Source organism: Rufibacter sp. JT20002, assembly GCF_056491185.1.
Window position 1 is genome coordinate 1,384,112 of sequence record NZ_JBSZJY010000001.1, and the last position, 115,343, is coordinate 1,499,454.

At 49.7% G+C, this 115,343-nt stretch carries 101 protein-coding genes (1 of these 101 cut by a window edge); 42 read left to right on the forward strand and 59 right to left on the reverse strand.

Annotation, left to right across the window (positions count from 1 at the left end; all coding sequences use genetic code 11):
* On the reverse strand, positions 1-1,443 hold the 5' portion of the coding sequence (locus ACW9SV_RS05410; protein ID WP_479555718.1) for a PAS domain S-box protein. It extends 1,191 nt beyond the left edge of the window; 1,443 of the gene's 2,634 nt are visible here — the first part of the coding sequence; the start codon lies at positions 1,441-1,443; its stop codon lies beyond the left edge, outside the window.
* Positions 1,444-1,818: 375 nt separating this feature from the next.
* Positions 1,819-2,865 carry a tRNA preQ1(34) S-adenosylmethionine ribosyltransferase-isomerase QueA gene (gene queA, locus ACW9SV_RS05415; protein WP_479555719.1) on the reverse strand — a complete coding sequence of 349 codons (1,047 nt, stop codon included), beginning with the start codon at positions 2,863-2,865 and terminating at the stop codon, positions 1,819-1,821.
* A 239-nt stretch (positions 2,866-3,104) separates the two neighbouring features.
* Between queA and ACW9SV_RS05420 the strand changes: the two genes are divergently transcribed.
* The 8 genes from ACW9SV_RS05420 (at position 3,105) to uvrA (ending at position 12,632) form a co-directional block, all read left to right on the forward strand.
* A complete protein-coding gene (locus tag ACW9SV_RS05420) occupies positions 3,105-4,361 on the forward strand; it encodes an ABC transporter permease (RefSeq protein WP_479555720.1) in 1,257 nt (418 codons plus the stop codon).
* A gap of 106 nt (positions 4,362-4,467) precedes the next feature.
* Positions 4,468-5,331 carry an LOG family protein gene (locus tag ACW9SV_RS05425; protein ID WP_479555721.1) on the forward strand — a complete coding sequence of 288 codons (864 nt, stop codon included), beginning with the start codon at positions 4,468-4,470 and terminating at the stop codon, positions 5,329-5,331.
* A gap of 147 nt (positions 5,332-5,478) precedes the next feature.
* A complete protein-coding gene (locus ACW9SV_RS05430; protein ID WP_479555722.1) occupies positions 5,479-6,105 on the forward strand; it encodes a PepSY-associated TM helix domain-containing protein in 627 nt (208 codons plus the stop codon).
* 27 nt (positions 6,106-6,132) lie between these two features.
* Entirely contained in the window at positions 6,133-7,014 is an 882-nt protein-coding gene (locus ACW9SV_RS05435; RefSeq protein WP_479555723.1) for a helix-turn-helix domain-containing protein, read from the forward strand.
* A 114-nt stretch (positions 7,015-7,128) separates the two neighbouring features.
* Entirely contained in the window at positions 7,129-7,737 is a 609-nt protein-coding gene (locus tag ACW9SV_RS05440) for a hypothetical protein (protein WP_479555724.1), read from the forward strand.
* A 66-nt stretch (positions 7,738-7,803) separates the two neighbouring features.
* Positions 7,804-8,922, forward strand: coding sequence for an alanine racemase (locus tag ACW9SV_RS05445; RefSeq protein WP_479555725.1), 1,119 nt, complete (start codon positions 7,804-7,806; stop codon positions 8,920-8,922).
* Between the two features lie 40 nt (positions 8,923-8,962).
* A complete protein-coding gene (locus tag ACW9SV_RS05450; protein WP_479555726.1) occupies positions 8,963-9,427 on the forward strand; it encodes a hypothetical protein in 465 nt (154 codons plus the stop codon).
* Between the two features lie 172 nt (positions 9,428-9,599).
* Entirely contained in the window at positions 9,600-12,632 is a 3,033-nt protein-coding gene (uvrA, locus tag ACW9SV_RS05455; protein WP_479555727.1) for an excinuclease ABC subunit UvrA, read from the forward strand.
* A 167-nt stretch (positions 12,633-12,799) separates the two neighbouring features.
* On the opposite strand, the gene ACW9SV_RS05460 is transcribed toward uvrA, so the two are convergent.
* The 13 genes from ACW9SV_RS05460 to rpoN all read right to left on the reverse strand — a co-directional run bounded on the left by ACW9SV_RS05460 (position 12,800) and on the right by rpoN (position 24,654).
* The gene (locus tag ACW9SV_RS05460; RefSeq protein WP_479555728.1) at positions 12,800-13,042 is read right to left on the reverse strand and encodes a hypothetical protein; all 243 of its coding nucleotides are present in this window, start codon (positions 13,040-13,042) and stop codon (positions 12,800-12,802) included.
* A 178-nt stretch (positions 13,043-13,220) separates the two neighbouring features.
* Positions 13,221-13,970 (reverse strand): DUF4142 domain-containing protein, encoded by a 750-nt coding sequence (locus ACW9SV_RS05465; protein ID WP_479555729.1) that lies wholly within the window; start codon positions 13,968-13,970, stop codon positions 13,221-13,223.
* Positions 13,971-14,230: 260 nt separating this feature from the next.
* Positions 14,231-15,091 (reverse strand): DUF4142 domain-containing protein, encoded by an 861-nt coding sequence (locus ACW9SV_RS05470; RefSeq protein ID WP_479555730.1) that lies wholly within the window; start codon positions 15,089-15,091, stop codon positions 14,231-14,233.
* Between the two features lie 132 nt (positions 15,092-15,223).
* Positions 15,224-15,466, reverse strand: coding sequence for a hypothetical protein (locus ACW9SV_RS05475; protein WP_479555731.1), 243 nt, complete (start codon positions 15,464-15,466; stop codon positions 15,224-15,226).
* A gap of 197 nt (positions 15,467-15,663) precedes the next feature.
* Positions 15,664-16,338: a DUF4142 domain-containing protein gene (locus ACW9SV_RS05480; protein WP_479555732.1), complete on the reverse strand. Its 675-nt coding sequence runs from the start codon at positions 16,336-16,338 to the stop codon at positions 15,664-15,666.
* Positions 16,339-16,441: 103 nt separating this feature from the next.
* Entirely contained in the window at positions 16,442-17,023 is a 582-nt protein-coding gene (locus ACW9SV_RS05485; RefSeq protein WP_479555733.1) for a DUF4142 domain-containing protein, read from the reverse strand.
* A gap of 285 nt (positions 17,024-17,308) precedes the next feature.
* Positions 17,309-17,779, reverse strand: a complete 471-nt coding sequence (locus ACW9SV_RS05490; protein WP_479555734.1) for a hypothetical protein — start codon at positions 17,777-17,779, stop codon at positions 17,309-17,311.
* Positions 17,780-17,788: 9 nt separating this feature from the next.
* Positions 17,789-17,974 carry a hypothetical protein gene (locus ACW9SV_RS05495; RefSeq protein ID WP_479555735.1) on the reverse strand — a complete coding sequence of 62 codons (186 nt, stop codon included), beginning with the start codon at positions 17,972-17,974 and terminating at the stop codon, positions 17,789-17,791.
* A 145-nt stretch (positions 17,975-18,119) separates the two neighbouring features.
* Positions 18,120-19,769, reverse strand: coding sequence for a beta-N-acetylhexosaminidase (locus ACW9SV_RS05500; protein WP_479555736.1), 1,650 nt, complete (start codon positions 19,767-19,769; stop codon positions 18,120-18,122).
* Between the two features lie 157 nt (positions 19,770-19,926).
* On the reverse strand, positions 19,927-21,483 hold the full coding sequence (locus ACW9SV_RS05505; protein WP_479555737.1) for a M28 family metallopeptidase: 1,557 nt from the start codon (positions 21,481-21,483) through the stop codon (positions 19,927-19,929).
* A 107-nt stretch (positions 21,484-21,590) separates the two neighbouring features.
* Positions 21,591-22,199 (reverse strand): hypothetical protein, encoded by a 609-nt coding sequence (locus ACW9SV_RS05510; protein WP_479555738.1) that lies wholly within the window; start codon positions 22,197-22,199, stop codon positions 21,591-21,593.
* Between the two features lie 212 nt (positions 22,200-22,411).
* The gene (locus ACW9SV_RS05515; protein ID WP_479555739.1) at positions 22,412-23,032 is read right to left on the reverse strand and encodes a hypothetical protein; all 621 of its coding nucleotides are present in this window, start codon (positions 23,030-23,032) and stop codon (positions 22,412-22,414) included.
* A gap of 140 nt (positions 23,033-23,172) precedes the next feature.
* Positions 23,173-24,654, reverse strand: coding sequence for an RNA polymerase factor sigma-54 (gene rpoN, locus ACW9SV_RS05520; protein WP_479555740.1), 1,482 nt, complete (start codon positions 24,652-24,654; stop codon positions 23,173-23,175).
* A 232-nt stretch (positions 24,655-24,886) separates the two neighbouring features.
* Here rpoN and asnS point away from each other — a divergent pair, with 232 nt between their 5' ends.
* From asnS to ACW9SV_RS05545, 5 genes are all read left to right on the forward strand, one after another.
* On the forward strand, positions 24,887-26,275 hold the full coding sequence (gene asnS, locus ACW9SV_RS05525) for an asparagine--tRNA ligase (RefSeq protein ID WP_479555741.1): 1,389 nt from the start codon (positions 24,887-24,889) through the stop codon (positions 26,273-26,275).
* 706 nt (positions 26,276-26,981) lie between these two features.
* Positions 26,982-27,386 carry a hypothetical protein gene (locus ACW9SV_RS05530; RefSeq protein ID WP_479555742.1) on the forward strand — a complete coding sequence of 135 codons (405 nt, stop codon included), beginning with the start codon at positions 26,982-26,984 and terminating at the stop codon, positions 27,384-27,386.
* Positions 27,387-27,969: 583 nt separating this feature from the next.
* The gene (locus ACW9SV_RS05535) at positions 27,970-28,776 is read left to right on the forward strand and encodes a hypothetical protein (RefSeq protein WP_479555743.1); all 807 of its coding nucleotides are present in this window, start codon (positions 27,970-27,972) and stop codon (positions 28,774-28,776) included.
* Positions 28,777-29,195: 419 nt separating this feature from the next.
* Positions 29,196-29,675: a GNAT family N-acetyltransferase gene (locus ACW9SV_RS05540; RefSeq protein ID WP_479555744.1), complete on the forward strand. Its 480-nt coding sequence runs from the start codon at positions 29,196-29,198 to the stop codon at positions 29,673-29,675.
* 82 nt (positions 29,676-29,757) lie between these two features.
* On the forward strand, positions 29,758-30,333 hold the full coding sequence (locus tag ACW9SV_RS05545) for a DUF4252 domain-containing protein (RefSeq protein WP_479555745.1): 576 nt from the start codon (positions 29,758-29,760) through the stop codon (positions 30,331-30,333).
* A 112-nt stretch (positions 30,334-30,445) separates the two neighbouring features.
* Here the strand turns inward: ACW9SV_RS05545 and ACW9SV_RS05550 are convergent, their stop codons facing one another.
* Both ACW9SV_RS05550 and ACW9SV_RS05555 read right to left on the reverse strand, forming a co-directional pair.
* On the reverse strand, positions 30,446-33,319 hold the full coding sequence (locus tag ACW9SV_RS05550) for a CHASE domain-containing protein (protein ID WP_479555746.1): 2,874 nt from the start codon (positions 33,317-33,319) through the stop codon (positions 30,446-30,448).
* 125 nt (positions 33,320-33,444) lie between these two features.
* A complete protein-coding gene (locus ACW9SV_RS05555; RefSeq protein WP_479555747.1) occupies positions 33,445-34,794 on the reverse strand; it encodes an FAD-dependent oxidoreductase in 1,350 nt (449 codons plus the stop codon).
* A 90-nt stretch (positions 34,795-34,884) separates the two neighbouring features.
* Between ACW9SV_RS05555 and ACW9SV_RS05560 the strand changes: the two genes are divergently transcribed.
* Positions 34,885-35,403 (forward strand): methylated-DNA--[protein]-cysteine S-methyltransferase, encoded by a 519-nt coding sequence (locus tag ACW9SV_RS05560; RefSeq protein WP_479555748.1) that lies wholly within the window; start codon positions 34,885-34,887, stop codon positions 35,401-35,403.
* Between the two features lie 30 nt (positions 35,404-35,433).
* Here the strand turns inward: ACW9SV_RS05560 and ACW9SV_RS05565 are convergent, their stop codons facing one another.
* The 4 genes from ACW9SV_RS05565 to ACW9SV_RS05580 form a co-directional block, all read right to left on the reverse strand.
* Positions 35,434-36,042, reverse strand: a complete 609-nt coding sequence (locus ACW9SV_RS05565) for an alpha-ketoglutarate-dependent dioxygenase AlkB family protein (RefSeq protein ID WP_479555749.1) — start codon at positions 36,040-36,042, stop codon at positions 35,434-35,436.
* 28 nt (positions 36,043-36,070) lie between these two features.
* Positions 36,071-37,375 (reverse strand): cation:proton antiporter, encoded by a 1,305-nt coding sequence (locus tag ACW9SV_RS05570; protein ID WP_479555750.1) that lies wholly within the window; start codon positions 37,373-37,375, stop codon positions 36,071-36,073.
* Between the two features lie 277 nt (positions 37,376-37,652).
* A complete protein-coding gene (gene kynU / locus ACW9SV_RS05575) occupies positions 37,653-38,924 on the reverse strand; it encodes a kynureninase (protein ID WP_479555751.1) in 1,272 nt (423 codons plus the stop codon).
* Positions 38,925-39,008: 84 nt separating this feature from the next.
* Positions 39,009-40,064 (reverse strand): amidohydrolase family protein, encoded by a 1,056-nt coding sequence (locus tag ACW9SV_RS05580; protein ID WP_479555752.1) that lies wholly within the window; start codon positions 40,062-40,064, stop codon positions 39,009-39,011.
* A 217-nt stretch (positions 40,065-40,281) separates the two neighbouring features.
* On the opposite strand from ACW9SV_RS05580, the gene ACW9SV_RS05585 reads away from it, so the two are divergent.
* The 3 genes from ACW9SV_RS05585 to ACW9SV_RS05595 all read left to right on the forward strand — a co-directional run bounded on the left by ACW9SV_RS05585 (position 40,282) and on the right by ACW9SV_RS05595 (position 42,543).
* A complete protein-coding gene (locus ACW9SV_RS05585; RefSeq protein WP_479555753.1) occupies positions 40,282-40,665 on the forward strand; it encodes a RidA family protein in 384 nt (127 codons plus the stop codon).
* 222 nt (positions 40,666-40,887) lie between these two features.
* A complete protein-coding gene (locus ACW9SV_RS05590) occupies positions 40,888-41,745 on the forward strand; it encodes an SDR family oxidoreductase (protein ID WP_479555754.1) in 858 nt (285 codons plus the stop codon).
* A 66-nt stretch (positions 41,746-41,811) separates the two neighbouring features.
* Positions 41,812-42,543 (forward strand): YebC/PmpR family DNA-binding transcriptional regulator, encoded by a 732-nt coding sequence (locus ACW9SV_RS05595; RefSeq protein WP_479555755.1) that lies wholly within the window; start codon positions 41,812-41,814, stop codon positions 42,541-42,543.
* Positions 42,544-42,650: 107 nt separating this feature from the next.
* On the opposite strand, the gene ACW9SV_RS05600 is transcribed toward ACW9SV_RS05595, so the two are convergent.
* The 3 genes from ACW9SV_RS05600 to ACW9SV_RS05610 form a co-directional block, all read right to left on the reverse strand.
* Positions 42,651-43,046 carry a hypothetical protein gene (locus ACW9SV_RS05600; protein WP_479555756.1) on the reverse strand — a complete coding sequence of 132 codons (396 nt, stop codon included), beginning with the start codon at positions 43,044-43,046 and terminating at the stop codon, positions 42,651-42,653.
* Between the two features lie 63 nt (positions 43,047-43,109).
* On the reverse strand, positions 43,110-43,502 hold the full coding sequence (locus ACW9SV_RS05605; protein ID WP_479555757.1) for a hypothetical protein: 393 nt from the start codon (positions 43,500-43,502) through the stop codon (positions 43,110-43,112).
* Positions 43,503-43,597: 95 nt separating this feature from the next.
* The gene (locus tag ACW9SV_RS05610) at positions 43,598-44,125 is read right to left on the reverse strand and encodes a 3-hydroxyanthranilate 3,4-dioxygenase (RefSeq protein WP_479555758.1); all 528 of its coding nucleotides are present in this window, start codon (positions 44,123-44,125) and stop codon (positions 43,598-43,600) included.
* A gap of 165 nt (positions 44,126-44,290) precedes the next feature.
* On the opposite strand from ACW9SV_RS05610, the gene ACW9SV_RS05615 reads away from it, so the two are divergent.
* The 5 genes from ACW9SV_RS05615 (at position 44,291) to ACW9SV_RS05635 (ending at position 52,017) form a co-directional block, all read left to right on the forward strand.
* Entirely contained in the window at positions 44,291-45,079 is a 789-nt protein-coding gene (locus ACW9SV_RS05615) for an SDR family oxidoreductase (protein WP_479555759.1), read from the forward strand.
* 69 nt (positions 45,080-45,148) lie between these two features.
* Positions 45,149-45,892, forward strand: a complete 744-nt coding sequence (locus ACW9SV_RS05620; RefSeq protein ID WP_479555760.1) for a glycosyltransferase — start codon at positions 45,149-45,151, stop codon at positions 45,890-45,892.
* Positions 45,893-45,895: 3 nt separating this feature from the next.
* On the forward strand, positions 45,896-48,196 hold the full coding sequence (locus ACW9SV_RS05625) for a DUF6311 domain-containing protein (protein WP_479555761.1): 2,301 nt from the start codon (positions 45,896-45,898) through the stop codon (positions 48,194-48,196).
* Between the two features lie 68 nt (positions 48,197-48,264).
* Positions 48,265-49,707: an aldehyde dehydrogenase gene (locus ACW9SV_RS05630; RefSeq protein ID WP_479555762.1), complete on the forward strand. Its 1,443-nt coding sequence runs from the start codon at positions 48,265-48,267 to the stop codon at positions 49,705-49,707.
* A 111-nt stretch (positions 49,708-49,818) separates the two neighbouring features.
* Positions 49,819-52,017, forward strand: coding sequence for a S9 family peptidase (locus ACW9SV_RS05635; RefSeq protein WP_479555763.1), 2,199 nt, complete (start codon positions 49,819-49,821; stop codon positions 52,015-52,017).
* Between the two features lie 135 nt (positions 52,018-52,152).
* Here ACW9SV_RS05635 and ACW9SV_RS05640 read toward each other — a convergent pair whose 3' ends face one another.
* The 3 genes from ACW9SV_RS05640 to glmM all read right to left on the reverse strand — a co-directional run bounded on the left by ACW9SV_RS05640 (position 52,153) and on the right by glmM (position 55,897).
* On the reverse strand, positions 52,153-53,115 hold the full coding sequence (locus ACW9SV_RS05640) for an L-threonylcarbamoyladenylate synthase (RefSeq protein WP_479555764.1): 963 nt from the start codon (positions 53,113-53,115) through the stop codon (positions 52,153-52,155).
* A gap of 150 nt (positions 53,116-53,265) precedes the next feature.
* Positions 53,266-54,408 (reverse strand): cysteine desulfurase family protein, encoded by a 1,143-nt coding sequence (locus ACW9SV_RS05645; RefSeq protein WP_479555765.1) that lies wholly within the window; start codon positions 54,406-54,408, stop codon positions 53,266-53,268.
* 97 nt (positions 54,409-54,505) lie between these two features.
* Complete coding sequence (glmM, locus tag ACW9SV_RS05650; protein ID WP_479555766.1) at positions 54,506-55,897, reverse strand: phosphoglucosamine mutase; 1,392 nt, start codon at positions 55,895-55,897, stop codon at positions 54,506-54,508.
* A gap of 697 nt (positions 55,898-56,594) precedes the next feature.
* On the opposite strand from glmM, the gene mazG reads away from it, so the two are divergent.
* On the forward strand, positions 56,595-57,422 hold the full coding sequence (gene mazG, locus ACW9SV_RS05655; RefSeq protein WP_479555767.1) for a nucleoside triphosphate pyrophosphohydrolase: 828 nt from the start codon (positions 56,595-56,597) through the stop codon (positions 57,420-57,422).
* A 94-nt stretch (positions 57,423-57,516) separates the two neighbouring features.
* Here the strand turns inward: mazG and ACW9SV_RS05660 are convergent, their stop codons facing one another.
* Positions 57,517-57,747, reverse strand: coding sequence for a hypothetical protein (locus ACW9SV_RS05660; protein WP_479556525.1), 231 nt, complete (start codon positions 57,745-57,747; stop codon positions 57,517-57,519).
* On the opposite strand from ACW9SV_RS05660, the gene ACW9SV_RS05665 reads away from it, so the two are divergent.
* From ACW9SV_RS05665 to ACW9SV_RS05690, 6 genes are all read left to right on the forward strand, one after another.
* On the forward strand, positions 57,671-58,522 hold the full coding sequence (locus tag ACW9SV_RS05665; RefSeq protein WP_479555768.1) for a MotA/TolQ/ExbB proton channel family protein: 852 nt from the start codon (positions 57,671-57,673) through the stop codon (positions 58,520-58,522). The genes ACW9SV_RS05660 and ACW9SV_RS05665 overlap by 77 nt on opposite strands.
* 27 nt (positions 58,523-58,549) lie before the next feature.
* On the forward strand, positions 58,550-59,155 hold the full coding sequence (locus ACW9SV_RS05670) for an ExbD/TolR family protein (protein ID WP_479555769.1): 606 nt from the start codon (positions 58,550-58,552) through the stop codon (positions 59,153-59,155).
* A 15-nt stretch (positions 59,156-59,170) separates the two neighbouring features.
* Complete coding sequence (locus ACW9SV_RS05675) at positions 59,171-59,704, forward strand: ExbD/TolR family protein (protein ID WP_479555770.1); 534 nt, start codon at positions 59,171-59,173, stop codon at positions 59,702-59,704.
* Positions 59,704-60,528, forward strand: a complete 825-nt coding sequence (locus tag ACW9SV_RS05680; protein ID WP_479555771.1) for an energy transducer TonB — start codon at positions 59,704-59,706, stop codon at positions 60,526-60,528. Before ACW9SV_RS05675 ends, ACW9SV_RS05680 begins: the two co-directional genes overlap by 1 nt.
* Before the next feature lie 375 nt (positions 60,529-60,903).
* Positions 60,904-61,851, forward strand: coding sequence for a PstS family phosphate ABC transporter substrate-binding protein (locus tag ACW9SV_RS05685; protein WP_479555772.1), 948 nt, complete (start codon positions 60,904-60,906; stop codon positions 61,849-61,851).
* Positions 61,852-61,892: 41 nt separating this feature from the next.
* Positions 61,893-63,392: a tetratricopeptide repeat protein gene (locus ACW9SV_RS05690; RefSeq protein WP_479555773.1), complete on the forward strand. Its 1,500-nt coding sequence runs from the start codon at positions 61,893-61,895 to the stop codon at positions 63,390-63,392.
* A 200-nt stretch (positions 63,393-63,592) separates the two neighbouring features.
* Here ACW9SV_RS05690 and ACW9SV_RS05695 read toward each other — a convergent pair whose 3' ends face one another.
* From ACW9SV_RS05695 to ACW9SV_RS05755, 13 genes are all read right to left on the reverse strand, one after another.
* The gene (locus tag ACW9SV_RS05695) at positions 63,593-64,663 is read right to left on the reverse strand and encodes an RluA family pseudouridine synthase (RefSeq protein WP_479555774.1); all 1,071 of its coding nucleotides are present in this window, start codon (positions 64,661-64,663) and stop codon (positions 63,593-63,595) included.
* Positions 64,664-64,757: 94 nt separating this feature from the next.
* Positions 64,758-65,369, reverse strand: a complete 612-nt coding sequence (locus ACW9SV_RS05700) for an OmpH/Skp family outer membrane protein (protein ID WP_479555775.1) — start codon at positions 65,367-65,369, stop codon at positions 64,758-64,760.
* Positions 65,370-65,388: 19 nt separating this feature from the next.
* Complete coding sequence (locus ACW9SV_RS05705; RefSeq protein WP_479555776.1) at positions 65,389-66,042, reverse strand: OmpH/Skp family outer membrane protein; 654 nt, start codon at positions 66,040-66,042, stop codon at positions 65,389-65,391.
* 57 nt (positions 66,043-66,099) lie between these two features.
* The gene (locus ACW9SV_RS05710; RefSeq protein WP_479555777.1) at positions 66,100-68,682 is read right to left on the reverse strand and encodes a BamA/OMP85 family outer membrane protein; all 2,583 of its coding nucleotides are present in this window, start codon (positions 68,680-68,682) and stop codon (positions 66,100-66,102) included.
* A complete protein-coding gene (locus tag ACW9SV_RS05715) occupies positions 68,682-69,425 on the reverse strand; it encodes an isoprenyl transferase (RefSeq protein WP_479556510.1) in 744 nt (247 codons plus the stop codon). The genes ACW9SV_RS05710 and ACW9SV_RS05715 overlap by 1 nt, the downstream gene beginning before the upstream one ends.
* Positions 69,426-69,483: 58 nt before the next feature.
* On the reverse strand, positions 69,484-70,281 hold the full coding sequence (porG, locus tag ACW9SV_RS05720) for a type IX secretion system protein PorG (protein ID WP_479555778.1): 798 nt from the start codon (positions 70,279-70,281) through the stop codon (positions 69,484-69,486).
* A 28-nt stretch (positions 70,282-70,309) separates the two neighbouring features.
* Entirely contained in the window at positions 70,310-71,299 is a 990-nt protein-coding gene (locus ACW9SV_RS05725) for a DUF6089 family protein (protein WP_479555779.1), read from the reverse strand.
* An 87-nt stretch (positions 71,300-71,386) separates the two neighbouring features.
* The gene (locus ACW9SV_RS05730; protein WP_479555780.1) at positions 71,387-72,265 is read right to left on the reverse strand and encodes an NAD kinase; all 879 of its coding nucleotides are present in this window, start codon (positions 72,263-72,265) and stop codon (positions 71,387-71,389) included.
* A gap of 77 nt (positions 72,266-72,342) precedes the next feature.
* Complete coding sequence (locus tag ACW9SV_RS05735) at positions 72,343-73,008, reverse strand: CBS domain-containing protein (protein ID WP_479555781.1); 666 nt, start codon at positions 73,006-73,008, stop codon at positions 72,343-72,345.
* The gene (locus ACW9SV_RS05740) at positions 72,998-73,768 is read right to left on the reverse strand and encodes an alpha/beta fold hydrolase (RefSeq protein ID WP_479555782.1); all 771 of its coding nucleotides are present in this window, start codon (positions 73,766-73,768) and stop codon (positions 72,998-73,000) included. The genes ACW9SV_RS05735 and ACW9SV_RS05740 overlap by 11 nt, the downstream gene beginning before the upstream one ends.
* Before the next feature lie 35 nt (positions 73,769-73,803).
* A complete protein-coding gene (locus ACW9SV_RS05745; protein ID WP_479556511.1) occupies positions 73,804-74,379 on the reverse strand; it encodes an anthranilate synthase component II in 576 nt (191 codons plus the stop codon).
* 192 nt (positions 74,380-74,571) lie between these two features.
* Complete coding sequence (locus ACW9SV_RS05750; protein WP_479555783.1) at positions 74,572-75,081, reverse strand: CvpA family protein; 510 nt, start codon at positions 75,079-75,081, stop codon at positions 74,572-74,574.
* A gap of 12 nt (positions 75,082-75,093) precedes the next feature.
* Positions 75,094-75,555, reverse strand: a complete 462-nt coding sequence (locus tag ACW9SV_RS05755) for a GatB/YqeY domain-containing protein (RefSeq protein ID WP_479555784.1) — start codon at positions 75,553-75,555, stop codon at positions 75,094-75,096.
* A 116-nt stretch (positions 75,556-75,671) separates the two neighbouring features.
* On the opposite strand from ACW9SV_RS05755, the gene ACW9SV_RS05760 reads away from it, so the two are divergent.
* The 4 genes from ACW9SV_RS05760 (at position 75,672) to ACW9SV_RS05775 (ending at position 78,627) form a co-directional block, all read left to right on the forward strand.
* Positions 75,672-76,388 carry a pyridoxine 5'-phosphate synthase gene (locus ACW9SV_RS05760; RefSeq protein ID WP_479555785.1) on the forward strand — a complete coding sequence of 239 codons (717 nt, stop codon included), beginning with the start codon at positions 75,672-75,674 and terminating at the stop codon, positions 76,386-76,388.
* Positions 76,389-76,446: 58 nt separating this feature from the next.
* Positions 76,447-77,025, forward strand: coding sequence for a PH domain-containing protein (locus ACW9SV_RS05765; protein WP_479555786.1), 579 nt, complete (start codon positions 76,447-76,449; stop codon positions 77,023-77,025).
* 42 nt (positions 77,026-77,067) lie between these two features.
* Positions 77,068-77,835 (forward strand): alpha/beta fold hydrolase, encoded by a 768-nt coding sequence (locus tag ACW9SV_RS05770; protein WP_479555787.1) that lies wholly within the window; start codon positions 77,068-77,070, stop codon positions 77,833-77,835.
* 72 nt (positions 77,836-77,907) lie between these two features.
* A complete protein-coding gene (locus ACW9SV_RS05775) occupies positions 77,908-78,627 on the forward strand; it encodes an SAM-dependent methyltransferase (RefSeq protein ID WP_479555788.1) in 720 nt (239 codons plus the stop codon).
* Positions 78,628-78,709: 82 nt separating this feature from the next.
* Here ACW9SV_RS05775 and ACW9SV_RS05780 read toward each other — a convergent pair whose 3' ends face one another.
* The 7 genes from ACW9SV_RS05780 to ACW9SV_RS05810 form a co-directional block, all read right to left on the reverse strand.
* Positions 78,710-80,122 carry a murein hydrolase activator EnvC family protein gene (locus ACW9SV_RS05780; RefSeq protein WP_479555789.1) on the reverse strand — a complete coding sequence of 471 codons (1,413 nt, stop codon included), beginning with the start codon at positions 80,120-80,122 and terminating at the stop codon, positions 78,710-78,712.
* Complete coding sequence (gene lolB1, locus ACW9SV_RS05785) at positions 80,109-80,870, reverse strand: lipoprotein insertase outer membrane protein LolB1 (protein WP_479555790.1); 762 nt, start codon at positions 80,868-80,870, stop codon at positions 80,109-80,111. The genes ACW9SV_RS05780 and lolB1 overlap by 14 nt, the downstream gene beginning before the upstream one ends.
* Entirely contained in the window at positions 80,863-82,620 is a 1,758-nt protein-coding gene (locus ACW9SV_RS05790; protein ID WP_479555791.1) for a tetratricopeptide repeat protein, read from the reverse strand. The genes lolB1 and ACW9SV_RS05790 overlap by 8 nt, the downstream gene beginning before the upstream one ends.
* A gap of 17 nt (positions 82,621-82,637) precedes the next feature.
* The gene (locus tag ACW9SV_RS05795; RefSeq protein ID WP_479555792.1) at positions 82,638-83,645 is read right to left on the reverse strand and encodes a sugar phosphate nucleotidyltransferase; all 1,008 of its coding nucleotides are present in this window, start codon (positions 83,643-83,645) and stop codon (positions 82,638-82,640) included.
* 125 nt (positions 83,646-83,770) lie between these two features.
* On the reverse strand, positions 83,771-84,217 hold the full coding sequence (gene dut / locus ACW9SV_RS05800; protein WP_479555793.1) for a dUTP diphosphatase: 447 nt from the start codon (positions 84,215-84,217) through the stop codon (positions 83,771-83,773).
* 19 nt (positions 84,218-84,236) lie between these two features.
* Positions 84,237-85,736, reverse strand: a complete 1,500-nt coding sequence (locus tag ACW9SV_RS05805; RefSeq protein WP_479555794.1) for a lipopolysaccharide biosynthesis protein — start codon at positions 85,734-85,736, stop codon at positions 84,237-84,239.
* 153 nt (positions 85,737-85,889) lie between these two features.
* A complete protein-coding gene (locus ACW9SV_RS05810; RefSeq protein ID WP_479555795.1) occupies positions 85,890-86,672 on the reverse strand; it encodes an enoyl-CoA hydratase/isomerase family protein in 783 nt (260 codons plus the stop codon).
* A 237-nt stretch (positions 86,673-86,909) separates the two neighbouring features.
* On the opposite strand from ACW9SV_RS05810, the gene ACW9SV_RS05815 reads away from it, so the two are divergent.
* Positions 86,910-87,338, forward strand: coding sequence for a hypothetical protein (locus ACW9SV_RS05815; protein WP_479555796.1), 429 nt, complete (start codon positions 86,910-86,912; stop codon positions 87,336-87,338).
* 250 nt (positions 87,339-87,588) lie between these two features.
* On the opposite strand, the gene infB is transcribed toward ACW9SV_RS05815, so the two are convergent.
* The 5 genes from infB to ACW9SV_RS05840 form a co-directional block, all read right to left on the reverse strand.
* Complete coding sequence (gene infB, locus ACW9SV_RS05820) at positions 87,589-90,870, reverse strand: translation initiation factor IF-2 (RefSeq protein ID WP_479555797.1); 3,282 nt, start codon at positions 90,868-90,870, stop codon at positions 87,589-87,591.
* Positions 90,871-91,060: 190 nt separating this feature from the next.
* Entirely contained in the window at positions 91,061-92,317 is a 1,257-nt protein-coding gene (nusA, locus tag ACW9SV_RS05825) for a transcription termination factor NusA (RefSeq protein WP_479555798.1), read from the reverse strand.
* 7 nt (positions 92,318-92,324) lie between these two features.
* Positions 92,325-92,798, reverse strand: coding sequence for a ribosome maturation factor RimP (locus ACW9SV_RS05830; protein ID WP_479555799.1), 474 nt, complete (start codon positions 92,796-92,798; stop codon positions 92,325-92,327).
* A 417-nt stretch (positions 92,799-93,215) separates the two neighbouring features.
* Positions 93,216-95,372 (reverse strand): ferrous iron transport protein B, encoded by a 2,157-nt coding sequence (gene feoB / locus ACW9SV_RS05835; protein ID WP_479555800.1) that lies wholly within the window; start codon positions 95,370-95,372, stop codon positions 93,216-93,218.
* 3 nt (positions 95,373-95,375) lie between these two features.
* Positions 95,376-95,609, reverse strand: coding sequence for a FeoA family protein (locus ACW9SV_RS05840; protein ID WP_479555801.1), 234 nt, complete (start codon positions 95,607-95,609; stop codon positions 95,376-95,378).
* Positions 95,610-95,776: 167 nt separating this feature from the next.
* Between ACW9SV_RS05840 and ACW9SV_RS05845 the strand changes: the two genes are divergently transcribed.
* Positions 95,777-96,526, forward strand: coding sequence for a Bax inhibitor-1/YccA family protein (locus tag ACW9SV_RS05845; RefSeq protein ID WP_479555802.1), 750 nt, complete (start codon positions 95,777-95,779; stop codon positions 96,524-96,526).
* Positions 96,527-96,851: 325 nt separating this feature from the next.
* Here ACW9SV_RS05845 and ACW9SV_RS05850 read toward each other — a convergent pair whose 3' ends face one another.
* Positions 96,852-99,323, reverse strand: a complete 2,472-nt coding sequence (locus ACW9SV_RS05850) for a bifunctional UDP-N-acetylmuramoyl-tripeptide:D-alanyl-D-alanine ligase/alanine racemase (RefSeq protein WP_479555803.1) — start codon at positions 99,321-99,323, stop codon at positions 96,852-96,854.
* Between the two features lie 246 nt (positions 99,324-99,569).
* Between ACW9SV_RS05850 and ACW9SV_RS05855 the strand changes: the two genes are divergently transcribed.
* The 6 genes from ACW9SV_RS05855 to ACW9SV_RS05880 all read left to right on the forward strand — a co-directional run bounded on the left by ACW9SV_RS05855 (position 99,570) and on the right by ACW9SV_RS05880 (position 108,681).
* On the forward strand, positions 99,570-100,475 hold the full coding sequence (locus tag ACW9SV_RS05855) for an EamA family transporter (protein WP_479555804.1): 906 nt from the start codon (positions 99,570-99,572) through the stop codon (positions 100,473-100,475).
* 72 nt (positions 100,476-100,547) lie between these two features.
* Positions 100,548-101,012: a hypothetical protein gene (locus ACW9SV_RS05860; RefSeq protein ID WP_479555805.1), complete on the forward strand. Its 465-nt coding sequence runs from the start codon at positions 100,548-100,550 to the stop codon at positions 101,010-101,012.
* Positions 101,013-101,306: 294 nt separating this feature from the next.
* Positions 101,307-102,641 (forward strand): glycoside hydrolase 5 family protein, encoded by a 1,335-nt coding sequence (locus ACW9SV_RS05865; protein ID WP_479555806.1) that lies wholly within the window; start codon positions 101,307-101,309, stop codon positions 102,639-102,641.
* An 862-nt stretch (positions 102,642-103,503) separates the two neighbouring features.
* Complete coding sequence (locus ACW9SV_RS05870) at positions 103,504-106,575, forward strand: SusC/RagA family TonB-linked outer membrane protein (RefSeq protein WP_479555807.1); 3,072 nt, start codon at positions 103,504-103,506, stop codon at positions 106,573-106,575.
* A 13-nt stretch (positions 106,576-106,588) separates the two neighbouring features.
* The gene (locus ACW9SV_RS05875) at positions 106,589-108,103 is read left to right on the forward strand and encodes a RagB/SusD family nutrient uptake outer membrane protein (protein WP_479555808.1); all 1,515 of its coding nucleotides are present in this window, start codon (positions 106,589-106,591) and stop codon (positions 108,101-108,103) included.
* 149 nt (positions 108,104-108,252) lie between these two features.
* Positions 108,253-108,681 (forward strand): hypothetical protein, encoded by a 429-nt coding sequence (locus ACW9SV_RS05880; RefSeq protein WP_479555809.1) that lies wholly within the window; start codon positions 108,253-108,255, stop codon positions 108,679-108,681.
* Between the two features lie 115 nt (positions 108,682-108,796).
* On the opposite strand, the gene ACW9SV_RS05885 is transcribed toward ACW9SV_RS05880, so the two are convergent.
* The 3 genes from ACW9SV_RS05885 to ACW9SV_RS05895 form a co-directional block, all read right to left on the reverse strand.
* On the reverse strand, positions 108,797-109,186 hold the full coding sequence (locus ACW9SV_RS05885; RefSeq protein WP_479555810.1) for a VOC family protein: 390 nt from the start codon (positions 109,184-109,186) through the stop codon (positions 108,797-108,799).
* Positions 109,187-109,255: 69 nt separating this feature from the next.
* Positions 109,256-111,901: a DUF5686 and carboxypeptidase regulatory-like domain-containing protein gene (locus ACW9SV_RS05890; protein WP_479555811.1), complete on the reverse strand. Its 2,646-nt coding sequence runs from the start codon at positions 111,899-111,901 to the stop codon at positions 109,256-109,258.
* A 200-nt stretch (positions 111,902-112,101) separates the two neighbouring features.
* The gene (locus ACW9SV_RS05895; RefSeq protein ID WP_479555812.1) at positions 112,102-113,049 is read right to left on the reverse strand and encodes a DMT family transporter; all 948 of its coding nucleotides are present in this window, start codon (positions 113,047-113,049) and stop codon (positions 112,102-112,104) included.
* Between the two features lie 83 nt (positions 113,050-113,132).
* Between ACW9SV_RS05895 and ACW9SV_RS05900 the strand changes: the two genes are divergently transcribed.
* Positions 113,133-113,615 (forward strand): regulatory protein RecX, encoded by a 483-nt coding sequence (locus tag ACW9SV_RS05900; RefSeq protein ID WP_479555813.1) that lies wholly within the window; start codon positions 113,133-113,135, stop codon positions 113,613-113,615.
* A gap of 25 nt (positions 113,616-113,640) precedes the next feature.
* Here the strand turns inward: ACW9SV_RS05900 and ACW9SV_RS05905 are convergent, their stop codons facing one another.
* Together ACW9SV_RS05905 and ACW9SV_RS05910 are read right to left on the reverse strand one after the other, a co-directional pair.
* Positions 113,641-114,279: a DUF4230 domain-containing protein gene (locus ACW9SV_RS05905; RefSeq protein ID WP_479555814.1), complete on the reverse strand. Its 639-nt coding sequence runs from the start codon at positions 114,277-114,279 to the stop codon at positions 113,641-113,643.
* A 113-nt stretch (positions 114,280-114,392) separates the two neighbouring features.
* A complete protein-coding gene (locus ACW9SV_RS05910; RefSeq protein WP_479555815.1) occupies positions 114,393-115,313 on the reverse strand; it encodes a 1-aminocyclopropane-1-carboxylate deaminase/D-cysteine desulfhydrase in 921 nt (306 codons plus the stop codon).
* Positions 115,314-115,343 lie beyond the last annotated feature (30 nt).

The following is a 115,343-nucleotide window of genomic DNA, read 5'->3' on the forward strand; positions in this document are numbered from 1 at the left end:
TTCCCTTGTCTTGGAGTACTGGATGATCTCACATTCCAGGGAGTGCTGGGCCGTTACCTCGCGGTCAATTAGGTCAAGGGTGTTAAGGTCGGTTTCAAGGCCGTTCAGCAAAGTGCCGGGAGTTTTGCCCACCATATCCTCCAGGGTGTACCCCATCATGCGGGTGAAAGAGGCGTTCACCCACTGCACCGTCAGGTCGGGGTTCATGATCAGCACCCCGTTGATGGTTTCGCGGGCTACCACCGAAAGCTTGTTCAGTGTTTCCTCAGTCTGCTTCTGCTCGGTGACATCCAGCATGGCGCCCACAATTCGGATGGGCTTTCCCGCATTATCGCGGATTAAGGTACCCTGGTCTACCACGTAGGCATACTCGCCGGTGGCTTTCCTGAACCGGTACTCTTCGCGCCAGAACTCCTGGTCTGTGCTGTTAATGACCTCATCCAAAGAGGCATTTACCCGATCCAGATCGTCTGGGTGCACCTGTTCCGCCCAGAAGTCAAACTCGGGCCCAAACTCTTTTATATCATACCCAAACAGCTTCTCAAATCCTTTCCCCCAATTGATCTTGAACGCAGGCACATCAAGGTCCCAGATGGCATCGTTAGTGGCCAGGGTGGCATAATAGTAGCGTTCGTTGCTTTGCCGCAGTTCATTCTCAGACATTTTGCTCTCCAGAATGAGTTGCAGCAGGTTTCGGATACTTTCCAGAGATTGCTCTTCTTCTGGCGTGGGTGCTTTTACCTCCTGGTAATACACAGCCACGGTGCCCAGAATCTTCTGGTTTGACCCGATTAATGGGAAAGACCAACAAGCCTCTAACCCGTAAGCCAGCAGTGATTGGTAATGATTCTTCCAGCGCGGGTCTGTTTTGACATTGGTCGCAATCACCTTCTGGCCCAGAAAGGCCGCCGTGCCGCAGGAGCCTGCCGCTTCTCCAATCTGGATGCCTCTTATATTCTTGCAGAAGCTTTCTGGCAGACTGGGGGCCGCAATGGGGTACAGTTTACTTCCCTCCAGGCGCATGCAGGAACAGAACATGCCTTTGTGCAGCTTCTCTATGCCTTGCAGGTAAAAAGAGATGGTTGACTCTAAGGTACTGCCGGGCAAAGCGTTTCTTTCCAGCACCTGCTTTCCCAACCGCTCCAGTTCCATGACCCGCTTGTACTCGCTTATTTCCTTCAGGAGGCTGACGTTGATCTGATCAGAAACTGATTGCCGAGCCCGGTCTTTTGCTTTTTCCAGTTCAAGGCGGGTCTGCTGCAATTCTTCTTGTAAGGCCGCCAGCTGCCTTTTATACTCCTGCACGTTGGCTTCTGCCCCGGTGAGTTGAGTCCGCTGCCCGTCTGTATCCAGGTTTGCGGTGAGTGGGTGTTCTTCCTGTCTATGCTCTGGCGTCGCCTTTACTTTCAAAGACGCACTTCCCTTTTGAGTTTTATCCTCCATTAAACAAGCTCAAATAGATGGAATCACACTTTATAAACACCTTTACCAAACTGAATTTGATTTCAGAACCGTGAATAGAACAAGCCTTTCCTTTTGGAGACAAGAGATTTTACTTATAAAAAGTAAAGGAAAAGCACTACTGGCAATTAGCAGATTAAAGATAAGTTAATTCTTTTAATCCGCTGCCGTTAACGCTAACATTCGTTCATTGAAAAACAAGCTCAAACAGAAAGGCCGTTTGGTTTTCCTGAGCACCTTCTACTGCGCTCCTCCTAGAAAAGGACCCTTTATGGCGTGATTTAAGCAAAACAGCGCTAAAACAAAACGCCCCACTAGTTTAAAACCAGTGGGGCGTTTTAGTCAAATTAAATGTCCTTACAAAATCAACATTACGTCTCCGTAGCTGAAGAACTTGTATTTCTCTTTAATGGCTTGCTGGTAGGCTTCCATGATCAACTCATACCCACCAAAGGCGGCAGCCATCATCAGCAGCGTAGACTCCGGCATGTGGAAGTTGGTGATCAGGCTGTTCGCGATCTTGAAGTCATACGGAGGGAACACGAATTTATCGGTCCAGCCTTCGTTTGGCTTCAGGCGGCTGTTCGCCGATACGGAGGACTCCAGAGCGCGCATGGTAGTGGTTCCTACGGAGCAAACGCGTTTCTTGGCGTCCAAGGCTTTGTTCACGATTTTGGCGGTCTGCTCAGTCACGAAGAACTGCTCAGAATCCATTTTGTGCTTGGTCAAGTCTTCTACGTCCACCTGACGGAATGTACCCAAACCAACATGCAAAGTTACCGGGGCTACGTCTACGCCTTTCAACTCAAGACGCTTCAATACTTCTCTGGTGAAGTGCAGGCCAGCGGTTGGGGCGGCCACGGCACCGGTTACCTCAGCGTAAACCGTTTGGTAACGCTCTTCGTCCTCGGGCTCTGGCTCGCGCTTGATGTATTTAGGAAGCGGGGTTTCGCCTAAGCTGTGCACCACTTTGTAGAACTCCTCGTCTGGGCCGTCATACAAGAACTTGATGGTACGGCCACGGGAAGTAGTATTGTCAATTACCTCAGCTACTAAATCGCTGTCTCCGAAGTAGAGTTTGTTTCCAACCCTGATTTTACGGGCCGGATCTACCAACACATCCCAAAGGTGAATACGCTTGTCTAGCTCGCGCAGCAGGAACACTTCAATCTTGGCACCGGTTTTCTCTTTGTTTCCATACAAACGGGCCGGAAACACCTTGGTGTTATTGGTCACCATCACATCACCGTCATCAAAATAACCAATGATGTCTTTGAAAACTTTATGCTCAATCTTGCCGCTGTCACGGTGGATCACCATCATTCTGGCTTCATCACGGTTTGGGGCCGGATGGGTAGCCATCAGGTCGTTGGGCAGGTCAAATTTAAACTCTGATAACTTCATTTTTAATATTACGGTATTAAAATATTAGCGAAAATAGAGCGCAAAGGTAGGCACTTTGCGCTAAATTCTTTTACTTTCAGGCAAATATAAGTAGCAGCCTCCCCTGAAAGTCGCTATATTAAATAAGGGGAGCACTGTAAGAAAACAACTCTTTTCGCTACTAATAAGTTTGTTATACCACTAAGTATTTCAAGCAGAGACTTTTCTGTTTCAAACCCATTCCATCCGTATTTTCCTCCATGTTGTACTTCCGTTTGGTTTATGAGAGCTTTCAGTTTGCGTGGCAGGCCCTGCGGTCTAATCTGCTGCGCACGATCCTTTCATTGCTGGGCGTGACCATTGGTATCTTTGCTATTATCTCGGTGTTTACCATTGTAGACTCGCTGGAGCGCAGCATACGCGAAAGCATGAGTTTTGTGGGTGAGCGCATTGTCTACGTAGAGAAATTTCCCTGGATCTTTAGTGACGATTCTGACATCCCGTGGTGGAAATTCATGCAGCGCCCTTCTCCCAACACCCGTGAGTTCAGGTACATGCATGAGAACCTGGAGAACGCCGAGGCCGTGGCCCTGGTAGCCAGAAGGGGCGGCAACACCTTTAAGCATCGCAACAACAGCATGGGCGGTATCATGCTACAGGGCGTGACCCTGGACTTCAACAAAGTGGCGGAAGTACCCATTGAAGAAGGCCGTTTCTTCACTCAACAAGAGGTAGACGGGTCCCGTAACGTGATTGTCATTGGAAACGAGATAGCCCAAAACCTCTTTCCTCACGGAACCGCCCTGGGCGGAGACATCAGGATCAGCGGGCAGAAGTTCACGATCATTGGCGTCATGGAAAAACAAGGAGCCGGTCTGTTTGAGGGCATGCCCACTAATGACAAGAACTCCTACGTGCCGTTTGGGGCATTCGGGAAGATGTTTGCCGGCGGGCCCAGAGGCATCCAGCCCACCCTCATGGTCAAAGGACGGGTAGATGACGTGGCCCTCCAGAACCTGGAGTATGAGATCAAAGGCAAGATGCGTACCATCCGCGGTTTGAAACCTTACCAGGAAGACAACTTTGCCATTAACCGCTCAGAGATGATGGCCGATGCCATTGGCGAGATGTTCGCCATCATTGGCATTGCCGGTTGGGTCATAGGCGGTTTCTCCATCTTAGTGGGCGGATTCGGGATTGCCAACATCATGTTCGTCTCAGTGAAAGAGCGTACCAACATCATCGGTATTCAAAAATCATTAGGCGCCAAAAACTTTTTCATCCTCTTCCAATTCCTGTTTGAGTCGGTGTTTCTCAGCCTCATAGGCGGCGGGGTGGGTATCTTGCTGGTCTCCCTGATAACCTTTATCCCCATGGGCTCGTTGGATATTATCCTTACGCCCGGCAACATTCTTTTAGGTTTGGGCGTATCGGTCGTGATTGGCGTACTCTCAGGCATCATTCCGGCGGTCATTGCTTCCCACCTGGACCCCGTAATTGCCATCAGGTCTAAATAGTTTTCCAGACCACCTGTTTACCCGGCACCAGTTCCCATTTAATTTAAGATCATCTGCCTGTTTTTGGCGCCTTTTGCGTAGAATAGGCTATATACACGATTGCTATATGACGAAGTTGAGAAAAGACAGCAAAACCAAGTTACAAGACGAGGTAACTAATGCCGGAAGCGGTACCACCATTGTTCAACCAGATGCAAATGAAAACAAGGTCTCTTCTTTGCAGGAAGCCAAGAAAATAGCCAAAATTGAGGCACCCGAGCTAACTGAGGATGACAAACGCATACGGGAGGCCTTCACTGATAAAGACTGGAACGAGATCAAGATCGCTGATTCCTGGCAGATCTTCAAGGTGATGTCTGAGTTTGTAGAAGGTTTTGAGAAAATGGCCAAGATTGGTCCTTGCGTCTCCATCTTCGGGTCTGCCCGTACCAAACCAGAGAACCCTTACTACCAAATGGCCGAGGAAATTGCCGCCAAACTGGTGCGCCACGGCTACGGCGTGATCACGGGTGGTGGCCCGGGTATCATGGAAGCGGGTAACAAAGGCGCACACTCAGAGGGCGGCCGCTCGGTGGGTCTTAACATCCACCTGCCGTTTGAGCAGTTCAACAACATTTACATTGACTCAGACAAGCTCATCAACTTTGATTACTTCTTTGTGCGCAAAGTGATGTTTGTGAAATACGCCCAGGGCTTTATTGTCATGCCCGGCGGCTTTGGCACCCTGGATGAACTGTTTGAGGCGATCACCCTCATCCAAACCAAGAAGATTGGCCGTTTCCCGATTGTACTGGTAGGCCGCGCCTACTGGGGCGGATTGATGGACTGGATCAAAGACGTGATGCTCACCCAGGAAAGCAACATCAGCCCAGAAGATTTGGATCTGGTAAGCATTGTAGACAACGCCACCGATGCCGTGAAAGTCATTGATGATTTCTACAGCAAATACCTGTTGTCTCCCAACTTCTAAGGAAAAGATATCCCAAGCCGATTCTGGCTTGTTTTCAGCAAAAGAGCCCCGAAATGTTTCGGGGCTCTTTTGCTTTGGTGCCTCACGCAATACACTAACTTTGCTTACCTTGAGTTAAAGAGAAAGAACGCTTACTCCCCCCCTGCCGTGACCGATTCCACCAAAAGACAGAAACAGGCCCGTGTCCTCCGCGATTTCCGGAAAGTGCACCGGCTTACGGGCGCTTTGCTGTTCGTCTTTTTCTTTGTCATTTCCATTACCGGGCTTTTGCTGGGCTGGAAAAAACACACCGGCGGCATGATTCTGGCCAAAACCTACACCGGCACCTCCACCAACCTCAAAGACTGGTTGCCTGTGGATAGCCTCACCGCCAACGCTTTTCAAGCCATCAAAGACTCGCTGGGCCAGGATGTTCCCCTTACGTTGGACCGCATTGACATGCGCCCCGATAAAGGCACCGTCAAATTCCTGTTCGTGGAAAGATACCTGGGCGTACAGTTGGATGCCACCACGGGAAAGCTCCTGCACCTGGAAACCCGCCGCGCCGATTTTATTGAGAACCTCCATGACGGCACCATTCTGGACCGCTGGTTTGGGGTAGACAACGGCGTCTTGAAAGTCATGTACAGCACCATCATGGGCGTGGCCCTACTCATTTTTACCGTAACCGGTTTCTGGCTCTGGTACGGCCCCAAGCGTATGAAACAAGACAAACCTGCGGTGACCTCCAAACCCAATGGCCCGCGCCCAGCCAGGCCTGTTCGGTCTGTATAAACCTGTGTAGCCTCTCTGTCCGCCGCAATGCCTCGCTCTACCCAACACATCCCGCACTTTGACTTTCTTCGGAACAAATATGGCCCGGAGTTACTCCTAGATGTGGGCCGCATGGAAAGCCTGAAGAACTTTGTGCTGGACAACACGCCTCATACCCTCTCTTTTTATGACGTGCTGTTTCTGCAGGAAGGCAGCGGTACCTTCAGCCTGGACCAGGTGGTGCATACCCTGGAACCAGGCAAAATCATTTTCACGTCTCCGGGGCAGGTACGCCGCTGGCGAGTAGAGCAACCGGTGCGCGGGTATACCCTTTTCTTTGAGGAAGGCTTTATCTCGTCGTTCTTCAATGACCCGCTGTTTCTGCATCGCTTTCAGTTCTTCCACAATCCTACCCGACCCAATGCGGTGATGACCTCAGGAGAGGAGTTCAGAAGGTTTATCCAGCAAGTGGAGGCCATGGAACAGGAGTTCAAACAGCTGCAGAACGACAGTCCGCACATGATCAGGGCGCTATTGTACCAGATGCTCATGCACCTGAACCGCCTGTTCGCCCAACAACACCAAACGGAATCTGACACCGAGGGGAACGCCTCCATTTACACGTTCCGGAAACTGCTGGAAACCTATTTTCGGGAACGGCACCAGGTACAAGAGTACGCTGATCTGCTGCATATCACTCCTTCCCACTTGAACGAGATTACCCAACGCTACTTTGGCACCTCCGCTTCCTCTTTGATCAAAGGGAGGCTGTTACTGGAAGCCAAGCGGGAACTTCTGTACACGCCCAAGACCGTGTCAGAGATTGCCTACCACCTCCACTTTTCAGATACCGCCAACTTTAACCGGTTCTTCAAGTCCAGTTGCGGGCTTACTCCCAAAGCCTATAGAGAGCAGGCGTTGGCAAAATGACCATAAACGCCTGCAAACTGACCTGTTTCCTTTTTGCTTTCTCTAGCACCTTTGTATCAGTCACAGGGGCAAACCGCTCCGCTGAATTCAACCTAAAACAAAGGAGGCAAAAAGATGAAAAACGTACTTTTATGGCTGGCGCTCTCTTCGCTAACTGCCAATGTTCCCGTTGAACAGAAACGAGAGTCTCAAGCAATTGATTGGCAACTCCCGGCAGGCAAAAGTAGCCACGTGCATTATTTGGGCCAGGAAAGCCTGTACCTCAGCAAAGGCGTGGCGCTTTACGGGGAGGAGAAATACCACGAGGGAATTATTGAGGTTGATATCACAGATGATGACGCGCAAGGAGAAGCAGGCATCGTCTTCCAACACACTTCAGATGGTGCTTACAGGGGGATCACGTTTAAATCAAGCGTACTCCAATCACTTGCATCTGCTTTTCCGGTATTCGCAGCAACCAAGGAGAATGCACCCAACTGCACCCCAAATGCTTCTAAATCCGCTGCCTGGACGCACTTAAAAATCATCATCCAAGACAACAAAGCCCGGGTCTTCCTGAATGGTGCCTCTGAACCAGTTTCTGAGATAAAGTTACAGGCCTCCAAAAAGCCCATCAAAGGGAGAATAGGGTTGATCGCCTCCGGCGGAGCCTATTTCAGCAACTTCAAATACTCTCCTTTATCCCCCACGAGCGTGGTAGCCAAAGCAGCAGTGGGTGACTAACACCGGAGCTGCTCCTGAGAGAACCGAAGACTTCTGTATCTTTGGTTTCTGTCTAACGCTGCTGCCATGTCTTTCCTTGACCAAATCAATGAGCCTACTCTCCTGCTGAACGAGCAGATTGCCCGCACCAACATCCACCGCATGGCCGATAAAGCCAAACGGCAGAACATAAAGCTGCGGCCGCATTTCAAAACGCACCAAAGCTGGCAGGTAGGCGAATGGTTCAAGAAAGCAGGCATTACCGCCATCACAGTCTCTTCGGTAAGAATGGCACAGTACTTCGCCCACCACGGTTGGCAGGACATTACCATTGCCTTTCCGCTGAACCGCCGACAACTGCCGCAAATTACAGAACTGGCGCAGCAAATTACGTTGAACCTAACCGTCACTTCCGCCGATGATGTGGCCTTTCTGCGGGCGCATTTGTCTACTCCTGCTAACATTTGGATTAAAGCAGACACAGGTTATGGCCGCACCGGCATTAAGACCGAAGACACTACCGCTTTAGATGCCGTTTTACAGGAACTGGCCCAAACCCCGCAGCACACGTTTTTAGGTTTTCTGGCGCATGCTGGTCACAGCTATAAAGCTAGAAACTATGAAAGCATTGCAGCCATCCACCAGGAAACACTGACGAGGATGCGCGGCTTAAAAGAGCGGTATGTTGGCACCTGGCCTCACCTGCAACTCTCCATCGGGGATACGCCCAGTTGCAGCGTTATGGAAGATTTTAGCGGCATGAACGAGATCCGGCCGGGTAACTTTGTCTTCTATGACCTCATGCAAAATCTTATCAGTTCCTGCAGCTTGGAAGACATCGCCGTGGCCATGGCCTGCCCGGTAGTAGCCCTGCACCCAGACCGCAACGAGGTCATTCTCTACGGCGGCTCCGTGCACTTCTCAAAAGATGCCCTGCCGCAAGCAGATGGTGGTATGATTTTCGGGTTAGTAGTGCCATTGACGGAGAATGGCTGGGGAGCACCGCTGCCAGGAACAGCATTGATTTCGCTTTCTCAGGAGCACGGCATTGTACGCACCACACCGGAGTTATTTTCTCAGTTCAAGATTGGAGGCTTAGTAGGCGTTATACCAGTACACTCTTGTTTGACGGCCGATGTAGCGAGGGGTTATGTGACGTTAGAAGGTAAGCGGTTTGAGCATTTGAGTGGAAACCTTGACTCCTAATTGGAACGCTGAGTCTCCAATCAAATTCTAACGAGTAAAAATGAGAAACCTAGGTTATTTTGAAAGACAAATTATTTCTGATTACACAATTGATGACATAGGCCTTGACCTTGAAAGCATAGGCCTAAAAACCTATGAAAGGATAACTCCTGTAGCCTCTCCTAGTTTGTTATACATGCAAGAAGAGGAACTGTTGTCATCCATGAATCAGGTTTATGCTTTCTTAGAAACTCAAGTTCCGCAAACCTATCATAACCGTCCAATTTGGTTTAGAACTAATGTTATTGACCAGGCCCATAATGACTATATAGGAATAGGATTTCTGAATATAGAAAGTCCTTGGCTAAAATTTGTTCTAAGTACACTTTGTACCGACCTTGCAGACCAGAGTGGAGATACTCTCTTGACCATTTTTGATTGCAACTTCCGATGGGCTATCAATTTTGAGCTTTCGCAAGACGAAAAATGTTTAACTGTACAAATATTCGAGAAATTAGAATCTTAGCTATTTCTAATTCTCATACTTCTTCCCAAAAACAGTCCCTAAACACTCCAACAAAAACTCCGCCCTTGCAATAAACTATTCCATCCTAACTTCGGTTAAGAAGAGATGGATTGCCCGGTGCTAATGTAGCGCGGGAATGCCTACCTTTGCTCTTTAAACCGAAACCAATCGGATGACGCCAAAAGAATCAACTGCTACTTCCGTAGCCAAAAATAACTCCTCCACCGTGGATGTGCCTTTTATTGAGGTCTACGGCGCCCGGGAACACAACCTCAAGAACATTTCGCTCAAAATACCACGCAATGAGTTGGTGGTGTTTACAGGCATCAGCGGCAGCGGAAAATCGTCGCTCGCCTTTGACACTATCTATGCCGAGGGACAGCGCCGCTACATGGAGACATTCTCGGCCTACGCCCGCTCGTTTTTGGGCGGACTGGAGCGCCCGAACGTGGATAAAATTGAGGGGCTTTCGCCGGTGATTTCCATTGAGCAGAAAACCACCTCACGCAACCCGCGCTCTACCGTGGGTACCATTACCGAGATTTACGACTTTCTGCGTTTGCTCTACGCCCGTACCGCTGAGGCCTACAGCTACGTGACCGGTGAGAAGATGATGAAGCAGTCTGATGACCAGATTGTGCAGCATATTTTGGAGCATTTCAGCGGCAAGCGCACCATTATTCTGGCGCCGGTGGTGAAAGGCCGGAAAGGTCATTACCGCGAGTTATTCGAGCAGATAAGAAAGATGGGCTTTCTGCGCGCCCGCATTGACGGCGAGTTAGTAGAACTGACGCCCAAAATGCAGGTAGACCGCTACAAGATTCACGACATTGAGATTGTGATTGACAAGCTGGTGCCTAGCGCCGAGGACCGCTACCGTTTATCTACGTCTATTCAGAACGCGCTGCAGCACGGCAAAGGCACGGCCTTAGCAATGGACGCGGACACCAACGAAACGCAGTTTTACTCCCGCCATTTGATGGACCCGGCCACCGGCATCGCCTATGATGATCCGGCTCCTAACACGTTCTCGTTTAACTCACCGTACGGGGCTTGCCCGGTGTGTAATGGCTTAGGCGAAATTGAAGAACTCACCGAGGAATCTATTGTGCCAGACAAGAGTGTGAGCATCAGCCGGGGCGGGATTGCGCCGCTGGGCGAGTACCGCGACATCTGGATTTTCTCGCAGATCACCGCCTTATTGAAACGCCACAAAACCGCGCTTACTGTTCCTATCCAAGATATTCCTGAAGAGGCCTGGAACCATTTACTGCACGGTTTTGAGGAAGAAGACCCGAAAGGTAAGAAAGAGCCCTTCGTGTTTGAGGGCGTGCTTAATTTCTTAAAGAAACAACTGGAGTCTGACTCGGAGAATGTGCGCAACTGGGTGCAGGAATACACGCAGCAAAGCACCTGCCCCGAGTGTAACGGTTACCGCCTGAAAAAGGAATCGCTCCACTTCAAGCTAGACAACAAACATATTGGGCAACTGTCTGAAATGGACATCGCGGAACTGGCTGGTTGGGTAGCGAACCTGGAGGAACGCCTGAATGAGCGCCAGAACCTGATTGCCCGCGAGCTGCTGAAAGAGATCCGGAAGCGGATTGGCTTCCTGGTGGACGTGGGATTGGAATATTTGCACCTGCACCGCTCCGTGCGCACATTGTCCGGGGGCGAGAGCCAGCGGATTCGTTTGGCTACGCAGATTGGTACGCAGTTGGTGGGCGTGTTGTACATCATGGATGAACCCAGCATCGGGCTGCACCAGCGTGACAACGAGAAACTCATCAAGGCCTTGCAAGACTTGCGTGATTTGGGTAACTCGGTGGTAGTAGTGGAGCACGACAAAGACATGATCCTGGCCGCTGACTACGTGGTAGACATTGGGCCGGGCGCCGGCGTGCACGGAGGCCAGATTGTGACGGCCGGCACGCCTAAAGAGATGATGGAAAGCAAAACCACCACCTCTGATTACCTGAGCCACCGTCGAGGAATTCCGGTGCGCAGGCAGAAACGTGAAGGCAATGGCAAGAGCCTTATCTTACGCGGTGCCACGGGCCACAACCTGAAAGACGTAACGCTAGAGTTACCGTTGGGTAAACTGCTTTGCGTAACGGGTGTATCGGGCAGCGGCAAATCGTCTTTGATCCATGACACGCTGTACCCCATCCTGAACAAGCACTTCTTCAACGCCAAGCGCGAACCGCTGCCGTTCAAAGCCATTGAAGGCTTGGAGCACATTGACAAAGTGATTGAAGTGGACCAAAGCCCTATTGGCCGTACGCCGCGCTCTAACCCGGCTACCTACACCGGCGTGTTCACCGAAATCCGGAGTTTGTTTGCGTCTATGCCCGAGGCGAAAATCAGAGGCTACGCGGCCGGACGGTTCTCGTTTAACGTGAAAGGTGGCCGGTGCGAGACCTGCGAAGGCGCCGGCATGCGGACCATTGAGATGAACTTCATGCCCGATGTGTACGTGCCCTGCGAGACCTGCAAAGGCAAACGCTACAATCGTGAGACACTGGAAGTACGCTTCAAAGGCAAATCCATCACCGATGTCTTGGACATGACCGTGGAAGCCGCCGTGGAGTTCTTTGAGCACCAACCCCGCATTTTGCGCAAAATTCAAACCTTGAACCAGGTGGGCCTCGGCTACATTACCTTAGGGCAGCAAGCCACTACCCTATCCGGAGGCGAAGCGCAACGCGTGAAACTGGCCACGGAGCTTTCCAAGAAAGACACCGGCCGCACGCTCTACATCCTGGATGAGCCTACCACCGGTCTGCACTTCCAGGACATCCAGCACCTGTCTGATGTGTTGAACCGCTTAGTAGATAAGGGCAACAGCGTGCTGTTGATTGAGCACAACATGGACTTAATCAAAGTAGCTGACCACGTGATTGACATCGGGCCGGAAGGCGGCGCCAAAGGCGGAACCATTGTGGCCCAAGGAACCCCGGAGGAAGTAGCAGCCCTTGATCTTGGGTACACCGCTCGCTTCTTACGAGATGAGTTGAGCACCAGCCATTATGTTGACGCTCCGGTGTACGTAGAAGAGCCTGAGGTGGAAGAAGACTTACCTGAAGCTCCTGCACCAGAGAAGAAAACCCGCGGCCGCAAGAAGAAAGAAACCACCGAGGCCGATGCGGCACCGGCTGCCGTGCAGGAAAAGAAAAAGCCCGGCCGGAAAAAGAAAACCGAATAACGTTTAGGGGCTCTTTTCATGAAAGTAGCTTCTAAACCTAAAACAGAAAAGCCTTGCTGCAGAGCAAGGCTTTTCTGTTTTAGGTTTAGAAGCATCAGGAGGCGAACCCTGAGAACTACTTTCTATGCGTACGCACCAGAGGCTTGTACAGCAACGTAACCGGTATTTTAGTGGGCAGCTTCTTCTGAGTGAGCGGCAGCTGTATCTGGCTTAGCAGCTACAACGCTGTCGGCTTTCACCGGGGCAGCTGCTGCGTGGGTTTCAGCAGCAGGGCTGGCAGTAACTACTTCTTCCGTGGAAACAGAGTTACCTGAACCCAAGTCAACCGGATCAGTGGAAGAAGTATAAGTAGAACAAGCAGTACCGGCCAGCAGAGCACAAGCCGCAAAGAAAGGCATGATAGATTTCATCGTTTTTGTAAAGTTTGGCCCAAAGGTACTGAATCCAAGCTTTTAAAAACAAGCTAGCTTTCTATCTTGCGCTAAGCCATTTCTGTTACGAAGCTGCTGATTAGCCTACTTATGTTTTGGCGCTCTTTTCTTAGAAATAGCAGAAAAGCCCGCCCTTTTAAAAGGCCGGGCTTTTTTGTTACTGGGCTCCTCCACCAGCTGCGGCTGGCTTGGCACCACCAGCACGTGCATTAGGTGATTGGTTAGTGGCGGCATTGGAAGCCCCACCCCTATTTACTTTCTCGTAGATAGGCTGTATTATTTTGCGGTGCTCGCGCAGGATAGGCAGGTTCTTGGCGGCAAACGCTTTTAGATCTGGATCTTTCCCGGCGGTAGCCTCGCGCTCAAACTCAGCGATGTCCATATCATGCGCTTGCACCATGTGCTGGGTGTAGGTTCTGTCAAACTCCCCTTCGCTTTGCTGGTTCAGCATGTTTAAATGCTCTTGGTGCGCAGGCATAGGGGCCGTGGGCAGGGTTATTCCCTTTTTAGCAGCAATAGCTTTCAGTTCAGCATTTGCCTTAGTGTGGTCTGCCACCATGCGCTGGCCATATTGCTTTACCTCGGGGTTTAGTCCTTTGGTAGAGGCAAGTTTCCCGGCGGCAACCTCCATCAAACCGCTGCTGGCGGCTTTCATCATGAATAGTTGCTCGGGATCCTGGCTGGTCACCATGCTGTCTGTGTTTGTGCCGGTGGCTGGGTTATCCAGAGTGGCATTGTTGTTGGCTTCGGCCACACCGCTGCTACCGGTATTGCCAGTGCCTACTTTTTCTTCTGACAAGGCATAGCCGGTACCAAAGTTGTCTGGGTCAGTACTGGCGGTATAGGTATTACAAGCAGCGCCAGTAAGTAAAACGGCAACCGCAAAGAGGGGCATTCTTTTTTTCATAGTTCTATAGATGATCGCGTAAAACTGTTTTTTTCAGTTGTTTTTATACGTAGCCCTCTGGCAGGAGTTAAATTTCTTATAAAGACTCGTTCTCCTGAGTGAACAGCTAGGTGTACAACTGATCTTGAAGGAGGGGAAAAGAGTTAGTTTACTTCTGTATTACTACCAAGGGGCTACAAAAAAGTGTCTGTGTTTTGGGGCTACTTTCTTTGAAGTACCCTCAAAACACAGACACCTGCAATTATTTTTAAAGGCGGAGCTTAGTCTACCTGGTCTTCCAGTTTAGTGGCCATCTCCTGGTGCGATTTCAGCATGGGCAGGGTTTTGGTGGCAAGAGCCTTCACCGTAGGCGTATCTGCGTTAGCGCTCTTCGCGGTGAACATGGCTATGTCCATTTTATGGGCAGTTTCCATGATATCCATATAGGCTTCATCAAACTGTTTGCCGGTCTTGCCTTGCAGCCTGTCCATGAGGGCTTGGTGCATTGGCATCAAGGTTTTGGGCAGGGTAACTTTCATTTGGGTGGCAAGCGCCATCTGCTCTTTGCTGGCTCTGGTGTGGTGGTCTACCATCATTTGCGCAAATTTCTTCACTTCTGCGTTAGAAGCGCTCTGGGTGGCTAGTTTACCAGCCTGGATCTCAAATAAGTTACTGCTAGCCGATGTCATCATGAACATGGCATCGGTCATGTTAGTCATGTCCATAGTGGCGCCTGCAGTAGCAGTGCCACCAGCGGTTGTGCCACCAGTAGTACCTCCTCCGGTTGTTCCTGTGGTGCCTCCAGTAGTACCAGTTGTTCCGCCGGTGGTACCAGTAGTGCCTCCGGTAGTAGTGCCGGTTGTAGTACCAGTGGTTCCGCCAGTAGTTCCTGTGGTACCCCCAGTGGTAGTGCCGGTTGTTCCGGTAGTGGTTCCTCCGCCAGAAGTTGTTCCGGTAGTAGTTCCGCCCGCAGTTCCAGACATAGTGCCGCCGCCTGACATGGTGCCAGTGGCAGAACCAGAGCTTGTACTAGTCGAAGTAGCTGTTCCGGAGGTGCTGCCATCAGTCCCGGTATTGGTGCTGGTACATGCTGTGCCCGTTATCATCGCTCCGGCCACCAGTATTGACATGACTTTTTTCATAATTCTAGTTTATTTTGTTCTAATTCGTTCTGCCATGTATACGCTCTAAAAATGAAGCAGTTAGCAATCCTTCACCCGAACAAATACTGAATTTCCACCTGAGCTTTGCGGTTTGTACCATCCCCGGCTTCCTTAGTCTTGTTGGGTGGAGTCTGACAAGGTATCAGCGGCGATGGCGTGGGTAGAGGTGGCTCCTCCCATACCGCTACTGCCCGCGCTACTGGTAGCGGCGGTAGGGCTTGCGGCCGTGCCTTCTGCGTTTGTATCATTGTCTGTAGTAGAGTTGGCACCCTGCTGATCAGAACTGCAGGCCACGTTCAGGGAAAGTAGGACTGCCAGCATTCCATAGGTGAATGGTTTCATCGTGTTTTTCATAATTGGGGTCTTACAGGTTTCTTTTCAAAAAGCAGAAGCTTAAGGCTATTTGCGTAGTCGTTAAAGTCCAGTTCTTTACGGCCCATCTAATCTGCGATTTTAGCTCTTTGGGAGCGCCTCACTTTGCCCCAGCTCCGCTCTTCTTTTTATAAAAAAAGCCTGCTCTTGCAGGCTTTTTAGGGATGAGCTACATGTTGTTACTTGTTCAATTTTGTTTCCAGTTCGTCTGCGTGGTGTTCATGGATACGCAGCACCGGAAGGTTTCTGATGGCGAAAGCTTTAACAGAGGTAGTAGGTGCCCCGTTGCTCACCACGTCAAACAACGCGATGTCGCTTTCATGGACGTCTTCTATCTTGTCTATGTATTTCTTATCAAACTCGTCGCCGGTTAGTTTAGACAACTGATCTACCAGTTCCTGATGCATGGGCAATAGCGTAGAAGGGAGAGTTACGTTCATCCCCGAGGCCACGGTCATGAGTTCCTGATTTGCCTTGGTGTGGTGGTCTACCATCATCTGGGCAAATTTTTTTACTTCTGAGTTGGCGCTCCGGTCCATGGCCAGCTTGCCTAACTGCACCTCCATCATGCCGCTGCTGGCAGCCTCGGTGAGAAAAGTAACTTCGGTGATAGTACGGGTACCGTAGCGCATGGTACCGGTGCCGGCCACGTTGCTGGTGGTACCAGGGGCCACATAGGCATCTACCGAGGTTCCGCCGGTGCCCACCGTTCCAGAGGCGGCGTTGGTTGAGGTCACAGTTGCTTCGTACGCATCTGAGGTAGGTACGGTGTTAGAAGTATTGGCATCTATCCTGCTGCACGCTGTTCCTGCTACCAAAGCACAACTTGCCACTACATAAAATATCTTTTTCATCGCTTTTCCTTTTTTAAAGTCTGTTGCGGGGTGCTATCACCACCTAAGTGGAATCATCGTTTCAATTCCTTTCCCCAGACAAACGTGTTTTCAGTTCCAGAGCCTATTGTGCGGCGTTCTTCAGTTCTTCTTCCAGCTGCTCCACCTGCGAAAGGTGCGCCCGCAGCGTGGGCAGGTTTTTACCGGCAAATGCCTTCAGCTCCATGTCTTTTCCATCTTCAGACATTTCCTCAAACCGCTCAATGGTTTCTTTGTGGTCATTTATCATTGCCTCCAGATAGGCTCTGTCAAAGGCTGGCCCAGAGGTACTCATGACAGTATTGAAGGTTTCTTGATGGTCGTCGCCCAAGGCGGTAGGTACCATCAGGTTTTTCAGGTCCGCGATTTGTTTCAGCTGGGCGTTGGCCTGGGTATGATGGTCCATCATCAATTGCCCAAACTGCTTCACCCTTGGGTCAGTGGCCTTGCTGCTGGCCAGACGTCCCATTTCCACCTCAAACAAACCACCGCTGACTACCTCGGCCACAAACCAGCCCCCTTTTTCGTCTTTGCCGGTGCTTTCCAGCACCTCTTCGTTGTGCTTGCCCGCCGCGTCTACTGAGGTAGTATCCGTGGAGGAGCCACCACAACCGGAGACCAAGGTAACAGAGGCTGCTAGGAGCAGGTAGAACAAATAATTTTTCATAGTTTAGATCTTGTACTGATGGCGCTCGGAGGGTTTCCGTTGCTCTTTTTACGTTCCCGCCTGCGTAGGGTTAACTATGCCCTCAGAAAAATCCTACTAAGCACTTTCACAAAGCTTCTGTTTGTCCGTCAGGAAAGCCCTGGCTCAGTAAATGCAGGCTTTCTTCAACCGGAAATCACTAAATGCCTTCTCCGGCAGAAGCTAAAAAAGAAGGGCATTTGGGGGCTGCTTTCACAAAAACAGCCCCCAAATGCCCTTCTTCAAAGGTGGTGGGTTCTTCGCCGACTACAGACTTACGCCTTTGCTTTTGCCCGCCTGCCGGATGGCATCCCGCACGGCTTCTTCATATTCCTCAGGGATGGAGTCAAATTCAATCTGGCCTGTTTGCCCTGAGGTAAGCCGGTACAACAGTTTATCTGTCTGCACCCGCAGCAAGCTGATGCTGTTCCAGGGCAGGGTAACCGGCTCCTGGGTCTGGGATAGTTTCAATTCCAAGTGTTCTTCGGTGACCTGCACGTAGCTGGTTCCGGCGGGCTTGCGGCGGCGCCAGGCCACAATCAGGTAAGAAACGGCAAGGGCCAGCTGCAGCAAAGGGAGCAGGTACACGCTAAAGGCGACTTCCTCTTCGCCGGTGTAGTGCCGGTACACGCCAAGGCCACCCAGTATAAAAAACACCACCGCCATAAACAGATACAGCTTTGAAAGCGCTGCCCCGTTCTGGTTTGTGGGTGAAAGGTTTAAAAAGAAGGATTCCATAAAGTCTCGCTATTTAGAAGATTTGCTTTTCCGCCCCCGTAGCACCAAAACGATCTTGATCACCACAAACATCATAAACCCGATGAAAGCAGCCAGGGTCACCATGATATTTGGGTCTTCTAAGCGCCACATCAAGATCAGGAATGAGACGGTGAGCATGAAGTTAAGCAACAGGTTGGCTGGACGTGAAAGCATAGGTAAAAGCAAACAGGTAATCAGTAAAGATACAAAGATGTACCCAGTACTCAAGCCTACAGCTGTTTCTGAGCCTCTTTCTTGCAACGGCACCCAAAACAGATTAGTGCCCTTTTTCGGCAAAAAGCCCCTAAAGAACTGCCTTTTATTTATCGGCTAACGTCCACCGTTCAAAGTCCTTGAAATAGGCGGCTCCCCAGAAAGAATACCGGGGCAGAATAGTCATCTTCAACCGGCGCTTGAAGTCTGCAAAGTCCTTCTGCTTGGGATCGGTCCAGAGTACCTCGCTGAGGGCGGTCATGCGCGGAAACACCATGTATTCCACCTTGGCCGGACTGCCCATGTACTCGGTCCAGACGTTGCCCTGCGCGCCCAGGATGTATTTGGCAAGCTTCAGCTTCTGCAACTCAGCGGGCACGGGATTGAAGTTGTAAACGGCATCTAACGGGTTGTACCCATGAATAGCCAAGCTGTCTTTTGGGTCTTTGGATTGGTAGTTGTCAAAGTACAGCGGGTTTCCGGGCGACATGATTACCGGGTGATGCCTTTGGGCGGCGGCTATCCCCTCTTTGGCACCGCCCCAGTTCATGATAATGGCAGTAGTGTCCAGCTGTCCTTCCAAAATCTCATGCCACCCAATGACCTTCTTGTTTTTCTTGGCCAGATACCCCGATACCTGTTGAATGAAATAAGTCTGAAGCTCCTTTTCGTCTTTGAGGCCGTTGGCTTTCATGAAGGCCTGGGTGCTAGGGTCTGCCTTCCACCAGATCTTACTGCACTCGTCGCCGCCAATATGAATGTACTCTGAAGGGAAAAGATCAGCTACCTCCTGGAACACCGTCTCCAGAAACCTGAACGTGGCAGGATGAGGCGCCAGCACATTGTTTTGCCGGTTGTACATGCCCCATGTGTTGGCTACCTGCCAGACAGAATCTGGTCTAGTACTGAACTCTGGATAGGCGGCAATGATGGCGCGACTATGCCCGGGAATATCAATCTCAGGCACTACGTTAATCCCCCTGATGGCGGCATATTGCACGATATCCCTCACTTGGTCTTGCGTGTAGAACCCACCGTAGCGCGTAGAGTCATAGCGGGCTGGTACGTCCTTAAAATGCCCGATCAGGGTGGAGTTGCGCCAAGCCCCTACCTGAGTGAGTTTAGGATAACTATTTATTTCCAGGCGCCAGCCCTGGTCATCAGTGAGGTGCCAGTGGAAGGTGTTGAACTTATGGAACGCGAGGTAGTCTATGTACTTTTTGAGGAAGTCCAACGGAAAGATATGCCGGCTCACGTCCAGGTGCATGCCCCGGTAGGCAAACTGTGGATAGTCTTTGATCTCCACCGTAGGAAACTCCACCTGTTTTGCTTTGCCCAAAGGCAGCAATTGCAACAAGGTCTGGATCCCGTGGACCATGCCCGCCACGTCCCGGGCTTTGATGCGGATCACCGGCCCACCAGATTCCAACCAATACATCTCGGGCCGGTTGGCTTCAATGGTATCGTGCAGCAGCTGGATTTTGCTTTGCCGGCCCATTTTGGTTTCGGGCGTAGCGATGGCCAACCCCAGATCACACTGGTTCAACAGCATTTCCTGCAGGTACTCGGCTTGGGCTTTGTAGAGAGCATCTGCCAAGATCACCGTTTGCTTATTGATGGTCACAGGCCTTTCGCCCGTGGACTTGAAGGAGACCGGCCGGGGCACAATGTTGTTCACTTCGGTTAGCTGCCCATGGGCATGGAAGAAAACCAAGGCAAGTAGCCCAAGCAAGAAAGACCGGCAGCATTTCTTCATATAACCTTCTAGTTGATTTTGATCCTATTTTACAGAAAATCAGGCAAATTTCTACCCTCCTGCTTTGGGTATATTCTACTAAAAACAGGCCGAAAGCAGCACGGCCTTTCTCCCGATACAGGAAGAAAGGCCGTGCTGCTTTTTGATGTGGTACAGATTATGACTGCGGCTTTACCTGCGGAAGGGCTTTGCGCGGCAGCTTATCCTTACGTACCGCCGATTGGTACACGAAGGAAGCTACAATCACGGAGGCTTGCTTCAGGTCATCGGCCTGGAGGCGGTCATAGGTATCCATGTTGGTGTGGTGCGTACGGGTGTTGTACTCCAACCCATCCTGAATGAACTGGAAGCCCGGCAGGCCCAGACCGTCAAAGGAAAGGTGGTCGGTTCCGCCTGTATTGCGGTTGGTCACCGTGGTGGCACCCAAATCATTGAACGGCTTCAGCCACTCGGTGAACAACGGGGCTACGGCCTCATTGCCCTGGGTGTAAATACCTCTGATTTTACCAGAGCCATTATCCAGGTTATAGTAAGCGGCAATCTTGGCGTGCTCTGGCAACAGCTTCATGGTAGCCGGATCACCTAAGTGCTTTTTGGCGTACCCACGTGAGCCGTGCAGTCCTTGCTCCTCACCACCCCACAGCGCAATGCGGATGGTGCGTTTTGGTTGCAGGTTCAAGGCTTTAATGATACGTACGGCTTCCATCATTACGGCTACTCCGGCAGCGTTGTCGGTGGCTCCGGTAGCAGCGTGCCAGGAGTCAATGTGGCCGCCGAGCATCACAATCTCCGACTTCAGTTTTTTATCAGTGCCTGGGATCTCGGCAATTACGTTGTAGCCTTGCTGATCCTCGGTCAGGAAACGAGTTTTACTTTCCAGTTCCACTTCTACCGGAATACCAGCGGCCAACAAGCGGCTCATACGGGCCAGGTCTTCCTGGGCCATCTCAAATTCGGGCAATACTGGTTTAGCATCCATGGCGTACGAGGCGCCGTTGCTGGTAAAGAACGTTCCGTGTGAACCGCTGCGCCCGCTGAACATGGCCACGGCGCCCTCTTGCAGGAACATCTCACTCATCTTAGCCATCAACGTCCGCCGGGCCTGTAGGACGGCTCTTTGTTCATCAGTCATGGGCGTACGGCCAGCGGCTGACTGCACAGGCTCGGCTAGTTTCTGCAGTTGCTCGTCGGTGTAGCGGTTGGCATCGGCGGTGAAAGTGGTTTTAATAGGGTTAGTCACCTCCATCATCAAGACTTTGCCTTTCAGCTTGCCAGCGTATTGGGCCAGATCTTCTTCTTTGGTGGCTTTCACCAGCATCACCTGTGCTTTCACGGGTCCGTTGGTGCCGGGTGTCCAAGCTTTGGGCGAGCCAATCATGGGCTGGTAATACGGTTTGGTAAGCGCCAGATAGGATTTGTCCACTTCCCACCCTTTGCCAAAGGTACCCCATGGCTCAATTACGGCATTCTTCAGCCCCCAAGAGGTCAGTTTGTCTTTGGTCCACTGGTTGGCTTTGGCCAGGCCGGTAGAACCCGAAAGGCGCGGCCCGTTCACATCGGTGAGGTAAAAGGCGATGTCCATCACCTGGGAGTTCTTCAATCCTTCCTGACGGATTTTCTCCACCACGGCCGCATCCAGCGGTTCTACTTGTTGGGCAAAAGCGGGCATCGCCAGAAAAGCGACACCTAGGGCTAGTTGAAAGGCTTTGTTCATTAGAGAGGGTTTAGGTCTTTTGTGCTAGGTAAATATAGGAATGCTTAAGGATTACCCAACAGACCACCCGGTAAAAACCTGTTCCTGAGCAGACTACCCTACCGGCATCAGTTAATTAGTCTTTCGCCTTCGGTTCTCTGAAAGCAGTTTTCCAGTCTAAACTGACCGGTTTTAGTGATGCGGTACACCTCCAGGCAAGACCATCTGTTAAAGGCCTTATCCGCGTGGAAGTATTTCCGTACCAGCACCAGGTTTTTGGAAAGCAGCACTACAGGATAGGAATAAGCATAAAACGCGGCTGGAGCCAACCCCTGGTTCTGCACCAACACAATGTTCTCAGGGAAGTCTTCCTGAGTCCACTCGGTTCTTTTCTGCTGCTGTATCTTGCTCCTGATCTGCCCGAAATCAGCCTTGGTCAATCGGTACTCCATCTTGAGTTGCGGACCAGCCCCGTACAACCCTCTCCGGGCGGCAATACGGCTTTCATCTGAGATGTTAACCTTGGCCCACAGCGAGTCCGTAAGGTTCACTTCAGACAGTTTCCAGGGCAGCATGTTTTTCTCTACCCGCTTGTGCATCCCGGTTTGGGAGGCCAGATATCGCAGGAAGTTTTTAGTAATCTGGGCTTCTGTTTTGCCAGTCTGCCCTATCCCTTCAAAAGAACTAAACAAAAGAAAGCAGAGAAACGCAGAAAGGGCAAAGGACTTGAAACGCATGGGAAAGTAAACCGATAATTCTTCAACAATATCCGGAAAAGCCTCTTGAAACACAACCAGGCTCCCATGGCTGAGGCATAAACCCTGCCAAACCCTTACCGTTCCAAAGCTGATCTAAGGAAAAGGGGACCAAAATGCCTTATCTTAAAATAGCACCAGGACTTGCTTACCTGTTTGATGGCCAGTTTCTTTGAAACAACGGTAAATCAGTCCTAGATTGAGATCCCCCAGAGGCAGATGCCTATCAAAAAGCCCAGCGTAAAACCGGTATACACTTGTTTAGAGTTATGGGCACCCAATGCCAGGCGGGCAGAAATGACGGCTCCGCAGATGACACAACCCAGCACGATGGGATACAGCAGGTAGGTTTCAGGTAATAGGCCGTGCAAGAGCACTAGAATACCCAGCGCGCCGCCTAGCCCAATGCTGTGCGCACTAATTTTCCAGAACTGGTTGATGACCAACGTGAGGTAAACCGATGCCGTGATCACACCCATGATGAGGTAGAACAGGGTATCAAAGAAGGAAATCCGGTAAAACACCACGGTGAGCACGGTGTAGCACGTGGCAGCCACCAAAAGCGGCCATCTCCTATCGGTGCGGGCGTCTAAGGTGATGGAAGTGACAAGCCCGGCCTGCTGCATGAGCATGGTACCCAGAACCGGCAACAGAAACGTAAGAATGAACACCAGCAACACAATCAGCCGCCGCCCCTCAGGAGGGTAAGAGAATACCTCCGGCGGCAAATAGTACAGCAGCAGACTGAAAAGATACGTAGGCAGTAACAACGGATGAAAAAGCACCGAAAGCACCGTTGCGAAGCGGGGATTCACTTTTTTAATGAGGAATTAGAAATTAAAAAAATTAGAAATGGAGTAGGTTTTAAACCCGCCCTTGGCATTGCATAACCATCAAATCTGAAACCATAAACTTCCTTTCCAATTCATAATTCCTACGTAACACGCTAGGCGTGTTATAATTCTTTGCGCAAACGGGCTACGGGTATGTTTAGTTGCTCACGGTACTTGGCTACGGTGCGGCGGGCAATGTTGTAGCCTTTCTCGTTGAGCATCTTCTCAATTTTGTCATCAGACAGAGGCTTGCGCTTGTTTTCGGCCTCAATGATGTCTTTGAGAATGGCTTTCACCTCGCGGCTACTGGCGTCTTCGCCGGCATCGGTAGCAATACCTTCCGAGAAAAAGAACTTAAGCGGAATGATCCCGAACTCGGTCTGCACGCTTTTGCTGTTGGCCACCCGGCTCACGGTGGAAATGTCCATGCCAATGTCCTCGGCAATGTCTTTCAGGATCATGGGCTTGAGCTTGCTTTCGTCGCCCTCCAAAAAGAAGTCATACTGGCGGCGCAGGATGGCTTCCATGGTGCGGAGCAGCGTGTTCTGGCGCTGCTTGATGGCATCTATGAACCACTTGGCCGCATCCAGTTTCTGCTTCACAAAGGTGACCGTCTCCTTTAGCTTCTTGTCTTTCTTAGAGCTTTTGTCATACGCATCGAACATGTCTGCGTAGGAGCGGGAGATGCGCAGGTCTGGGGCGTTGCGGGCGTTCAGGGAAAGCTGCAACTGACCTTCTTCGTTGGTGATGATGAAATCTGGGATCACATACTGCACCCGGGTGGCCCCGCCGGTTCCGCCGGGTTTAGGGTTCAGTTTCAGGATCAGGTCAATGGCCGCTTTCAGCTCGTAGTCTTCCAACTCCAGCTTCTGCTGTATTTTAGGATAATGCTTCTTGGTGAACTCATCAAAGCAGTCATGGATGATCTGCTCAGCCACCTCAGTGATCTCATCAGGTTCGCGGCGCTCTAGTTGCAGCAGCAAACACTCCTGCAAGTCACGGGCGGCAATGCCGGGCGGGTCAAATGCCTGAATCCTGCGCAGCACGTCTTCTATCTCTTCCACGCTGGCGTCAATGTTCTGCGAGAAAGCCAGATCGTTGGAAATGGCTTGCAGTTCACGTCTAATGTAGCCGTCCTGGTCAATAGAGCCGATCAGTTGCTCGCCAATGGCCATCTGTTTGGCGTCTAGGTTCAGGAAACCCAGTTGGTCCATGAGCGCATCGGTGAGGGAGCCGGTGAACGCAATGGGCATTTCACGATCTTCTTCGTCACCAGGCCCGTCGCCCTGCATCTTGTAACCGGCTATCTCGTCATCGTTGATATAATCTCCCAGATCTACCTCGTCATCTTCGCGGCGGGGTTCGTCTTCGGCAAAATCATCCTCGGTGTTGTCGAAATCATCATCGGCATCACTGTTGGAGTCATCATTATCTGTCGCAGGTTCATCAGCGGCATCCCCTTCCTCCAGCGCGGGGTTCACCTCCAGTTCTTCTTTGATGCGGGCCTCCAGCTCAGCAGTAGGCACCTGCAGCAACTTGATGAACTGTATCTGCTGCGGCGATAATTTCTGGGATAAAAGCTGTTTTAAATCGAGTCTCTGCATAAAAAAACGGCACCAACCACACACGTGCGGCCTAGCCCAAAGTTATGCTTTTTTACTACTGGTTTGCAAAAAAGGTTAATTTTGGCACGCGCCATTGGCGCGAGGTATCAAGTAGTGGGTATGAGGCAGCAAGACTCTTCTCTCAGTTAAGATTTTTTGCGGCCGTATACCTACTTTTGCGCCAGTTAACTACGGGCTTCTTGATACGGGCTACGTGATACAGTTTAAGAACATGAAAAGAACCAAAGTAAAAGCATTGCTTCAGATGCCTGCCCAAGATGAGCCAATATTGGTAAAGGGTTGGGTGCGCACCAAGCGTGGCAACAAATATGTGACGTTTATTGCCGTGAACGACGGCTCTACTATAAACAATATTCAGGTGGTTGCTGACATGACCATATTTCCTGAAGATACATTGCGGGAAGTAACCACCGGAGCAAGCGTAGCCATTGTTGGTAAATTGGTGGAGAGTCAAGGCAAAGGCCAAACTGTTGAGATACAAGCCAACAACATTCAAGTGTTAGGAACCGCTGACCCAGAAACCTACCCTTTACAGAAAAAAGGCCACTCTTTAGAGTTCCTGCGCGAGATTGCCCACCTTCGCCCCCGCACCAATACGTTTGGGGCGGTGCTGCGTGTGCGCCACGCCATGGCGTTTGCGGTGCATAACTACTTCAATGAAAAAGGCTTTTTCTATGTGCACACCCCGGTGATTACCGCCTCTGACGCAGAGGGTGCTGGTGAGATGTTCCGGGTAACTACGCTGGACCCGGTAAACCCGCCTAAGACTGAGACCGGCGAGGTAGACTTCTCTGAAGACTTCTTTGGGCGCTCTTCTAACCTGACTGTTTCTGGCCAGTTGGAAGGCGAGGTTCTGGCGATGGCATTGTCTGAGATTTACACCTTCGGACCTACATTCCGGGCTGAAAACTCCAACACTAGCCGTCACTTAGCCGAGTTCTGGATGATTGAGCCCGAGATGGCTTTCTATGAACTGGAAGACAACATGGACTTGGCCGAGGATTTTCTGAAATACTTGGTACGCTACGCCCTAGACAACTGCATGGATGATCTCCAGTTCTTAAACGACATGTATGACAAAGAGCTGCTCACTCGTTTGAACTTTGTAGTGGAGAATGATTTCCAGCGCCTGACGTACACCGAGGCCATTGAGGTGCTGAAAACAGCCAAGCAGAAGTTTGAATACAAAGTAGATTGGGGTACCGACCTGCAGAGCGAGCACGAGCGTTACTTGGTGGAGAAACACTTTAAGAAACCAGTAATCCTGACCAACTACCCGAAAGACATCAAGTCTTTCTACATGAAGTTGAACGATGACGGCAAAACCGTACGCGCCATGGACGTACTATTCCCGGGTATTGGCGAGATCATTGGCGGCTCTCAGCGCGAGGAAAGCTACGAGAAACTGGTGACCCGCATGCAGGAGATGGGTGTACCGGAGAAAGAAATGTGGTGGTTCTTGGATACCCGTCGTTTTGGAACAGTACCGCACAGCGGATTTGGTCTGGGCTTTGAGCGCTTGTTGCTGTTTGTGACCGGTATGGGCAACATTAGAGACGTAATCCCTTTCCCTCGTTTCCCTAAGAGCGCAGAATTCTAAGAACCTCTTTAAGTTTTCTAATATCAGCCGCCCAGTTGTCTTAACAACTGGGCGGTCTTGCTTTATACCTAATTTGCTAAAAACGGCCCTTATACGCTGCTTTCTCAATTTATTCTTAAGCAACCAACCAGCTCTAACACTTCCTGTTTTGTCAATAGCCCTACCATGCATCCTCTTCTTTCCCTTGCACGTAGTAAGCACGAAAGGTTTAAAGAAAGCTTAGTCTTTTACAATAAAGCCACCTAAATGCGGGAAACACGATGAGTTATACTACTACTCACTTTCGATTCAATTTGACTTATACCAATTTAAGAAGCTTTTCTTTCTACAAACCTGGCTCAATTTCAACCAAACGCCTGACCAAGGAGTCCTATTCAACTTTATCTTGAAATCTTAGCGCCAACTCTGTTTTATACTTTCTTTCAAAGGAGACAACATTTTCTTTTCTATTCCGAAAGGGAAGCTTATTAAATCTTACACAATCAATAAATAAAGTACTAATTTAAGTTACTTAAATGTAATTTACATTTTTTATTTGTAATTATACTATAATTTTATTTTACTTTACAGCGAAAAACAAAGAACAAAATCACTCCTCCTGACTATGTTAAAACGTTTCACTCTCCTCCTGTTAACGATTGCCTTAGCTATCGGCACTGTTCAAGCACAAAGTGTAGAACAAAAAAACAAAGAGCGTATTGCTCAAATGAAGCAGAAAGAAAAAGAACGCGCTGCACTAGCCAAGCAAAAAGCAAAAGAGCGGAAAGAGTTTGCCAAACAAAAGCAGATTGCCCGCGAAGCTTTGATTGATGCCAAATACGAAGCGTTGGACGCAGCCTTGATGGAGAAAGAAGAAGCCAGAAGAATAGCAGAGAAGGAAAGAGCGGCTGCCTTGAAGCAGAAAGAACGGGAAAGGGAAGAAGCGTTGGAAGCCAAAGAAGAGGCAGCCAAAGAAAAAGAGCGTCAAGCCAAATTAGCCATCAAGGAAAAAGAGCAAGCTAAGAAAAAAGCCGCTAAAGAGCGGGCGCAGGCTTTGAAAAACAAAGAGGCAGCCCGCAAAACAGCTGCTAAGGAAAAAGAAGCCAATAAAAAGATTGCCTCTACTAAATAGGCTAAACAACACTAAAGATCAACAGCAAGGCCCGCCGTGAGCGGGCCTTGCTGTTGATCCACTTTTAAGCTACCCAGCCCAGCAAATGCAACAGCCTAGCTATGCATTACTTTTAGCCAAAGGCTAGGTCTTTGTTTCCAGGCAGGCCTACCTATGTTCCCTACTCCCACAAACTGGCTTTTAGATGCTTTGCTTTAGCTTAGAATGGAGAACTAGCAACCAAAGGAGAAGCACCACCTTTTGCTTCCAGCACCTGAGCTACTCATCAGCATCTTACTCACCCGGCCTCTCAGGGGCAAAAAATTAACCACTGAAAATAGTTTTAAAAGGACATAAAACTTGCTCATTCCTGAGCAGCAGATGTCCTATAAAGAAATAGCAGTCCTTAAGCTCACCTTGATAAATTTAATCTATTATTACAATAATATTATTTTAAAGTTAATTTTTGTTTTTATTTATATAAAATATAACTATACTTGATATAAACATCACCTAAAAGCGTCTACTATTTTCATCCTCTTATACTATCAGTTTATAAATGGAAAATTTTTATCAAATAAAGCCTGCTTCTGTTTTTAAGTTTTTGATCAAAATTGTATTGGTACTCCTGTTTCTGGATACCTGTGCGGTGATCTTGGAATACTACATCCGGACACACGTAAACTCTTCTATCACAGGGTCCTACTCTTTTAAATACTACGTAACGGGCATCTTCGCCTTTGATGGGGAAAGAAATCTTCCCTCTTATTTCTCGACGATCAACTTACTTGTAAGTGCATTTTTGCTCTTCACCATTTCTAAACATGTAAAGGCTAGCCCTACCCCAGCACACTACAAGAAATGGTTTTTCATGAGTTGCATGTTTGCGTGGTTAGCCATTGATGAGTTGTTCTCTATGCATGAGTTACTTGTGAAGCCTTCCCGAAATATTTTAAAGCAATCGCTTCAGCAAGACAATTTAGGGTTCCTCACCTTTGCCTGGTTTGTGCCTTACGTGCTGTTGTTCATGTTGGTGGGCCTTTACCTTATGAAGTTCGTTCTGTCGCTGCCAAGAAAAACCTTGTATAACTTCATAGGAGCAGGCGTCATCTTCCTTTCCGGTGCAGTGGGTATGGAAATGGTAGGCGGCCTCTTTATCGCGAACCAGGGAGATGGACTGAGCCTTATTTACAAACTGTGCACTTCTGTAGAAGAAGTCTTTGAGATGACAGGGATTATCTTCTTTATCTATTCTCTTTTAAAGCACATGGAGCAGCAGGAAAATATACAAAACCTATTTGCCCTTGCCTTAAAGAAAACCACCCCCGAAAATGCGCCGGTCTCTTCTTTTGTGAAGGAAAAGCAGGTAATAACCACCCCACCAGCCATACCGGTGATTTTACACCCTTAAAACATCATAATGGCCAACGCAAGATGCTTCTCACCTTGCGTTGGCCATTTCAGTAATTCTGAACAGGTATTTTCAAAGGGTTTGCTGCTTACTTAACGCAGTTGCTTCTTTCTTGAGGTCTTCATTTACCTGGTCTAGATACCAAAGCCATCCTGCAAGATGTGCCCTTAGCCCGGTTTGTCAGAGACATCCTCCTAATCCTACTTAGTTCAGCATCCGGTACTTCACCCACCCACCTACGTTTATTTTTTGTTTGAACTAGTTTTCAGAATACAAGTCTAAAAGCTAACCCGTCGTTCACGTTCTCTTTACTATATGTTTATTTTTTTGTATTATATTAATTAATTTTATAACTTAATATTTCCTAAGCTGTCATTCTCGTAACAGCATCCAGAAAACCAATCTACCATAAAGCCATTATGCCTCTTTCTACTCCATTACCAGAAGCAAACAGGAGCGGCTTCTTCTTAAGCTTTGACAAAGATTTACTGCAAATAGACACTATTCACAACTTCTTAACCGAAGTGTACTGGTCTAAGGGGATTCCCCGGCAGGTAGTAAAAAGGGCCATTGAACATTCGTTGTGCGTGGGGGTCTATTACGAGGGCAAGCAGGTTGCCTTTGCCCGCCTCATCACAGACTACACTACCTTTGCCTACCTCTGCGATGTGTTTGTCCTGGAGGAGTATCGCGGCAATGGGCTCTCCAAGTGGATGTTAAAAGCCTTCAGAACCCACCCTGAATTGCAAGGGCTGCGCCGCTGGATGCTGGCCACCGAAGATGCCCATGGCTTATACAGCCAATTCGGGTTTGAGCCGTTACCCCACCCAGAACGTTTCATGCAACTCCATACACCTAACATCTACCAGAAACAGCCCCGCAGAACAGAGGAAGTATAAGCCAACAAAACATTGGGCGTTAGAGGCTAATCCGAGCGTTTTTGCTCTCTTTTCGTAAAAGAGGGTAAAAACCGAAATTAGTATGTCCAAATTGTTTGTTTATACATTAGAGAAACCATGGCGACAGGGCTTCCTGCAGGTAGTGGCAGTTATCACCTTATGCGTTATCCAGGCCTGCAGCAGCACTAGCCACCTACCGGCAGCCCAGTCAACCTCTGAGTTTTACCAGAAGTACAAAGAAGAGGCTGGCTTCAAAGGCACCACAGTACCGGTAGGATTGGTCTCCAGGTTCTTGTCTAAACAGGTGGAAGACTCTACCGTGCGGGCAGCCTTGGCCAATATCTCCTCGGTGCGCGTGCTCTCCTTCACTCCAACCAACCGAAGGGCGCAGCGGTTACTGGAGCACGGCCTCACCCAGGAACTGGACCAGGTTCTGCAGAAAGACAACTACGCCGCCATCCCCTTGCTAGACGAAGGTCCCGGGTCTTTGCAGTTTAGGATGAGACAATCTAATGAGCAGGTTCAGGAAATAGTAGGGTATCGTAAGTATGGCAACTCCTTCCTGATGCTGCAGGTCAACGGCCGATTCACCCGCCAACAGGTGGAACAAATGCTGCAGAAAATTGACCCTGATTTACTGCTTCCGTTGTTAGGATAAGCAGAGAGTTTCTCAGGCGAAACATGAAGAAGCCGTTTCAAACCCCTTTAATAGATAATGGGCTTGAAACGGCTTCTTAGTTTAGTAGAGTTGGAAGTACTTCACAGGAGGTTTACACCGCTACTTCCCTGAAATGGACTGTAAACTTACTTCCGCGGCCTTGCTGGCTATCTACCTCAATATAGCCGCCGTTGTTTTCAATGATGCGTTTCACGATGTACAAGCCAATGCCGGTGCCCTCCACGTGCGAGTGGAATCGGCGGAACATGGTGAACAGCTTTTCTTGCTGGTCTTCGCGTATCCCTAGCCCGTTGTCTTCCACGGTTAAAACCACATAGCCATCCTGCCGACAGGTGTTGATGGTGACCGTCGGTTTACGGGAGGGGTCACGGTATTTGACCGCGTTAGAAACCAGGTTGTACAGAATGCTCCTCAGGTTCTTGCGCGCGTACCGCAGCTGTTTCACCTCAAAGGAAGTTTTTAGCTGCACGCCGGCTTCCTGAATCATGGGAGCAATGTCTTCCTCTATCCCCGCCAGTACCTCGGCAAAAGAAAGCACCTCGGCCTGCGAGTCAAGGTCTTTCTGCACCTTGGTGATTTCGGTGAGGTCATGGATAGTGCCTTTCAGTTTAGAGATGGAAGAAGCCACCATGTGCAGCAACAGGTGCTCTTCGGTATCTTCCTTGCCGTCTACCGTCTCCAGCAGAGCAGTGGTCAGACCTTCCAAGTTGGCTAGGGGTGACCGCAGATCATGAGAAGCGGTGTACACAAAGTTGTCAAGGTCATTGTTGATGCGGGTGAGTTCCTGGTTTTTCAGGTTCAGTTCAATGTTGATGGTAGACAACTGCTCCCGACTCAGTACCTGCTCTGTTACTTCCACCGCAAACGTAAGCACCGATTCCACCTCGCCCCTGCTGTTCTTGATGGGCTCGTAGACAATGTTGAAAAAGCGTCTTTCGGCGTTGCCCTCAGGCGAATCGCTAAAAGAAACGGGTACTTCCTGACCAATGAAGGGTTCACCGGTGGCGGCAATGTGCTGGATGAGCCCCCTGAACTGCTCGTGCTGTGATTCTGGCAAAGAGTCAGTGGCGACCTCTCCTACTTTGGCTTTTCCGTCATACAGGTTGCTTAAGTAGGAGTTGACCAAGGTGTACCTGAGGTCTTTGACCCGCACCAGACCAACAATGGCTGGCACCTGCATGAAAATCTTCTGCAGGGTATCGGCGCTTTCTTTGAGCTTTTGCTCCATCTTAATCCGGTCGCTGATGTCAATGACAGAACCAATATAGCCCAGGAACTCGCCCCCTTCGGCACTAAACCGGGGAATACCCATGGTCACTACACCGCGGTAATCACCATCACGGCGCCGTAGCCGGTACTCCACCTTGAAGTCACTTTTGGCCTCCAAGGCTTTCATGTAAGATTGTCCCATAGCTTGGCTGTCCTCGGGATGGGTGAATTGCAGCCAACCTCTGCCCATGTTTTCCTCCAGGCTGGACCCCGTAAACCTAAGCCACTGACGGTTCACGTACGTGCAGTTGTCGTTCTCATCAGTGATCCAGATCATCACCGGGGCGCTGTCGGCCATGTTCCGGAAGCGGGCCTCACTTTCCAGGAGCGCTTGTTGGGCCTTTTTCTCTTCGGTGACGTCACGCACCTCCAGAATATGCCCTACTACTTCGCCACCCTGCTTCACAAACCGGGTAGAGCACATCACCGGAATACTGTTCCCGTCACGGCAGAGGAAACTGTCTTCAAAGGTGAACGATTTCTGGGACACCAGCTCCGGGGCCAGGTTGCCAGGTTCCTGCCCTTTGTGCACCAATTCGTAGAGAGGCTTGCTTTTGAGATCATCCATGGAGAACCCCAGCAACTTCTCGGCCGCCGGGTTCTGGAAACTACAGTAGCCCCGATCATCCAGCATGAACAACCCGGCCGTGGTGTTTTTGGTGATCAGCTCGGTGAGTTGGTTTGAGCGCAGGTAGCGTTGCAGCGACCATACCACAAAGAAGATAAGCAAACTGATGATACAGCCCGCCAGAAGAATAAGGTCATGCTGGTCTATGCCAACGGCTTCCCTGAAGGCACGGGTGGCTTTGTAGCGCAGGGTCCAGGTACGGCCAGCAACCCTAATCACATCCGTAGACAGCATCAGGCTATCACTGTTGTCTGCAGGATCAATCTCTGCCGCATTCCTGTAAAGCAGCGCCTCTTCTTTTACCTGCTTCCCGTCATAAATAGAGATACTGACATCGTTGAATTCATTGCCGATAGTGTTAGAGAAAAGGTCATGTGCCCGGAAAGGGGCATACACGAAGCCTCTTAACCGGTTACGGCGCTCCGCAAGGTCCACCGGGTCTTTGCCGCCGTAGTACACTGGCATGTAGATAAGCAGCCCCGGCTGCTCGCTTTTTCCACCCTCTTGTACCAGTTTCACTTTGCCCGTCATGGCTGGCAAGTTGAAATCGCGGGCGGCTTCCATAGCTTCGCGGCGGGCGGGGTCATTGAACATGTCAAAGCCAAATGCCCGTCGGTTGGTAGCGCTCATGGGTTCCAGAAAGATAATGGAAGTGTATTCTGTGCGGGGGCCCTCTGGCCAAACCCGGAACTGCGGATACCCTTCGGCCTGGATGCGTCTTTCCAACTCGGGCAGTTGCTCAGGCGTGATCATGGCCGTAAACCCGATGCCTTGCACCCCAGGGTAGCTCTTGATGATTTGCATAGACCCCAAGTAGCCTTGGAAATCGGCCCGGGTCACGGTGTCAGAGGCGGCAAACAGGCCGTTCACCCCTTTCAGAATCTGCAGGTAATACCCCATCCGGCGCTCCAGGGTACCCTTGATCTGCACCTTTCTTATCTCAAAGTTTTGGGCATCCTCTACTTCGTCATTGGTTCTGGATACATAATAGGCATAAAGTGTAATCCCCAGTACCAACACAAAGGAGCCTAGCGCCAGATAATAATCTTTTAAGCGGGAAAATATCATGTATGGTCAGTTCGCTACCACCAATGCCACGTGGCATGGCCGGTGTTTCAATTTGTCAACCAAGACATGCAAAGGGGGAGTTTACGATGTCTTTTAAGTAAAGCAGGCTCAAAGAAACAAAAGAATTATGCCAATTGCGCCTGCAGATATTGTTGGACTTCAGGTTTATTGTAATCTTCCTCCGTCTGGATATGCACCATCAACTCGCGCATAATCTCTTCCTGGCGCTGCCCATTGGCCAGTGCCTCGGCATACGGTAAATCTGGGGAAAAGGTGACCATAGAATACAAAGGAAGCCAGGCATCTGGGTACTGGGCCGTGATTTTGGCTTCTACCTTCTTCTGAAGCAGAAAACGGGGGTCTGCCACCTTATCACGCATCTCAATAAAATTATAAACCGCCAGATCAGCGATGGCATCTGTGTTGGGCTTTCTGACCTCCTGAAACGTCTGGAAGATTGTTTCCCAATCATCCTGGTGCTTCTCTAGCAGCCCCCGCAGCACGGTGCAGTCTTCAAACCCGGCGTTCATGCCTTGGCCATAGAAAGGGACAATGGCGTGGGCGGCATCGCCCAACAGCAGAATCTTGCCGTTGTGCCGCCAAGGCAGGCATTTGATGGTCACCAACGACCCGATGGGATTGTCAAAGAACTCCTGGGCCAAGTCTGGCATGAGCGCAGTGACATCGGGGAAGATCTCCTGGAAAAAGCTGTTCAGCTCGGCCTCCGTTTGCAGCGATTTAAAAGAGGGCTCGCCTTCATAGGGGAAGAACATGGTGCAGGTAAAGGACCCGTCTATGTTGGGCAGCGCAATCATCATGTACTGGCCGCGGGGCCAGATGTGCAGCGCGTTCTTTTCCAGTTGCCAGCTTCCGTCCTGCGCGGGCGGAATGGTGAGTTCTTTGTAGCCGTAGTCCAGATAGCTTTGCTCATAGTTGAACCGGTCTGTTTTCTGCAGTGACAAGCGCACCATGGAGTAAGCACCATCGGCGGCAAAAATGACGTCTGGTTGCACGTGATGCTCCTGCCCAGACACGGTATCCAGCATGGTTACTTTGTTTGTGGCCACTTCTACCTCCAGCACCTGCTGCTGAAAGTGTAGGGAGATAGTGGGTTCTGCCTCCACTAAGTCCAGCAGGGCCTGGTTCAGGCCGCCCCTTGACACCGAGTAAATGGCTTGCCCCTCCTGCCCATACGGTTGGAAAGACAGATTGCCGTTCTTGTCATGAATGACCCTGCGGTACATGGGGATGGCCACCTTCTTGATGTCCTCGGCAATGCCAATGGTTTCCAGGGCCCGCCACCCACGGTCACTCAGCGCCAGGTTAATGGAGCGTCCGCCGCCTATGTCCGTGCGTCGCAAGTCAGGCCGGCGTTCATATACGTCCACCCGGTATCCTTGTTTGGCGAGGTACAAAGACAGCAGGCAGCCTACCAGGCCCCCGCCCATAACACTGAGTTGGGTGGTTTTCTCCATGTTTTAGGTTACGTTCATATCTCACGAGGCAGAAACAGCCCCGAAGTAGTGCTTTCTACGAAAAGAACAGGTAAACTTAGGTTAAAATTTGTGAAAAAGCCTTCTATGCCCGCCCCTTCGTCGCTCTTTGTCCTCCATGTGCCTTCTCCTATTGGTATTATCCAGCTTACCTCTACGGAGAATCAGCTGTTTAAGGCTTGTTTCCTGGAAAACAGCCCCGAAAAGGATAGCCCAGCCTTGCCCTCCTGCCTGACGCAAGCGGCTACGCAGTTAGAGGAATACTTTGCCGGAGCCCGCCACTCTTTTGATGTCCCGCTGCACCCTCAGGGCACCCCTTTTCAGCAACAAGTGTGGCAGGCTTTGCAGCAGATACCCGTAGGCCGCACGGAACATTACTTGGGCCTTGCCAAGAAGATGGGCAATGCTGGGGCCGTACGGGCGGTGGGCGTCGCGAACGGGGCTAACCCCTGGATGATTCTGGTACCCTGTCACCGCGTGGTGGGCGCCCAAGGGCAACTTACCGGCTATGCCGGAGGCCTGTGGCGAAAACAATGGCTCCTGGAACACGAAGCCAAGATGATTGGTACCTACCAGACGGCGCTTTTCTAAGGTGTGCAGGAGTGATGAGAGAGTGGGTATTCAATGAATATACCTGAAGGTAAGATTGATTCTGGGTTGCAAGGCTTTGGCGGTTTTAGGAAGTTGATGGTGCCAGAAATGTTGGGTGGGGCCGGCCATCAGCAAAAGGCTGCCCGAAGGTAACACCAGTTGTTTTTTCAGGTCTTTCTGTAAACGGTGCCGAAAATGGAACGTGCGGTCTTGCCCCAAACTCACCGAAGCAATAATGGGGTTCTGCCCTAGTTCCAGTTCATCATCGGCGTGCCAGCCCATGCTGTCTTGCCCGTGACGGTAAAGGTTCAGCAAAACACTGTTGAAGGTTGCCCCGGTACTGCTTTCTAACTGGTTCCTGAGTTCTGATAGTACCGGCAGCCAGGGCAACGGCTCCCAGGTAAGTCCAGAATACGTGTAGGCTTTTCCCTTATCGGCGTACCAGGCGGTGAGGCGGGGTTGGTCTATCTCCCTGCCAAACATCCTGATCTTCTCCTGCCTCCATTCTACCTCTTGCTCCAGGGCCTTCTGCAAGTCCGCCTGATTTTCTAAAGGAATGAAATCAGGCACCAGGTACACCTCTGCATCCGGCATAGGCAGTAGAGTAGCCGCAAAACGCTCCCGAAAATCTGTTGACAAATCTGGCATTGAGAATACTTACAAGCGTTTAGGCAGAAGCTGGGGCAGCCTCATCTCCTTTTTTTCCCTCCTCTTGGGCAGCCCGCTCAGGATCAATGAAATCATTTGGCTTGCGGGTACGGTCCAGGTACCTCATGATGGGCGTGGCCAGAACCCCGTGCAAGAAAACCGAAAGCAGGATAGTGAAACCTGCCACCGCCCAGATTTCTTCGGGGTTAGCGAAGTCGGCTTTGCCCAGCGCGAAGGCTAGGTAAAACACAGAACCAATGCCCCTGATCCCGAAAAAGCTGATGGCCCATTTCTCGCGCGTTTTCACCGGAACGCCCAACAACCCAATATAGCCCGCCAACGGACGGACGATTAGCAAGAACCCGATGCTCACCAGCGCCCCTTCCAAGGTAAGTGCGTCCAGAAGCCCCCGACTGATGCTTCCGCCTAGCAGAATGAGCACGACAACTACCAACAGGCGCTCAATCTGATCGGTGAAATCATGGAGTTCGCGGTGGTACGAGTGGTCTTCTTCGTAGTGCTTGAGGGTAAGTCCCGTGACGAAAACGGCGATGAAACCGTACCCATGCACCATCTCGGTGAGGCCATACACCAGCAGCGTGGAAGAAATGGCCACAAAGCCATCCTGGGTCTCCGGGAATTTACCTTTCTTGGGCAGCTTGAATAGCAAATACTCCAGCAGTTTCCCCAGGAGAAACCCAGACCCCACGCCCACCGCAATGCGGTACAATACATCGTAAGAAAGCCAGTCTACGAGCCAATTTTCTGGTGCCAGGCCATGCAAGGCCAGCGAAATGGCAAGCCAGGTAAACGGAAACGCCATGCCATCGTTGAGGCCGGCTTCGGCGGTGAGGGCAAACCGTGTAGCGTCTTCCACCTCCTTGCTGGGCGGGCCCACCTGCACATCAGAGGCCAGTACGGGATCTGTGGGGGCCAAAGCCGCCGCCAGGAGCACCGCTGAGGCTACTGGAAAACCCAGCCACCACCAGGCCATCCAGGCCAGCGCGCCAATACATAGCAGCATGGTCCAGCTGACCAGCCGCAGCGGCACCTGCCACTTAAACAATGAAAACCGCCGGTTTATTTTAATGCCCGTGCCCATAAGCGTAATGATGACACATAACTCTGAGAGCCGCAGAGCAAACTCATTCTTGCGCAGCGGGTCTGGCTCTGGCAGCCCCAGGGGTAATTTATAAAGCAGGAAGCCCACCCCCACGAACAGCATGGCATAGGAAACAGGCACCTCCTTGAACCAGGTAGGCAGCCAGGCCATGGCCAGGGCGGCGATTCCTATAACCACAAACGCAATCAGGTAAATATCCATAGCTGCTGCCGTTGAGGGACGTTTAAGGTGTTAAACCTCGTATAAATACTTACCTCATACGGAAACGAAGCATCTGTTTCTGCCTTATTTTCAGAAAAAAAAACAGAAAAAATAGGCTCTAAGGAAAAGATTTAGTTTTAGAGAGTCAGCACCTCTCCTAAAAGCCAAGTGCCCTTTCCTAAGTATTCACGTTTAGGGGCTGTTTTTCTGGAAACGGACCAAACGCAAAAAACCAAGAAAGGGCACAAAAGCAGACGAGCAGAAAAGCTGCTAAAGGTTACTTCTTGAAGTGCTCGGTTAAGAACTCCCCGAACCGGTACACGTCTTCAAAGGTATTGTAAAGAGGGGTTGGTGCCACCCGTATCACGTTGGGCTCGCGCCAGTCCAGGATAAAGCCATTGGCCATGAGCCGCTCAAACAGCCGACGCCCATTCTGGTGTACCAAGAGGGAGAGTTGACAGCCCCGCGCCGATGGCTCTGCGGGCGTGATGACTTCCAGCGCCTCTTTGGGCTGCTGCAGTTGGTTGATTAAAAATTCCAGGTAGCCGGTCAGTTGCTCACTTTTGGCCCGTAGATTCCCCATTCCGGCTTGGTCAAAAATTTCCAGTGAGGCTTTGTGCACGGCCATAGGCAAGATCTGGCTGTTGGAAAGCTGCCAACCCTCGGCGCCCGGCATGGGAATAAAGCCTTTCTTCATCTGGAACCGCACGCTCTGGTCATGGCCCCACCACCCGGCAAAGCGGGGCAGGTCGGTATTGTGAGCGTGCCGCTCGTGCACGAATACCCCAGAGGTACCGCCAGGGCCAGAGTTCATGTATTTATAAGTACACCAGACGGCAAAATCCACGTTCCAGTCGTGCAGGTGCAAGGGCACGTTTCCGGCGGCGTGAGCCAGGTCAAATCCGCAGAGCGCGCCTACGTGATGAGATTCCTGGGTGATGGCCGCCATGTCAAACACCTGGCCGGTGTAGTAATGGAGCCCACCCAGGAGCACCAGCGCGATCTGGTCACCGTTTTCCCGGATGGCTTGTAGGATATCCTCGGTACGCCAGGTGTGTTCGCCTTCCCGCGGCGCTACTTCAATAATGGCATTCTCTGGCGCATAGCCATGGAATTTCACCTGGCTTTCTAGGGCGTACTGGTCAGAAGGGAAAGCACCGGCCTCCATCAAAATTTTGTACCGCTCTCCCTTGGGCCGGTAAAAAGAAACCAGCATCAGGTGCAGGTTCACGGTGAGCTGGTTCATCACCACCACTTCCTGCGGCAAGGCTCCTACCACCCGGGCGGTAGGTTCGGCCAGGGCGGCATGGTACGTGAACCATTGGTTTTCGCCGGTAAAGTGCCCTTCCACGCCCAGCTCTGCCCACTTGGTCATTTCTGCCTCCACCGCGGCCATCGCCGATTTTGGTTGCAAACCCAGGGAGTTTCCGCAGAGGTAAACGGTGTCTTTTCCGTTGTGCTGGGGAATATGGAATTGGTTTCTAAAGGAGCGAAGCGGGTCTGCCTGGTCTAGTGACTGGGCAAAGGCAAGAGTATTTTCAAAAGACATGAAGTGCGGATACGTTAAGTTGGCAAATTTAAGAAGAAGCTAATACAGACGGCTTTCTCTTTGCCACTTTCTAAAAACTGAATATCAAGGGATTTGTTTGGTCTGCTGCAGTTTCTGCACCAGAAACTGTTCCTTCTCCAAGCCCAGCCACTGCAAGGCAGACCCGCTCAGCAAGAGTTCTTTCACCTCTTCAGAATACGGCATAGACTCAATCAATTTGCCGGGCTCCTGCTCCCCCAACGGGAAAGGGTAGTCTGACCCCAAAGCCACTTTATCGGCGCCGAACTGCTTCACTACGTATTCTAAGGTGTTGCGACAGTGCACCAGTGAGTCTATCCAGAACTTGCCCACGTAGTTCTCGGGCGGAACGGGATTGTCTACGGCGCAGAGATCGGGCCGAACGTCAAAACCATGCTGGATGCGGCCCAAGGTGAACGGGAAGGATCCTCCGCCGTGCGCAAACGCCAACCGTAGATTAGGCAACCGCTCCAATACGCCCCCGAAGATAAGCGAACAGATGGCGCGGGAGGTCTCGGCGGGCATGCTCACCAGCCACGGCAGCCAGTACTTGCGCATTTTTTTTTCACCCATCATGTCCCAGGGATGCACAAAGATGGCAGCACCTAGGTCAGCGGCGGCTTCAAAGATGGGAAACAAGGCGGCATCGTCCAGATTGGTGTCGTTCACATTGGAGCCGATCTGCACGCCGGCCAGGCCCAACTCTTTCATGCACCGTTCCAGCTCTTTGATGGCCAAATCAGTATCCTGCATAGGCAAGGTACCGAGGCCCACAAATCGGGTCGGGTACCGGGCAACGACGCCGGCAATATGGTCATTCAGGATTTTAGACAGGTCCCAAGTGTGCTCGGGTTTGGCCCAGTAACTGAACATGACCGGCACGGTGCTCAAAACCTGCACGTGCACGCCATGCTGGTCACACTCGCGCATGCGGGCCGCAGGGTCCCAGCTGTTTTCCTGAATCTCGCGGAAGAACCGGTCATCCAGCATCATGCGGGCGCAGCAGGGCTTGTGATGCTCCAGCCTGATGAAGCCACCGTAGCCGTACCGCTCGCGCAGATCGGGCCACCTCTCCGGCAGAATGTGCGTGTGGATGTCTATTTTAAGCGGCTGGTGCAACATGGAATGCAGTACAAACTAATAAGATCGGTTGCTCAACTTACGAAAACTCTTGCACATAGTCTTGCCTCAGGTGCCCTAATCCGGTGTTTCCCCCTTGTTTTAAACAAAACAGGCCTGAAACAATCCACAGGTTTCCTCTTTTAAAATGAGAATTCTCTGGCAGAAGTGCGGCAGCTTACATAAACTTACGGCATCCTTTCACCTTGATGATACGACCATGGCACGTCAGTTATTCTCCTCCGGGGCTCCCTGGGAAAAAAGCGTGGGCTATTCCCGCGCTGTAAAAGTGGGTCCGCTTATAGAAGTGGCCGGTACTACCGCAGTAGAAAACGGGCAGGTAGTGGGCCCCGGCGATGTGTACGCCCAAACCGTTTGTATTCTGCAGAAAATAGAAAAGGTGCTCCACGAAGCAGGCGCCTCGCTCAAAGACGTCACCCGGACCCGCATGTTTGTTACCGACATCAGCCAATGGGAAGAGGTGGGTCGGGCACACGGCGAGTTCTTCCGGGACATCCGCCCGGTGACTTCCATGGTAGAGGTGAAAGCCTTGATTGACCCCACCTTGCTGGTGGAGATTGAAGTCACCGCCTACTGCGGGTAGAAGGCTTAGGGCTTACTTTGGCAAAAACACCTCAAAAACAGGCGCTCACTCCTTGGGCAGAGGTGCGTTGGAGGTAAATAAAAGGTAAATAAAGTTCTTTCCAGAAAGAGTGGCCCTCCTTGCAAAACTTTTGTTTTAAGACCTGCCTTTTTGCAAAAACCTCAAAAAAGCTTAGTTTAGTAGATAGGAGAAAGTCCCCCCACCCTTTTATCCGACCTATCTATGCAAACTATCCTTGTTTTAGGAAGCACCGGCAGTTTGGGTTCCAGTGTTCTGGAGGTACTCAAAAGTAAGCCTTACCGGTTGCGGGCCACTGCCCGTACCATCCTGAAAGCAGAGCAGTTAAAACCTTCAGTGGATGAAGTAATTATCTGCGATCCTACCCAGCCCGAAACCCTTACGCCCACGTTGGTGCAAGGAGTAGACTATATCATCTCGGCCTTGGGCAAAAGCCTCAGCCTCTCAGACAGCAGCCGCACCTCTTTCCATGAAGTAGATTTCCAGGGTAACCTGAACGTACTAAAACTAGCTCAAGCCCACGGCCAACTGAAGAAATTTGTATACGTGGCGGCCTTCAGCGGTGAAAAACATCCGCATGTGGCGTACTTCAAGGCCCACGAAGATTTTGCCCAGGCTTTGCAGCAAAGCGGTATCGCGTCTACTATTATTAAACCGCCGGCCCTCTTCTCGGCTTTCCTGGATCTGTTGCCCATGGCCCGCAAAGGAAGATTGGCCTCTATTGGCGGCGGGGAGCGCATCACCAACCCTATCCATGAGCAGGAAGTAGCCGAGGCCTGCGTGCAGGCGCTTACCCAACCCGAGACAGTTATAGAACTGGGCGGGCCGGTGACGTACTCCCGGCTGGAACTGGTGCAGCTGGTGGGCAAGGCCGTAGGCAAGACCAAGGCCATCCCTAAAGTACCGTACTGGCTCGTAAACACCTTTCTGCCGATGGTACGATTGGTGAACCGGTCCCTTTACGAGAAGGCCGCGTTCTTTGTGGAAGTCACTAAGCGCGACTGCGTGGCGCCTTTCAGGGGCAAGCGAACGCTGGAAGATTATTTAGCCGAACATGTATAGCAACCTGCTTGGGGCATCCGCCGTTTTTCCCGATATTTGCTTGTACTTCGTTTTAGACTAACCGCAATGGGAAGAGCATTTGAGTTCCGGAAAGCCCGGAAAATGAAACGCTGGGACATGATGTCCAAGCAGTTCACCCGCATAGGGAAAGAGATTGTGATGGCCGTGAAATCCGGAGGCCCTGACCCAGACACCAACGCTCGTCTGCGGGTGTGCATCCAGAACGCCAAAGGGGTGAACATGCCCAAAGACCGCGTGGAAGCCGCCATCAAACGTGCCCAAGGCAAAGAAGAGAATGATTACTCAGAGGTAGTATATGAAGGATACGGTCCGCATGGCGTCGCGGTCCTGGTAGAAACCGCTACTGATAACGTGAACCGCACCGTGGCCAACGTGCGCATGCACTTCAACCGCACCGGCGGCGAGCTAGGCCGCACCGGTCAATTCGATTTTATCTTTGAGCGCAAAGGTGTGTTCCACTTGAACGGAGAAGGCTTGGACATGGAAGAACTGGAACTGGACCTGATTGACTTTGGGCTGGAGAGCATTGACAAAGACGAAGAGGAAAACGAAATCATCATCCAAACCTCTTTCGCTGATTTCGGGGCTATGCAGAAAGCCCTGGAAGAGCGCGGCCTTAACGTGAAAAGCTCTGAGCTGCAGCGTTACCCTACCGTTCTGAAAGAACTTTCGCCAGAGCAGCAGGAAGACATGACTAAGTTGCTGGACCGTCTGGAAGAAGACGATGACGTGCAAGCCGTGTACCACAACATGAAAGAAGACGCCGAAGACGAATAATTTCTTTTTTAGCCTGTTTTCTGAAAACTGCCATCAAAGCCCCTAAAACGGAGAGGCCCGCTTCTAAGAAGCGGGCCTCTCCGTTTTAGGGGCAACTTTTGTTTCGTTCAAGCCTTCACCAGCCAAGGCAAAGCTTCTTCTTTTGTGGGGAACGATTCCAAATCAAACCCGAAGTTTGCTTTCTGCTTGAAGTTTTGCACGTGCGTTTCCCTAACAGAGCTGTTGGTGACAAGCCGCGCTAGCCTTTTCAGCCTGGTGGTGAGCAGACTCTGGGCAAATTTGCCGGCTATCGCATCGTACTCCTTTTGGTCAATGGCTATTTTCGCCTTTCTGGCATCTATAAGCAGATTTTTGATGTCATAGCTTCTCACGGCCTCTACTATACTATCAAGGGTGTAGTGTAACTCCGGCATAGCGTATTCCTCAAAGTCGGGCCACTCTACCATCAGCACATCTTTGGCAGGGTCGTATTCAAGCTTTACTAGCTTACTAGGTATAATCATGGGTGGTGAATTGCGGGCCTGATAGAAGTTGTAGGTGAAAATCAATACTGACGAAGCTCCTGCTTAGGATTGCATCCACGCGATGGCTTCTTCCTTTTTCACAAAGTAATGGGAGTCAAATTTGATCTTATCTTTTCCGCGCACCATAATGGTAGTGATGGCCAGGTGGCTGTAAAGGTCTTCCGGAATCACCAGCGCCACCTTCTTCACGCCCAGTTCTGAGAGACGGGGCAACAGGGTGTCACTAGTCCATTTCTGGTCATCGGGTTGAATCTCCCCTATCTGGCTGGAGTTGGCAAGCCAATGCTTGAGGTTACGGGCTGCTACCTGATCCATGCAATAGGTCACCGCTTCCCTAAACTGCCCAGATGTAAAATCCCCGTGCCAGTCCATGATCAATATGGACGCTTTCTCATCAACCGCTACACTTAGAAACGGGAACTCTTTTAATATCATAAAATAGCATTGCCAGTAAAGCGTTGGCAAGGTAGAACAATTCTAAAGGAAAGTTTTCTTTATTCGCAAAGATGATTTCTGCGATTCATACCTGACTACTGCGCCACTACCGGCTTCGCCATCACCTCACCGCAATTAGAGCAAGTGCGTTTTTCATCAGAGGCCCAGAAGGCGTTCATGACCACTGGCAACTGGCCCACAATGTCTGAGACCGGGATAAACTCCTCGTACAACTTGTTGTTGCAGTTCTCGCAGTACCACTGGAAACCGTCCATCTCACTTTCATTGCGGTAACGTTCCATCACCAGACCTACGGTGTTAGGACCGCGACGGGGAGAGTGTGGTACGTTGGGTGGCAACAGGAAAATATCGCCTTCCTGGATGTGGATGTCTTTGAACTCGCCGTTGTCAATGACTTTGAGCACGATGTCACCCTCCAACTGGAAGAAAAATTCCTCGCCGTTGTTAATGTGGTAATCTTTGCGCGAGTTGGGTCCGCCTACCACCATCACAATGAAGTCTTTGTTGTCTTTGTACACCTGTTGGTTGCCCACCGGCGGCTTAAGCAGGTGGCGGTGTTCGTCTATCCATTTCTTGAAGTTGAAGGCAGGTTGTAAGGCCATAGGGGTAGAAGTTAGTTTCGCAGTCTCTCTTAGTACTATGCAAGAGAATGCTCCAAGGTACGAAACCTGAAGGGAAAAGATAAACCCCGTTTTGGCTCCTATTTAGGTAAAAGGGGGCTAAAACACAGATTTCTCTCTTCAGAATAATCAGTACATTTACCTTCTATGGATCTAAACCTACAGCACAAGCATGCCCTGGTATGCGGCAGTACCCAGGGCATCGGGAAAGCGGTGGCCCTTGAGTTAGCGCAACTAGGCGCCACCGTCACCTTAGTGGCTAGAAACGAAGAACGCCTGCAAGAAACCATACAGGAACTGTCAACGGCTGCGGGGCAGCAGCACCATTACGTGGTGGCAGACTTCACCAAGCCCCAAGAAGTGCAAGAACGCATAGAAGCCCACTTGAAGCAACTGGACCAGATGCACATTCTGGTGAATAACACCGGCGGCCCCGCAGGCGGACCGGCGCTTGATGCTTCTGTGGAGGAATTTGAGAACGCCTTCGCGGCGCATCTTATCAGCAGCCACCTTCTGGTGCAGGCAGCGGTTCCCTTCATGAAAGAAGCCCAATACGGCCGTATCATCAATATCATCTCTACCTCGGTGAAGCAGCCCATCAAAGGATTGGGGGTTTCTAACACCATCAGAGGCGCCGTGGCCAACTGGGCAAAAACCCTTTCCTTTGAATTGGCGCCGTTTGGCATTACTGTGAACAATGTGCTGCCCGGTGCTACCCTCACGGCCCGGCACCATTCGCTTATTGAAACTAGGATGCAGAAAACAGGCCTGCGCAGAGAAGAGATTGAGAAAGAACTGCTGGCAGGCATACCGGCCAACCGCTTTGCCGAGCCAGAAGAGGTGGCGGCAGCCGCGGCGTTCCTAGCTTCCCCAGCGGCAGGGTACATCAACGGCATCAACGTGCCGGTGGATGGCGGACGCTTGGGCAATCTCTAAAAAGCGTCTTTATTGCCTATCTCAGAGTTTCATCCTTGGTAACATGTGCTAATCCTTTATCCCGTGAGTTTGAAGAATCCTCTTCTTAATGCAACATCAGTAGACCTGGTAGTGCCTTGCTATAACCCTGCGCAGCAATGGGCCACGCACCTGTCTACCAACCTGAAGAGACTTCAAGCACAATTACCGGGGGTTTCGATTCACCTCATTCTGGTGAATGATGGTTCCACCAAAGGCATCCACCCCTGTGATATAGACCACTTAACGCAACAGGTGGATTCTTTCAGGTACCTTACCTACACCGCCAACAAGGGTAAAGGCTTTGCCCTCCGTACCGGGGTGGCCCAAAGCACCAGTCCCTATTGCCTTTACACCGATGTAGATTTCCCGTACCAGGAGGAGAGCATCGCCAAAGTTTACCGGACCTTAACCGAAACTAACCTTGATGTGGCCGTTGGGGTACGTGACACCGATTACTATGCCCAGGTGCCGCCCATCAGAACCAAAATCTCTAAGCTACTCAAGGCCCTCACCCGAAACCTTTTACGCCTCCCCATCACCGATACCCAGTGCGGACTGAAGGGCTTTTCGGCAGTGGGCCGACAGGTGTTTCTCCAGACCAAGATCAACCGATACCTTTTTGATCTGGAGTTCATTTTCCTGGTTTCCAAGAAAACCACTATTTCAATGCAGCCGGTAGAGGTACAGCTGAAACCCGGTATTGTTTTTTCTAAAATGAACCCCAAAGTTCTGGTGAGCGAGGGCTATAGTTTCCTTAAAATCTTACTCAGCCAACTCTCCCGTTCTGCCTAGCCCATGAAACGTCTCCCCGTTATAGCCTTTCTCCTGCTTGCCACTGCCTTACTGCTTTACCTGTATTACGGACGGGTACTCACCCACCCAAATGAGTATGTGTTTGGTCCCGGCGGAGACGGCATCAAGAACTATTTCACTTACCTGTACTATCTTAAAAACGACTCAGGCTTCCATTTTACGGGGATGAACTACCCTTTTGGGGAGATCACTGTTTTTACCGACAACCAGCCGCTGGTGGCGCTGCTTTCTAAAGAATGGCAGTCCCTGTTTGGCCCGGTGTACCCGGTGGGCATAGGAGTGCTCAACAGCCTGATGATCTGGAGCATTCTGCCTACCGTGTTTCTGGTGTACCTTCTCCTGAGAAAGAGCTTTCTGCCAAGGTGGCCCGCGGCCTTCATCGCCTTGATCATTGCGTTTATGGCGCCTCAGCATTTCAGGCTAACCGGGCATTATGCGTTGTCATACTCTTTTGTGATCCCGTTGCAATGGTACCTAGTCCTGAAGCTTCAGGAAAGCCAAAACCGGCGGGTGCTTTGGTGCAGTGTTCTGGTGATTACCAATTGCCTCATCGGGTTGATACACCCGTACTACCTGGCCATTGGTGCCCTGTTTCTGCTTAGCTATGCCTTAGTCTTTTACTTACAGCACAAGAAAGCCGGGATTATGCTGGCTGCCTACACCACGGCGGCCGGCATTCTGCCTATTATCTTATTTAGAGGATGGCTTTCGTTGATTGACCCTATCACCGATAGACCAGATACCCCTTATGGCTTCTTTGCCTACAGAACCAGTTTTGACAGCGTATTTTTGCCGGTCACGGGGCCTATTGCCGCGTTTCTGCACAACACCTTCAACGCCGAGCCTTCTGGCTGGGAGGGTTGGGCCTACGTGGGGTTTGCCGGGCTGCTTTGCCTGATCTTCAGTTTGATTAAGTTTATCCGGCACGGGCGGAAAAAAAGATGGAAGCGCATTTTCAGGCCGGCTTTGCCAAACTCGCTTCAAACCACCTTGTGGGCGGGAATTCTTATTCTACTCTTCGCGATGGCGGTGCCGCTGAAATACGGGCTCAAAGATGTCATTGAAATTATTCCGCCCCTGAAACAGTTCAGGTCCATCGGTCGCTTCGCCTGGATCTTCTACTACATCTTCACGGTCTACACCGCGTTCTACTTTTACCGGCTGTACCGCTGGGGGTGGATTAAAAGGCAGCCCTTGCTGGCGTTTGGTTTACCTATTTTCCTTTTGTTCCTCACCGCTTATGAGTCTTTCTACACCTACAAAGACCCTACTTCCTTCATCAAAAACGAGGTAGCCGCGGAATTCCTGAAAGCCGACGGCAATTACCAATCCTACCTAACCTCTGTAGGCCAGACTTCTTCTGACTATCAGGCCATTGTTCCTTTGCCCTATTACTCAGGTGGCTCAGAGAAATTCGATATCCTGCGGGGCAATTCGCTTTACGAGTCCATGAAAGCGTCTTTTGATACGTCCCTGCCCATCAGCGCGGTTATGATGTCCAGAACCTCGGGGCTACAGGCCATGCAGCAACTGCAACTCATCAGCAGCGATATGGTGCAGAAAGACATTGTAAAAGCGTATCCTACCCAAAAGCCGCTGCTCATGGTAGTCACCAAAGACAGTTTGGGTCCGGGGGAGCAGAACCTTGTAGAAAAGGGGCAGTTGGTTTACTCAAATGACAAAGTCTCTCTTTACCGCCTGACCTTAGATTCACTGCGCAAAACCAATCTAGAAACAGAGCTGGCGTTCTTTGAGCAGAACAAACAAAAGTTCACGCAGACCAAGAACCTGTACCTCACCCAAAACCGGAAAGACTACTTAGTTTATAACTTTGACTCAAAGACCGAAGCAGAAGGGCTGTTTGACCAGGGGGCGCACCCCGTTAAGAAAGAGAAAAACGAAGTCACCCTTTTCTCAGACTTTATTCCGGATGTTCATGACTCTACCTTGTACGAAGTGTCTGCCTGGATGGAAGTGCAAAACGCCCAACAAGTAGCTATCTTCCGCTACCGCACACTCAGCCCAGACTGGAACATCACGTTTATAGAAGATATTGACACCAAAACGCGCTCTGAGATATACGGCGGGTGGCTACGGGTGTCTGCGCAGTTCCACATGCGGGCCGGAGAACGTTTTCAGGCGGATATCCTGGGCCGGAACACCAAAGTAGACCACTTGCTGGTCAGACCGGTTTCAATGGACGTGTACCAGGTCACCAAAGAAGGGGCGCTCCTAAAGAATAATTACCTGATTAAAGGCAAACCTTTATCTGGCAAAAAATAGAGGTCCGGCAGAGACACGCATATCAGGAAAATAATAACTTGCCTTAAGCTCCCGATTCTTTTCCTGATATGCTCCACCTCCAGAACTACATTAACGGCACCTTCGTCGCTCCTGTCTCAGGGGCGTACCTGCCCAACATCAATCCGGCCACCGGCGAGGTATATTCGCAGATTCCGGATTCTGATGAGCGCGATGTGCAGGCGGCAGTGGAAGCGGCGCAGGCGGCTTTTCCGGCTTGGTCTGCTCTCTCTGCGGAGAAACGGGGTCGTTTTCTGATAAAGCTCTCCGAACTGATTGACCAGAACCTGGAGCGCCTTGCCGAAGCCGAGACCACCGATAACGGCAAACCGCTCTCGCTCTCCAAAACCGTAGACATCCCGAGGGCTAGCAGCAATTTGTACTTCTTCGGGACAGGTATTCAGCATTTCGCGTCAGAGGCGCACACCATGGAAGGTGTGGCCGTGAACTATACCGTGCGCAAGCCGCTGGGCGTGGTAACCTGTATTTCCCCGTGGAACCTTCCGCTTTACTTGTTCACCTGGAAGATTGCCCCTGCCCTGGCTGCCGGAAATTGCGTGGTCGCCAAACCATCTGAAATCACACCCTACACCGCCCATCTTCTGGCGGAACTCTGTGTGGAAGCCGGATTACCCGCGGGCGTACTGAACATCGTGCATGGCACCGGACCTAAAGCAGGCGCGGTCCTATGCGAACACCCCGAGGTCAAAGCCATTTCCTTCACCGGTGGTACCCAAACCGGTAAAACCATTGCGCGCACGGCGGCGCCGATGTTCAAGAAATTGTCGCTGGAATTGGGCGGCAAGAACGCCACCGTCATCTTCGCGGATTGCGATTTTGAAAAAACGGTGAATACCGCTGTGCAAGCTGCCTTCGCGAACCAAGGCCAGATTTGCCTCTGCGGCTCCCGCATCTTGGTGGAGCGCCCGCTGTATGAACGTTTCAAGGCTGCTTTTCTGGAAAAAGCCAAAAACCTGACCGTGGGTGATCCCATGGAGGACGGCTCCAGAATGGGCGCCTTGGTTTCAGAAGCGCATTTACAAAAGGTGCAACAATACATCACCCTGGCGCTGGAAGAAGGTGGCACGCTGCTACTCGGCGGCGAACGGGTGCACGTGGAGGGCCGTTGCGCGAATGGGTACTTCCTGCAGCCCACCGTTTTTGAAGGCCTTCCCCATAATTGCCGCACCAACACCGAGGAAATCTTCGGACCAGTAGTCACGCTCATGCCCTTTGAAACCGAGGAAGACGCCCTCACTTACGCCAACTACACCCAATACGGCCTCGCCGCCTCTGTCTGGACACAAGACCTTACCCGCGCCCACCGCGTGGCGCATCAACTGCAAGCGGGCATTGTCTGGGTGAACACATGGTTGCTTCGGGATTTACGAACTCCGTTTGGCGGCACCAAGCAAAGCGGCGTGGGCCGGGAAGGCGGTTGGGAAGCGCTGCGCTTTTTCACCGAGCCGCAGAATGTGTGCGTGAAGCTATAGCCGTTTAGAGGCTATTTTCTGCAAATCAGACCTAAAACGAACGTTTTTTTGGCTGTTCCCGATCCAAAATAAATGCCTACTTTTAAGGCTACGAACTTTCTAACAAACCCCATGAGACATACGATTAACCGCTGGGTTTTAGCGGCTTCCTGCCTGGTGCTGACCATGAGCGCACAGGCCCAACAAAAACGCGACTTTGATCTAGACGACATCTTCCGGAAGGGCACGTTCCAGGCCCGCTCGGTGTACGGCGTGAACTGGATGCGGAATGGTCAGTTCTACTCGTCGCAAGTAGCGGATCAGGCCAATCAGGCCGTGGACATCGTGCAGGTAGACGTGACTACTGGCCAGCCGGTGAGCACCATTATTGAGGGCGAAGCCATCAAAGTAGACGGCAAAACGCTGGAGTACGATGACTACAGCTTCAGCAATGATGAAACCAAAATTCTTTTCGAGACCGAGCACGAACCAATTTATCGCCGCAGCAGCAAAGGCCATTTCTACGTGTATGACCGCGCTTCCAAAAAACTGCAGAAACTGAGCCAGGGCGGAAAGCAGAGCTACGCCACTTTCTCGCCGGATAACAAATTTGTGGCCTTCGTGCGCGACAATAACCTGTTCTACGTAGACCTGGCTACCATGCAGGAGCGCCAGATCACCAATGACGGCAAATGGAATTTTATCATCAACGGCGGCACCGACTGGGTATACGAAGAGGAATTCGGCTTCGCGCAGGCGTTTTTCTGGTCGCCGCAGGGAAACCAGATCGCCTTCTACAAGTTTGATGAGAGCCAAGTACCGGAGTACAACATGCAGATGTGGGGCCCGCTGTATCCGCAGGACTACAAGTTCAAGTACCCTAAAGCTGGTGAGAAAAATGCCACCGTAGCCATCTACACCTTCGACCTGGCATCCGGCAAAACCACCAAGATGGAAACCGGCAATGAGGCCGACCAGTACATCCCGCGCATCAACTGGACCAACACGCCTAACCTGTTGTCCATCCGCAGAATGAACCGCTTGCAGAACACGCTGGAGATTCTGCACGCCAACACGCAGACCGGACAAAGCAAAGTGGTTCTGAAGGAAACCGACAAAGCCTACATTGACATCACCGATGATTTGACGTATTTAGCCAACGGCAAGCAGTTTGTGCACAGCTCGGAGAAAGACGGTTTTAACCATCTCTATCTGTATGACATGAACGGCAAGCTAGTGCGCCAGATCACGAAGGGCAAGTGGGAAGTGAGCAGCTTCTACGGCGTGGACGAGAAAAATGGCCTAGTGTACTTCACCTCCACCGAGGTTTCTCCGCTGGAGCGCCATTTGTACAGCATTGGGTTGAACGGCAAGAGCAAGAAGAGCCTCACACCGGCCAAAGGCACGCACACCATCAACCTGAGCCGCGATTTCAAATACTACCTGGACTACTTCTCCACCATCACTACCCCAACGGTGGTGAGCCTGCACACCTCAGATGGAAAGCAGATCAAGGTATTGGAGAACAACGAGAACCTGAAGAACACGCTGGCTACCTACAACATGCCGAAGCCCGAGTTCTTCCAATTCAAGACCTCCGAAAATGTAACCCTGAACGGCTACACCATTAAGCCCACTGACTTTGATCCGAACAAAAAGTATCCGGTGCTCATGTTCCAGTACAGCGGCCCCGGCAGCCAGGAAGTGGTAGATAGCTGGAGAGGCCGAAACTACTTATGGCATAGCTACCTCACCAAACAAGGTTACATCATTGCGGTGATTGACAACCGAGGTACCGGCGGACGCGGCGCTGATTTCAAGAAAATGACCTACGGCAACTTGGGTCATTATGAAGTCATCGATCAGATTGAAGGCGCTAAGCATTTAGGCAACCTCCCATACGTAGATAAAAGCCGCATCGGGATTTGGGGCTGGAGCTTTGGGGGCTACATGAGTTCGCTGGCCATCACCAAAGGCGCCGATGTCTTCAAAGCGGCCATCGCGGTAGCGCCCGTGATCAACTGGCGTTTCTATGACTCCATCTACACCGAGCGTTTCCTGAAATTACCGCAGGATAACGCCAAAGGCTACGACGATAACTCGCCTATTACCCACGCGAACAAGCTGCGCGGCAAGTACCTGCTCATTCACGGCACCGGCGATGACAACGTGCATTTCCAGAATTCCATTGAAATGACGAATGCCTTGGTGAAAGCTAACATTCCGTTTGAGAGTGCCTACTACCCTAACCGGAATCACGGCATTAGCGGCGGTAACACCACCATCCACCTGTTCACCAAAATGACCGAGTTTATCCAGCGCAACTTGTAGTCTGCACCTAATATAAAGCAGAAGCATATAAAGCAGAAGCGCCGGCTCACTGGATGAGTCGGCGCTTTTTTGTTTACTGCTGGTTTCTGTTTCAGATTTTATTTTAGAAAATCATCTTCTAAACGTGACTAGCTTCTAACCTCTGAAACTGGCGCGTTGCAGGCGGTCGTTGATGGCGAGACCCAGGCCCTGCTCCGGCATGGGTTCTGCCAGGATCAGGTCTATGGGCTGGGCATCTAGGGTGCGGAGGGCGGAGAATAGGCTTCTGGCGGCTTCGCTTAGATCGCCTGAGGCAGAGAGTTGGATTTGCTGTTCACGTGGAACTTCAGAGAATATCTGCTGCAGGGAAATCACCCCAACACGTGCAGGATCCGTTTTCTGCAGGTTTTCAGAAATAGACCCTAAAAGCATTTTTTTACGGGGCGAGTAATGGCTGCTGAGCATCCCAGGCGCGGCCGGGTTAGAGGAAGACGTTTTTATTTTTGCTTTGGAGACATGCACCACTTCTTCCAATTCTTCCAGGGCCAATCCGCCTAAACGCAGCACTTCCATCTCGTCACCATTTATCCTAAGAATGGTGGATTCGATGCCAACCTCACACGCACCACCGTCCAAAATGTAAGGAATCCGGGCGCCTAACTGATCCTGCACGTGCTGGGCTGTGGTGGGGCTTACATACCCGAACGGATTGGCGCTAGGTGCGGCTACCGGAAAAGGCAATTGGCGCAGCAGCTCCAGCGTAAGCGGATGCCGCGGAATGCGCACCCCCACGGAGTCATGCCCCGAAGTCACCAGCAGCGGAATGTGCTCGGCTTTCGGCAAGATTAAGGTTAGAGGGCCCGGCCAGAAACGATCGGCTAATGTATAGGCAACGTCTGGCACCTCACGGGCAATGTTGGTAACCTCAGAAACGGAGTGCGTGTGGACAATGAGCGGGTCGAAGGCAGGCCGGTTCTTGGCTTCAAAAATCTTCACCACCGCTTTCTCGTCATAGGCGTTTGCCGCCAGCCCGTAAACGGTTTCGGTGGGAATCGCGACCAGGTCGCCTTGGGTTAGAAAGTTTATTGCGCGCTGTAAATCAGTGCCGATGTCTGCCATAGTGCTATGATAATCCTGCAAAGCTACTACGATGTTCTCTGATTTACAGCCGGGAAATCGGTTTTAAGTTTATATTAAGAAAAACAGGCCTAAAACAGAACGCCCCGATTTACAGGCGGGGCGTTCTGTTTTGATAAAAAATTTCATTGTTTAAACCGATACTTTCTGGTAAAGCTTAGCCAAGGTAGCCACGGCATAATCAATCTCTTCGGCGGTGTTGTACTTGCTGAACGAGAAGCGCACGTTGCCGCGCTCCATATCTGAGTTGATGGCGCGCAGCACGTGAGAACCCAAATCTACGCCGCTGGTGCAGGCGCTTCCGCCTGAGGCCGAAATCTTGTTGATGTCCAGATTGAAAAGCAGCATCTCGTTCATCTCAGACACCGGCAAACTTACGTTCAACACCGTGTAAAGGCTTTTGTCGCCCTCGGCGGAAAGGCCGTTGAACTGCACATCGTCAATCTGCTCGCGCAGCTTCACAATCATGCGGTCTTTTAGGCTTTGGATATGCCGATGGTGCTCATCCATGTCGCGGTACGCGATCTCCAGGGCTTTCGCCAGTCCGATGATGCCGTACACGTTCTCGGTGCCGCCACGCATATTCCGCTCCTGCGAGCCGCCTTGGATCAAGGGATGGATTTTCACCGCTGAGTCCACATAAATAAAACCCACGCCTTTAGGTCCGTGGAATTTATGTGCTGAGCCTACCAGGAAGTTTAAGCCCAAAGCCTGCACATCGTGACGGTAATGGCCCATGGTCTGCACCGTGTCTGAGTGGAAGATAGCATCGTACCTCTTGCAGATTTCGGCAATGGCCTGAATATCGTTCAGGTTCCCAATCTCGTTGTTGGCGTGCATCACTGACACAAAGGTGCGCGGCTGCAAGGCCAGCGTTTCTTCCAGGTGCTGCAGATCCAGAACGCCGTTGGCATCTACCTTCAGCAGCGTCAATTCTATTTCGCCATTTTTCTCCAGCATTTCCAAAGAATGCAACACTGCATGGTGCTCTAGTGGAGAAGTGATGGCGTGCTTTATGCCCAGACTTCTTACCGTGCTACTGATAGCCAAGTTATCGGCCTCGGTACCTCCCGAGGTAAAGAACACCTCAGAAGGGGACGCATTGATCAACCCTGCCACTGTTTTGCGGGCGCCTTCAATAGCGGCCCGCACCTGCCTGCCGTGTGCGTGTATAGACGATGGATTTCCGTAGTGCTCCAACATAAAGGGAGCCATTACCTCAAAAACTTCTTTATCGAGGGGCGTAGTAGCCGCATTATCTAAATATACACGCATGATGATTCTTACTTTTTACAACAACAACAGGTGAAACAGGTACGGTTCATAGGAAACCCCTCGGGATGAAATATATTACTTTGTAAGGTACTTTAGATTACGAGTTGTCTGAGATAATCTCTTTGATGTCGCCAATGATCTTGTTAGCCAAATGATCGGCGGTAGAAAGGCTGTCAGACTCTGCGTAAATCCTGATAATAGGTTCCGTGTTAGATTTGCGCAGGTGCACCCATTCTTTGTTGAACTCAATCTTTACGCCGTCAATAGTATTGATGGGCTGTTTGGCGTATTGCTTCTGCACTTTGGCCAACACTGCGTCTACATCAATATCTTTGGTTAACTCTATCTTGTTTTTGGAGATGTAGTAATTAGGATAGTTCGCGCGCAGGCGGGACATTCTAAGGCCAGTTTTGGCTAAGTGCGATAAAAACAGCGCAATCCCCACCAAAGCATCACGGCCGTAGTGCAGCTCTGGATAGATAATACCTCCATTGCCTTCCCCGCCAATGATGGCGTTCTGGGCTTTCATCATGTTCACCACGTTCACCTCACCCACTGCAGCGGCAAAGTATTGCCCGCCGGCTTTCTCGGTTACGTCACGTAAGGCGCGGGTAGAAGAAAGGTTTGACACGGTATTACCAACTTGGTTTTGCAGAACGTAATCTGCCACAGCTACCAAGGTATACTCCTCGCCAAACATGCTGCCATCTTCATTCACCAGCGCCAAACGATCCACATCTGGGTCCACCACAATGCCCAAATCGAAGTTGCCTTTTTCCATCAAACGGGCAATCTCGCCTAAGTTCTCCGGAAGTGGCTCAGGGTTATGGGCAAAATGGCCGGTAGGGTCGCAGTGCAGTTTCTCTACCTGTTGTACTCCAAGGGCTTCTAGCAGCATCGGCACGGCAAACCCTCCGCTGGAGTTCACAGCGTCTACTACTACTTTGAAGTTTTTGGATTTGATCGCCTCTACGTCTACCAAGGGCAGATCCAGAATGGCTTTGATATGTTTCTTCAGGAATTTATCACTTTGAGTGTATTTCCCAAGCTTGGTTACCTCGGCAAACTGGAAAGACTCCTGCTCGGCCAGTTCTAAGACCAGTTTTCCTTCGGCGTCATTAATGAATTCGCCATGTTGGTTCAACAACTTTAAGGCGTTCCATTGCTTTGGATTGTGGCTAGCAGTAAGAATAATTCCGCCGCCGGCTTTTTTGGCAGGTACCGCCATTTCTACCGTAGGGGTGGTAGACAGGCCCAGATCAATCACGTTGATTCCCAACCCTTGCAGGGTAGCGGCTACTAATCTATTCACCATCTCACCCGATAAACGAGCATCACGGCCTATTACAATTGTATCGTTTTGCGTTGTCTGCAGTACCCAAGTGCCAAAAGCAGCCGCAAATTTTACCACATCTACCGGTGTTAGGGCCTCGCCTACTTCTCCTCCAATAGTACCTCTTATTCCTGAAATTGATTTTATAAGTGCCACTGATTCCAAATTTTGAACACGCAAAAGTAGTAAAATAGAAATGATTCAAGGCAAGGAAGCGTACAAAGGTGTGAGGCTCCCTTCCTTAACAGCTCCTCAGGCCTTCAGAAAAGTGGTTTTTCGCAAGCCTTTTCACCCTTTCTAAAGCCATTTACCGGTCTGCTAAAAAGCAATAAGCATACGAAGCCGAAGCAACTAGCATCCTTCTAAAGCACAACTTCTAAAGGGTTCCCTTATCCATGACAGACCTTGTTTTAAGCTTCTTTTTGGCAAAACACTCCTAAATCTGCAAGGAAGAGAAAGCTTTCTTACAGATTGACCTTCTTATCTATTTTGGGGTGAATCTGCTTTTTTGCGCAATAAACGATAACCTAAACGGGTTTTAGGCGTTGTTGCAAAGCAAGAGCCTAAACCGTCTTCATCTCACGGTTCAGCTCTCTGGCTGAGCAAATTTTTTTTTCTCTTCCTTTATGGAATCCTTATCAGGCATGCATCATGGTAGCAAATAAATCGTTCTTCGCGGCGACAAGGTCAAAGCCAGAACGTACCTGTTTAAGGCTCAGAATCCTTAATCTGGCTTAAAAACAGGTTGGCTCAAGTACTTGCACGGTGAAAGTTTAGGATTTGTTGTGCTACTGTTTTAGCATTAAAATGTGCATTGCTCATGAAATGTTATCATTACGTTTATCTTTGTTAAATGGAAACCCCCGTAGTACCCGCTTACACCCGCCAAGCTCAGCTAGCAGCCTTTAACCGTTTGCTGGATATTTTAGATGATTTGCGTGAAAAATGCCCTTGGGATAGGAAACAAACCATGGAAAGCCTGCGGCACCTCACCATTGAGGAAACCTACGAGCTTTCTGAGGCCATTCTCACCCAGGATCTTCCGGAAATCAAAAAGGAGTTAGGCGATGTACTGCTACACCTGGTTTTCTATGCAAAGATTGCTTCTGAACAAGGGGCCTTTGACATTGCAGAGGTGCTTAACGCCCAATGCGACAAACTGGTCTTCCGGCATCCACACATCTACGGTGATACCAAAGCAGATACAGAAGAAGAGGTAAAACAGAATTGGGAAAGTTTAAAACTTAAAGAGGGCAATAAATCGGTCTTAGCTGGCGTTCCTTCATCGCTTCCGTCCATGGTAAAAGCCATGCGTATCCAGGAGAAGGCCCGTGGCGTTGGATTTGATTGGGATGAGCCCTCAAAAGTCTGGGAGAAGGTGGAAGAAGAGTTAGCCGAGTTCAAGGCTGAATTTGACAAACCCCAATTAAGCCAGGAAGACAAAGCCAAGGCAACCGATGAGCTAGGCGATGTTTTCTTCTCTCTCATCAATTTTGCCCGTTTTCTGGACCTCAATCCTGAAGAGGCTTTGGCCAAAACCAACCAAAAGTTTATCCACCGGTTTCAGTACCTTGAAAAAGCAGCAAATGCCCAAGGGAAAAAGCTTAGTGAGATGACTTTGGCCGAAATGGATGTCTATTGGAATGAAGCAAAAACCAAAATTAAGCCCGAGGAGTATTAGCAAATTTCTTAAGTATACCCTAAATTGATTGTACTTTTGCAATAAAATTTCAGGCATTATTTGATTATTTGCGTATAAATCCCTAGGCTTGTATCTAGGTTGCTCTCAAACTAAGATAACTCTCTTGCTCAACAAATGGTTTTAAGGGAATTTTTAAGAGTGAAAGAGCATTTAACTTTTTAACAACCAATTCATTATTAAAAACTAACTCAGTAACACAAACAACTAAACCTAAATTTTTAGAAACAATGGAAAAAAAGAGTGCACCTGCAACTGCAAAACCAGCAAAACAAGAAGGCAAAGCAGGCTCAATGTTCGCAAGCATCGTAATTCCGGTAGCTATCATTGCTGCGGTTTGTATTTATCTGTTTATCCTTGGTAACGGAGCTAACTTTGAAGGTGGCGACAACGCCAACCACCCACTTCCGGGCAACATGCTTGGTCAGGTGTACAAAGGAGGTTTCATCGTACCTATCCTTATCGCGATTAACATTCTGGTAATCACTTTCTCAATTGAGCGTTTCTTAACAATCAACAAAGCAAAAGGTGGTAAAGGCCTTGAGCAATTTGTAAGAAGTGTGCGTCAGAAAATGAATATGAATGACATCAATGGTGCTATCGCTATCTGCGACCAACAAAAAGGATCAGTAGGTAACGTGGTAAAGGCTGGCTTGCTGAAATACCAAGAAATGCACAATGAGCACGGCATGACCAAAGATCAGCGTATCCTGGCAATCCAGAAGGAAATTGAAGAAGCTACTGCTCTTGAATTGCCTATCCTGGAGAAAAACCTGGTAATCATCTCAACGATCGCTTCTATCTCTACTCTGGTAGGTCTGATTGGAACAGTATTGGGTATGATTAAAGCGTTCGCGGCTCTTGCAACTGCAAGTGGTGCTCCAGATGCTACGCAGCTGGCAAACGGTATCTCTGAGGCCTTGATCAACACAGCCCTTGGTATTACTGGTTCTGCAATTGCTATCGTTGCTTACAACTTCTTCACCAGCAAAATTGATGAGTTGACGTACAGCATTGATGAGGCTTCTTACAGCATCATCCAGACGTATGCCGCTCAGCACACTGAAAACAACAGAATCTAATTTGAACTTCTAGCCTAGAAGGAAAAAATGCCTAAAGTAAAAATACATAGAACCTCTCCATCCCTGGACATGACGCCCATGGTGGACTTGGCATTCCTTCTGGTAACGTTCTTCATGCTTATTTCGAAGTTCGCGCCAGAGGAAGTGCTGGTAGTGGATACGCCATCTGCAACAGCGGAAGTTAAAGCTCCAGATGCCAACGTGATTACAATCAGCATTGGTAACGATGAGCGGGTTTTCTTTGGAGTAGATGACAAAAACACTAAACTAAGACTCATTGATAAGATAAGCGAGAAATACGGAGTTGGCTTCACCCAGCAGGAAAAAGATGTTTTCGCATCACTTGCTTCGTTTGGAGTTCCGATTGCTCAACTGAAATCTTATCTGGCTCTTAAACCCGAAGATCAGAAAAAGGTAAACCAACCTGGTATTCCTATTGATTCTGCAAGAAATGAACTAGGTGACTGGGTGCAATTAGCCCGTTACTCTAACCCTCAATCTATTGTGGCTATCAAAGGAGACCAGACGGCAAAGTACCCTATAGCTGAGCGTATAATTGCTATCTTACAAGACAAGAACGTGAACCGTTTCAACCTTGTAACCGATATGGAAGTTAAACCTCGTAACCTATAACGAAAGGGAACCAACATGGCAGAAATACAACAGCAAGGCGGCGACGAGGGTGGTAAGAAACGGGCCAAGAAAGGCTCTACCAAAGTGGACATGACCCCAATGGTGGACCTTGGCTTCTTATTACTTACTTTCTTCGTAATGACCACCACACTGGCAAAACCTCAGATCATGGAGATCAACATGCCAGTAAAACCCAAGAATCAAGAAGAGCAATCAGAGATTAAAGCCTCTAATGCTTTTACTGTTCTTTTGGGATCTGATAATAGAATCTTCTATTATGCAGGCTTACACCAACCCAACCAGAATATCATACCAACCTTACAGGAGTCTGATTGGTCAGCTAAAGGGATTAGAAAAGTATTACTAGAGAAGAAATCTAACCCTAAATTGGTAGTACTGATTAAAGCTGATGAAACTTCTTCTTACAAGAACTTGGTTGATATCTTGGATGAAATGAGTATTACGGGCACACAAAGATATGCCATTGTCGAGCTAGACAATGCAGATGCCACTTTACTTAGAAACGCTGAAAAAGGAGGGGCGCAATAATGGATAATCAACGTTTAGCAACCGCCACACTGGATGATATGGTCTTTGAAGGCCGTAACAAGGAGTATGGTGCGTACATGTTGCGTAAAATTTATACGAAGCATGTTAACCGCGCAATTGTTATTGCCATCATTCTCTTCGTTCTTTTCCTGAGCATTCCATTGATTCAATCAATGTTCAAGGGAGAAGAAGAAGTGTCTGTGGCTCCGGTAGTAAAAGTAGTGGACTTAGCTGCTCCACCTTCCGTGGAGAAAGTGGTTCCACCACCACCACCACCACCAGATGCACCACCGCCCCCACCACCCGTACGTTCAACTGTTAAGTTTACACCTCCGGTTGTAAAGAAAGACGAAGAAGTACGGAAAGAAGAGATTCCGGATGTTAAAGAGCTTCAGAAAACTGATGCTGGTACAGAGACCGTAAAAGGTGACCCAACCGCGCCTCCAACCTTGGAGGGTATTGAAAGCGGTACAGGTCCAGCTGGTCCGGTACAGGAAGTTTTTGAAGACAAGGTATATATTGCGGTAGAGAAAATGCCTGAGTTCCCAGGCGGGATGGCAGCCATGATGAAATACATGGGTGAGAAATTCCGCATTCCATCAGCCGCTCAGCGTGCTGGTGCAGAAGGTAACGTGGTACTTTCTTTCGTAGTGGGCCCAACCGGGGAAATCACCAACATTGAAGTTCTAAAAGGCCTTGGTTATGGTCTTGACGAAGAAGCCGTACGTGTAATCAAAGGGATGCCTAAATGGAGCCCGGGAGAGCAGAACGGCCGTAAAGTATCTGTAAAATATACAGTACCTTACCGCATCGTGATCAAGTAACCAACCTTCTGGTTCTTTCCAATAAAAGCTCCGGAGACAGACATTCAGTTTAGAATGGTTGTCTTCGGAGTTCTTTTTTACCATACCACCCTTATTTCGCGTACTATCTTAGAAGCCAAACAGGTAGAACTATGAACTACTCCAGAAGACCCCAGAGACAACAACAGGAAAGCACTTATGGAAGTATCATGAAGTATGCTTCATTACTTATGGTACTTTTATACTTTGGCTTTGGTTTATACGTTCTGCTTTCTAGTCCGCAGCAAATACCATTTCCAAGAGAGTATAAATATATATTAGGGGGGCTCCTCCTTTTCTACGGAATCATTAGATTTGTGAGAGCGTACCAACAGTATTTCAAAAAAACCGGGCGAAATGAAGAAGATTAATCTTTTAACTTTTCTGTTTACCGCAAGTGTAGCCCTTGCTACTTTTTCTTGCGGTCAGTCTGGCAGCAAAGGAGTGGATACCCCAACCTCTGGAAGTATCAAGATAAGCGTTGATGAGTCCTATGCCCCTATTGTAGATGCGCAGATCCAGACCTTTCAAGGTATTTATAAGTACGCCAAGATACATGCCATGTACAAACCGGAGGTTCAAGTGATCCATGATCTCCTGAATGATACAATCCGCTTTGCCATTATGGCCCGGGAGCTAAATGACCGGGAAAAAGCTGAATTTGAAAAGTTCAAGATTACACCCCGGGTAAATAAAATAGCAGTGGATGGTATTGCCCTTATTCTAAACAAGGAAAACACAGACACAACCCTCACGCTCCAGCAGGTAAGAAGTATCTTTACTGGTAAAACTACTTCCTGGAGCCAACTGGACCCAAATGCTAAATCTGGTAAGATTACCATTGTCTTTGACAACAGCAACTCCAGTACAGCACGGTTTATTCTTGACTCTATCAACCAGAAACAACCGTTACCACCCAACACCTACGCCACTACCTCCAACTCTAACTTGGTGGACTACGTAGCTCAAAACAGAAACGCGATAGGTGTTATTGGGGTGAATTGGATTAGTGACCGTCAAGACAGTACCGCCATTAGCTTCCTGAAGAGAGTGAATGTGGTAGGCATCAGTGCCACTGAGAACCCTGCCTCAGAAGATGATTATATCCAACCATACCAAGGTTATTTGGCCCAAGGAACTTATCCACTACGAAGAGAGGTTTTTATAGTGAGCAAAGAGGCTCGCGCAGGACTTGGCACAGGTTTTGCATCCTTCATTACAGGAGATAAGGGCCAACGAATTATATTAAAATCAGGCTTGGTACCAGCTTCAATGCCAGTACGCATAGTAGGGTTTAGAGAGTAAAATATTAACCAGAGTTTCACTAACACTAACAACCAAACCAAATGATTAAGAACTGGAAGACGTATGGAGTTTTAGCGGCCGCTTTCTTTACAGCCGCTGGAGCCTCAGCACATAACAATGGGCTGCGTTCTGGTAAGATTGAACAGAAACAATTACTAATACAGTCCCCCCAAGAACAACTAGCATTTGCTTCTTACGCTGTACAAGATAATTCTGCCGCCGGCTTGGTGAAACAAGGGAAAGCAGCTCTTGAACAGAACAAAGTAGCAGAAGCGCAACAGCTTTTTGACAAAGCTTTGGCCTTAACTAAGAACAAGGACAACAATATTAAAATCATGATTGGCGAGGCTTATGTTACCTCGGGTGTGAAAGACTTATCACCAGCCATCAAGGTTTTAGAAGAAGCTGTTAGTAAAGATACCAAAAACGCCAACGCATACGTGCTGCTTGGTGATGCTTACCTACACAACAAAACGGTAGATGGCGGTAAAGCAATGGCTAATTATGACAAAGCCCTTGCTGCTGATAGTAAATTTGCAAAAGCTCATTTACGTAAAGGCCAGCTGTACGTACAGTCCCGTAACTTCACGCAAGCAAAAGAAGCGTTAGATGCAGCTGTAGCCGCTGATCCTAACTATGCTCCTACCTACCTTGAGTTGGCAGAACTGTACTACCGTGCAGAGCAGTATCCAAAAAGTTCTGAATACATCAAGAAGTATGTGTCAATGGCAGAAAATACGCCAGAAACACGTGCGAAATACGCTTCTATCCTTTACTTAACGAAGGATTATGCGAATGCCATGACAGAGATTCAATCTGTCTTGAAAAGTGATCCAAATAACATCGCCATGAACCGTTTGTTGGCATACAATTACTATGACACCAAACAGTATGACAAAGCGTTGGAGGCAATTACCGCTTACTTCAACAAGTACGATGAGTCAAAGCGTATCCCGTCTGACTACGAGTACTATGCCAACATCTTAGTGGAAAACAAAAAGCCACAGGAAGCGGTAGCGGTGATTGAGCAAGGTAAAAAACTTGACCCTAAAAATCCGTTATACGATGATTTGTTAGCCAAGCAATATCTGAGCCTTAAAAATTATCCTAAAGCTATTGAGGCCTATAAGTCTAAGTTTGCGACTACGCCTCCATCTAACACAGATTTGTTCTACTATGGCTACGCTCATGAGTTGAATGATGACTTCAAGACGGCGGATAGTGTTTACACCATCATCACCACCAAGAACCCTACATATGCATATGGTCACTTCTGGAGAGCGCGTGTAAATTACAGCTTAGACCCAGAAACCAAAGCAGGCCTTGCGAAACCTCATTATGAGGAATTCATCAAGCTTACTGCTGGTGATAAGGAGAAATACAAAAAAGACCTGATTACTGCCAACAACTACCTTGGTTACTACTATTATCTGAAAAAAGATAAGGCAAACGCAACCAAGCACTGGCAAGAAGTAAAAACATTGGATCCGGCAAACGCTGATGCAACCAATGGTTTGAATGGTCTTAAAGCCATGAAATAAGCTTCTTTAACCTCATAAAAAAAGCTCCCCTTGTCTGTACAAGGGGAGCTTTTTTTATGAGGTTATACTAAAGGTGAAATTTAGGAAAGGCACCTTTACATTATTTCAGGCAAGCCCTGCTTTTAGGTCATTTTACCTAAAACACGCTCAAAACAATATGGGCGAATTTAGCCCTTACCTCTAAGCTGAAAGTACTTACACTAGGCTTGTACCCTATCCTGAAGCACTTTCCCGTATTGACGCCATTTTTCTAAACCTGCTTTAAAATCATCCGGGAGTTCAGATTCAAAGAAAACGAACTCGTGGGAAGTAGGATGGTGGAAGCCTAAGGATTTAGCATGTAACGCTTGCCTGGGAAGTACTTCAAATGTATTCTGGACAAAAGCCTTGTAAGGACCTGTCTGCTGCCCTTTCAAAATCTTATCCCCCCCGTAGGTGGCATCATTAAATAAAGGGTGTCCTAGGTACTTCATATGAGCCCTGATCTGATGGGTCCTGCCTGTCTCTAGGTTGCATTTGATAAGGCTACAGTAGGTAAAGCTTTCTAGAACCTCATAATGGGTTACGGCAGGTTTACCAAACTCCCCATCTGGGTAAACCGCCATTACTTTCCGGTCTTTAGCACTGCGCCCAATATGGCCTACAATAGTTCCTTTGGCTTGCGCCGGAACGCCCCACACCAAAGCATAATACGTTCTTTCAATAGAATGGTCAAAGAACTGTTTTGCCAGGTAGGTCATGGAAAACTCAGTCTTCGCTATCACCAACAGACCGGAGGTATCCTTATCAATCCGATGCACCAAACCCGGTCTTATTTCTCCGTTTCTGGAGGTTGGTAGATTCTGCAGGTAATACACTAATCCGTTCACCAAAGTACCAGACCAATTATTATAGGCCGGATGCACTACCATGCCTGCTGGTTTATTGATCATCATCAGTTCTTCATCCTCATACACTATGTTTAAGGGAATGTTCTCAGGGACAACATCAGTATCTCTGGGAGGATTGGCCAACGTAACGGTAATCACATCCAGAGGCTTTACTTTGTAGCTGGACTTGGTTGGTTTCCCGTTGATCTTAACAGATTCCGCCTTGATAGCATCCTGCAGTTTGTTACGGGTTACGTTAGGCAGACGGTCCATCAGGAACTTATCTAGCCGCAGTAATGCTTGCCCTTTGTCTACCTGGATGCGATGATGTTCATACAGTTCATCAGAATCGGTTTCTGCTACATCATCATACTCGTTTTCTATGCCTTCAGGTAATTGCATGCGTTCTAAGCCTGTTTGCCAAAATATAGCACAAAAATAAAGAGCCGGTAACGATAATCGTCACCGGCTCTTCTAATTTAGGAAGGAGTTAACCTTATTTCTTCTTTTTAACTGGAGCTGCATTTTGTACCGCTGGCTTAGGAGCAGATGCACCTGGTGTGGCAGCAGAAGCAGCAGGAGAACCTTTAGGGGCTGGAGTCACTCCAAGATCTTTCAAAACTAGATCAGTGAAGGTGTTTCCATCCTCTGGACCATACAACAGAGCCTCAGCAGTAAAGATGTGGGTATACCCATTCTCTTTCGCTACTTTGTCAATAGACTTCTGAATCTTGTTCATTACAGGCTCAAGGGCAGCTTGCTCTTTCTTTTGCAAAGAAGCATCAGCGTTACGCTGGAACTCCTCAATAGAAGCTTGTAAAGTAGTCAATTCTTTTTCTCTATCAGCTCTAACCACATCAGTCATGGTAGGGGCACCTTTTTTGTAAACCTCTACTTTCTCCTGATAGGTTTTATATTTGTTCTGAAGCTCCTTCTCCAATTGGCTGCTGTGGGCTTTCAGATCAGACTCAATCTGGCGGCTCTCAGGCAATTGGCTAATGATGTAATTGGCATTGGTATAGCCAACCTTAACTGTTCCTGTCTGTGCGAAAGAAGCTACGCTTACAAGTAAGAAAGCGGCTACCAACAGAGATTTCAATTTGTTCATTGTAAGTTACTTAGTTTGTTTAATTGTTTTTCTTTTTAACTGGGGTTGTTTTACGGGCAGGCACTGGCTTCTTGTTTGTTGGGTTCTCGGAAGTTACAGCCCCTTCTGGGAGCGGAGGCACATCTGCCGGATCATCTACCAAAGCATCGGCCGGACGGGCACCTGCCGTATTCTGCTCTTTAGAAGCCAAGCCTAACTCTTCTAAGACAAATTCTGTGTAATCATGACGCGGATCTGTATACAACATTACCACATCACCAGACTTGTCAAACATGAAGTTGAGCCCGCGTTGCCGAACTATCTTCTCAACTGCTTCAAACAATTGATCCTGAGCAGGTCTAATTAGTTCTTGTCTCCTTTTGAACAAAGAGCCTTCAAAACCGAACATCTTCCGCTGAAACTCCCTCAGTTCTGTTTCTTTGCGGTTCAGTTCTTCTTGACGCTTCACTTTCATGTCAGGAGTCAAGAGAATCTCCTCAGCCTGATAACTCTTTTGCAGCTTCTCTAGTTCCGCTCGCATGCCCTCTATTTCCTTTTGCCAGGCTTGTGATAGCTTTTCTACCTCTGCCTGAGCATTAGCATATGCGGGCATCTTCTGCAAGATAAAACCAGAATCAATATAGCCAAAGCGCTGGGCACTTACCTCTTTCCCTAAGAGAAAGAACAAGCTCATAAATATAAAGCACCCTAACTTCTTCATCCTTCTTAATCTTATCAAATTCTGTTCCAATTATCTGATTTGCTGCCCAATGATGAAGTGGAATTGGCCACCATTTGCACCTGGGTTACCCGGCACGGTGTCAAGTCCCCATCCATAGTCAAAGCCTAGCAAACCAAAGGCTGCCATGAATACCCTGGCTCCTACCCCTACAGAACGATATAGTTTGAATGGATCGTATTCACGATAGTTGCCAAAGTTGTTACCTGCCTCTGCAAAACCAAGAACATACACGGTTGCCGCTGGGTTCAAGGAAACTGGATAACGCAACTCAGCCACATATTTGTTGAAAGCAATACCACCAGCTCCGTTTGGCGAGATACTTTCGTCTTCATACCCTCTCAAGCCCACGTAGTCAGTAGCCACAATGAAAGAGCCACCACCTAAACCTGAACCTCCTAGTTTAAATCGCTCAAACGGCCCGATTTCTCCTTTTGAACTGTAAGTTCCAATAAAGCCGAAGTGAGCCCGGGTGTTCAACACAAGCTTTCCGTCACCACTCAAAGAATGGAACCAGGAAGCATCAAACATCCATTTATGGAACTCAATCCATTGGAAGTTATTAACAGTGCTCTTAAATAAAGAGTAAGGAGGCGTAAATGTCACGTTCAATCCTATAGAAGAACCAGAACGAGTGTAAGTAGGGTTGTCAATGCTAGAACGGGCAAAAGATGTAATGAAAGAAATGTTGTTCGCATCTCTCAATTGATCTGCCTGTGCATAGTTCCCGAAGATGGTGGAGCCGTTGCTCATATTATACCTGAAGTAAGAAAGTGAATTACTTAAGGTAAAGTAGTCATCTGGCCACCGCAATCTTCTTCCCAGGTTCACGCTTGCCCCTGTAATATCAATGAAAGATTCCTGCCTCTGACTGAATTCATCTAACTGGCTATATCTTTGGATAGACTTACTCAAGCTTACGGTTAATGAATTAGGTCTGCGTCCGCCTAACCAAGGTTCGGTAAACGAAAGCGAATAGGACTGATATCTTTTACCGTTAGCCTGGATGTTCAAGGCTAAGCGCTGCCCGTCTCCGGACGGAACCGGTCTCCACTGCTTCCAATCGGTTGCTTTGCGGAGCGAGAAGTTATTCAGTACTAATCCTACCGTCCCTACTGCGCCAAGGCCACCACCCCAACCACCAGACAAGGTGATCTGGTCATTTGGTCTTTCCTCTACCGTATACCGGATATCCACCGTTCCATTTTCAGGATTAGGGATTGGCTCCATTCCTATTTTCTCTGGGTCAAAATAACCTAGGTTGGAAAGCTCCCGCTGTGAACGGATCAAAGCCGATCTGCTAAAGTTCTGCCCAGGCAAGGTGCGTAATTCGCGAAGAATCACGTGATCACTTGTCTTAGTGTTTCCTGTAACCGAAATGCTGTTGATGGTAGCCTGTGACCCCTCGCTCAATCGCATCTCAATGTCAATAGAGTCACCTTCTACCGCCACTTCAACGGGCTCAATCTGGAAGAACAGGTAACCATCATCCATGTAAAGGGAGGTTACGTCATTCCCGTTAGGGTTGTAGTTGAGGCGTTTATCCAGTTCCTCTCTATTATAAACATCTCCCTTGTTTAAGCCCAAAACTCTGGAGAGCATCGCATCATCATACAGGTAGTTTCCGCTCCAGGTGATGTTACGATAAAAGTATCTACGCCCTTCATCTACCACAATCTTGATGCCTATCCGGTCATCACTGATTTTGTAGATAGAGTCAGAGATAATAGCGGCATCCCGGAAACCCTCTGAGTTGTAGAAGTCAAGAAGAAGCTTTTTATCTGCTTCGTATTCGGTTTTGTTAAACTTGGCACCAGTGAAGACTTTGTAGAACTTCTTTTCTTTTGTCTTCTTTAATTGCCGCTTCAGTTTGGTTTCACTGAAAACTTCTTCCTCCTCATTGCCCCAGATACCGGAAATAAAGCCTGCAAATCCTTCTTTTCTGCTCTGACCTGTAGCGGCATTAATTCTCTCAATGTCCAGTTCACCAATGCGTACTTTTTCACCTTTGTCTACTCTGATTTCTAAGGCAACGCTGTTGGCTATTACTGAATCAGGAATTTGCCTGATTACCACTTGGGCATTCAGGTATCCTTTGTCTTGATAAAACTTCTGAACAGTGGTGCGGGTAGAATTTAAAAGAGCATCGGTAACCACTCTTCCTTTGTTTAGGGCGATTGATTTTTGCAGATCCTCAGCTTGCGCTTTTGTGGCTCCTGAGAAATCAAATCTGGATAGGCGAGGACGCTCGGTTAAGAAGAAATCAAGGTAGATGGTGTCTCCTTCAATTCGGGTGGCGCGCACATCAACGCCTCCCAAGATACCCTGATCCCATAGTTTCTGAATAGCTCTGCTGATAGCGTCACCCGGAACGTCAATTTCATCACCTATTCTTAACCCGGTGAGGGAGATTAACGTAGTAGGATCAAGGAACTTGGCACCACTGACCGTGATGCCACCTATCTTGTATTTTTTGGGATTGGCGTAGTCAATGGAGGTAGCCGCATTATTGCCGCCAACCCCTAGTCTGATCTGCGCATTTGCAGTTACACCAGACATCACTAAAAGGCATAACAGCCAAAAGTACTTACTCATTAATGTGCTTTTTGTAATTGTTCGCTCGTCTTTCCGAATCGGCGTTCCCGTCGCTGAAAAGCAAGTATGGCTTCATAAAGATGTTCTTTCCTAAAATCAGGCCACAGCAGATCTGTAATATACAATTCTGTGTAAGCTAATTGCCAAAGCAAGAAGTTACTAATGCGCTGCTCACCACTGGTTCTGATTAATAGCTCTGGGTCTGGCATGCCAGCCGTATTCAAATAACCTTGTATAGTGCTTTCATTGATAGCAGCAGGCTCCAACTCCCCTGCTTTTACCTGTGCCGCTACCTTTTGCATGGCGTTTACCAATTCCCAACGACCACTGTAGCTCAAGGCCAATACCAAAGTCATCCGGGTATTTTGGCTCGTGATTTGGATGGCTTCCTCTAACTGCTTTTTGCAAGCTTGAGGCAATGCCGCCAAATCCCCGATTGACTGCAACCTGATATTATTTTTGTTTAAGGTCTCCGTTTCTTTACGGATTGTACTTACCAACAATTGCATTAGGGCTTCCACTTCATACTTAGGTCTAGACCAATTCTCAGTGGAAAAAGCATACAATGTCAAGTACTGAACACCTAATTCTGCCGCCGCCTCTACGGTTTCACGCACGGCAGTGATGGCGTTTTGGTGGCCAAAAATCCTAAGGTTGCCCTTTTTCTTTGCCCATCTTCCGTTTCCATCCATGATAACGGCAACATGATGGGGCAAATTGCCCATGTCTATCTTTTCCTTCAGGCTCATTAAAAAGAAATTTCAATGCAATTTAGGAAAAGCTTAGCACATTATGCCTATGCTAGTTACGCTTACTGTTTTTACCTGATCCTATAGGACAGTTGATCTTGTAGAATGTATAGGAAAGACTAACGCCATTATAGAAGTAGAGGTCCCTGCTGTTAGGATTCATTACTTGCTCGTTCTGATCAATAAGATTATCAAAAGCATCAGTGAACAAAACTCTTACCCCTGCCTCAAAGCCCAAGTTCCAATGTTCTGAAAGCGCATATTTCACTCCGGCCCCTACAGGAACAGCCAAAGCGTAGCGGGTACCATACTTTTGTTGATTATCAGTATCAGTTGGATAGATAATTTCAGGTGTTATGGCTGTGGTTTTATTGTTATAGACCAAACCGGCAACACTTAAAGTGAAATAAGGAGTCCACCTTACGTTGCGTCTGAAATCATAATAATCCAGAAAATTATAGTCTATTCCGCCACTCAGCTCTAGGAAACTGGTGTTAACAGTTGCTCGTCTATACATGGACAATGGCAACTCTCTAGCAAGAAATGAAGGGTTTTCAGTAAAGTCTTCGTCTTCTGCTTTCACCCGGCCAATGAGCAAACTAGCCTTCCAAGCCAAAGCATTGGAGATATCCTTTTTATAAAACAGGTTGAGCGCAGGTCTATTACTTCTAAAACGGTACCTAGGAGCTATATCTCCTTTATAGACTACTCCTCCAATGCCGATGCCAAGCTCACTTGTTGTTCTTGGCTGCCCTGTTTGATACTGTGCGGCAGCAGGTAATACAAAAAAAACACTCCCTATTTGTACCAAGGTGCAAATAAGGAGTGTGCGTACTGTTTTTAAAATCATTTACTCAAAATCAGAAGGTGTTTCCGTATTAACGGAATTTAGGTCCTCTTCGTGTCGGAGCTAGGATATAATTTAAAGAAAAACCTGTAGTGATGTACCAGTCATCATCAGAAGTATCACCTCTCTGGTCACCTTTACGTCCGTAGCCAGGGATGTTTCTATAACCATTTGCATCGGTTTGAACACCGTAATTGCCAGCTCTTGAATTGTCAGCACTTCTGTCAGACAAAATAGCAGCAGCTTCGCTTAAGTCACCTTTATCAGCGTAAGAAGTACTTACATCGTCTAAGTAGTCAGTGAAGGTTTTACGCCAAGTGATCTCAAATCCAAGATCCCAGCTTCTGGCAAGTTTGTATTTAACACCAAATCCGAAAGGAATGGCAAATTGAATCTTTTTGTAAGGATCTGGATAGCCTTCTTCGTTTGAATACTGGCCTTCAGTTCCAAGAGGCTGTAACTCATACCAACCAGCTGCCAAACGAGAATCTGTTCCGTCATAATATGCTTTAGGGTTATGATGCATTACAGCTACACCCACGAAAGCATAAGGTGTGAAATCAGGACGGCGTAAATAAGTTCTGCGGTTCTCGAACAAGTCAATGATACCATGTACGCTTAATTCCTTGATGTCATTTCTGAAGCTCAAGTTACGCTTGAATCTTGGCTCGTTCTCTGGTTCTGAGAAATCTGCACTTTTGCTATCATCACCAGTGATTCTTCCCCATGAAAGAGCGGCACGTCCGGAAATTCTGGGAGTGAATTTGCGAGTGAAGTGTACTGATACACTTGGACGGGTAGAGTTAAGACGTAAGCTTGTGAAATCAGATTCAGGAGTTACATCGCCAAAATAGTTCATGGCGTTCAAACTGATCCCCACACTGTTGTAAAGATTTCTCCTACTAAAACGCTGTGCTTCTGCCTGGGGGGCAGTAGCCATAAAGAGAACAAACAAAATTAAAGAAGTAGAGAAAAATTTTTTCATGCCATCAACTATTACTGTATTTACTTTTAATTGCAAAGCGCATTTGCCGTGCAGTGGACAAAATTATACCTTTTTTTATTACAACAAAGAGGTATATAGGACTTTTTTATATTTAACTTTTATTTAACCATTCCTTTGATCAAGTCCCCAATGCATTTTTGTTCTCAGGGTTGTTAGAAAATTCACATGATTTAACTTCACAAGCCTTGCATTGAAGTCTTCCCGCCTAACCGCTAACTGAATGGAAGCATCTACTGGCTTTGACCTGGAATCCAAGGATACTAGGTATCTGGTGCTTCTTCCCTCAATCTCAAAAGAAATAACACTCTTATCTGAGACAACCAGTGGGCGTACATTCAAATTATGAGGGCATACGGGAGAGATTACAAAATTGTTTGTTTGGGGCATCATCACCGGCCCTCCACAGGAAAGCGAATACCCGGTAGACCCGGTAGGTGTTGCCACTATCAGGCCGTCTGCCCAATAAGAATTTAAATATTCCCCGTCGATGTACGTATGAACCGCAATCATGGAGGAAGTATCTCGCTTTAAAATTGAAAATTCATTCAATCCAAAGTTTTTGCCATCAAACACCTCCTGATCACTGTCCAAATGGATGAGCGACCTATCTTCCAGGGTGAAATGCCCTTTTAACAGGGAATCGACCGCCATTTCTAAGTGGGCATAAGGCACTGAAGCCAAGAACCCCAGCCGTCCCATGTTGATGCCCATAATAGGAATTTGCAAAGCTCCCACATAGGTGACTGCATCCAGCAAAGTACCGTCACCGCCCAAGCTAAGCATGTAATTGACATCCCGCAGGCTGGTATCACGGGTAAATACATCTGCTTGGGAAGGTATTGGGGTAAAGGGCGCCAACGATTCTACAAAATGATCGGCCACTGTTACCTGTACCCCCTGCTGAACCAATAAATCTAATAGTCGGCGCACAAAAGGAATCACTTCCTCTTTCACAGGTTTACCAACTATTGCTATTTTCATGACAGGGTCTGCTCAAAGATATTGTAAAACATTCAATATCAAGACAAATATATAGGGTGTTTAACTATATATAAAATTTAAATATTCAAATACCTGAGAAGCATATCCAACCGGTCCTGGTCCTCTGGCGCGCTGGAAGTATCCTGAAACTGAGCCGTTATTTTATAACCAAATCGTTCCAGGGTAGCCACAATACGAGTTAAATCCATAGTGTTTATCTTCAAGGTAAGTTTGATTTTGAAGATATCAGCCTCGTCTGGAGAGACGTTGGCGCTCAGAATCTTGGCATTATTTGATTCTACCAACCGGCTGATTTCACTTAAGGAATAATCCCGCTCGGCCATGCAAAGCACCAGAATTCCGCCTTGTCCCTGGATGGCAGACATCTGCCCGAAAGCAGAGATGGTGTCATTGACGGTGATAACGCCCAAATATTCTTGCAAATCATCCAGTACTGGCACCACCTGCACTTTGTTTTTAATGGCTAGTTCCATCACATTGTAAAAGTGCTGGTTCTGCTGCACATGTACGTGCTCAAAATCAAAGGGTATGTTTTCCAGAACCATCTCTGGGTTTTTGGCCTCCATCACATTCTCCTCTGTGACAAGCCCCAAGTATTTCCGGTTCTTAACTACAGGGAGTTGGTTCAACCTGAACTCATCCATCCAACGCACGGCTTTTTCACCGGTGTCAGAGAGTTTGAGGGGTGGCACCATCTGGTTTATCAGTTCTTCAGCTATCATAGGCAGCAGTCTTTAACAGGAATTCCTCTAAGATACTGTTAAAGGCCTCCGGATGTTCCATCATAGGTGCATGGCAGCAATGGTCTATGAAACGAAGCTCAGAATTATGGATCAATCTATTAAACTCATGCGCTACCATAGGCGGCGTAATAGTATCATTCAGCCCCCAGATCAGGAGCGTGGGAGCTTTGATGCCTCCTAAGTCTTTTCCCAGATTGTTCCGCTGTGCCGACTTAGCAATGGAGATGATTCGGAGAACTTTTGGATTACTGTTGGTAATATCAAACACCTCATCTACCAGCTCTGGAGTGGCTACCGCAGGGTCATAGAAGGTGTACTCAATGCGCTCTTTTACAAAGTCATAGTTTCCACGCTTAGGGAAAGAACCTCCCATGGAGTCCTCAAACAGGCCAGAGCTGCCCGTCAACACCAGGCGTTTCACGTACTCGGGGCGCTTCAAGGCAAACTCCAGGGCTACGTGTCCGCCTAGGGAATTTCCCAGCAGCGTTAAGTCAGTTAACTTTTTATGCGAAACGAACTCCTCCACGAACTCTACCAAGCCAGGCACGCTGGCTTGGGGCAACGGCATCTCATACAAAGGCATGAGCGGAATAACCACACGGTAGTTTTGATGGAAATAGGAGACCACTCCCTGCCAGTTACTAAGCGCACCAAACAGACCATGCAAGAGCAAAAGCACTTCGCCTTCCCCTTCATCTATGTATTCAAACCCGCCTTCCTTCTTGATTTCCAAGTTCATGTGAGAAAATCGCTTGTATTGATAGTAAGTAGAAACTAGTATAGAGATGTAATATTAGCAATATTCACCCAATTTCTGAGCATCTCCAGCCCATGTTGGGTTAATGCCGCCTCCGGATGAAACTGCAGGGCGTACAGCGGCAAGTGTGCGTGCCGGAAAGCCATCAACTCTCCTTGAGCGGTTTGTGCCAAAGGAACCAGGTCTGCCGGCGACTCCTGCACCACCAAAGAATGGTAACGCACAACCGGTATCTTGGAGGGAAGCCCCGCAAAAATAGGATCGGGTACGCAGGTGATCTCCGAGATCTTGCCGTGCATAGGCCTGAGCCCTTTCTCCACTTTAGCCCCAAAAAACTGCCCCATTGCCTGGTGCCCCAGACAAATACCCAACATAGGCAAGCGGTCATGGTAATAGTCAATGACCAAAGGCATCACCCCTGCTTTCTCGGGTGTACCTGGGCCCGGCGACAAGACAATTCCCTTTAGGGGCATGGCTTGAAGCTCCGCTAAAGGGACATCGTTCCGGCGCACCTCTACCTCTACGCCCAGTTGGCGAAAATAGTCATAGAGGTTATAGGTAAAGGAATCAAAGTTATCTAGCAGCAGTAGCACAGAGAAGAAAACGCAGAGAAGTAAAAAAGGATATTCCAGCTTTAGGCCTGCTTTCAAGAAAACAGGCTTAAAGCTGGAATGAACATGTATTAGCTGGGTTAAAGCCGAGCAACAGTTGTATGCTTTTCAGCCGCTTTGGGGTTACATCCGGCAAAGAAGGCCAAAAACAAAAATCAGGATCTCCACCTTGGCTTAACTAAAAGACTCCAGAGCTTCACGCCCGAACGGGATAATCCATTGCACAAAGGCCCAGGCATTGGGAGCGGCATCTAGGTAGTACGGGTACACCTCTGATTCACGCACGGTTTGCAGCGCAACATCCAAGCCTGTAGCATTGGCGAAGTACACCAACAAACAGATTGCAAAGGCCCATTTGGCGGCGCCAATCAAGGCTCCTACCACATTATCTATTAAGCCCAATGGGGTGAGATGTACGCCTTTTTTGATAATCATGCCAATAGCCCGTACCGCAAACCCGATGCCTATAAACACCAGCAGAAAGGGAAGAAACGGCAGGAAACCAGCTTTGTCGCCTAGCCACTCATGGATAGGCGGTGTCACCAGCCCCACTAACTTCATCCCAAAGACGGTGATGATCACGAAAGAGGCCAGGGACGCAATCTCCAGCACCAAGCCTTTGAAGAACCCTTTGAAGGCCCCGTAGGCCACTGGCAAAAGCAAAAAAAGGTCAAACGTACTCACCCTAGGAGAAGCTTAGGCGTTGGTGTTATTTAGGAGCGCGTTCACAGCATTAGAGATAGCCCGGCCATCGGCTTGGCCCGCCAACTCACGGGAAGCAACCCCCATCACCTTACCCATGTCAGAAGGCCCCAAGGCACCTACCCGCTGGATGATCTCTAACAGGCGCTCACGCAGATCACCCTCGTCTAACTGCTGCGGCAGGAACTCCTCAATAATCGCCAGCTCGGCCATCTCAATCTCTTCCAAGTCATGACGAGACTGGTTGCGGTAAACTTCGGCAGACTCACGGCGCTGTTTGGCGGCTTTGGTCAACAGTTTCAGCTCGGTGTCTGGGGTAAGGGCCGTAACACCACCTTTCTCGGTTTCGGCTAATAAAATCTGTGACTTGATGCCACGCAACGCTTGCAGACGCGTCTTATCCTTGGCCAACATGGCTTGTTTGATGCCGGCTTCTACTTTTTCTTTCAGGCTCATAGTTTATTATTAGTAAAGGTGCCAACGCACCGGGGTCAGAAATCAATTAGGAAAGTGACGTCAAGTTTCTTTTATCTTTGCCCATCTAAAGCAGAAACGCTAACGTTAAGACAAACATGACCAAACTGAGCGTAAATATAAATAAAATAGCCACGCTACGGAATGCACGCGGCGGCAACCGACCCAATGTGGTGCAAACGGCTTTGGATTGCGAGCGCTTCGGGGCACAGGGTATCACCGTGCACCCGCGGCCTGATGAGCGGCACATCCGGTTTCAGGATGTATACGATCTCAAACAGGTAGTGACCACTGAGTTTAATATAGAAGGGAACCCTACCCCCGACTTCATCAAACTGGTGCTGGCGGTGAAGCCTGAGCAAGTGACCCTGGTACCTGATGCCCCCGATGCTATCACCTCTAACGCTGGTTGGGATACCCTTACCCACAAAGACTTTCTGGTAGACGTCATCGCGCAGTTCAAGGCCGAAGGAATCAGGACCTCCATCTTTGTAGACCCTGTCAACGCGCAGGTGGAAGGCGCGGCCCTCACCGGCACAGATCGCATAGAGCTCTACACCGAGGCCTACGCCCATGAATACCTGTCTAACCGTGAAGCAGCCGTAAAACCCTACGCCGAGGCGGCCCGCGTAGCCCAAGAAGTAGGTTTGGGCTTGAATGCCGGCCATGACCTGGACCTGGACAACCTTCGCTACCTCAGAGAACAGCTGCCCAACTTAGATGAAGTATCTATTGGCCACGCGCTTATCTGCGATGCTTTATACTATGGCCTTGAGAATACCATTCAGTTGTATTTGCGCCAATTAAACTTCTAATGCGGCAAGTACCGTTTCAGGCCCGTTTTCTGAAAAGCAGCTTCAAATCCTGCAGACTATGTTAGGCGTGTTGCTGAAGATCACCGCGTTGATTATTGCGGCGCATTACGGGGTGCGGTTCTTCAGTTGGCTTTTCCAGAAGCAGCAACGGGTGTTTTTCCTCTCGCCCATGCGGCAATTCAAAATGGTGTTCTGGTCTTTGCTGAGTTTCTGGTTGGGTGGCACTATGTTAGGGATGCTGCTGCGGGACCAGAACGTCACGGCGCTGGAAAGAGGCATTGTTATTGGGCTAGGTACGGTGCTGTTTTTGTTTGCGCTGCCAACGCTGTTGGTTCATTTTCAGTACTGGCGCCATGAACGAGAAAATGCGTTGGAATTGGAAAAGCAAACCAATTCGGCCCTGCTTTTGCAACCCAGCGGCCGGTATCTACTGGACCAGCAGCACATCAGAGAAATCACGCAGACCCGCTGTCTGTCTAAGCGTTTTTTCTGGAGCCCGTACCAGTATCTCACCCTCTCCCTTACCAATGGGCAGCAAGTGAAGATCACATCCCTATTGATAGACTTAGAGCAACTAAAGGCGCTTTGGCCGCGGGTGCCGATCCAAACCAAAACGAAATGGGTCTGTTTTCTGTAAAATAGGCCAGAAACCTACCATCGCACTCAACCTCTCCAGACTATGGAATTAAATTATAAAATTCTAGGCGAAGGCCAACCGTTGCTTATCTTACACGGCCTTTTCGGTACGCTGGACAACTGGCAAACCTTAGGCCGCGAGTTCTCCAAAACGTTCCAGGTGTATTTGATAGACCTGCGCAACCATGGCCGGTCACCGCATACCCCAGAGTTCAGCTACCAACTCATGACCGATGACCTGCTGGAGTTCATTGAGCAGCACAACCTGCAGAATGCCTTCATCATTGGGCACTCCATGGGTGGCAAGGTGGCCATGAACTTCGCGCTGCAGCACCCAGACAAGCTATCCAAATTACTGGTTGCCGATATCGCTCCCAAAGCCTATCCGCCGCACCATGATGACATCATTGCCGGATTCCGTTCCATTGATTTGAACACCATCCAGAACCGTCAGGAAGCGGATGACCAGTTAGCTCAGAAGGTAGAGGATTTCGGTACCCGTATGTTCCTGCTTAAGAACCTATACCGCAAAGAAGACAACAGCTTTGGCTGGCGCCTGAACCTGGATGCCATTGAGTTGAACCTGGACAAAATCCTGGGTAACATTGAGTCTGAGGTGCCTTTCACCAAGCCTACCTTGTTTCTGCGCGGCGGCAATTCACGCTACATCAAACCAGAGCAGGACCTAGCTCAGATTCAGACACTGTTCCCAAGTGCCACCATAGAAACCATTGAGAATGCCGGCCATTGGCTACATGCCGAGCAACCGCAGGAGTTTTACCGCTTAACTATGCAGTTTCTGCAGGCATAAGTCCCCCTTTAATCAAACATATAGCAAAGTTCCTATACAAGTCGGCTTTGCTTTCCAATTAGAAGTTTCGTCATGAGTACTCCCGCCAAAGGCACTCTCTTCCTTATCCCTACCGTTTTGGCCGAGGACACGGCAGCAGCTGTCATTTGCCGGCAGGTGGCCGAAGTATCAGCGCAGTTGAAGTACTTTCTGGTAGAGAATGCCCGTACGGCCCGGCGGTACATCAAGTTCATTGCGCCCTCTCAGACCATAGAAGAACTGCAGATCACGGTCATTGACAAGAATTCTTCTGATGCCGAGTTGACGGCTGCCCTGAAGCCTTTGCTGGCGGGACAAGATGCCGGTGTGATCTCCGAGGCAGGTTGCCCCGGTGTGGCTGACCCAGGGGCTGAGTTGGCCCGGTTGGCTCATCAGCATGGCGTTAAGGTGGTTCCGTTAGTAGGCCCCTCGGCAATTTTGATGGGGTTGATGGCCTCGGGGTTCAATGGCCAGTCTTTCGCTTTCCACGGGTATCTGCCCATTGAGAAACGAGATCGTATTCAGGCATTGAAAGCTTTGGAGAAGGAGATGGTGCAGAAAGACCAGACTCAGATCTTTATGGAGACGCCCTATCGCAACAAGCAGATGATAGACGATTTGCTACAGCACTTGAGCAAAGACACGAAACTCTGCATTGCGGCGAATATCACAGGCCCCAATGAGTTCATCAAAACCCTGCGCGTTGCGGATTGGAAGGACAAAGTTCCGGACCTGCACAAACAACCCGCCGTCTTCCTGATTTATAGACGCTAAAAACAAAGAAAGGCAACTATAAAGGATTACTTCAAAGGCGTTTAAGGTCTAATTTTCAGAAATCAGACCTTAAACGCCTTTCTTATTTAGGCATAAGCCACCCTTGCGGATTGAGGTTGGTTTGGTTTTTCCAGATCTGGAATTGGAGTTCAGAGGTTCCCTCGGCATCGGTGTACACAGTCCCGATGGTCTGTTTGGTGGAAATCTCCTGGCCCTCGGTTACGCTTACCGTCCGGAGCTTGGCGTAGACGGTAAAATACTCGCCGTGCTGCACCATCACAATGTTGTTCATTCCCGGAATAGTCTGTACCGCCAATACTTTCCCGCCAAAGATGGCCCTCACCCGTTCATTGGCTCCGGTCTGGATATCAATTCCGCGGTTTTCTACCACCACACCTTTCAACACGGGGTGTGCCTGCCGCCCGAAACGCTGGGAAATAAACCCGCGTTCCACTGGCCAGGAGAAACGTCCCTTGTTTCCGGCGAAGTTAGAGGACAAGGCAGCGGCTTCTGGGGTAAGGGTTACGCGGTCGGTTCTGGAGACAGTTTCTTTAGTCTTGGCGGGAGCGCTGGCAGTTGCTGCTGGTTCTGGGGCAGGTTTTCCTGCGGCAGCGGCGGCACGTGCGGCGGCAGCGGCTTCGCGGGCTGCCTTTGCTCTCGCGGCAGCCTCAGCGGCACGGGCCGCCCGGGCAATCTCCTCCCGTACGCGGTCGGCGATCAATCTATTCAGCTGCTGTACCGCTTTTTGGCGTTGCTCTACCTCCTGCTTTAAAGATTGCTCCTGCTGGCTCAGTTGTTGAATCACCTGGTCTTGTTGGTCGTGCATGGAGAGCAGGTTCTTGTTCTCGTTTAACTGCACGTGTAACAGACTTCGCTTTTGTTGCTTTTGGGAGGTTAGCGTATTCAGTTGCTGGTTTAGGTTCTGCCTTACCGATTCTATAGCGGCAGCCTGTTTTTTGCGGGCCTCTGTGTACTGGCGTAGGTAACTCATGCGCCGCATCATCTGGTTAAAAGACTCTGAGGCGAACAGAAACATGAGCTTATTGTAGCTGTTGGCCGTTTTGGAAGCGGCGTAGATCAGGCGGGCATATTCTTTCTTCAGCCGCTCCAGATCGGTTTTGGCGTCGGCTACTTTTTCCTCAGTGGTACGTAGGTCGCGGTTGAGGTAAGTAATTTCAGACGAGATGTTTTTGATCACCCCGGTCTGCACCGTGATTTTTTCCTTAATCACGTTGAGCTGTCCCAGAGAAGCTTGCTTCTTTTGGGCGGTCTGCTCCAGAATGCGGTTGGCCTCCTGAATACGCTTGAGGTTCGCGTTCTTTTCGCGCTCTAGCTGCGCTTTGCTTTTTACCGGAGCTTTTTTAGTGGTAGTCCTTTTTGTAGTAGATTTAGAAGGGGTACGGGTAGTTGTTTTCTGCTGAGCCTCAGCAGAATTGAACCCAATCAAGAAAAAGAATAAAAAAAGATAAAGTAGCCCCGCCCTATTTACGTTCATAGTTCGAAGGTACTGAAAAAGGGAAATCTAGGGAAGTTTCAGACGTAGAAACCTGTCTGTGCTTCACTGCCACTACCGTGGTTTTGCCTGTGTTCCCCTCTGGCTGCTGAATGGAGAGCAGCACGGCCATGGCAAAAGGTTTTCCGTTCAGATCCTCAAAATCCTGGTAATCTACGGTCATGTAATCCTTGGTCTGCAAGTTGCGCACCTCGGTGCGTTTCAGCTTGAACTTAGTGGTGTCCACAAACTGGTCTATCTGCAGGTTGGTACGCAGGGTGCGAAGATGTTGTACTGGCCCCTCCAACTCCAACTTTTCCCGCCCGTTTTCACCGGCCACAAAATTCCCGATTAAAAGGTCCTGCAGGGTTTTAAAATCGACATCTACGTTATAGCGTTGGCGCAGCATGTCATAGGAACCTACCAGATACTCGTCTTTAAGCCTGTTCACAACATAGACCGAGTCTGGGGTCACTTTCAGTCGGGCCGCCTCAAAACCCAACGCCTGCACCGAAGCCCAGATTACTTCGTTTTTCTTCATGCGAAGCGTTAGGTTCGCATTGATTTTGGTGTTCTCACTCTGCACTTTCCCCTTGGCTGAGAAGAAAGTGTAATCTGTGTTGACTACGTTTACTTTGTTTATGTTTTCCGGGGCTACTGCACCAGATGCGCCGGGCGTTGTTTTTTTCTGACATCCTACTAAAACCAGAAAACTCAATCCCAACACGTATATATAGCTTTTACTATTCATAAAGTTTCTTGTCTTTTATCTTTTTGCTGATGCCCTCTGAGGCACCGCCCACCTGGTTTGCGCGTACCCATTGTTTTAAGGCTAAGTCACGCTGACCCAGCTGGTAGAGCACATCGCCGTAGTGTTCAATGATGGTGGCGTCTGAGGAGACTGCCACGGCCTTTTCCAGGAGCTTCCTCGCTTCCTGGTAATCTTTTAATTTGTACAGCACCCATGCATACGTATCTAAGTAGGTAGGATTGTCTGGGTACTGCGCCACTAACGTACTAGCCAGGGCTTTTGCCTTTGCCAGGTTCTGCCCTCTGATAGAGAGAAAGTAGCTGTAGTTATTGAGCGCGTGCGGGTTGTTAGGCTCTACCGCCAGAACTGCCTCATAGGCCTGGTCTGAAAGCGCGTACTGTTCCAGTGAATGGTAAGCATCACCCAACTGCAGGTTGAACTGCATCTGCAACTCCTGGTTATTACCGGCCAACCGCCGCCCGTACTCCAATGACTTTGTGGCCTTTGGGTAATTTTTGTTGATGAGGTGGGCTGTCCCGTTATAGAACCAGAACATCGGCTGATTGGGGAAGAACTCCAACGCGCGCTCAGAATGCAGGATAAGAGAGTCGTTTTGGTTCATCTCCCCGTCCAGTAACACAATCTGCTGCCAGATCTTGAAGTGTCCTGGGTCCAAGGCTACGGCTTTCACGTAGCTGTCGCGGGCTGGTAATTTCCGGCCGGCGTTCACGTAGATGTCACCGGCTACAGCAAAAGCTTTGGCCTCCCGGGGGTGGGCACGGGTGGTGAGTTCTGCCAGTTTAATGGCTTGGTTGGCTACCTTCTCATTAGGTAACCGCCGGATGTAGTCCACCAGAATCTTCACCTTGGAATCGATGTCCAGGCTAGGATTCCCGAAGGCTAGTTCCAATTGGGCATCGGCCTCAACGGTTTTGCCTTGCTGTTGCAGCAAATCAGCGAGCATCAGGCGACCATAGGCGTTATCGGGGGCCACGCTCAAGGCTCTCTGGGCCATTTTCACGGCCTCAGCAATCTTCTTATTGGCAGCTAGAATCTCGGCCTGGGCCAAAAGGTAGCGCACCTCCTCGGGTTTAGAGGCAATCAGGTTCTCGCCTTCCTGCAGGGCCTTTACCAGGTTATTCTGCTTTAGGTAAATCTGTTGCTTCTTAAAGGAGATTTCCTCGATTAGCCCGTATTTTTCTTCAATCTGCCCTAAAGTGCGTAGGGCATCATCTAACCTGTTCTTGGTCAAATAAAGGTCAGTCAGGCTAAAGAGATATTGTTCTGTGTTGGGCAGTTCCTGCGTGAGACGGCTGTAAACTTTGATGGCGTCTTCATACTGCTGCTGGTTTGTGTAAATCTGTGCCAGCAGCAAATGATAATAAGGGTTTTTAGGATCCAGCTCCAAGGCCGCTTTAGCGAAGGGGTGTGCACCCCGTACATTGCCCAGGAGCAGGCTGGTTTCGGCCAGTTTATAGTTAACGGCCGCATTGTTGGGGCTGATAGCATATGCCCGCTGGAACCGATCTAACGCTTTGTTATACTCTTCCAGCAGGAAGAACTTCATGCCTTCCAGAAAATAGGACTCACTTAGCTGCTGCTCCTGCGGGCTAAGGGCAAGAGGAGGGGCAACCGCTACCTGAGGAGCGGTGTTCTTCTCTTTTTTGCGCTCAGATTGGGCGTAGCATTTCTCACCTGCCACCACCATTCCGCACAAAGCAGCCACTATCGTGAGTCCTCTCTTCAGCATAAAATTAAATTTCCTGTCTAGCCACGCAGGGTATTGTAGTCACCTAAGCTCAGGTCTGAAGGTATTCCTTCGTATACAACGTAATTGCCTACCATTGAGTTAGCTATATGCGCATGGTTTACCTTGCTGCTCTCTTGCACAATGGAGTTGCTAATTACTGAACCAGTTACCTGGGTGTTGTTACCAATGGAAACGTGCGGACCAACAACTGAATTGTTCAGAACCACGTTTTCTCCCAAATAAACTGGCGGAATGATCACTGAATTGTTCAGTTGGGCAGTGTTAGACACCAAGCCTTCTTCGTCCTGGATGTACTCCAAGTAACGCTGGTTAGTAAATACGGTAGAGTCTTTGTTTCCGCAGTCAAGCCACTCAGAGATCTGGCCCGGGATGAACACTGATCCTTTGCTCTTCATGTTCTCCAGAGCGTTGGTGATCTGGTATTCGCCTTTGTCTTTGATGTCGTTATCCAACAAGTACTGCAACTCGCTGCGCAGGTACTCGCCGTCTTTGAAGTAGTAGATACCAATGATGGCCAGGTCAGACACAAACTCCTGTGGTTTCTCCACAAACTCGGTGATATGCCCTTGCTCGTTCAGTTTTACCACGCCAAACGGACGCGGGTCTTCTACTTTCTGAACCCAGATGGTTCCTTCGGCGGAGGTATCCAGTTTAAAGTCTGCTTTAAACAAAGTATCGGCGAAGGCTACTACTACGTTGCCTTTCAAGGCGCTTTGGGCGCAAAGGATGGCGTGGGCAGTACCCAACGGCTGATCCTGGTAATGGATTGTACCTACGGCTCCAACTGACTCGGCTATCTTCAATAGCTTCGCCTCTACCTCAGCCCCAAACCTTCCGATAATGAAGGCTACTTCTTCAATGGGTTCCTGGCACACCTTGGCTATGTCTTCCACCAACCGCTGTACAATTGGTTTCCCTGCGATAGGAATTAAAGGTTTAGGAACAGTAAGGGTGTGTGGGCGCATCCGTTTGCCCATGCCGGCCATTGGTACAATGATTCTCATAGTGTGTCTTAAAAAGGTTGCTTAAGTAAGGCCTACCTACGGGTTTTTCTAATTTTGGATATATATACTTTCCGTTTTCAGGCTATTTCCTCGAAAATATAGTAAAAACCGAGGATATTTTTAATCTATTGTTTCCCGGTACTTCCGTAGCCGCCGGCACCCCGCTGGGTTTCGGTCAGTTCTTCTACTGCTTGCCACACCACGCGCTCATAGCGGGCCACCACCATTTGGGCGATGCGCTCTCCATCCTCTACCACGAAATCAGTATCTGACAGGTTTACCAGCAGCACCTTGATCTCACCCCGGTAATCGGCGTCTATGGTGCCAGGGCTGTTCACGATGGAAATACCGTGCTTAAAAGCCAGCCCGCTACGGGGTCTGATCTGCGCCTCGTGTCCTTCGGGGAGTTCAATGGAAAGCCCCGTAGGGATGAGGGTTCGCTGTAAGGGTTTTAAGGTCACAGGAGTCTCCAGATTAGCCCGCAGGTCTAGTCCGGCAGAGTGTTCTGTGGCATAGGCAGGCAGCGGGTGCTTACCCAGGTTAATCACTTTAACAGGTAATGTGGTAGTCATAGACAGCTAATATAAGGAATTATCTATTTATCTGCCGCTGCATGGGCTTTTCTACCACCCACACCACGGCCACAAATACAAGGCACAAACCAATGTGGTACACCTGGCGCAGCCAGAAGTTGTCTAGATCCCAGGCAAACGCCAGCCAGATCAGAGAGGAGGCCAATAACAAATAGCCAAAGATGGCTTTGACTGGATACGGTACCGGGAAATACTTCTGTCCGATCACGTAACACACCACTGACATGGTAAAGTAGCAGAGAAAAGCGGCAATGGCACTGCCCATATAGCCTAGCACCGGAATAAGCAGATAATTAGCCACCACCGTTACGATGGCCCCAAAGATGGTGATATAAGTCCCATACTGCGTTTTATCGGTCAATTTGAACCAGACAGTGAGGTTGTAGTAGACGCCATTAAACAAGTATGCCAACAAAAGAATAGGTACTATCTCCATCCCAGTGCGGTACTCTGCCTGCCCCAGGAAATATTGAAAGATGTCTAGGTTGGCACTAATACCTAGATACGCCAGAGCGCACACAATAACAAACCAACGCATGACCACCGCAAACGTGGCCGGCGAGTTCTTGTCCTGCGACTGCGAGAAGAAGAACGGCTCCGCCGAATACCGGAATGCCTGGATCATGAGACTCATCATGATTGCCAACTTATAGGTAGCCCCAAATACGCCCACAGCCTGCTTATTGGTCACCCCTGGATAAAAGCCTTCTGGTAGCCAGTGCTCTAACATAACTCTAGAGAGCATCTCATTAGTTGCTCCAGCCAGGCCCATGATCAGAATAGGGAAAGCGTACTCCACCATGGGCTTCATTTCGCCAAGATTCAACTTGAATCGGAAGTCAGAGAACTCTCGCCAGAGCATGGGAATAAACAGTAAGTTGGCAACCATGTTCACCAGGAAAATATAACCCACCCCAAGATCAGGGTTGTAAATAACTTCCACCACTGGGCGTAGTTCGGGTAGGTAATTGCCTTCATATACCTGTTGGCAAAAAACCAAAAAGAATAAATTTCCGGCAATCACCAGAAAGATGTTGGTAAGCCTAATAATGGCAAAACGAATTGCTTGGTTCTCTAGACGCAAGCGTGCGAACGGAATAGCCGAAAGCGCATCAACCGCCATGGTAATAGCCAGCCAAACTATATACTTTTCCTTTCCGGGGTAGTCTAATGCTTCGGCAATGGGCGAAGCGAAAAGGAAAATGCCGGCTGTGAGAAGAAGGCTGGAGACCAAAATAAGCGTTTGCACCTTATGGTAGAGTTCTCTACGGTCTACTCCTGGCTTGTTGGCAAACCTGAAAAAGGCCGTCTCCATCCCAAAGGTATACACAATGTTCAGGAACGCGACGATGGCGTAGAGATAGGTGACTAATCCATATTCTTCACGTTCAAAAACGGTGGTATAAAGGGGTACCAGCAGGTAGTTCAAGGCACGGCCCACAATACTGCTGAGCCCGTACGCCGCGGTTTGACCTACCAGTTTTTTTGCAATACTCATATCAGGGGATTGGCAGAAGAAAGATACAAGGGAAGAGACTTCATACTACCTATTTACACCTACTCCCGTTTTTAGCCTGTTTGCTGTAGAACAGACCCAAAACGGGAGCAGATTAGGGAATAAGAATAATGATTTTGGATTTGCTATAATAGGCTATTCGCCCTTGAAAGCTGGTTTGCGTTTCTCCAGGAAGGCAGAAGTACCTTCTTTGAAATCTTCTGAGCCACAGCACCGGCTGAAGGAATTGGCCTCCGTCTGGTAACCGTTCTCTTCTTTGTCATACCAGGCGTTTACGCAGTCTACAATCATGCCTACCGCCAAAGGTGCTTTGGCTACAATCTTCTGCATGATCTCCAGGCATTTGTCCATGAGGCCTTCCGGTGTGGTCACGTGGTTTACCAACCCAAACTCCTTGGCCTCAGCGGCCGTGATCATATCACCGGTCATCATGAGTTCCATGGCTCGGCCTTTGCCTACAAGTTGGGTAAGGCGTTGCGTTCCGCCGTACCCTGGGATAATCCCCAGATTCACTTCCGGCTGGCCAAAACGGGCATTCTCGCTGGCTACCCTTATGTGGCAGGCCATAGCCAGTTCGCAGCCACCGCCTAATGCGAAACCATTTACCGCGGCAATCACCGGTTTAGGACTCTCTTCAATCATGGAAAAGACATCCTGCCCGCGCTCCGCGAAACGGCGTCCGTTTACCTCGTTCAGCTCGGCTATCTCAGAGATATCGGCTCCGGCCACGAACGCCTTCTCACCACTTCCCGTCAGGATCACGCCCCGCACCTCGGGGTCATCATACACCTCCTGCATGGCATTGCTAATCTCCTTTACCGTCTCAATGTTGAGGGCGTTCATTTTGTTCGGACGATTAATCGTGATAAACAAAATACCGCCTTTGTTTTCCAGCAGAAGGTTGTTGTATTGGACCATGTTCTATCTTCTAAACGTGAGTTTCTCCAAAAAATAAGAGGCGCAAATATAAAGAAATACCCACAGATTACTCCTTTCAAGCACAACCCTTTAAAAATACTCTTTTTACCTACTTTTTTCGCCCAAAAGCTTAGGAAAGTATAATATTTTTCTCACATTTAAGTTTATATTCTGGAACAGTTCGCATACGATTAGCGTTACACCGCATATTTCCATTTCTCTTCGCCTCTATTCAATATGACAACTCTTTTCAGATACGTTGCCTTTGCCTTGGCGCTGGTGCTCTTTGGAGCGAATGCGTCTGAAGCATCGGCCCAGAAGCCTAGGAAAACGAAGCGCGAAGCTGCACGTCGGGGGCCAGATGGCCTGAAAAAAGGACAAGTAGGTGCAAGCAACGCTGAGCGGGCTATGCTGCTGGACAGGCAAAAAGCGGTGGCTTCTGCGAAGACCAGTGGCGGTATGTATTCAGGTCCGCGTTACTCAATGCCTGACAACAAGTATGATACCGGGAAAGGAGCTTTTTCTATTGGTGCCTATAAGAACAAAGTAAAGGGCCCTAAAGCGAAACAGCGTAAATCAAAGAGGCTGATTGACAAGGACAACCCAAATGGCAAAATGTACCAACAAAGCCTAAGCAGACGCAATCGTAAGTTTTTGATCTTCTAATTAGGTTTTAACAGATAGCAAAAGGCTCCCTTCACTTAGGTGAAGGGAGCCTTTTGCATTTTAGCAGGTATTTACTTTGGAGCCTTTTTGGATAAAACACCTCTTAATCATAGGCTGAGAAAAACGAAGGAGCCTGTTTGAAAACTATCAACTCTGATTTAGCCCTTGTTTTTAGAAAGTGGTCATAAACAAAAAGCCCCACCTTTTCAGGTGAGGCTTTTTTTTATAATCTAATCATGTCAACTGTAGCTTATAGCGTCCGTTTCACCTCACGCTCTTCGTAGGCTTCAATGATGTCACCTTGTTGCAGATCGTTGAAGTTCTTGATGCTGATACCGCACTCGTAGCCTTGGCGCACCTCGGCAGCGTCGTCTTTGAAGCGTTTCAGGGCCAGGATCTCACCGGAGTGAACCACAATACCATCACGCACCAGACGGATCTTAGAGTTACGGGTAATGGTACCATCTGTCACCATACAACCGGCAATGGTTCCCACTTTCGTGATCTTGAACACCTCGCGTACCTCTACGTTGGCTACTACCACTTCTTGTACTGTTGGAGCCAACATACCTTCCATGGCGTCTTTCACCTCGTTAATGGCGTTGTAGATGATAGAGTACAGACGAATGTCTATCTGCTCCTGCTCGGCCAGACGGCGGGCGTTGGTAGACGGACGAACCTGGAAACCAATGATGATCGCGTCTGATGCAGAAGCCAACAGAACGTCTGACTCGGAAATCTGACCAACTCCTTTGGATAGGATGTTTACCTGTACCTCTTCGGTAGAGAGTTTCAACAAAGAGTCAGAAAGTGCCTCTACGGAACCATCCACGTCACCGCGTACAATCACGTTCAGCTCCTTGAAAGTACCGATGGCCAAACGACGACCAATCTCATCCAGGGTAATGTGTTTCTTCGTACGCATGGTCTGCTCACGCTGCAACTGCTGACGGCTCACGGCAATCTCACGGGCTTCACGCTCGGTTTCCATTACCACAAACTTATCACCGGCTTGCGGCGCTCCGTCAATACCCAACACCTGGATTGGCATAGATGGACCGGCTGCCTTGTGACGGCGACCTAACACGTCAGTCATCGCTTTCACACGACCATAATGCGAGCCAGCTACTAGGATATCTCCAATTTTCAGAGTACCAGTTTGCACTAGCACGGTAGCTACGTATCCACGGCCTTTGTCCAAGGCAGCTTCAATTACGGTACCAACAGCACGACGGTCTGGGTTGGCTCTTAACTCAAGTAATTCAGCTTCCAGCAATACTTTCTCCAACAGCTCGTCAATACCTTGTCCGGTCTTGGCCGAGATCTCCTGGCTTTGGTATTTACCACCCCACTCTTCTACCAGTACGTTCAACTGAGCAAGTTCCTCGCGGATCTTGTCTGGGTTGGCAGTAGGCTTATCCACTTTGTTGATGGCAATCACAATAGGTGAACCGGCCGCTTGCGCGTGGTTCAACGCCTCTTTGGTTTGCGGCATCACGCTATCGTCGGCAGCTACCACAATGATAACTACGTCGGTTACTTTAGCACCACGGGCACGCATCGCGGTAAAGGCCTCGTGACCCGGCGTATCCAGGAACGTGATGTCTTTACCGGCATCGGTGGTTACCTGATAGGCTCCAATGTGCTGGGTGATACCACCGGCCTCACCGGCAGTTACTTTGGTTCTTCTTATGTAGTCAAGCAATGAAGTTTTACCGTGGTCAACGTGACCCATGATGGTCACGATTGGCGCGCGCGGCTTCAGATCCTCTTCGGCATCTATTTCTTCAGCCCCTACATTTTCTTCTTCCTCAGCGGTGGCGAACTGCACATCATAGCCAAACTCATCAGCGATGATGGTAATAGCTTCCGCATCAAGACGCTGGTTGATGGATACGAACATACCCAAGTTCATACAGGTCTTGATAACGTCGTTCACGCTCACGTCCATCAAGGCAGCCAGGTCATTCGCAGACACGAACTCGGTTACGCGTAGAATCTTAGATTCCAGCTGCTCCTGCATTCTGCGTTCATCGGCGGCATCTGCCACGGCAGAGCGTTTCTCCCGACGGTACTTGGCACGGTTACCTTGGTTTCCGCCTTTGCCTCCACTCAGACGGGCCAATGTAGCCTTAATCTGATCCTGGATTTCCTTATCGGTTAACTCAGCACGCGGAGCTGATGGCGCTGGACGATTACCGCCACCACCACCTGGGCGCTGACCCGGACCTCCGCCCGCCGGACGGTTTCCTTGGTAACCACCACCACCAGCTGGCCGGTTTCCTTGCTGAGGCCCTCCGGCGTTGCCTTGACGGTTAGCAGCCTGACCTGTTCCTAACGGACGGGTACTGGTTGCTCTGTCACCGGCACGGTGTCCTTGCTGTTGCGGGGCATTGTTGCCGCCAGCACCACCTTGGGCACCTGTTTTGGGTACTTCAATGCGTTTACGTTTCTTTTTATCTCCTCCGCCTTGTCCTTGGCCTTGGCCCTGACCTGGTCCGCCGGGCTGGTTTCCTCTGCGGCGTTCATCTGAAGACGCCACTGGTTTGCCACCTTTGCCACGACCGCCGCTTACCGGCAGTTCAATTTTACCCAATACAGTCAAACCTTTCAGTTGGTCTGCCTGGGCTTTGATGGTAGTTTGCGGTGCTTCCGGGGCGGCCTGTTCTGCCGACTTTTCTTCGGCCGGTTGATTTGCAGCAACCGGAGCTGAAGCGACAGGGGCAGAAACAGCAGGGGCTGGAGCCGGTGTTGGCGCAGGCGCAGCTTCCTGTGGAGCAGGAGCGGCTGGCTTAGGTGTCTCTACAGCTGGTGCTGGTGCTGGTGCCGGAGCAGGTGTAGCTGGAGTTTCAGCGGCTGGTCTTTCTACAGCAGGTGCAGGAACTGGGGCTTTAGCCTCTACCGGAGCCTGAACTTGGGGCGCCGGAGCAGCAGGGGCACTCACAGGAGCAGCGGCGGGCGCCTGCGCTACAGGAGCAGGTGCCGGAGCTGGTTTCTCGGCTACTACCGGAGCCTCCACTGGTTTTGCCTGCGTGGCGGCTGGTGCTTGAGGAGCAGCAGCCTGTGCAGCAGGAGCGGGTGCCGGAGCAGATTTAGGAATTGGTCTGCCTTTGGCATCCAGTTCAATCTTGCCTAGGATTTTGATACCAGGGAAAGCAGAAGCGCCCGCTGTTGCCGGTGCCGGAGCAGGGCTAGGAGTTGGAGCTTGCGGCGCGGGAGCAGCCGGTTTTGGCTGTTCTGCCTGCGGCGTTCTTACCTGATTAGATTTGATAAACACTTCTGGTTCTGGCTCAGCCTGCTTCTTAGGCTCAGGGCGCTCTGGCTCTGGCTGCTTTTTCCCAGGCATGTTCAGTACTTGCGCCTCAGCCTTCGCTTGCATAGAGGAAGCAAATTCTTTCGACAGCATATTGAACTGCTCCGGGGTAATCTTTGAAGTAGGTTTATTCTCGATCTCAACCCCTTTCTTGCCCAGGAATTCCACTACCGTGGCCAGGCTGATGTTTAAGGTGGTTGCTACCTGCTTAAGCCTCATCGTTTTTTCTTCTGACATGTTCAAATATGCTGTTATAATTTACTTTTAGTAGTTACTTGTTTCTTACTCATTAAAAAAGGATGGGGTGGCCATGACGACTTCGCGTTTTTGTCCTGTTTCCCGGAAAATAGGCCAAAAATGGCACCCACCCTCCAGTAAGGTCAAATAACCCGGCACATAAAGCGCACCACTAGTTGTTGCTTTCTTCTGAATCAAACTCTTGACGGATGATGTTGAGCAAATCCTCTACGGTCTCTTCTTCAAGCTCCGTACGGCGCACCAAATCTTCCTTGCTGACGGCCATCACGCTGCGGGCTGTGTCCAGACCAATGCGCTTCAGTTCGTCAATTACCCAGCTTTCAATCTCGTCAGAGAATTCTTCCAGGTTAATATCTTCTTCAAACCCTTCGGTTTCACGGAACACGTCAATCTCCAAACCAACCAGTTTACTGGCCAATTTGATGTTCTGACCACCTTTACCAATTGCCAAAGACACTTGGTCTGGCTTCAGGAACACAGAGGCGCGTCCGGTTTCTTCGTTTATCTTGATGCTGCTGATCTTAGCAGGGCTCAACGCCCGTTGGATGTACAGCTCCATGTTGTCGGTGTAGTTGATGACGTCAATGTTCTCGTTCTCCAACTCCCGCACGATGGTGTGGATACGCGAACCTTTCATCCCCACGCAGGCACCTACCGGGTCAATACGGTCGTCGTACGACTCTACGGCTACCTTGGCACGCTCACCTGGTTCCCGCACAATCTTCTTGATGGTGATAAGACCGTCAAAGATCTCAGGCACTTCACCTTCGAACAATCGCTCCAGGAATTGTGGAGACGTACGGGAAAGAATGATTTTAGGGTTACCGTTGATGATCTCCACCCGCTGCACCACTGCCCGCACCACATCACCTTTGCGGTAACGGTCTTTGGGGATCTGCTCAGACTTAGGAATCAAGAGTTCGTTGTCCTCAGAATCCAAGATCAACACCTCACGGTTCCACACCTGGTAGACCTCACCAGAGATAATCTCCCCTACTTGGTCTTTGTACTTTTGGTACAGAAGGTCTTTCTCTAAATCTTTCACGCGCTGAATCAGGGTCTGGCGGGCAGTCAACACCGCTCTACGGCCGAAGTCTTCCAACTTCACCAACTCAGACACTTCTTCCCCTACTTCAAAGTCTGGCTCAATCTTGCGGGCATCTGAAAGGGCAATTTTATCATCGTCCCAAATATCCTCTGAGTTATCATCCACAATTTCGCGGTTGCGCCAAATTTCAAGATCGCCTTTCTCTACGTTCAGGATGATGTCAAAATTCTCATCAGTAGACCATTTCTTCCGGATCATTGTACGGAACACGTCCTCCAAGATCCGCATCATGGTAGGGCGGTCAATGTTCTTGAATTTAGCGAACTCCGCAAACGACTCGATCAATACTGAACTATCCATGTCTTTCTTATTTAAAAGAGATTACAATCTGCGCTTTCACAATATCACTGTAGGCCACGTGCACGGGCTCCAGCAAAGCCTTCTTATGTTTCTGTTTCACTTCTTCGGCGAACAGGATGCCGTCTTCCAGCACGTCTCTGATCTCACCGGTTTTTTCCACGCCGCCCGCAAACGTTAACTTCACGGACCGGCCAATATTTTTTCTAAAGTGCCGTTCTGAGGTTAGTGGAAAATCCACCCCTGGTGACGACACTTCTATTACGTAGGAGATTTCTTCTCCGTAGGTATCTTCAATTCTTTTGGCAACCCGGCGGCTTATCTGGGCGCACTGGTCAATGCTGATGCCTTGATCCCCGTCGGCGAGGATGGTCACCTTGGGGCGTACCGGCGTATCAGACACCTTCACGCTCACAATGAACAGATCCGGTTCTGGTAGGGCTGCCTGGGCAAATTCCTCAATTATTTTTTCCTCTAAGGCCATTCACAATCTGGATAACAAATAAAAAGGGGGACTCTCTCGTCCCCTCCAATTCACTTTAATCGCACAAATGTACAAACAAATCCACTGAAACACAAGCAACAGGGCATTATGTGCGGTTTAGGATCTTGCAAAAGATAATCACCAAGAGAAGAAACGGCACTTTGCCTGTTTTCTCCAAAAAGAAAGAAAAGCGCCGTTTGCTTATGAATTAACCAAGAGAAGGCATGAATAGTTCAAGTGCTATATCCTTAGAAAGCGATATTTCCCTGTGGAAAGCAAGATATCTTTTCTGCTAAAAAGGAAAGCACTGTACTTGGAGAGCATGAAACAAAGATTGTTCCTGCTATTTTTTAAAATAGAGGATTAGCCAATTGATTCTGGCTTGATTTCAGAATATCAGGCCAGAATCAGAAAAGGTCAGGAGAATAACCGGAAGACGATGAAGGCAGCACCATACGCCAAGCCGGTCATATACAACAGCTGCAGAATAGGCCATTTCCAGCCTTTCGTCTCGCGGTAGACCACCGCGATGGTGCTCATACACTGCATGGCAAACACATAGAAGATCAGCAGCGAGAAGGCCCGGGCCGGCGTGAAAAACGGCTGGCCATTTTCATCTTTCTCGGCCATCAGTTTTTCCCTGACGGTGGAGATGTTCTCAGAATCGCCTACGCTGTAGATGGTGGAGATAGTCCCTACAAACACCTCACGAGCCGCGAAGGAAGTCAACAAGGCAATGCCCACTTTCCAGTCGTAGCCTAAGGGCCGAATAGCAGGTTCAATGAATTTCCCGAACCGACCGGCGTATGAGGCCTCCAGTTTCTGCCCTGCTACGTGCGCATCAGCATCCGGCAGGTTAAGAGAAGTTAGTTCTGCGGTGGCACGTTCCTCGGCTTGTTGAATAGCATTGCCGGGTCCATAGGAAGACAAGACCCACAGCACCACCGAAATAGCCAAAATTACTTTACCGGCCTGGAACACGAATGCTTTAACTTTCTCTACAATGGTGAGGCCCACATTTTTCCAGCGCGGCATTTTGTAGGTAGGGAACTCCATGATGAAGTAACTCCGCTCTTTCGTTTTAAGCACCCATTTCAACAAAGCTGCCGAAAGGATGGCTGCCAAAAAACCGATCAGGTACAAGCCCATCAAAACCAGGCCTTGCATGCTCAAGAAACCCAGGAAATACTTTTCTGGCACCACCAACGCGATCATGACCGTGTAGATAGGCAGACGCGCCGAGCAGCTCATGAGCGGGGTCACGAAGATAGTAATCATGCGGTCTTTCCAGTTGTCAATGGTACGGGTAGCCATGATGGCCGGAACCGCACACGCCACCCCAGAAATGAGTGGCACCACACTCTTGCCGTTCAACCCGAACTTGCGCATGATTTTATCCATCAGGAACGTCACTCGAGCCATGTAACCGGTTTCCTCCAACACCGCAATAAACGCGAAGAGGATGGCGATTTGGGGCACAAACATCAAGACACCGCCAAACCCGGCCAAGATGCCTTCGGTCAGTAAATCCACCAAAGGCCCTTCGGCTTTGGTATGGATCCAGCCGTTCAGCATGGCTATACCCTGATCAAGCAAGTCCATGGGGTAACTAGCCCAGGCGAAGATGGCCTGGAACATCACGAAAAGAACCGCAAAGAAAATAAGGTAGCCGAAGATTTTATGCGTGAGAATTTGGTCCAGTTTGTTGCTGAACTGCTCGTTGTTCTCGGCCTTGGTCACACGCATGGCATCCAGCAGCAGCCCATTGATCTGGGTATACCGGTCTACCGTCTCTGAGGCCTGCAAGGCATTGGAGTGGAAGCCGTATTTTTTTACCAGCTCACTGATGTATTGCTTGTCGTCCTCAGATAAGAAAGAAAACTTCTGGTATTGGTGGGCGTAGTGCCACGCTAGGTAATCGTTGCTGAGTTCAAAGTAATAGCGGATCTGGCGCACCATCACCAACAGTTCATCCGGGATGGAGAAGAAGCTGGTTTTAGGCGCTTCCAGTTCTTGGGAAAGCAGAATCTTCAGGGCTGCCAGGCCACTACCCGTACGGGCGTTCACCGGGATCACCGGCACCCCTAATTCTTGCTGCAGTTGCGCTACATCTATCTTAACACCGTGCTTCTCGGCCACATCCAGCATGTTCAGCGCCAGTACCGCCGGAATCTTCAGATCAACGAGCTGGGTAAACAGGAGAAGGTTCCGCTTCAGGTTAGAGGCATCGGCGGTGATAATGAGAACGTCTGGGTAGGAGGAAGCTTTTTTGTCGTGGAGCAGGTCAATGATAACCTTTTCGTCTAAGGACTTAGGATATAAGCTATAGGTGCCCGGCAAGTCAATCACCTGGGCCTTGAGGTTTGGCGTGAGTTGGCTCACACCGGTTTTCTTGTCTACAGTTACGCCCGGGAAGTTCCCTACCTTCTGGTTCAGACCTGTTAAATGGTTGAACAACGATGATTTACCTGAGTTAGGATTTCCGATAAGGGCGATCTTGGCCACCTTCCGGACTGGGGCATCGGGGATGATATGGGGTACGGAGGCGGGGGCCGGCGCAAGAACTTCAGACATAGACTAAGCCTTTAACTTGATGGTAGCAGCTTCGTCTAAACGCAAGGAAAGGGTATAATCGTTCACAATAATCGTAATGGGGTCACCCAGAGGGGCACGGCTGTTGAGCTTTACCTCTTCACCAGGAATACAGCCCATCTCCAGCAGCTTCAAAGACATTTCCGGGTCGGTTAAGCAACAGATGATGCCTTTCTCCCCTATCTTCAAATCCCGCACACTCTTCTGCTCTTGTTGCACCTTTTCTTCTCTTTATTTAGACTCGTTATAAACAGTTGCAAGGTACAAGGTGTTCCTTTTGAATCCAAAAAGAAGCAGATGTTTTGCGGAGCATACCCGCATATGGCAGCCTTTTTGTTGTAAAATCAGTATTTTTTCGTTATATTTCGTAAAAACCAACCAAAAACATGTCACTTTTCAGCTCTAACAATCCTGCCCTTAAAGAAGAGGCGTTTCTACAGTCAGCAGTTCCCCAGGCGGTTGAAGGCCCGGCCATGACCTTGAACGGCACCATTGCCAAATCGGCGTTGCTGTTGGGTATTGTGCTGGTGTTTGCGGTTTTCTCCTGGGACTTGTTCGCAGTGATAGGCGTGCCTTTGCCTTTTCTGGTTTCCATCCCGCTGGTGGGAGTTGGCCTGGCTTTCCTGATCGCCTTCAAGAAACATTGGACTCCCTATATTGCTCCCCTTTACTGCGCCCTGCAAGGCTTGTTCCTGGGCGGGGTCTCCGGACTTCTGGAGACGCAGTTCCCCGGCATTGCCACGCAGGCCATGCTTTTGACGTTCACGGTCTTTGGCGGCATGCTATTACTTTACAGCACCCGCGTCATCAGGGCCACTGAACGTTTCAAATCTATCATCCTGACGGCCACTTTCGGGATCTTCTGCTATTACATGCTAGGGTTCATTCTCCAGTTCTTTGGAGTGGAGATGGCGTTGATCCACAGCAGCGGCACGGCCGGCATTATCTTCAGTGTTTTAGTGGTGATTATTGCAGCCATGAACCTGATCCTGGATTTTGACACCATTGAGCAAGGTGTAGCCCACGGCGCCCCCAAGAACATGGAATGGTATGCCGCCTTTGGGCTAGCTGTCACCTTGATTTGGTTATATATTGAAATCCTGCGTTTGCTCTCTAAGCTTAATAGCCGCGACTAAAATACAACTTACGCTTTCAGTATCCGTATACTTTTGTATACCAACAACATACAGTGATGCCGAAGACAAAGAAAGCCCAGAAATCAGAGGATCCTTGCTGGAACGGTTACGAGCAAGCAGGCATGAAAGACAAGGATGGCAAAAAGGTGCCCAATTGTGTCAAGAAGAAAGACTAACCCTTTTACATAGAAAACGCCACTGAAGCTTCAGTGGCGTTTTTGTTTCTGGTCACCAGCATAGCCTCTGCCAGTATGTTATGTTATCTACTTCTGAAAAGGCAGGAGAAGCTAATTAAGGGCCATTTTCCAAAAACCACCCTTTAACGTTATTCATTGAAGAACACCCGTTTCACCCGCGTGCTTACGTTGGTGAGCAGTTCATACGGAATGGTGCCGATGCGAGAAGCTAAATCAGTGAGGGGTAGTTCCGCACCAAACACCAGCACCTCATCACCAGCGCGCACGTCAAGACCCGTTACGTCTACCATGCACATGTCCATGCACACGTTGCCTATGATGGGAGCCCGTTGCCCGTTAATCAGCACCTCACCCACTCCGTTCCCGAAGCGGCGGTCATAGCCATCGGCGTAACCAATGGCGATAGTGGCAGTCTGCTTATCGGTAGCCGCAATGCCACGACGGCTGTAGCCCACGGTTTCACCCGCTTTTATGTATTTCACCTGTGAAACGGTGGTTTTCAACTGGCCCACGGTCTGCAAGTTGCCTTGCTCTTTTCCGGCGGATTCCACGCCATATAATCCAATGCCCAAGCGCACCATGTCAAAAGCGGCCTCTTCACCGAACCGCACAATACCCGCCGAGTTGAGAATATGCTTAGTCACGGAATAACCTAGTGCCTGCTCTACCCGCGTGGCCATTTGTTTGAACTGTGCGATTTGCTCCTGCGAGAAATCATTGTACAGGGCTTCATCGGCGCCGGCCAAATGACTGAACACGCTTTGCACCCGCACGTGGGGCACATGGTCCAGCACTTCCAGGGCCTCCTCCAGTTCAGATGCATTAAACCCGAGGCGGTGCATACCGGTGTCCAGCTTGAGATGGATGCGCGGCGTTTTGGTGCTCTTTTTGGGGAAGTAGTCCAGAAACCGGTGCAGCAGATCTGGGGAGTAGATCTCGGGTTCCAGGCTATACTGCCGCATTTTCAGGAAGCTGTCTGGGCTGGGGTTCATGACCATGATGGGCAGCGTGATGCCGTGCTCCCGCAGGGCGATGCCTTCATCGGCGTAGGCTACGGCCAGGTAATCCACCCGGTGGAATTGGAGCAGGTTGGCAATCTCGTAGGCTCCCGCGCCATAGGCAAAGGCTTTTACCATGACCATGATTTTCACCTGGGCCGGTACTTTGGTGCGGTAGTAGTTGAGGTTGTGCACCAAGGCATCCAGGTTCACCTCCAACTTGGTGCCGTGTATTTGCTGCTGAAGGGCAGCCACAATCTTCTCGAATTGGAACACGCGGGCGCCTTTCACCAAAATGGTTTCCTGCCGGAAGGTCTCAGAGCGGAGCTGCCCCAGAAAGGAATCGGTGCCGAGGTAGAACTCGCTGCCGGCGGGGAACAAATCCTGGTGCCGGGTGATGATGTCACCAATTCCGATGACGCGGTCCACGCCACGGGAGGTAATTTCCTGCGCTACTTGCTGGTAGAGCGCGGTTTCTTCCACCCCGGCTTCCAGCAAATCAGAGACAATGAGGGTTTTCCGGCCTCGGCGGGCCTGTTGACCCAGTACATCCAGCGCAATGCGTAGTCCGGCCAGATCATTATTGTACGTATCGTCAATTACGTAGCAGCCGTTGATGGCTTCTTTGCGTTCCAGGCGCATGGCTACGGGGTGCAGGCGCTCAAAGCGGCCCGGCAACTCCTCGGGTTTAACGCCCAGGTACAGCAAGACGGCTAAACAGTGTAGGGCATTTTCCAGCGAGGCCTCATCGGCGAAGGGCAGCGACAGATCCTGTCCCTTCCCATCGTACCGGAACCGGATCTTGGTTTTGCCGTGGTGCATTTCCAGCACTTTCAGTTGCACCTGTGCCGAGGGATGCTCATGAGTGCTCCACGCAAAAGCCGGCAAGCCCGAGGCCTGGATTGCTTCCTGCACAGTTTTCTGATCGGCACAGTAAATCAATTGGTTGACGTGCTCAAACAGCTTCAGCTTTTCCTCCAGCTTTTGGGCGGACGAAGTAAACCCCTCATCATGCGCTGGGCCCAAGTTAGTGAATACGCCAATGGTGGGCTGCAGCACGCTGGCCAGATGCTCCATTTCAGCTGGTTTAGAGATTCCGGCCTCAAAAACCCCGACGGTATGGCTCTCGTTGATCTGCCACACGGAGAGCGGCACGCCGATCTGGGAATTATAGCTGCGGGGGCTTTTCACCACCTGCTCAGAAGCGCTCAACAGCTGCGCGAGCCACTCCTTCACAATGGTTTTCCCGTTACTGCCCGTAATGCCGATAACCGGAATAGTGAACTTGCGTCGGTGATAAGCTGCCAGCCGCTGCATGGCTTGGATGCTGTCGCTGACCAGCAGTATGTTGGCCTCGGGAAGCGTGGATAAGTCCATCACCCCGGAGGCGTCTTCCACCACAAACTGCCGTACGCCGGCAGCGTAGAGCTCTGGAATGTATTGGTGCCCGTCATGGAATTCGCCCCGTATGGCGAAAAACACCGAGGAAACGGCATTGGCGATTTTACGGCTATCGGTGAGCAGGTGCTGCACAGGGTACGTTGCTTTGCACTGCACCAACATGCCTCCTACTACCTGGGCAATCTCTTTGAAAGTAAACATGATGCGGATATCTGTTATTCAAAGATACAACAGAAGAAATACCAGCACACCTTGTCCCTAGAACGCAGCTCTCCAGCCGCAGAAAGCATTTCGGCGTTGTTTTCTGAAAACGGCGCTAAAAACAGCCAACAGGAGAATGAGATGAGCGGTTTTACATGGCATAAGAGGTAATTACAGGCAGAAAGGACTGTGAATTAGGCAGTACGCAAGGCAACGTCTACCTTTGTGCTCCTCAAAAAAATTGTTGTGAAATTTAGTCGTTACCATATCGCTGCTATCAGCGCCTTTCTTATCTGGGGATTTATCCCGTTTCCGCTTAAAGCTTTAACCACCTTCCCCAGTAGCCAGATTCTGTATTTCCGAATCCTGATTTCGGTGCTCACGTTGCTGCTGATCTCAGGAACCACCCGCCGGGAGCAGTGGCGCCAGACGTTTGCCATGTACAAGAGCCATAGCCCTATTCTAAAGCGGCGCTTTATCTTGTTTACTTTGATGGGCGGTGCGTTGCTGACTATTAACTGGCTAGCGTTCATTTACGTAGTGAATCACGTGGACATCCAGACGGGTTCTTTCTCGTACCTGCTGTGCCCCATCTTAACGGCGGCGTTGGGTTTCCTGATTCTGCATGAGCACCTACGGGTGAACCAATGGGTATCGGTGGGACTGAGTTTGATGAGCTGCCTTCTGGTAGGCACTGATTCGGTTTACAACCTGCTATTCAGTTTGCTGATTGCCGCTTCCTATGCGTTTTACTTAATCACTCAGCGGTTGCTTAAGGACTACGACAAGATTGTGCTGCTCACCTTGCAACTGCTGCTGGCCTTCACGTTCATCGGGCCGAGCTACCCGTGGTTTGTGGGCGCAGACGCACAACCAATCACCGGTCACTTTGTGGGGCAAATTGTGCTGCTAAGCTGGCTGTTCACCGTGATCCCTTTGTTTCTGAACCTGTACGCGCTCAAAGAACTGAAATCAGCTACGGTGGGCGTGCTCATGTATCTGAACCCGATTATCAATTTCACCATGGCCTTCCTATACTTTGGCGAAGTGGCCAGCCAGCAGAAGGTAATTGCGTATGCGGTCATCTTTGCCTCGGTGGTGTTGTACAACTTGCCTATTGGCAAAAAGAAAGAGACTCCGGTTACCGCTTGAGTTTTGCTTTTGTGCAACTTCTGGGCAGCTTTCGGGCTCTTCTTATAAATGTAAAGCCAAAACAACATCCTGATGAAAAATAATCGCTTCCCTCTGTTCTATTTGGCCCTGGCTTTTGGCTGCGCCCGTCCAGATCTGATCTCGCCGGAGGAAGAGGATGCCCTTGCGCAGGCCCGAACCAAAGGCGCCACCATCCTGACGGTAAACAAACCTACGCACATTGGAGGTTTACTGGTGAACTTGCTGAAAATTGACGAAAGCCGCTGCCCGAAGGATGTAACATGCATCCGGTATGGCAATGCGGTAGCAACATTTGAGGTGCAGGATGCTAATGGTTTAAAGGTCAGTCAGCAGCTTTATATCGGAGATCCCCTGCAGGCTCCAGCTAACCGAGGCTTTCGGGAGGCAGACACGGTGGTGGTTCAACTTGGAAACAAACCTTACCGCCTAGTTTTAAGCGATGTGCAACCTTATCCTGACGTTGAAAATCCTTCTCCCAGCGAGAAGAAGGTAATGCTCTCGGTTCAGGCTCAGTAAGGTCTCCCCTATTCTTTAAAGCAGAAAACCCGCAGCATTTTGCGGGTTTTCTGCTTTAAAGGAGTTTCCTATTTGTAAAAACGAGCGCTCTGCTTTTCTACTACTTTATCTAAAACCACCCTAAAAAAGAAAGCCAATCCAGGCTATGTCATGAGGACGAACACACAATAGGAAAGATCATATTTTATCCTTTTGTAAAAGTATTTTATCTCTCCTATCCTTACTCTAAAGCTAATTTGATAATTTCAGCCACCTCAAATTTAGTCACAACCGCTACCCAATTCCTTTCCTCACATGAAGAAGCCTTTGTTTAGAAGTCTGCTTTGCCTTTCTGTTGCTGCTCTTCCCCTTTCCTGTGCCAAGACCAATTCTTCAACTTCAACCTCCACTGCTGCTCAGGCTCCAGAGGCTACTGCGAAGGCCATCAAAGTAGAATTGCGAAAAGAGAACGGCCGTTTTCACCTGTATAGAGGCGGACAGCCCTACTTCATCAAAGGCGCTGGCGGTAACCGCTACATGGACCAACTGGCTGCCTATGGGGGCAATTCCATTAGAACCTGGAGCACCCACAATGCCCAGCAGATTTTGGACGAGGCTCATAAGCGCGGTTTAACGGTAACCATGGGACTGGACGTGGCCCGTGAGCGGCATGGCTTTGATTACAACAACACCGAGGCGGTGGCCAAACAACTGGCCAAGCTCCGCGAAGAAGTGATAAAATACAAAGACCATCCGGCGTTGCTGGTGTGGGGCATCGGGAACGAGTTGAACCTGAGTTACTCCAACCCTAAAGTGTGGGATGCCGTGAATGACATCGCCAAGATGATCCACGAGGTAGATCCTAACCATCCGGCTAGCACCATGCTGGCAGGCTTGAACAAAAAAGAAGTAGACTACATCAAAGCCCAAGCCCCGGCAATAGACCTGTTGTCCATTAATGCCTACGGCGACTTACCATCAATTCCGGGCCGGGTCAGGGAGTTTGGCTGGGACGGTGCTTATATGATCACCGAGTGGGGGCCTACCGGACACTGGGAAGGCCCACAAACTCCTTGGAAAGCCTCGGTAGAAGAAACCAGTTCAGAGAAAGCCGCCGTGTACCGCAGCCGCTACGAGGCCACCATGCAAAAAGACAGTGAGCGCTGCCTGGGTTCTTACGTCTTCTTATGGGGGCAAAAGCAAGAGAGAACACCCACCTGGTACGGCCTCTTCACCGAACAAGGCGAGGAATCTGAAGTAGTAGATGTGATGCATTACCTCTGGTCAGGGAAATGGCCTCAAAACCGCGCCCCGCACCTGAGCTACCTACGCCTGGACGGCAAGAAAGCCACGGACAACATCTACCTGAAGCCCAACCAAAGCTACCCTATCCAGACTCAAGTCACCGATCCGGACCAGGATGCCCTCACCTACCGTTGGGAGCTATTACCCGAAAGCACTGACCTCAAGGAAGGCGGCGATGCTGAAAACAGACCCGGAGCCATCACCGGACTAGTGCAGGACCAAGGCAAAGGGCAGGCACAACTCAAGGCACCGGAGAAGGAAGGCGCTTACCGCTTGTTTGTCTATGCCTATGACGGCAAAAACAACGTAGCCACCGCCAACACTCCTTTCTTTGTAAGAAGATAGCCAGCCGTAGTTTCGACTGTTCCAGAGCAAAGGTCAACTCTTTAAAACAAGCAAGACCTCTAGCATCCCCCTCTGTATTGGGCCTGTTTTCAAGAAAATAGGCTCAATACGGAGGGGGATATTTTGTTATACGTTAGAGGCGCTTTTGTTAAAGTCTCATTTAAGGGTATTTTTAAGAGCCTTCTCAAGGATTTAGAACCAATCATCCACTTTCTGGGAGGTTACTTATAGGAGATAACCAAGCTTTTGTCTCTAATCAATTATGCGCTTTTGTTGATGCCCATCAGACAATAGCAGCTCAATTCTGACAAACCACTCTCCCTATCTTTCATCTCAGGTAGCCTAATCGCCAGAGGCCCTACACATAAACCTGTGCTCCCACACCACGCTAATCAAACCACAAACTTCTCACTACTAATAACTTACAAAACAAACACTTAAAGTTTATTTTCATAAGCATCTTACAACCACCATCCTCCTTCCATTCATTTCGTCAGAATCATGGAGCAAAGAATCTTTCAAATGTATCCTCGCCCTGGTGTTGGTTTCATCAAATCAAAGGAAGAAAACCTTAGGATAGAATTGTAAAGAAACCCTATCACAAAGGTTGTTTTATTTTAAATATGTCAATATTACACTTAAAATAGAAGAATTTTTTGCGAAAAAAATATTTCTCAGTCTGAGAAATTGCAAAAAGCCTTTTAGAAGCTTCTAAAGGGCTTTTTTAGTGCTCTGATGTACTCCTGTTGCATTCAAAAAGACACTTTGATGTATTGATGATGTATTGGTTTTTCGATTTGTTTTTTGTCAAATCTTTATATTAGTGACATAAAATCTGATCCTTGTTAACAAAAACGCATTTATGAAGAACAAACTACTCATCTTTCTACTCCTCCATTTGTGTGGGGTAGCATTTGCTCAAAGCACCATAACCGGACGGGTTTCCTCGGGCCGGGGCGGCGAGCCTCTACCAGGCGTAAGCGTGGTAGTAAAAGGTACTACGGCAGGTACCACCACTGACGTGGAGGGCCGGTATCAACTGCAAGCTCCTGCCAATGCCGGCACCTTGGTAGTGAGCTACATTGGATTTGTGAACCAGGAAATCGCCATCAATGGACGCACTTCTATTGATGTGACCTTGCAAGAAGACCAACAAGCGTTGGAAGAAGTAGTGGTGGTAGGATATGGAACCCAGCAGAAGAGTTTAGTGACGGGCGCCATCTCCTCCGTGAAGGCCGAGGAAATTGCCACCGTATCTTCCAGCCGGGTAGAACAAGCGCTTCAGGGCCGTACTGCCGGTGTCACCGTATTACCAGCCTCGGGTTCACCAGGCGCAGGCATGCGGGTACGGGTTAGGGGGACTGGATCAAACGCCGGCTCAGAACCACTTTATATTGTGGACGGAGTAAGAGCAGGAGGCATTGAGTTCCTGGACCCTTCAGAGATTGCTTCTATTGAAGTACTGAAAGACGCCGCTTCTGCCGCCATCTACGGAGCGGAAGGTGCCAACGGGGTTGTGATCATCACTACTAAAACCGGTAAAGTAAACACCTCAGAAATTAGCTACAGCTTCCAGTACGGCAGACAATCGGTGGGCGACCTGATGCCAATGATGAACGCGCAGCAGTACCAGCAGTACATGGAAGAGGCCAAGTCTCCAGGCCGTCCAACTGCGGCGGAAGCAGCGGCAGTGGGCGAAGGTACCAACTGGTTTGAGGAAACATTCCAGTCAGCCCCTCAGCAACACCACTCACTAAGCTTCAGTGGCGGTACAGAGAAATCAAGCTTCCTGGTTAGCGGTAACTACTTCACCCAGCAAGGGATTGTAGGCGGCGACAAAGCAAGATTTGACCGCTACACTGTGCGCATCAACTCAGACCACAAAATCAAGCCTTGGTTGAACATTGGAGAAAGATTCTCTTATTCTAATTTCAACCGCAGAGGTATCGCTGAAAACGATGAGTTTGGTGGATTGATCACCAGTGCTCTTTCTCTTGACCCCTTAACGCCGGTGATCTACAATGGTGCTCTTCCGGCGCACGTACAAGCCGCTATTGCCGCAGGCCACCCACTGGTGCGTGATGAAAACGGAAACTACTACGGTATCTCTAACTTCATCAGAGGAGAATACGGTAACCCACTGGCCAGAATTGCTCTAGCTAGAGGCAACACGACTCAGAACAAAGTGGTAGGTAACTTGTTTGCTAACTTCGATATTTTGCCAGGCCTGAAGTTCACCACGCAGTTTGGGGTAGACGGAGCCTTCCAGAGACAGCACGGTTGGACTCCTACCTATTGGTTCTCCAGCGAGAACCTGAACACAGTGGCTAACGGCTCAGACTCTCAGAACAACTGGTTTACCCTGCAGTGGGAGAACTATGCCACGTACCAGAGAACTATCGGCAACCATGGCTTTACCTTACTGGCTGGTACCTCTGCCGTGAAGCGGATGTGGAACTACATTGGCGGCAGCTACTCTGGCCTGTTTAAGGAAGAAGATAAGTTTTCTTACGCAGACACTACCCCAGACGCGCTTGACAGAATTGGCAGTAACGCTAACGTGAGCACCCTGGCCTCTTACTACGGAAGACTTTCTTATGACTACGCTGGCAAGTACTTGTTAAATGCCACAGTGAGAAGAGACGGTTCTTCTTTGTTTGCCTCTGACAAAGCATGGGGTACTTTCCCATCCTTGTCTTTAGGCTGGGTGATCTCTAATGAGGATTTCTTCCCAAGCTCCAGAATCAACCATTTGAAACTGCGTGCCAGCTGGGGACAAAACGGTTCTCTTTCCAGCGTAGGTATTGGACAGTGGGTAGAAGCCGTAAGTGTAGTGGGTCGTTACCCAGATGCTGCCGGTAATTACTTGGTGGGTGCCGCCCCTACTGCCTTAGCCAACCCTGACCTTACCTGGGAAACTGGTGAGCAGCTTGACTTTGGTATTGACGTAGGCTTGTTCAACAACCGCTTAACCTTCACCGCAGACTACTTCAACAAGGAAACCATTGACCTTCTTACCCCAGGTGTTGCCCCAGGATTCGTGGGTGCTGGCCTGCCATTCGTGAACGGTGGTAACGTGCAGAACAAAGGTTGGGAGTTTGAGTTAGGCTATCGTAACGATGCCGCTGAAGCATTCCAATACGAAATTTCTGGTAACCTCACTGCCATTAAGAATGAAGTGACGTACCTAGACCCTAACGTAAGCGAGATCCCTGGTGCAAGTGTAGGAACTGGTTGGTCTGCTACTGTTTTCAAGGAAGGTTTCCCTATTTGGCACTTGAGAGGCTACAAAACAGCCGGTATTTTCCAGACACCAGAGGAAATCAGCGAGTACCTGGCCACTACCGGCATCACAGGTTACAGCCCTAAACCAGGCGATCCGATTGTAGTGGATACCAATGGTGATAAGCAGATTTCTCCGGCAGACTACACCATGATAGGTAGCCCACATCCAGATGTAATCTTTGGTGCCCGTGTGAACCTGGCTTACAAAGGATTTGATTTCTTGGCTTTCGTACAAGGTCAGATAGGAAACGATGTAATCCTTGGCTTCAACCGTACCGACCGCCCTACCGCCAACAAGCCGGCTTTCTTCTATGAGAACCGCTGGACTGGTGCCGGTAGCACCAACACTGGTTTTGCGCCAAACACCACCAACGCTTACATCTACAACAGTGACCTGATGGTGTTTGACGGCTCTTATGCCCGTATCCGCCAGTTACAATTAGGCTACACGCTACCAAATGCGTTGACCAGCAGACTTAAAGTGAAAAACGCCCGCGTGTACGTGTCACTTGACAACTATTTCACCTTCACTGACTACCCAGGCCTGGACCCAGAAGCAGGAAGCAACAACGCCAACAGCTTAGGAATTGACCGTGGTACATACCCAGTTCCAAGAGTAGCCATGTTTGGTTTAAACTTTAACTTTTAAGCAGTAGCATTCCATGAAGAAGAATTATATAAAAATTGCAGCATTCAGCGTGGCCTTGATGGCGATGACCTCTGGCTGTAATGATTTTCTAGACCAGGACGTACCTGGCAAATTGGAGGTAGAAGAGTTCTATAAAACCGATGCAGATGCCCTTCAGGCTACCACCGCAGTGTATGACATCATGCAGGCGCACTACAACACCGCCTGGAGCAGTATCTACATGGTGAAAGTGATGCCGTCAGATGAGAGTAATGCCGCCGGTAGCGGACCTGGTGACCAGCCGGCCTACCAGACCTTGGATGACTACAACTTTGACAGCGAAAACGACGCCGTGAAATGGGGCTGGCGCTTAACCTATAGCGCTATCTACAGAGCGAACAAAGTAATCAACAATGTTCAACCAGAAACCGAACTGCGCAAAAGGCTAATCGCTGAAGCCAAAGTATTGCGGGCGTTCAACTACTTTGAACTGGTGACTCTCTGGGGCGATGTTCCTCTGGTAACCGCTGACATTCCAATTGAACAATGGACCAGCACCGGCAGAGCACCTAAAGCCGCCGTGTACGCCCAAATAGAGAAAGATTTACAGGAAGCCATTCCAGACCTTCCGCTAAAAAGCGCTTTAACCGGCGGAGACAAGTTCCGGGTTTCAAAAGGAACGGCGCAGGCGTTGCTGGGCAAGGCTTTGCTCTACCAGCAGAAATGGGCCGATGCTGCCACCCAGTTTGAAACCGTGATCTCTTCTAACCAATACCAGTTAGAGTCATCGGTAGGCAAGGCGTTCTCTGAGGCCGGTGAGTTTGGAAGAGAGTCTGTCTTTGAGATCTCCTACACCAGAACCCAAAGCTATGACTGGGGTAACTTCCCTTGGGGAGCGCAGCCAGAAAGCAACATTCACTTGCAGCTGATGGGCCCTAGAAGTGACTTCTACACCAAAGCCCCTAGTGACTCTCTGATTGGTGGTTGGGGCTTCAACTCCCCTAAAGCCAAGCTGTACCAGGCATTTGTGGCCAATGGTGACGTAGAGCGGAAAACCGCCACCGTGATGTCTGAAACTGAGCTGAAAGCCATGGGCGGTAACTGGACCAACCCTACCGCTTATGACTATGAAGGCTATTTCCAGAGAAGATATGGCACGTTCAGCACCCAAACCGGCGGACCTGTGTCAGAACTGAACTACGGCACCAACTGGCGCATGATTCGGTATGCAGACGTATTGCTGATGGCCGCAGAAGCACACTACCGCGCAGGCAACGAGGGCAAATCACGTGAGTACCTGAATATGGTAAGACAGAGATCAGAACTCACCCCAGTGAATGCCACTGGTGCGGCCCTGTTCAACGCCATTGTCAACGAGCGCTTCCTGGAGCTTGCCTTTGAAGGCTTCCGCTACGTTGACCTGGTACGCTGGGGACTTGCTGCGCAGGAGCTAGGCCCACTAGGGTATAAAGAAGGGAAACACAACGTGTTGCCTATCCCGGGTGAGGACATCAGGACTGCTGGCTTAGAGCAGAACCCTGGCTACTAGGAAATAGCCTTAAGCTCATTATTGCACATCGGCCAACCAGCAATCTGGTTGGCCGATTTTTTTATCATTTAAGTACATTGAGAGCAACCTTTGTGCTTGTTGCAGGCTCTTATTAGTACAGGTTTAAGCCTTCTTTTCCAAAAGAACCTATGAAACACAAAAGCAGCCTCGTTCCTTTTCTTGCCCTACTTCTACTGGGGTGCGCCCGCAACAGGCAGGAGGCCTCTAAAACGCCTTCTATCCTTTTGCATCCGGTTCCGCCTGTGGAGGCTTTTGCGCTCTCTTGGCAAAAGCCCGTACCCGCGGGAGAGCTTACCTTAACCCTGCAGAAAACAGAGGACAGCCGATGTCCCAAAAACACCAAGTGTGTCTGGGCGGGGATGGCCGTGGCCTATGTTCAGGTTCAGGATGCGCAAGGAGAGAGTGTTTCCAAAACCCTGCACTTAGGTGATATAGTGAAAGTAGAACTGGGCACTAAAACATACCAGTTAACCTTGAGAGACATCATTCCTTATCCTACGGCCACCAATCTGAACCCTCTGGAGAAAACAGCCAGGATCTCCGTTAAGCCTTTATAGCTTTCAGATAATGTAAATGGACAGGCCCGCAGTTTTGCTGCGGGCCTTGTCTTTGATAACGTCCTTCAACTGGGGTTTTCGGCCTTAAAAAAAAAGCGGCCTAAAAACGAAAGCGCTATTGCTCGTACAGTTCCAAGGGTAACCCGTCTGGGTCAGAGAAGAAGCAGAAGCGTTTACCGGTGTGCTCATCTACCCTTATTTCCTGCACGGCCACACCTTCCTGCAGCAATCCTTGCCGGGCGGTTTCCACGTTCTCTACGGAGAAAGCCAAGTGCCTAAGTCCGGCCGCCTCCGGGAACGATAAACGGGCAGGCACATCCGGAAAGGAAAATAACTCAATCACATAGGTCCCATTAAGTGCCAGGTCTGCTTTGTAAGAATTCCGCTCTGCTCGGTAGATTTCCTGCTGAAGCGTGAGACCCAGCACCTGGGTGTAGAACGCTTTGGACACGGCGTAATCTGTGCAGATAACGGCTATATGGTGAATGCTTTTTAACTTGATCATGGACCAAAGATATACATTGCGCTCTTCGGGACAGAATCTTATACCAGCAGGCAGAAAAGAGGCTAGTTTTTAGAAACCATACCCAATCCGGAGGCCGGAGCTTACTTTCTGCCGTTCTTGGAACCCGGTAAAGAAATCTACTCTGAAGATTTTAAACAGGTGCTCTACCCCTACCCCCAACTCCAGGTAATGACCAGCCGCCGCTGTGTGTAGGTAATTGACGCTGCCCACCTCCTGCCATTTCAGCTTCCTGATAAGCGGGATTTTGTTCAGGATGAACCCGTTGAAGTGATGGCTGTAATGCCCTTCAATGTACGTTTTCTGGGTACTGTACCGGTAATAATCCAGCAACTGGAAACCACTGAAATCACCCGACAAAATGGTGCGGTTACCGGAGAAGTGCCGAAAATCCATGAAATACAGTTGGTTCTTACGCCAGAAGGTCCCGGCGCTGACCATATAGGAACTGGTACCCAGCAAACCTAACTGCAGGTCATCGCTCACGCCCACCGAAACGAAATCATAATCCACATCGCTGCCCAAAAGGCTTGAGATCCCCTTGCGATAAGTGAAATTAAAGGTGGGCCACTTAGAACCCAAATTGATTTTCCGGTCTGGGTGCGAGATGTACTCCGCCCCCGGGCGATACGACAGCGTCACAATAGCGGCAAGGGCCTGGTGCTGGGGAAAGGCCGTGCCGCCCACCTCGGCATTGAAGGGCTCATTGGAAGTAAACTCTCTGGAAGAACGGTCCCGCACCACGTAATCAGAGGTATTGAAGAGCATCTCCCGTTGGGCATAGTCCACCATGAACGTAGCCGCCAGGCCGTTTACCAGCTCCCGATTGTGCCACAGGCGCAGATACGCTTTTTGGTACAGTTTCTCATAATTCTCTTTCAGCAGGAGCGTGTACACCGTGTTCACGAAAGGCGTAATAGGTTCTGCGGCGTTAAACTGACTTACAAACCGGCCGCCCTCTAAGCCTACGGCCCGTCTTCTGACCAAATCATAATTGAAGGAAGCGGAAATTTTGGCCTGTGCCCTTTCATTGCTGAACCCGTACCGCAACGTAGGCGCAATGGTATAGCTGCGTCTGTCTTCAAAACGTTTGGTGTAGCCAATGCGCAGGTTCGCCACCAGTCCCTCTACGGTGTTGTATTGCCAGATGCGGGTGGCCGGCTCCATACTGAAACTGGTCCGCTCAAAGGAATTACGGTACGAGTACCCCGAGAGCAACAGGTCAGACACGGTGAGTTTGTTATTATGCCGGTCCAGCGAGTCTTTGTAAGGCTTTGAGTCTTTGATTACCTGCAGGCTGTCTTTTTCATGGTAATCCTCCACTTCTTCCTGGGTCAACGGCACGGGACGCATCTGGGCCCAATAGGCACTATCGCGGGTGTTGGCGTCTTTCTCAATAAGCAGCACTTCCTTTTTCTTGAAGTACTCAGCATCAGGTACGCCATTTACCGGTGGCGCATTGCGCTGGGCTTTCCGTTCTTTCCGGGTTAGCTTGGGTGCCGGGGTTGCTACGGGTGCGGGTGCGTTTACCACGGCAGGCGGAGGAGTGTTTACAGCGGGAGCCGGCGCCGGTGCCTGCTTTACAAATGGAGCCGGTTTTACGCGGTATTTGCTGTAAACGGCCGTAAAATAGCCATTGCCCTTAAAACCATAACCCTCTACGTCAAACGTGAATTTCTGCGATTGCAGCACCCACACGTTACCGGAGGCGGGCGTGAACTGCTGCGTGATGCGCAATGTATCCACAAACTCAATCTGCTGGTCTTTGGTCACGTACAGGTTCAAACTCTGCAGTCGCCAGGATCCGTCTACAATGTACAGGTAGCCTGCCACCACCGGATCGCTTTTCCGCTTAGGGATGACCTTTATCCGGTGGATCAAATTTCCGTTGTTCTGGCTGCTGCCCAGCAATTCATACTTATAGAAGAACATGGCATTGTTGGCGAGCGGCGACACAAACCCACGCTCGTTCACGCCCTGCGCCTTGACCAGGTTTTGGTAGAAGTTCACGTTGAATTCAGAAGCCTGGTTAAAGCTGAACGCCCGGCTACTGCCACTCACTTTTGACGAGATCATCCGCTCGCGGTACTTGCCCGGCTGCATGAAACTCAATTCCGATACCGATTCTGAGAGATAGAGAATGCCAGGCTTAAGGCCCGCGGGCACTTTCATGATGCCCAGAATGCGCTTAGGTACATTGAGCAGGCGCTGCAAGCCTTTCACGTAGACTTGGGCGGTATAGGCCTGCACCTCCTTTAGATGGTATTCACGCCGGGCGATGACCTGCTCCATAATGCCGTACGCCGGGTTCTTGCCGCTGAGGCTTACCCGCACCTCGTTCAGGTTATAAACATCGGGAAGCAGTTGCACATTGAGCACCAACGGGGTGGGAGTTTCCTCTTCGGGCACCTCAATGGCTTTGGTTTGGGTTTTGTACCCTACGTACTGGAACACCACCGTATGCGGCCCGGGATCAACGTTGAACTGGTAATCGCCTTGCTCGTTGGTGGTGGAACCCACCGTGGAGCCCTGCAGGTACACCGTGGCAAAGGCCAGCCCCGCTCCTTTTTCATCCGTCACTTTCCCTTTCAGCACGCCGGCCTCTGCCCCCATGGCCAGAAGGCAAAGCCAAAGAAAGACCACCGAAGTAAGTTTACTTGCCTTTAAAGAAAACAGACGCGGAAACACAAAGGGCATGGATAAAGGGTTTGGCTGCATAACGATAACGTCTTCCGTCACGACATACGCATGTATTCAAATTCCTTCCTATTCCACCAGATCAGTTGCTTTATGCATCAGTGGCAACAAACCAGAGGAAAGGTAAAGAGAACATACGCAAGGTAACAAAAGCCGCAGGCCGTTTAAGGCGTGTTTCACAGAAAAGATACCCAAAACGGCTACGCGGTTGCCTGCGCAGCCTCTAATTTGCGTAATTTCCTGCTGTACTGCATATTCAGCACCACACCTAACAGCACCAGGGCAATCCCCAGATACGAGTACAGGTGGAAGGTCTCCCCGAAGAACACAAACCCCAGCCCCAGCGCGTACAGAATGCCTATGTAGTTCAGGCTGGCCACGCGCGCCAGTTTCTCTACCTGGTAAGACCGTGTCATAAAGTACTGGCCCAATTGCGTCAGGATTCCGGTTAACACCAGCCAAACCCAGTCATTGCCCCGCAAAGGCACCCAATCAAAAAAGCAGAATATCAGGGAAAGCGGCAGAGAAACCAGCGGGAAATAAAAGACGATGACTAACGGATGCTCGGTCTCACTCAACTTCCGGACGGAGTTATACGCCACCCCAGACAGAAACGCGCTACCAATGCCTATGAGTAGATAGTACAACGAGATACGGGTATCCACGCCCTCAATCACCAGTACGCCCGCAAAGGAAACCAGGAAAAACACCCATTGCCACGGCGCCACCTTCTCCTTGGCAATGAACACGCCCAGCAAAGCCGTGAAAATAGGCGCCAGGTACTGGATGGTCACTGCTCCGGCCAGCGGAATGTTCTGGATGGTGGTGTAGAACATAAGCAGCGAAAACGCCCCAGCCAATCCACGCAGCACCAGAACCGGCTTGCGGGTGCCCCAAGGCGAAACCTTCGCCCGCTTAATCATGGCGTAGCTCAGTAACAAGGAGATAATCGACCGAAACAGCACCACTTCCATGGGCGGCAGATGCGACAGAAACTTGACGCACACGTTCATGAGCGCAAAAAAGAACGTGGAAAGCAGCATGTACTGAACACCTTTGGTCATGGCAGTAGGCGGTAAAACAAGGGGTGCAAAGGTCGGGCTTTTAGAAGTAGCATCCACACCCATGGCAGTTTTTTCCTCGCGCAAAAGCTTTCTGGGGCAAACTGTTTTTGCCTACTTTTGGTTAATAGAATGTACCTGCGGCGGTACGTCATCTAACCAATTGCCCTGTGTTCCAGCCCAAGAAAAAGAAAGTCTACACTAAGAAAGAAGCCCTGCCCAAGATTGCTTCCTACTGCGCCTACCAGGAACGCACCCAAAACGAGGTGCGCGCCAAGTTGCTGGACTACGGCCTGGACCTAGACGAAGCAGATGAGCTGGTGATTCTGTTAACTCAGGAAAAACTGCTAGATGAGGAACGCTACGCTCAGGCCTTTGTACGGGGTAAATACGGCCTCAAACGCTGGGGTCGTCGCAAGATTCAGATGGGCCTCAAAGCCAAAGGTCTTTCTGACTACTGCATCCGGAAGGGGTTTTTAGAGATAGACCCCGATGTTTACTGGGAAAACCTATTGCACTTACTGGAGAAGAAAAACAAGACCGAAGGCGAGCGCAACCCGTTGGCCCGCCGCCAGAAAATCCAGTACTTTCTGCAAAGCAAAGGTTATGAGCTAGACCTGATCCAGGATGCGTACCGGGAGCTGGGTTTATAGCTTAAAAATAAGCTGATGCTCTCAGTTACCGCTTCTTGGGCACAGGCGGCTCTGTGATGGTTTGGCGAGGCATGAGGTACACCCTGCGACCGGTCATGTTCTCCAGCATCGGCTTTAAAATCTTCTCCGCGTTCACCGAGGTTTGCTGCAGGATCCCGCTGTTGAGTGCCGCCTGCTTTACATTCTCCTCGGCGTATTTGTAGCCTTCATCCACCAATTCAGCATCCTGAAAGTACGTATTCTCCTTCCCGAAAACCTTAGATTGCGTGTGGTCTATGCGGTAATAGCAGATCTCAGGAGCGGGCAAACTCACGTGTAGCACCGAGTCACCCATGAACTGCAAGTCACTTTCCTGCAGTTTCCGCAAATCAATGCAGCCTACCGCCTCCCCGCCTACAATCAAGGCCACTTTTGAATCTGGCAGAAACCGGGAAACCTCTTTCTTGTACTCCACCACATCTTTAAAATTGAACCGGACCAGCTCCAGTTTGCCCATTTCTTCAATTTTGGTCAAGATGGTACTGTGTGTCACCTCCACCGTAGCCTCTTCCTTAGGGTTCAGGAAATTCTTAACGGGGGTCAGCAGAAATCGCCAGGCAAGGCCGGCAACCACAAGAATCAGGAGCCACGGAATCAGCTTACGGAGAACAAAGAGGAGTCGCATTGAAGTAAAGTAGATGTATCTTCCTATATGCGAAAACCGCACCGAAAGTTACTTAGGTCGTTTCTGGCAGGTTTCAGGAAAGTAGGTTATAAAGGGAATTCTAATGTTAACAGCTACTTGATAATTCCTGCCGTTGGCCACTGCAACTCGTACCGTTGTTTATAACCCATCCACCCTTGTTGCCCGCCGGTATGTACCGCTATCAGCTTGGCTCCCGCTGGAAAGTAGTCTTGCCGAATCAAATCAAACACGCCATACAGCATCTTTCCGGTGTAGACGGGGTCCAGCAGAATACCGTAGGTTTGATAAAATTGCTCTATAAACGTAAGCAATTCAGGAGTGTGTTTGGCGTACCCGCCGAAGTGGTAGTTTGTCTGTAGCTCCCAATTTTGGTACGTCTCCCCGTTGTACGCCTGTACCAAGTCCGTTACTTCCGCTTGCAGAAAGTCGCCGCCTTTCAGGGCAGGAAATCCGATGATCTTTCCTCTGCCCGCCGCACCTGCAACAATCCCGGCCAGGGTACCGCCGGTACCAGACGCAACACAGAGGAAATTCCATGGCTCGGTCAATTCAGTCACAATCTCGGTGCAGCCTTTCACGGCCAGCAGGTTGGTGCCTCCTTCGGGGAGCAGGTACGGTTTTGGGGCTGTTTTCAAGATTTCAGCCTGAAAATGGCTATCATTCCGGAGGCGGTAATCAGAGCGGGAGAGATATCTGAGTTCCATGCCACAGGCGGTGGCGTACCCAAGGGTGGAGTTGAGGGGCAATGTCTCCTCACCCCTGATGTAACCTATGGTTTTAAACCCAAACTCCTTCCCGGCAGCGGCCACGGCGGCAATGTGATTGGAGAAAGCTCCGCCAAAGGTGACCAGGATTTCGCAGCCTTGTTCCCGAGCCGCTTGCAGGTTGTATTTGAGTTTGCGCCACTTGTTCCCCGGAATGTTGGGGTACAACAAATCCTCGCGCAGCACCGACAGGCTTACTCCTTTCTGGGTGAGCAGCGGGTCTGATAATGGTTGCAGGAGAACGGACATACACGAAAACTCTTAAAAGAAGCAGCGCCC

Excerpts from the sequence above, each read along its gene's own strand:
- queA (WP_479555719.1), bottom strand. The coding sequence starts at position 2,865 with ATGAAGTTATCAGAGTTTAAATTTGACCTGCCCAACGACCTGATGGCT.
- ACW9SV_RS05420 (WP_479555720.1), top strand. The coding sequence starts at position 3,105 with ATGTTGTACTTCCGTTTGGTTTATGAGAGCTTTCAGTTTGCGTGGCAG.
- ACW9SV_RS05425 (WP_479555721.1), top strand. The coding sequence starts at position 4,468 with ATGACGAAGTTGAGAAAAGACAGCAAAACCAAGTTACAAGACGAGGTA.
- ACW9SV_RS05435 (WP_479555723.1), top strand. The coding sequence starts at position 6,133 with ATGCCTCGCTCTACCCAACACATCCCGCACTTTGACTTTCTTCGGAAC.
- ACW9SV_RS05440 (WP_479555724.1), top strand. The coding sequence starts at position 7,129 with ATGAAAAACGTACTTTTATGGCTGGCGCTCTCTTCGCTAACTGCCAAT.
- ACW9SV_RS05445 (WP_479555725.1), top strand. The coding sequence starts at position 7,804 with ATGTCTTTCCTTGACCAAATCAATGAGCCTACTCTCCTGCTGAACGAG.
- ACW9SV_RS05450 (WP_479555726.1), top strand. The coding sequence starts at position 8,963 with ATGAGAAACCTAGGTTATTTTGAAAGACAAATTATTTCTGATTACACA.
- uvrA (WP_479555727.1), top strand. The coding sequence starts at position 9,600 with ATGACGCCAAAAGAATCAACTGCTACTTCCGTAGCCAAAAATAACTCC.
- ACW9SV_RS05460 (WP_479555728.1), bottom strand. The coding sequence starts at position 13,042 with ATGAAATCTATCATGCCTTTCTTTGCGGCTTGTGCTCTGCTGGCCGGT.
- ACW9SV_RS05465 (WP_479555729.1), bottom strand. The coding sequence starts at position 13,970 with ATGAAAAAAAGAATGCCCCTCTTTGCGGTTGCCGTTTTACTTACTGGC.
- ACW9SV_RS05470 (WP_479555730.1), bottom strand. The coding sequence starts at position 15,091 with ATGAAAAAAGTCATGTCAATACTGGTGGCCGGAGCGATGATAACGGGC.
- ACW9SV_RS05475 (WP_479555731.1), bottom strand. The coding sequence starts at position 15,466 with ATGAAAAACACGATGAAACCATTCACCTATGGAATGCTGGCAGTCCTA.
- ACW9SV_RS05480 (WP_479555732.1), bottom strand. The coding sequence starts at position 16,338 with ATGAAAAAGATATTTTATGTAGTGGCAAGTTGTGCTTTGGTAGCAGGA.
- ACW9SV_RS05485 (WP_479555733.1), bottom strand. The coding sequence starts at position 17,023 with ATGAAAAATTATTTGTTCTACCTGCTCCTAGCAGCCTCTGTTACCTTG.
- ACW9SV_RS05490 (WP_479555734.1), bottom strand. The coding sequence starts at position 17,779 with ATGGAATCCTTCTTTTTAAACCTTTCACCCACAAACCAGAACGGGGCA.
- ACW9SV_RS05495 (WP_479555735.1), bottom strand. The coding sequence starts at position 17,974 with ATGCTTTCACGTCCAGCCAACCTGTTGCTTAACTTCATGCTCACCGTC.
- ACW9SV_RS05500 (WP_479555736.1), bottom strand. The coding sequence starts at position 19,769 with ATGAAGAAATGCTGCCGGTCTTTCTTGCTTGGGCTACTTGCCTTGGTT.
- ACW9SV_RS05505 (WP_479555737.1), bottom strand. The coding sequence starts at position 21,483 with ATGAACAAAGCCTTTCAACTAGCCCTAGGTGTCGCTTTTCTGGCGATG.
- ACW9SV_RS05510 (WP_479555738.1), bottom strand. The coding sequence starts at position 22,199 with ATGCGTTTCAAGTCCTTTGCCCTTTCTGCGTTTCTCTGCTTTCTTTTG.
- rpoN (WP_479555740.1), bottom strand. The coding sequence starts at position 24,654 with ATGCAGAGACTCGATTTAAAACAGCTTTTATCCCAGAAATTATCGCCG.
- asnS (WP_479555741.1), top strand. The coding sequence starts at position 24,887 with ATGAAAAGAACCAAAGTAAAAGCATTGCTTCAGATGCCTGCCCAAGAT.
- ACW9SV_RS05530 (WP_479555742.1), top strand. The coding sequence starts at position 26,982 with ATGAAGCAGAAAGAAAAAGAACGCGCTGCACTAGCCAAGCAAAAAGCA.
- ACW9SV_RS05540 (WP_479555744.1), top strand. The coding sequence starts at position 29,196 with ATGCCTCTTTCTACTCCATTACCAGAAGCAAACAGGAGCGGCTTCTTC.
- ACW9SV_RS05545 (WP_479555745.1), top strand. The coding sequence starts at position 29,758 with ATGTCCAAATTGTTTGTTTATACATTAGAGAAACCATGGCGACAGGGC.
- ACW9SV_RS05550 (WP_479555746.1), bottom strand. The coding sequence starts at position 33,319 with ATGATATTTTCCCGCTTAAAAGATTATTATCTGGCGCTAGGCTCCTTT.
- ACW9SV_RS05555 (WP_479555747.1), bottom strand. The coding sequence starts at position 34,794 with ATGGAGAAAACCACCCAACTCAGTGTTATGGGCGGGGGCCTGGTAGGC.
- ACW9SV_RS05570 (WP_479555750.1), bottom strand. The coding sequence starts at position 37,375 with ATGGATATTTACCTGATTGCGTTTGTGGTTATAGGAATCGCCGCCCTG.
- kynU (WP_479555751.1), bottom strand. The coding sequence starts at position 38,924 with ATGTCTTTTGAAAATACTCTTGCCTTTGCCCAGTCACTAGACCAGGCA.
- ACW9SV_RS05580 (WP_479555752.1), bottom strand. The coding sequence starts at position 40,064 with ATGTTGCACCAGCCGCTTAAAATAGACATCCACACGCACATTCTGCCG.
- ACW9SV_RS05585 (WP_479555753.1), top strand. The coding sequence starts at position 40,282 with ATGGCACGTCAGTTATTCTCCTCCGGGGCTCCCTGGGAAAAAAGCGTG.
- ACW9SV_RS05590 (WP_479555754.1), top strand. The coding sequence starts at position 40,888 with ATGCAAACTATCCTTGTTTTAGGAAGCACCGGCAGTTTGGGTTCCAGT.
- ACW9SV_RS05595 (WP_479555755.1), top strand. The coding sequence starts at position 41,812 with ATGGGAAGAGCATTTGAGTTCCGGAAAGCCCGGAAAATGAAACGCTGG.
- ACW9SV_RS05600 (WP_479555756.1), bottom strand. The coding sequence starts at position 43,046 with ATGATTATACCTAGTAAGCTAGTAAAGCTTGAATACGACCCTGCCAAA.
- ACW9SV_RS05605 (WP_479555757.1), bottom strand. The coding sequence starts at position 43,502 with ATGATATTAAAAGAGTTCCCGTTTCTAAGTGTAGCGGTTGATGAGAAA.
- ACW9SV_RS05610 (WP_479555758.1), bottom strand. The coding sequence starts at position 44,125 with ATGGCCTTACAACCTGCCTTCAACTTCAAGAAATGGATAGACGAACAC.
- ACW9SV_RS05615 (WP_479555759.1), top strand. The coding sequence starts at position 44,291 with ATGGATCTAAACCTACAGCACAAGCATGCCCTGGTATGCGGCAGTACC.
- ACW9SV_RS05625 (WP_479555761.1), top strand. The coding sequence starts at position 45,896 with ATGAAACGTCTCCCCGTTATAGCCTTTCTCCTGCTTGCCACTGCCTTA.
- ACW9SV_RS05630 (WP_479555762.1), top strand. The coding sequence starts at position 48,265 with ATGCTCCACCTCCAGAACTACATTAACGGCACCTTCGTCGCTCCTGTC.
- ACW9SV_RS05635 (WP_479555763.1), top strand. The coding sequence starts at position 49,819 with ATGAGACATACGATTAACCGCTGGGTTTTAGCGGCTTCCTGCCTGGTG.
- ACW9SV_RS05640 (WP_479555764.1), bottom strand. The coding sequence starts at position 53,115 with ATGGCAGACATCGGCACTGATTTACAGCGCGCAATAAACTTTCTAACC.
- ACW9SV_RS05645 (WP_479555765.1), bottom strand. The coding sequence starts at position 54,408 with ATGCGTGTATATTTAGATAATGCGGCTACTACGCCCCTCGATAAAGAA.
- mazG (WP_479555767.1), top strand. The coding sequence starts at position 56,595 with ATGGAAACCCCCGTAGTACCCGCTTACACCCGCCAAGCTCAGCTAGCA.
- ACW9SV_RS05665 (WP_479555768.1), top strand. The coding sequence starts at position 57,671 with ATGGAAAAAAAGAGTGCACCTGCAACTGCAAAACCAGCAAAACAAGAA.
- ACW9SV_RS05660 (WP_479556525.1), bottom strand. The coding sequence starts at position 57,747 with ATGCTTGCGAACATTGAGCCTGCTTTGCCTTCTTGTTTTGCTGGTTTT.
- ACW9SV_RS05670 (WP_479555769.1), top strand. The coding sequence starts at position 58,550 with ATGCCTAAAGTAAAAATACATAGAACCTCTCCATCCCTGGACATGACG.
- ACW9SV_RS05675 (WP_479555770.1), top strand. The coding sequence starts at position 59,171 with ATGGCAGAAATACAACAGCAAGGCGGCGACGAGGGTGGTAAGAAACGG.
- ACW9SV_RS05680 (WP_479555771.1), top strand. The coding sequence starts at position 59,704 with ATGGATAATCAACGTTTAGCAACCGCCACACTGGATGATATGGTCTTT.
- ACW9SV_RS05685 (WP_479555772.1), top strand. The coding sequence starts at position 60,904 with ATGAAGAAGATTAATCTTTTAACTTTTCTGTTTACCGCAAGTGTAGCC.
- ACW9SV_RS05690 (WP_479555773.1), top strand. The coding sequence starts at position 61,893 with ATGATTAAGAACTGGAAGACGTATGGAGTTTTAGCGGCCGCTTTCTTT.
- ACW9SV_RS05695 (WP_479555774.1), bottom strand. The coding sequence starts at position 64,663 with ATGCAATTACCTGAAGGCATAGAAAACGAGTATGATGATGTAGCAGAA.
- ACW9SV_RS05700 (WP_479555775.1), bottom strand. The coding sequence starts at position 65,369 with ATGAACAAATTGAAATCTCTGTTGGTAGCCGCTTTCTTACTTGTAAGC.
- ACW9SV_RS05705 (WP_479555776.1), bottom strand. The coding sequence starts at position 66,042 with ATGAGCTTGTTCTTTCTCTTAGGGAAAGAGGTAAGTGCCCAGCGCTTT.
- ACW9SV_RS05710 (WP_479555777.1), bottom strand. The coding sequence starts at position 68,682 with ATGAGTAAGTACTTTTGGCTGTTATGCCTTTTAGTGATGTCTGGTGTA.
- porG (WP_479555778.1), bottom strand. The coding sequence starts at position 70,281 with ATGATTTTAAAAACAGTACGCACACTCCTTATTTGCACCTTGGTACAA.
- ACW9SV_RS05730 (WP_479555780.1), bottom strand. The coding sequence starts at position 72,265 with ATGAAAATAGCAATAGTTGGTAAACCTGTGAAAGAGGAAGTGATTCCT.
- ACW9SV_RS05735 (WP_479555781.1), bottom strand. The coding sequence starts at position 73,008 with ATGATAGCTGAAGAACTGATAAACCAGATGGTGCCACCCCTCAAACTC.
- ACW9SV_RS05740 (WP_479555782.1), bottom strand. The coding sequence starts at position 73,768 with ATGAACTTGGAAATCAAGAAGGAAGGCGGGTTTGAATACATAGATGAA.
- ACW9SV_RS05755 (WP_479555784.1), bottom strand. The coding sequence starts at position 75,555 with ATGAGCCTGAAAGAAAAAGTAGAAGCCGGCATCAAACAAGCCATGTTG.
- ACW9SV_RS05760 (WP_479555785.1), top strand. The coding sequence starts at position 75,672 with ATGACCAAACTGAGCGTAAATATAAATAAAATAGCCACGCTACGGAAT.
- ACW9SV_RS05765 (WP_479555786.1), top strand. The coding sequence starts at position 76,447 with ATGTTAGGCGTGTTGCTGAAGATCACCGCGTTGATTATTGCGGCGCAT.
- ACW9SV_RS05770 (WP_479555787.1), top strand. The coding sequence starts at position 77,068 with ATGGAATTAAATTATAAAATTCTAGGCGAAGGCCAACCGTTGCTTATC.
- ACW9SV_RS05775 (WP_479555788.1), top strand. The coding sequence starts at position 77,908 with ATGAGTACTCCCGCCAAAGGCACTCTCTTCCTTATCCCTACCGTTTTG.
- ACW9SV_RS05780 (WP_479555789.1), bottom strand. The coding sequence starts at position 80,122 with ATGAACGTAAATAGGGCGGGGCTACTTTATCTTTTTTTATTCTTTTTC.
- lolB1 (WP_479555790.1), bottom strand. The coding sequence starts at position 80,870 with ATGAATAGTAAAAGCTATATATACGTGTTGGGATTGAGTTTTCTGGTT.
- ACW9SV_RS05790 (WP_479555791.1), bottom strand. The coding sequence starts at position 82,620 with ATGCTGAAGAGAGGACTCACGATAGTGGCTGCTTTGTGCGGAATGGTG.
- ACW9SV_RS05795 (WP_479555792.1), bottom strand. The coding sequence starts at position 83,645 with ATGAGAATCATTGTACCAATGGCCGGCATGGGCAAACGGATGCGCCCA.
- dut (WP_479555793.1), bottom strand. The coding sequence starts at position 84,217 with ATGACTACCACATTACCTGTTAAAGTGATTAACCTGGGTAAGCACCCG.
- ACW9SV_RS05805 (WP_479555794.1), bottom strand. The coding sequence starts at position 85,736 with ATGAGTATTGCAAAAAAACTGGTAGGTCAAACCGCGGCGTACGGGCTC.
- ACW9SV_RS05810 (WP_479555795.1), bottom strand. The coding sequence starts at position 86,672 with ATGGTCCAATACAACAACCTTCTGCTGGAAAACAAAGGCGGTATTTTG.
- ACW9SV_RS05815 (WP_479555796.1), top strand. The coding sequence starts at position 86,910 with ATGACAACTCTTTTCAGATACGTTGCCTTTGCCTTGGCGCTGGTGCTC.
- infB (WP_479555797.1), bottom strand. The coding sequence starts at position 90,870 with ATGAGGCTTAAGCAGGTAGCAACCACCTTAAACATCAGCCTGGCCACG.
- nusA (WP_479555798.1), bottom strand. The coding sequence starts at position 92,317 with ATGGATAGTTCAGTATTGATCGAGTCGTTTGCGGAGTTCGCTAAATTC.
- ACW9SV_RS05830 (WP_479555799.1), bottom strand. The coding sequence starts at position 92,798 with ATGGCCTTAGAGGAAAAAATAATTGAGGAATTTGCCCAGGCAGCCCTA.
- feoB (WP_479555800.1), bottom strand. The coding sequence starts at position 95,372 with ATGTCTGAAGTTCTTGCGCCGGCCCCCGCCTCCGTACCCCATATCATC.
- ACW9SV_RS05845 (WP_479555802.1), top strand. The coding sequence starts at position 95,777 with ATGTCACTTTTCAGCTCTAACAATCCTGCCCTTAAAGAAGAGGCGTTT.
- ACW9SV_RS05850 (WP_479555803.1), bottom strand. The coding sequence starts at position 99,323 with ATGTTTACTTTCAAAGAGATTGCCCAGGTAGTAGGAGGCATGTTGGTG.
- ACW9SV_RS05860 (WP_479555805.1), top strand. The coding sequence starts at position 100,548 with ATGAAAAATAATCGCTTCCCTCTGTTCTATTTGGCCCTGGCTTTTGGC.
- ACW9SV_RS05865 (WP_479555806.1), top strand. The coding sequence starts at position 101,307 with ATGAAGAAGCCTTTGTTTAGAAGTCTGCTTTGCCTTTCTGTTGCTGCT.
- ACW9SV_RS05870 (WP_479555807.1), top strand. The coding sequence starts at position 103,504 with ATGAAGAACAAACTACTCATCTTTCTACTCCTCCATTTGTGTGGGGTA.
- ACW9SV_RS05875 (WP_479555808.1), top strand. The coding sequence starts at position 106,589 with ATGAAGAAGAATTATATAAAAATTGCAGCATTCAGCGTGGCCTTGATG.
- ACW9SV_RS05880 (WP_479555809.1), top strand. The coding sequence starts at position 108,253 with ATGAAACACAAAAGCAGCCTCGTTCCTTTTCTTGCCCTACTTCTACTG.
- ACW9SV_RS05885 (WP_479555810.1), bottom strand. The coding sequence starts at position 109,186 with ATGATCAAGTTAAAAAGCATTCACCATATAGCCGTTATCTGCACAGAT.
- ACW9SV_RS05890 (WP_479555811.1), bottom strand. The coding sequence starts at position 111,901 with ATGCCCTTTGTGTTTCCGCGTCTGTTTTCTTTAAAGGCAAGTAAACTT.
- ACW9SV_RS05905 (WP_479555814.1), bottom strand. The coding sequence starts at position 114,279 with ATGCGACTCCTCTTTGTTCTCCGTAAGCTGATTCCGTGGCTCCTGATT.
- ACW9SV_RS05910 (WP_479555815.1), bottom strand. The coding sequence starts at position 115,313 with ATGTCCGTTCTCCTGCAACCATTATCAGACCCGCTGCTCACCCAGAAA.